The 115,343-nt window shown below is 72.1% G+C and carries 94 protein-coding genes, 2 pseudogenes and 2 riboswitches (1 of these 98 running past the window's edge); of the genes and pseudogenes, 65 read left to right on the top strand and 31 right to left on the bottom strand.

Annotation, left to right across the window (positions count from 1 at the left end; genetic code table 11):
* A protein-coding gene (locus DCW30_RS00490; RefSeq protein WP_162933563.1) for a protein kinase domain-containing protein crosses the window boundary here: on the bottom strand, positions 1-773 show its 5' portion. Its footprint begins 1,786 nt before the window's first position; only the first 773 of its 2,559 coding nucleotides appear in the window; its start codon is at positions 771-773; its stop codon lies beyond the left edge, outside the window.
* A 251-nt stretch (positions 774-1,024) separates the two neighbouring features.
* Between DCW30_RS00490 and glgP the strand changes: the two genes are divergently transcribed.
* Complete coding sequence (glgP, locus tag DCW30_RS00485) at positions 1,025-3,673, top strand: alpha-glucan family phosphorylase (RefSeq protein ID WP_076684389.1); 2,649 nt, start codon at positions 1,025-1,027, stop codon at positions 3,671-3,673.
* Positions 3,674-3,754: 81 nt separating this feature from the next.
* Here glgP and DCW30_RS00480 read toward each other — a convergent pair whose 3' ends face one another.
* The 7 genes from DCW30_RS00480 to glgX all read right to left on the bottom strand — a co-directional run bounded on the left by DCW30_RS00480 (position 3,755) and on the right by glgX (position 17,055).
* Positions 3,755-5,383: a M4 family metallopeptidase gene (locus tag DCW30_RS00480; RefSeq protein WP_076684388.1), complete on the bottom strand. Its 1,629-nt coding sequence runs from the start codon at positions 5,381-5,383 to the stop codon at positions 3,755-3,757.
* A gap of 357 nt (positions 5,384-5,740) precedes the next feature.
* The gene (locus DCW30_RS00475; protein WP_103557416.1) at positions 5,741-7,819 is read right to left on the bottom strand and encodes a M4 family metallopeptidase; all 2,079 of its coding nucleotides are present in this window, start codon (positions 7,817-7,819) and stop codon (positions 5,741-5,743) included.
* Positions 7,820-8,308: 489 nt separating this feature from the next.
* Positions 8,309-10,186: an ABC transporter ATP-binding protein gene (locus tag DCW30_RS00470; RefSeq protein ID WP_076684386.1), complete on the bottom strand. Its 1,878-nt coding sequence runs from the start codon at positions 10,184-10,186 to the stop codon at positions 8,309-8,311.
* On the bottom strand, positions 10,183-11,991 hold the full coding sequence (locus tag DCW30_RS00465) for an ABC transporter ATP-binding protein (protein WP_076684385.1): 1,809 nt from the start codon (positions 11,989-11,991) through the stop codon (positions 10,183-10,185). The genes DCW30_RS00470 and DCW30_RS00465 overlap by 4 nt, the downstream gene beginning before the upstream one ends.
* A 235-nt stretch (positions 11,992-12,226) precedes the next feature.
* A complete protein-coding gene (locus DCW30_RS00455) occupies positions 12,227-13,603 on the bottom strand; it encodes a carbohydrate-binding protein (RefSeq protein WP_103557415.1) in 1,377 nt (458 codons plus the stop codon).
* Positions 13,604-13,736: 133 nt separating this feature from the next.
* Entirely contained in the window at positions 13,737-14,690 is a 954-nt protein-coding gene (locus tag DCW30_RS00450) for a LysR family transcriptional regulator (RefSeq protein ID WP_062771229.1), read from the bottom strand.
* A 76-nt stretch (positions 14,691-14,766) separates the two neighbouring features.
* Positions 14,767-17,055 (bottom strand): glycogen debranching protein GlgX, encoded by a 2,289-nt coding sequence (gene glgX / locus DCW30_RS00445; RefSeq protein ID WP_076684383.1) that lies wholly within the window; start codon positions 17,053-17,055, stop codon positions 14,767-14,769.
* A 192-nt stretch (positions 17,056-17,247) separates the two neighbouring features.
* Between glgX and DCW30_RS00440 the strand changes: the two genes are divergently transcribed.
* The 7 genes from DCW30_RS00440 to DCW30_RS00410 all read left to right on the top strand — a co-directional run bounded on the left by DCW30_RS00440 (position 17,248) and on the right by DCW30_RS00410 (position 24,784).
* Positions 17,248-18,420 carry a L,D-transpeptidase gene (locus tag DCW30_RS00440; protein WP_373569009.1) on the top strand — a complete coding sequence of 391 codons (1,173 nt, stop codon included), beginning with the start codon at positions 17,248-17,250 and terminating at the stop codon, positions 18,418-18,420.
* A gap of 219 nt (positions 18,421-18,639) precedes the next feature.
* A complete protein-coding gene (locus DCW30_RS00435) occupies positions 18,640-19,878 on the top strand; it encodes a L,D-transpeptidase (RefSeq protein ID WP_076684381.1) in 1,239 nt (412 codons plus the stop codon).
* 89 nt (positions 19,879-19,967) lie between these two features.
* Entirely contained in the window at positions 19,968-20,735 is a 768-nt protein-coding gene (locus tag DCW30_RS00430; RefSeq protein WP_062771233.1) for an enoyl-CoA hydratase/isomerase family protein, read from the top strand.
* Between the two features lie 296 nt (positions 20,736-21,031).
* Positions 21,032-21,535 (top strand): ATP-binding protein, encoded by a 504-nt coding sequence (locus tag DCW30_RS00425; RefSeq protein WP_076688876.1) that lies wholly within the window; start codon positions 21,032-21,034, stop codon positions 21,533-21,535.
* Between the two features lie 496 nt (positions 21,536-22,031).
* Positions 22,032-22,877 carry a polysaccharide deacetylase family protein gene (locus DCW30_RS00420; RefSeq protein ID WP_416069353.1) on the top strand — a complete coding sequence of 282 codons (846 nt, stop codon included), beginning with the start codon at positions 22,032-22,034 and terminating at the stop codon, positions 22,875-22,877.
* Positions 22,877-24,103 carry a YncE family protein gene (locus DCW30_RS00415; protein ID WP_079249993.1) on the top strand — a complete coding sequence of 409 codons (1,227 nt, stop codon included), beginning with the start codon at positions 22,877-22,879 and terminating at the stop codon, positions 24,101-24,103. Before DCW30_RS00420 ends, DCW30_RS00415 begins: the two co-directional genes overlap by 1 nt.
* A 129-nt stretch (positions 24,104-24,232) precedes the next feature.
* The gene (locus DCW30_RS00410; protein ID WP_062771234.1) at positions 24,233-24,784 is read left to right on the top strand and encodes a glycoside hydrolase family 25 protein; all 552 of its coding nucleotides are present in this window, start codon (positions 24,233-24,235) and stop codon (positions 24,782-24,784) included.
* Positions 24,785-24,836: 52 nt separating this feature from the next.
* On the opposite strand, the gene DCW30_RS00405 is transcribed toward DCW30_RS00410, so the two are convergent.
* The 3 genes and pseudogenes from DCW30_RS00405 to DCW30_RS00395 all read right to left on the bottom strand — a co-directional run.
* Entirely contained in the window at positions 24,837-25,496 is a 660-nt protein-coding gene (locus DCW30_RS00405) for an NADPH-dependent F420 reductase (RefSeq protein ID WP_076684380.1), read from the bottom strand.
* Positions 25,497-25,546: 50 nt separating this feature from the next.
* A complete protein-coding gene (locus DCW30_RS00400; protein WP_076684379.1) occupies positions 25,547-26,005 on the bottom strand; it encodes an ABA4-like family protein in 459 nt (152 codons plus the stop codon).
* A gap of 185 nt (positions 26,006-26,190) precedes the next feature.
* Positions 26,191-27,138 (bottom strand): annotated as a pseudogene (locus DCW30_RS00395) (hypothetical protein); the annotation flags it as partial.
* A 252-nt stretch (positions 27,139-27,390) separates the two neighbouring features.
* Between DCW30_RS00395 and DCW30_RS00390 the strand changes: the two are divergent.
* Complete coding sequence (locus DCW30_RS00390; RefSeq protein ID WP_076684378.1) at positions 27,391-28,083, top strand: MerR family transcriptional regulator; 693 nt, start codon at positions 27,391-27,393, stop codon at positions 28,081-28,083.
* A gap of 107 nt (positions 28,084-28,190) precedes the next feature.
* On the opposite strand, the gene DCW30_RS00385 is transcribed toward DCW30_RS00390, so the two are convergent.
* On the bottom strand, positions 28,191-28,883 hold the full coding sequence (locus tag DCW30_RS00385) for a FadR/GntR family transcriptional regulator (RefSeq protein ID WP_076684377.1): 693 nt from the start codon (positions 28,881-28,883) through the stop codon (positions 28,191-28,193).
* Positions 28,884-29,348: 465 nt separating this feature from the next.
* Between DCW30_RS00385 and leuA the strand changes: the two genes are divergently transcribed.
* A complete protein-coding gene (gene leuA / locus DCW30_RS00380) occupies positions 29,349-31,061 on the top strand; it encodes a 2-isopropylmalate synthase (RefSeq protein ID WP_076688871.1) in 1,713 nt (570 codons plus the stop codon).
* The gene (locus DCW30_RS00375; RefSeq protein WP_076684376.1) at positions 31,058-31,861 is read left to right on the top strand and encodes an ABC transporter ATP-binding protein; all 804 of its coding nucleotides are present in this window, start codon (positions 31,058-31,060) and stop codon (positions 31,859-31,861) included. The genes leuA and DCW30_RS00375 overlap by 4 nt, the downstream gene beginning before the upstream one ends.
* A gap of 57 nt (positions 31,862-31,918) precedes the next feature.
* On the opposite strand, the gene DCW30_RS00370 is transcribed toward DCW30_RS00375, so the two are convergent.
* The 5 genes from DCW30_RS00370 to gcvT all read right to left on the bottom strand — a co-directional run bounded on the left by DCW30_RS00370 (position 31,919) and on the right by gcvT (position 36,668).
* On the bottom strand, positions 31,919-32,131 hold the full coding sequence (locus DCW30_RS00370) for an EF-hand domain-containing protein (protein WP_062771239.1): 213 nt from the start codon (positions 32,129-32,131) through the stop codon (positions 31,919-31,921).
* Between the two features lie 78 nt (positions 32,132-32,209).
* Positions 32,210-33,580: an L-serine ammonia-lyase gene (locus DCW30_RS00365; protein ID WP_076684375.1), complete on the bottom strand. Its 1,371-nt coding sequence runs from the start codon at positions 33,578-33,580 to the stop codon at positions 32,210-32,212.
* A 190-nt stretch (positions 33,581-33,770) separates the two neighbouring features.
* A complete protein-coding gene (glyA, locus tag DCW30_RS00360) occupies positions 33,771-35,033 on the bottom strand; it encodes a serine hydroxymethyltransferase (RefSeq protein WP_076684374.1) in 1,263 nt (420 codons plus the stop codon).
* Between the two features lie 23 nt (positions 35,034-35,056).
* Positions 35,057-35,434, bottom strand: a complete 378-nt coding sequence (gene gcvH, locus DCW30_RS00355) for a glycine cleavage system protein GcvH (protein WP_062771242.1) — start codon at positions 35,432-35,434, stop codon at positions 35,057-35,059.
* A gap of 100 nt (positions 35,435-35,534) precedes the next feature.
* The gene (gcvT, locus tag DCW30_RS00350; protein WP_076684373.1) at positions 35,535-36,668 is read right to left on the bottom strand and encodes a glycine cleavage system aminomethyltransferase GcvT; all 1,134 of its coding nucleotides are present in this window, start codon (positions 36,666-36,668) and stop codon (positions 35,535-35,537) included.
* Between the two features lie 35 nt (positions 36,669-36,703).
* A riboswitch (glycine riboswitch) is annotated at positions 36,704-36,816 on the bottom strand.
* A riboswitch (glycine riboswitch) is annotated at positions 36,817-36,936 on the bottom strand. It lies immediately after the preceding riboswitch.
* A 206-nt stretch (positions 36,937-37,142) separates the two neighbouring features.
* Between gcvT and DCW30_RS00345 the strand changes: the two genes are divergently transcribed.
* The 10 genes from DCW30_RS00345 to DCW30_RS00300 all read left to right on the top strand — a co-directional run bounded on the left by DCW30_RS00345 (position 37,143) and on the right by DCW30_RS00300 (position 48,169).
* Positions 37,143-37,790 (top strand): AAA family ATPase, encoded by a 648-nt coding sequence (locus tag DCW30_RS00345; RefSeq protein WP_205576591.1) that lies wholly within the window; start codon positions 37,143-37,145, stop codon positions 37,788-37,790.
* 60 nt (positions 37,791-37,850) lie between these two features.
* Positions 37,851-38,630 carry an enhanced serine sensitivity protein SseB gene (locus tag DCW30_RS00340; protein ID WP_076684372.1) on the top strand — a complete coding sequence of 260 codons (780 nt, stop codon included), beginning with the start codon at positions 37,851-37,853 and terminating at the stop codon, positions 38,628-38,630.
* 114 nt (positions 38,631-38,744) lie between these two features.
* Positions 38,745-39,557, top strand: coding sequence for an enhanced serine sensitivity protein SseB C-terminal domain-containing protein (locus DCW30_RS00335; protein ID WP_079249992.1), 813 nt, complete (start codon positions 38,745-38,747; stop codon positions 39,555-39,557).
* Positions 39,558-39,864: 307 nt separating this feature from the next.
* The gene (locus DCW30_RS00330) at positions 39,865-40,869 is read left to right on the top strand and encodes an ABC transporter permease (protein WP_062771245.1); all 1,005 of its coding nucleotides are present in this window, start codon (positions 39,865-39,867) and stop codon (positions 40,867-40,869) included.
* A 102-nt stretch (positions 40,870-40,971) separates the two neighbouring features.
* Complete coding sequence (locus tag DCW30_RS00325) at positions 40,972-42,735, top strand: ABC transporter substrate-binding protein (protein ID WP_076684371.1); 1,764 nt, start codon at positions 40,972-40,974, stop codon at positions 42,733-42,735.
* A 147-nt stretch (positions 42,736-42,882) separates the two neighbouring features.
* Positions 42,883-43,884, top strand: a complete 1,002-nt coding sequence (locus DCW30_RS00320; RefSeq protein WP_076684370.1) for an ABC transporter permease — start codon at positions 42,883-42,885, stop codon at positions 43,882-43,884.
* Positions 43,881-44,978 (top strand): ABC transporter ATP-binding protein, encoded by a 1,098-nt coding sequence (locus DCW30_RS00315; RefSeq protein WP_062771247.1) that lies wholly within the window; start codon positions 43,881-43,883, stop codon positions 44,976-44,978. Before DCW30_RS00320 ends, DCW30_RS00315 begins: the two co-directional genes overlap by 4 nt.
* 62 nt (positions 44,979-45,040) lie before the next feature.
* Positions 45,041-46,327: an ABC transporter ATP-binding protein gene (locus tag DCW30_RS00310; RefSeq protein ID WP_076688865.1), complete on the top strand. Its 1,287-nt coding sequence runs from the start codon at positions 45,041-45,043 to the stop codon at positions 46,325-46,327.
* A gap of 232 nt (positions 46,328-46,559) precedes the next feature.
* Entirely contained in the window at positions 46,560-47,234 is a 675-nt protein-coding gene (locus DCW30_RS00305) for a trimeric intracellular cation channel family protein (protein WP_062771248.1), read from the top strand.
* Positions 47,235-47,299: 65 nt separating this feature from the next.
* Positions 47,300-48,169, top strand: a complete 870-nt coding sequence (locus DCW30_RS00300; RefSeq protein ID WP_076684369.1) for a thioesterase family protein — start codon at positions 47,300-47,302, stop codon at positions 48,167-48,169.
* Here the strand turns inward: DCW30_RS00300 and DCW30_RS00295 are convergent.
* Together DCW30_RS00295 and DCW30_RS00290 are read right to left on the bottom strand one after the other, a co-directional pair.
* Entirely contained in the window at positions 48,166-49,017 is an 852-nt protein-coding gene (locus DCW30_RS00295; RefSeq protein ID WP_076684368.1) for an alpha/beta fold hydrolase, read from the bottom strand. The genes DCW30_RS00300 and DCW30_RS00295 overlap by 4 nt on opposite strands.
* Positions 49,018-49,106: 89 nt before the next feature.
* Positions 49,107-49,766, bottom strand: coding sequence for a TetR family transcriptional regulator (locus DCW30_RS00290; RefSeq protein ID WP_076684367.1), 660 nt, complete (start codon positions 49,764-49,766; stop codon positions 49,107-49,109).
* A 146-nt stretch (positions 49,767-49,912) separates the two neighbouring features.
* Here DCW30_RS00290 and DCW30_RS36470 point away from each other — a divergent pair, with 146 nt between their 5' ends.
* From DCW30_RS36470 to DCW30_RS00280, 3 genes and pseudogenes are all read left to right on the top strand, one after another.
* Positions 49,913-50,068 carry a hypothetical protein gene (locus DCW30_RS36470; protein WP_162933562.1) on the top strand — a complete coding sequence of 52 codons (156 nt, stop codon included), beginning with the start codon at positions 49,913-49,915 and terminating at the stop codon, positions 50,066-50,068.
* A gap of 213 nt (positions 50,069-50,281) precedes the next feature.
* Positions 50,282-50,536: pseudogene (locus DCW30_RS00285) on the top strand (hypothetical protein); the annotation flags it as partial.
* A 47-nt stretch (positions 50,537-50,583) separates the two neighbouring features.
* The gene (locus tag DCW30_RS00280; protein WP_076684366.1) at positions 50,584-51,753 is read left to right on the top strand and encodes a cysteine desulfurase family protein; all 1,170 of its coding nucleotides are present in this window, start codon (positions 50,584-50,586) and stop codon (positions 51,751-51,753) included.
* Positions 51,754-51,913: 160 nt separating this feature from the next.
* Here DCW30_RS00280 and DCW30_RS00275 read toward each other — a convergent pair whose 3' ends face one another.
* Complete coding sequence (locus DCW30_RS00275) at positions 51,914-52,606, bottom strand: N-acetylmuramoyl-L-alanine amidase (RefSeq protein WP_076684365.1); 693 nt, start codon at positions 52,604-52,606, stop codon at positions 51,914-51,916.
* Positions 52,607-52,673: 67 nt separating this feature from the next.
* Here DCW30_RS00275 and mnmA point away from each other — a divergent pair, with 67 nt between their 5' ends.
* On the top strand, positions 52,674-53,813 hold the full coding sequence (gene mnmA, locus DCW30_RS00270; protein ID WP_076684364.1) for a tRNA 2-thiouridine(34) synthase MnmA: 1,140 nt from the start codon (positions 52,674-52,676) through the stop codon (positions 53,811-53,813).
* Between the two features lie 101 nt (positions 53,814-53,914).
* On the opposite strand, the gene DCW30_RS00265 is transcribed toward mnmA, so the two are convergent.
* The gene (locus DCW30_RS00265) at positions 53,915-54,250 is read right to left on the bottom strand and encodes a DUF427 domain-containing protein (protein WP_062771255.1); all 336 of its coding nucleotides are present in this window, start codon (positions 54,248-54,250) and stop codon (positions 53,915-53,917) included.
* A gap of 52 nt (positions 54,251-54,302) precedes the next feature.
* On the opposite strand from DCW30_RS00265, the gene DCW30_RS00260 reads away from it, so the two are divergent.
* From DCW30_RS00260 to DCW30_RS00185, 16 genes are all read left to right on the top strand, one after another.
* Positions 54,303-54,848 (top strand): LOG family protein, encoded by a 546-nt coding sequence (locus DCW30_RS00260; RefSeq protein WP_076684363.1) that lies wholly within the window; start codon positions 54,303-54,305, stop codon positions 54,846-54,848.
* Positions 54,849-54,855: 7 nt separating this feature from the next.
* Positions 54,856-55,554 carry an SDR family oxidoreductase gene (locus DCW30_RS00255; RefSeq protein ID WP_062771257.1) on the top strand — a complete coding sequence of 233 codons (699 nt, stop codon included), beginning with the start codon at positions 54,856-54,858 and terminating at the stop codon, positions 55,552-55,554.
* Positions 55,551-56,561 carry a methionine synthase gene (locus tag DCW30_RS00250; protein ID WP_076684362.1) on the top strand — a complete coding sequence of 337 codons (1,011 nt, stop codon included), beginning with the start codon at positions 55,551-55,553 and terminating at the stop codon, positions 56,559-56,561. Before DCW30_RS00255 ends, DCW30_RS00250 begins: the two co-directional genes overlap by 4 nt.
* A gap of 30 nt (positions 56,562-56,591) precedes the next feature.
* Positions 56,592-58,775: an NAD-dependent DNA ligase LigA gene (gene ligA, locus DCW30_RS00245; protein ID WP_076684361.1), complete on the top strand. Its 2,184-nt coding sequence runs from the start codon at positions 56,592-56,594 to the stop codon at positions 58,773-58,775.
* Between the two features lie 332 nt (positions 58,776-59,107).
* Entirely contained in the window at positions 59,108-61,471 is a 2,364-nt protein-coding gene (locus DCW30_RS00240; protein WP_076684360.1) for a putative bifunctional diguanylate cyclase/phosphodiesterase, read from the top strand.
* Between the two features lie 161 nt (positions 61,472-61,632).
* Complete coding sequence (gene gatC, locus DCW30_RS00235) at positions 61,633-61,929, top strand: Asp-tRNA(Asn)/Glu-tRNA(Gln) amidotransferase subunit GatC (RefSeq protein ID WP_010984178.1); 297 nt, start codon at positions 61,633-61,635, stop codon at positions 61,927-61,929.
* Positions 61,930-61,933: 4 nt separating this feature from the next.
* The gene (gene gatA / locus DCW30_RS00230; RefSeq protein ID WP_062771261.1) at positions 61,934-63,427 is read left to right on the top strand and encodes an Asp-tRNA(Asn)/Glu-tRNA(Gln) amidotransferase subunit GatA; all 1,494 of its coding nucleotides are present in this window, start codon (positions 61,934-61,936) and stop codon (positions 63,425-63,427) included.
* On the top strand, positions 63,424-63,666 hold the full coding sequence (locus DCW30_RS00225; protein WP_062771262.1) for a hypothetical protein: 243 nt from the start codon (positions 63,424-63,426) through the stop codon (positions 63,664-63,666). Before gatA ends, DCW30_RS00225 begins: the two co-directional genes overlap by 4 nt.
* 16 nt (positions 63,667-63,682) lie before the next feature.
* Positions 63,683-65,197, top strand: a complete 1,515-nt coding sequence (gene gatB / locus DCW30_RS00220; protein ID WP_062771263.1) for an Asp-tRNA(Asn)/Glu-tRNA(Gln) amidotransferase subunit GatB — start codon at positions 63,683-63,685, stop codon at positions 65,195-65,197.
* Positions 65,198-65,401: 204 nt separating this feature from the next.
* Positions 65,402-67,504, top strand: a complete 2,103-nt coding sequence (locus DCW30_RS00215) for a phosphocholine-specific phospholipase C (RefSeq protein ID WP_076684359.1) — start codon at positions 65,402-65,404, stop codon at positions 67,502-67,504.
* A gap of 212 nt (positions 67,505-67,716) precedes the next feature.
* Complete coding sequence (locus DCW30_RS00210; protein ID WP_076684358.1) at positions 67,717-69,969, top strand: MMPL family transporter; 2,253 nt, start codon at positions 67,717-67,719, stop codon at positions 69,967-69,969.
* Positions 69,947-70,504: a GNAT family N-acetyltransferase gene (locus DCW30_RS00205; protein ID WP_062771266.1), complete on the top strand. Its 558-nt coding sequence runs from the start codon at positions 69,947-69,949 to the stop codon at positions 70,502-70,504. The genes DCW30_RS00210 and DCW30_RS00205 overlap by 23 nt, the downstream gene beginning before the upstream one ends.
* Before the next feature lie 35 nt (positions 70,505-70,539).
* Positions 70,540-71,151, top strand: a complete 612-nt coding sequence (locus tag DCW30_RS00200) for a hypothetical protein (protein WP_076684357.1) — start codon at positions 70,540-70,542, stop codon at positions 71,149-71,151.
* A gap of 157 nt (positions 71,152-71,308) precedes the next feature.
* Positions 71,309-71,518 (top strand): hypothetical protein, encoded by a 210-nt coding sequence (locus DCW30_RS00195; RefSeq protein ID WP_418347057.1) that lies wholly within the window; start codon positions 71,309-71,311, stop codon positions 71,516-71,518.
* A 79-nt stretch (positions 71,519-71,597) separates the two neighbouring features.
* A complete protein-coding gene (locus DCW30_RS00190) occupies positions 71,598-74,687 on the top strand; it encodes a helix-turn-helix transcriptional regulator (RefSeq protein WP_076684355.1) in 3,090 nt (1,029 codons plus the stop codon).
* Positions 74,688-74,767: 80 nt separating this feature from the next.
* Complete coding sequence (locus tag DCW30_RS00185; protein ID WP_076684354.1) at positions 74,768-75,001, top strand: DUF6191 domain-containing protein; 234 nt, start codon at positions 74,768-74,770, stop codon at positions 74,999-75,001.
* A 1-nt stretch (position 75,002) separates the two neighbouring features.
* On the opposite strand, the gene DCW30_RS00180 is transcribed toward DCW30_RS00185, so the two are convergent.
* Positions 75,003-76,166 (bottom strand): PQQ-dependent sugar dehydrogenase, encoded by a 1,164-nt coding sequence (locus DCW30_RS00180; protein ID WP_079250358.1) that lies wholly within the window; start codon positions 76,164-76,166, stop codon positions 75,003-75,005.
* 104 nt (positions 76,167-76,270) lie between these two features.
* Positions 76,271-77,287, bottom strand: a complete 1,017-nt coding sequence (locus DCW30_RS00175; protein ID WP_076684352.1) for an aldo/keto reductase — start codon at positions 77,285-77,287, stop codon at positions 76,271-76,273.
* A gap of 118 nt (positions 77,288-77,405) precedes the next feature.
* Here DCW30_RS00175 and DCW30_RS00170 point away from each other — a divergent pair, with 118 nt between their 5' ends.
* The 6 genes from DCW30_RS00170 to serA all read left to right on the top strand — a co-directional run bounded on the left by DCW30_RS00170 (position 77,406) and on the right by serA (position 87,353).
* Positions 77,406-78,359 carry a 2-hydroxyacid dehydrogenase gene (locus DCW30_RS00170; RefSeq protein WP_076684351.1) on the top strand — a complete coding sequence of 318 codons (954 nt, stop codon included), beginning with the start codon at positions 77,406-77,408 and terminating at the stop codon, positions 78,357-78,359.
* Between the two features lie 482 nt (positions 78,360-78,841).
* Positions 78,842-81,727: a putative bifunctional diguanylate cyclase/phosphodiesterase gene (locus DCW30_RS00165; protein WP_076688861.1), complete on the top strand. Its 2,886-nt coding sequence runs from the start codon at positions 78,842-78,844 to the stop codon at positions 81,725-81,727.
* Between the two features lie 289 nt (positions 81,728-82,016).
* Positions 82,017-83,864 (top strand): acetolactate synthase large subunit, encoded by a 1,848-nt coding sequence (locus tag DCW30_RS00155; protein WP_076684349.1) that lies wholly within the window; start codon positions 82,017-82,019, stop codon positions 83,862-83,864.
* 29 nt (positions 83,865-83,893) lie between these two features.
* Complete coding sequence (gene ilvN / locus DCW30_RS00150; protein ID WP_062771275.1) at positions 83,894-84,421, top strand: acetolactate synthase small subunit; 528 nt, start codon at positions 83,894-83,896, stop codon at positions 84,419-84,421.
* Positions 84,422-84,521: 100 nt separating this feature from the next.
* Positions 84,522-85,523 carry a ketol-acid reductoisomerase gene (ilvC, locus tag DCW30_RS00145; RefSeq protein WP_062771276.1) on the top strand — a complete coding sequence of 334 codons (1,002 nt, stop codon included), beginning with the start codon at positions 84,522-84,524 and terminating at the stop codon, positions 85,521-85,523.
* Between the two features lie 225 nt (positions 85,524-85,748).
* Entirely contained in the window at positions 85,749-87,353 is a 1,605-nt protein-coding gene (serA, locus tag DCW30_RS00140; protein WP_062771277.1) for a phosphoglycerate dehydrogenase, read from the top strand.
* 48 nt (positions 87,354-87,401) lie between these two features.
* Here serA and DCW30_RS00135 read toward each other — a convergent pair whose 3' ends face one another.
* Positions 87,402-88,937 (bottom strand): MFS transporter, encoded by a 1,536-nt coding sequence (locus DCW30_RS00135; protein WP_076684348.1) that lies wholly within the window; start codon positions 88,935-88,937, stop codon positions 87,402-87,404.
* 136 nt (positions 88,938-89,073) lie between these two features.
* Between DCW30_RS00135 and DCW30_RS00130 the strand changes: the two genes are divergently transcribed.
* Positions 89,074-89,661 carry a TetR/AcrR family transcriptional regulator gene (locus DCW30_RS00130; protein ID WP_076684347.1) on the top strand — a complete coding sequence of 196 codons (588 nt, stop codon included), beginning with the start codon at positions 89,074-89,076 and terminating at the stop codon, positions 89,659-89,661.
* Positions 89,662-89,768: 107 nt separating this feature from the next.
* Here the strand turns inward: DCW30_RS00130 and DCW30_RS00125 are convergent, their stop codons facing one another.
* The gene (locus DCW30_RS00125) at positions 89,769-90,119 is read right to left on the bottom strand and encodes a hypothetical protein (protein WP_076684346.1); all 351 of its coding nucleotides are present in this window, start codon (positions 90,117-90,119) and stop codon (positions 89,769-89,771) included.
* 104 nt (positions 90,120-90,223) lie between these two features.
* Positions 90,224-91,435 (bottom strand): PucR family transcriptional regulator, encoded by a 1,212-nt coding sequence (locus tag DCW30_RS00120; RefSeq protein WP_076684345.1) that lies wholly within the window; start codon positions 91,433-91,435, stop codon positions 90,224-90,226.
* Between the two features lie 160 nt (positions 91,436-91,595).
* On the opposite strand from DCW30_RS00120, the gene DCW30_RS00115 reads away from it, so the two are divergent.
* The gene (locus DCW30_RS00115; RefSeq protein ID WP_062771282.1) at positions 91,596-92,522 is read left to right on the top strand and encodes a proline dehydrogenase family protein; all 927 of its coding nucleotides are present in this window, start codon (positions 91,596-91,598) and stop codon (positions 92,520-92,522) included.
* Between the two features lie 54 nt (positions 92,523-92,576).
* On the top strand, positions 92,577-94,208 hold the full coding sequence (pruA, locus tag DCW30_RS00110; protein WP_062771283.1) for an L-glutamate gamma-semialdehyde dehydrogenase: 1,632 nt from the start codon (positions 92,577-92,579) through the stop codon (positions 94,206-94,208).
* Between the two features lie 98 nt (positions 94,209-94,306).
* Here pruA and DCW30_RS00105 read toward each other — a convergent pair whose 3' ends face one another.
* Positions 94,307-95,014, bottom strand: coding sequence for a nitroreductase family protein (locus DCW30_RS00105; protein ID WP_076684344.1), 708 nt, complete (start codon positions 95,012-95,014; stop codon positions 94,307-94,309).
* A 177-nt stretch (positions 95,015-95,191) separates the two neighbouring features.
* Here DCW30_RS00105 and DCW30_RS00100 point away from each other — a divergent pair, with 177 nt between their 5' ends.
* Entirely contained in the window at positions 95,192-95,761 is a 570-nt protein-coding gene (locus tag DCW30_RS00100) for a GNAT family N-acetyltransferase (protein ID WP_373569110.1), read from the top strand.
* Positions 95,762-96,202: 441 nt separating this feature from the next.
* On the top strand, positions 96,203-96,331 hold the full coding sequence (locus tag DCW30_RS37850; protein WP_103557413.1) for a hypothetical protein: 129 nt from the start codon (positions 96,203-96,205) through the stop codon (positions 96,329-96,331).
* Positions 96,332-96,368: 37 nt separating this feature from the next.
* On the opposite strand, the gene DCW30_RS00085 is transcribed toward DCW30_RS37850, so the two are convergent.
* Positions 96,369-97,958, bottom strand: a complete 1,590-nt coding sequence (locus DCW30_RS00085; protein ID WP_076684342.1) for a purple acid phosphatase family protein — start codon at positions 97,956-97,958, stop codon at positions 96,369-96,371.
* A 152-nt stretch (positions 97,959-98,110) separates the two neighbouring features.
* On the opposite strand from DCW30_RS00085, the gene DCW30_RS00080 reads away from it, so the two are divergent.
* Together DCW30_RS00080 and DCW30_RS00075 are read left to right on the top strand one after the other, a co-directional pair.
* Entirely contained in the window at positions 98,111-99,160 is a 1,050-nt protein-coding gene (locus tag DCW30_RS00080) for a 3-isopropylmalate dehydrogenase (protein ID WP_076684341.1), read from the top strand.
* Positions 99,161-99,405: 245 nt separating this feature from the next.
* Positions 99,406-100,497 carry a branched-chain amino acid aminotransferase gene (locus DCW30_RS00075; RefSeq protein ID WP_076684340.1) on the top strand — a complete coding sequence of 364 codons (1,092 nt, stop codon included), beginning with the start codon at positions 99,406-99,408 and terminating at the stop codon, positions 100,495-100,497.
* Between the two features lie 336 nt (positions 100,498-100,833).
* Here DCW30_RS00075 and DCW30_RS00070 read toward each other — a convergent pair whose 3' ends face one another.
* Both DCW30_RS00070 and DCW30_RS00065 read right to left on the bottom strand, forming a co-directional pair.
* On the bottom strand, positions 100,834-101,025 hold the full coding sequence (locus DCW30_RS00070) for a hypothetical protein (protein ID WP_076684339.1): 192 nt from the start codon (positions 101,023-101,025) through the stop codon (positions 100,834-100,836).
* Positions 101,026-101,074: 49 nt separating this feature from the next.
* The gene (locus tag DCW30_RS00065) at positions 101,075-102,520 is read right to left on the bottom strand and encodes a cytosine permease (protein ID WP_076684338.1); all 1,446 of its coding nucleotides are present in this window, start codon (positions 102,518-102,520) and stop codon (positions 101,075-101,077) included.
* 181 nt (positions 102,521-102,701) lie between these two features.
* On the opposite strand from DCW30_RS00065, the gene ureA reads away from it, so the two are divergent.
* From ureA to DCW30_RS36465, 8 genes are all read left to right on the top strand, one after another.
* Entirely contained in the window at positions 102,702-103,406 is a 705-nt protein-coding gene (gene ureA / locus DCW30_RS00060; protein WP_076684337.1) for an urease subunit gamma, read from the top strand.
* Positions 103,403-105,124: an urease subunit alpha gene (locus tag DCW30_RS00055; RefSeq protein WP_076684336.1), complete on the top strand. Its 1,722-nt coding sequence runs from the start codon at positions 103,403-103,405 to the stop codon at positions 105,122-105,124. The genes ureA and DCW30_RS00055 overlap by 4 nt, the downstream gene beginning before the upstream one ends.
* Positions 105,125-105,137: 13 nt before the next feature.
* The gene (locus tag DCW30_RS00050; protein ID WP_205576590.1) at positions 105,138-106,175 is read left to right on the top strand and encodes an agmatine deiminase family protein; all 1,038 of its coding nucleotides are present in this window, start codon (positions 105,138-105,140) and stop codon (positions 106,173-106,175) included.
* 14 nt (positions 106,176-106,189) lie between these two features.
* A complete protein-coding gene (locus DCW30_RS00045) occupies positions 106,190-106,804 on the top strand; it encodes a TetR/AcrR family transcriptional regulator (RefSeq protein WP_076684334.1) in 615 nt (204 codons plus the stop codon).
* A 117-nt stretch (positions 106,805-106,921) separates the two neighbouring features.
* The gene (locus tag DCW30_RS00040) at positions 106,922-107,242 is read left to right on the top strand and encodes a hypothetical protein (RefSeq protein ID WP_123985595.1); all 321 of its coding nucleotides are present in this window, start codon (positions 106,922-106,924) and stop codon (positions 107,240-107,242) included.
* Between the two features lie 79 nt (positions 107,243-107,321).
* Entirely contained in the window at positions 107,322-108,569 is a 1,248-nt protein-coding gene (locus DCW30_RS00035; protein WP_076684332.1) for a TolB family protein, read from the top strand.
* Between the two features lie 330 nt (positions 108,570-108,899).
* Positions 108,900-110,504, top strand: a complete 1,605-nt coding sequence (cimA, locus tag DCW30_RS00030; RefSeq protein WP_062771296.1) for a citramalate synthase — start codon at positions 108,900-108,902, stop codon at positions 110,502-110,504.
* Between the two features lie 88 nt (positions 110,505-110,592).
* Positions 110,593-111,945 carry a hypothetical protein gene (locus DCW30_RS36465; protein WP_076684331.1) on the top strand — a complete coding sequence of 451 codons (1,353 nt, stop codon included), beginning with the start codon at positions 110,593-110,595 and terminating at the stop codon, positions 111,943-111,945.
* A gap of 159 nt (positions 111,946-112,104) precedes the next feature.
* Here the strand turns inward: DCW30_RS36465 and DCW30_RS00020 are convergent, their stop codons facing one another.
* A complete protein-coding gene (locus DCW30_RS00020; RefSeq protein WP_076684330.1) occupies positions 112,105-112,716 on the bottom strand; it encodes a YceI family protein in 612 nt (203 codons plus the stop codon).
* A gap of 183 nt (positions 112,717-112,899) precedes the next feature.
* Between DCW30_RS00020 and DCW30_RS00015 the strand changes: the two genes are divergently transcribed.
* The 3 genes from DCW30_RS00015 to DCW30_RS00005 form a co-directional block, all read left to right on the top strand.
* A complete protein-coding gene (locus tag DCW30_RS00015) occupies positions 112,900-113,451 on the top strand; it encodes a YlcI/YnfO family protein (RefSeq protein ID WP_076684329.1) in 552 nt (183 codons plus the stop codon).
* A gap of 85 nt (positions 113,452-113,536) precedes the next feature.
* The gene (locus DCW30_RS37845) at positions 113,537-114,376 is read left to right on the top strand and encodes a DUF4097 family beta strand repeat-containing protein (protein ID WP_076684328.1); all 840 of its coding nucleotides are present in this window, start codon (positions 113,537-113,539) and stop codon (positions 114,374-114,376) included.
* A 272-nt stretch (positions 114,377-114,648) separates the two neighbouring features.
* Positions 114,649-115,343: carboxyl transferase domain-containing protein (locus DCW30_RS00005; RefSeq protein WP_277820322.1), on the top strand; the 695-nt coding region annotated here is incomplete at its 3' end.

Here is a 115,343-nt window from a genome sequence, read left to right as displayed (position 1 = left end):
TCCCCCGGGGCCGGGCGGTCGCCGGGCTCCGGGGCCAGACAGGCCGCGAGGACCTCCCGCAGCTCCGCGGGCACGTCGTCCAGGCGGGCCTCGGCGCGCGACACCCGGTACAGGACGGCGGCCACCGGGCCGTCCCCGAAGGGGTCGCTGCCGCAGGCGGCGTACGCGAGGACCGAGGCCAGGCAGAACACGTCCGAGGCGGCCACCACGTGCCGGCCGCCCGCCACGTGCTCGGGGGACATGAAGCCGGGGGTGCCCACGAGCAGGCCCGTCGAGGTCATCGTGGTCGCGCCGAGGGCGCGCGCCACCCCGAAGTCGATCAGCTTGGGTCCCTCGGCGCCGAGCAGCACGTTCGCCGGCTTCAGGTCACGGTGCAGCGCCCCCGCCCCGTGCACGGCGGCCAGGGCCTCGGCGAGCCCGGCGCCCAGCGCGGCGACGGCCCCCGCGGGCAGCGGACCGTGCGCCCGCACGGCCTCCGCGAGGTTCGGCCCCGCCACGTACTCGGTGGCGAGCCACGGCTCCGCGGCCTCGGCGTCGCCACCGACGAGGCGCGCGACGTACGGGCTGCGCACCGAGGCCGCCACGGATATCTCGCGCCGGAACCGGGCACGGAAGGCGGCATCGCCCGCGATGTCGCGGCGGATGACCTTGACGGCGACGAGGGCGTCCGGTTCGTAGTGCCCCGGGGAGTCGGCGTCCGGTGTGGCGAGGAAGACCTCGCCCATGCCGCCGGCCCCGAGCCGCCCCACGGTCTCGTAAGGACCCACCCGCATGGGTGAAGCCTCACGCAACTGGCCGATCATCCGCACGCCCCCCGGGTGTTGCCGCTGTCAATTCCTGTGCCACGTAAAGAGCTTGCAGATTACAGGCGGGAACGGAAGCCCTCCGGAGCCGCGTCACCGTCCGGGACACGCCGCGCGCCCCGTGCGTGCGCCGTGGTGGGGGACCGCCGACCGCCGCTACCTTCGACTCGCGGAGGTCCATACGTGCCGCATCCAGGCGAATCCCCGCGAAGGTGGAGACCGTGAAGGCAATCCGACGATTCACCGTACGTCCCGTCCTTCCCGAACCCCTCGGCAAGCTGGCCGAGCTGGCCCGCAATCTGCGCTGGTCCTGGCATCCGCGCACCCGTGAGCTCTTCGAGTCCGTCGACCCGGAGCGCTGGCGGGCGTCCGGCTGCGACCCCGTGCGGCTGCTCGGCGGCGTCCCCTCCGCGCGCCTCGCCGAGCTGGCCGTGGACGAGGACTTCCTGCGGCGGCTCGACGAGGCCGCCGACGACCTCCGTGAGTACGTCACCGGGGACCGCTGGTACCAGGAGCACGGCCGCGCGCCCGACGACCCGGAGCGGACGGGCACCGAACTGCCGCGCGCGGTGGCGTACTTCTCGCCGGAGTTCGGCATCACGGCCGCCCTGCCGCAGTACTCCGGCGGCCTCGGCATCCTCGCCGGCGACCACCTCAAGGCCGCGAGCGACCTCGGGGTGCCGCTCATCGGGGTGGGGCTGCTCTACCGGCACGGCTACTTCCGCCAGTCGCTGTCCCGCGAGGCCTGGCAGCAGGAGCACTACCCCGTGCTCGACCCGAACGAGCTGCCCGTCTCCCTGCTCCGCGAGGCCGACGGCGCCCCCGCCAAGGTGGCGCTGGCCCTGCCCGGCGGGCGCGCGATGCTCGCCCACGTCTGGCACGCGCAGGTCGGGCGCGTGCCGCTGCTCCTGCTCGACTCCGACGTCGAGGAGAACGACGCCGGCGAGCGCGACGTCACCGACCGGCTCTACGGCGGCGGCAGCGAGCACCGGCTGCTCCAGGAGATGCTGCTCGGCATCGGCGGGGTGCGGGCCGTGCGGAGCTTCTGCCGGCTGACCGGGCACCCGGAGCCCGAGGTCTTCCACACCAACGAGGGGCACGCCGGCTTCCTCGGGCTCGAACGCATCCACGAGATGATCGCCGCGGACGTGGACTTCGACGCGGCCCTCGAAGCGGTGCGGGCGGGGACCGTCTTCACCACCCACACCCCCGTGCCCGCCGGGATCGACCGCTTCGACCGCGAGCTGGTCGCCCGCCACTTCGGGCCCGGCGCCGAACTGCCCGGCATCGACGTGGGCGCCCTGCTGGGGCTCGGCATGGAGACCTACCCGGGCGGCGAGCCCAACCTCTTCAACATGGCCGTGATGGGGCTGCGCCTCGGCAGCCGGGCCAACGGCGTGAGCACCCTGCACGGCTCGGTCAGCCGGGGCATGTTCGCCGGGCTCTGGCCGGGCTTCGACGCCGAGGAGATCCCGATCGCCTCCGTCACCAACGGCGTGCACGCCCCGACCTGGGTCGCCCCCGAGGTCTTCCGGCTCGGCGCCCGGCAGATCGGCGAGCGGCGCACCGAGGACGCCCTGTCGGTGGGCGGCTCCGACCGCTGGGACGCGGTCGCCGACATCGCGGACTCCGACATCTGGGAGCTGCGCCGCACCCTGCGGGGACAGCTCGTGGACGAGGTCAGGCGCCGCCTCTACGACTCCTGGCGCCAGCGCGGCGCGGCCGGCGCCGAGCTGGGCTGGATCGACGAGGTGCTCGACCCCGACGTCCTCACCATCGGCTTCGCGCGCCGCGTCCCCTCGTACAAGAGGCTGACGCTCATGCTGCGCGACCGCGACCGCCTGATGAGGCTGCTGCGCCACTCCGAGCGGCCCGTGCAGATCGTCGTCGCGGGCAAGGCCCACCCCGCCGACGACGGCGGCAAGCGGCTCATCCAGGAGCTGGTGCGGTTCACGGACGACCCGCGGGTGCGCCACCGCATCGTCTTCCTGCCCGACTACGGCATGGCCATGGCGCAGAAGCTCTACCCCGGCTGCGACGTGTGGCTGAACAATCCGCTGCGCCCGCTGGAGGCCTGCGGGACCTCCGGCATGAAGGCGGCGCTCAACGGCTGCCTGAACCTCTCCGTCCTCGACGGCTGGTGGGACGAGTGGTTCGAGCCCGACTTCGGCTGGGCCATCCCCACCGCGGACGGCGCCGCCATCGACGACGACCGCCGCGACGACCTGGAGGCCGCCGCGCTCTACGACCTCCTGGAGCGGCGCATCGCCCCCCGCTTCTACGAGCAGGGCCCCGGCGGTCTGCCCGACCGCTGGATCGAGATGGTCCGCAGGACGCTGACGCGGCTCGGCCCCAAGGTCCTCGCGGGGCGCATGGTCCGCGAGTACGTGGAGCAGCTGTACGTCCCCGCCGCGCGGGCGCACCGCGCGCTCGACGTCACGTCCGCGGCGGAGCTCGCCGTCTGGAAGGGCCGGGTCCGTGCCGCGTGGCCGCGGGTGGCCGTCGACCACGTGGAGGCCTCGGCGACCGGGGCCACGGCCGAGCTGGGGTCCACGCTGACGCTGCGGGTGCGGGTCCACCTCGGGGAGCTGACACCGGACGACGTGGAGGTGCAGGCCATCGCGGGGCGCGTCGACCCCGAGGACCGCATCGCCGACGCCTCGGCGGTGCCGCTCAAGCCCACGAGCGGCCCCGACGTCGAGGGCCGCCGGGTCTACGAGGGCCCCCTGGCGCTGGACCGGACGGGGCCCTTCGGGTACACCGTGCGGATTCTGCCCGCGCACCGGCTGCTGGCCAGCGGGGCCGAGCTGGGGCTCGTGGCGGTGCCCTCCGAGGGAGCCGGGGAGGGGGCGGGGGTCCTGCTGCGGTGAGCCGGACGCGGGCGGGGGCCGGACGTGCGGTTCCCCGCACCCCTGGCCGGGGTGCGGGGAACCGGGAGCCGTGCGGCGCCGCTACTTGACGTTGACCGCGGCCCAGGCCGCGTCCACGCCCTTGTATTCCGCGGAGTCCGCGCCGTAGAGGTCCTTCGCGGCGTTCAGGGAGCCCTCACGGGCCGCCTTGTAGTCCGTCGTCGACGTGAAGTACGTCGTCAGGGCCTTGAACCAGATCTTCTCGGCCTTGTCGCGGCCGATGCCCTCGACCTTGGAGCCGTCGGCGGTCGGCGAGTCGTACGCGACACCGTTGATCTCCTTCGCCCCGCTGCCCTCGGACAGCAGGTAGAAGAAGTGGTTGGCGATGCCCGAGGAGTAGTGGACGTCGACGTTGCCGGCGTCCTCGCTCCAGCTGTCCAGGGACGAGCCGTCCTTGGAGGGCTTGTCCATGTGGCGCAGCGGGGTGCCGTCGCCGTTGATGTCGACCTTCTCGCCGATGAGGTAGTCGCCGACGTCCTCGGCGTTGTCCGCCCGGAACTCGACGGCGGCGGCGAAGATGTCGGAGGTGGCCTCGTTCAGGCCGCCGGACTCGCCGCTGTACTCCATGTTGCCGGTCGCCGAGGTGACGCCGTGCGTCATCTCGTGGGCCGCGACGTCCAGCGTGGTCAGGGGCTTCTTGTCGCCCTCGCCGTCGCCGTACGTCATGCAGAAGCAGCTGTCGTCCCAGAAGGCGTTGACGTAGTTGGCGCCGTAGTGGACGCGCGAGGTCGCGCCCTTGCCGTCGCCGTTGATGCCGCTGCGGCCGTGCACGGACTTGTAGTAGTCCCAGGTGAGCTGCGCGCCGTAGGCGGCGTCGACGGCGGCGGTCTGCGCGTCGTCCGGCTTTCCGGTGCCCCAGGTGTCGTCGTCGTCCGTGACGAGCTTGCCCTCGCCGCCCTGGGCGTGGTTCAGGTCGAAGGTGCTGTGGCCGCCGCGCTCGTCGTCGGTCAGCTCGAAGCCGCTGGCGCCCTTCTTGGAGCCGACCTCGACCTTGCCGCTGTACTGGCTGTTGCCGTTGCCGTTCTTGATGGCCTGGTACTGGTACAGCTTCTTGCCGGTCGCCGCGTCGGTGATGACGTGCAGGCGGCTGGGCGTGCCGTCCTTCTGCACGCCGGTGACCACGGTCTCGTGGGCCAGGACCGGCTTGCCCTCGGCGGCCCAGACGACCTTGCGCGGGGCTTCGGCGTCGGCCTCGGCCGTCTTCGCCTTCGCGGCGGCCGATTCGGCGGACCTCACGACCGACGCCTTGCCGAGCCCGGCCTCGGTGGTGGCGACCTTCACGGTGGCCTCGGTCGCCTTGGTGACGCCCTTCACCTTGCCGCTCTTCGCGGTGTGCACGACGAGGTCGCCGCCGAGGACGGGCAGGCCGTCGTAGGTGCGCTCGTAGCGGGTGTGGGTGGTGCCGTCGCCGTCCTTGACGACGTCACGGACGACCAGTTTCTCCTTGGCGCCGAGGCCGATCTTGTCGGCGGTGGCCGCCGTGGCGGCGCTCGCGTCCTTCAGGAGGCCGGCACGCGACGAGGCCGAGAGGCTGACGGGCGCGCCGGACGGCGTGGCGTCGGCGGGTTCCGCGGAGGCGCCGGTGGTCAGCCCGGCGGTGAGCAGCGCTCCCGCGGCGACAGCGGTGGCGATGGCCAGGGTCGAACGCTTACGGGATATGTGGGGGGTCACGCAGGCTCCTTCTGTGGGGGGCCCGGGACGCGTTGGGGACTGCCCGGGCAGGAAAGACGCGGTGCGATGTGGGTGCGTGTGGTGACGCGTGTGGTGCCCGGGAAGAGTTTCATTCGGGCCAGGTACATGTCATTACCCGACGTGATGTTGGCCGGAAATCGTCCGTTGGGCGATGGTCGACATACGTATTGCGAACAGCGTGTAAACGGCACGGTCCACGAACGCGCGCGCCGCCCCGGGGAGTTGTTCACCCGGGGCGGCGGCGTGTCTTCACGCGGTGGTGCTCACCCGTGTTCTCTCACACGGCGTTCCTCGCACGGTGGTGCTCAGGTGCCGGTGTTCCTGTGCCGGCGCGGCCTACGGGAAGGTGAGCTTGAAGCTGTTGATGTATCCCGTGTCCTGCCGCGCCTTGTCCTGGACCTTCAGCTTCCAGGAGCCGTTGGCGACCTCGGACGAGGCGTTGACCGTGTAGGTCTCCTTGACGTTGTCGGCGGAGTCCGAGCTGCTGGTGGACTTCAGCCGGTAGTTCGTGCCGTCGGGGGCCACCAGGTCGACCTGGAGGTCACCGCGCCAGGTGTGCACGATGTCGACGCCGACCTTCAGCGCGCTCGGCGCGTTGCCGGTGACGCCCGTGACGTCGACCGACGAGGTGACCGCGGCGCCGGCGTCCGGAATGTTGACGTCCGCGGTGTTCTCGAAGGTCTTGCCGCCGGGCTCCTCGCCGCCGGGCCGGGAGCCGACGTTCACGGCGGCCCAGGCGTGGGCGACCGCCTTGTACTCGGCGCTGGTGGCGCCGTACAGCTCACCGGCCACGGCGAGCGTCCCGGTGCGGGCCGCCGCGTAGTTGGTCGTGGTGGTGAACTTCGTGGTCAGCGCCTTGAACCAGATCAGCGACGCCTTGTCCCTGCCGATGCCGGTCACCGGCAGGCCGTCGGAGGTCGGCGAGTCGTACTGGACGCCGTCGATCTCCTTCGCGCCGCTGCCCTCGCTCAGCAGGTAGTAGAAGTGGTTGGCGACGCCCGAGGAGTAGTGCACGTCGACGTTGCCGATCCCGGAGTACCAGGAGTCCTTGGACGAGCCGTCCTTGGAGGGCTTGTCCATGTAGCGCAGCGGGGTGCCGTCGCCGTTGATGTCGATCTTCTCGCCGACGAGGTAGTCGCCCTTGTCCTGCGGGTTGTTGGCGTTGAACTCGACCGCGGCGGCGAAGATGTCGGAGGTGGCCTCGTTCAGGCCGCCGGACTCACCGCTGTAGGTCATGTTGCCGGTCGCGGCCGTCACGCCGTGCGTCATCTCGTGGGCGGCCACGTCGATGGACGTCAGCGGCTTGGAGTTGCCCGAGCCGTCGCCGTACGTCATGCAGAAGCAGGCGTCGGACCAGAAGGCGTTGACGTAGTTGTTGCCGTAGTGGACCCGGGAGTACGCGCCGACGCCGTCCCCGCGGATACCGGAGCGGCCGTGCACGTTCTTGTAGTAGTCCCAGGTGAGCTGGGCGCCGTAGGCGGCGTCGGCGCCGGCGGTCTCCAGGTTGGAGGGCTGGCCGTTGCCCCACACGTCGTCGGGCCCGCTGAAGAGGGTGCCGGTGCCGGACGTGCCCCGGTTCAGGTTGTACGTCTTGTGGTTGCCGCGGCCGGCGTCGGTGAGGGTGTAGTTCGACCCGGACTGCGACGAGCCCAGGGTGACCGTCCCGCTGTACTGCGTGTTGCCGGTGCCGTTCTCGATGCCCTGCCACTGGAAGAGCTTCTTGCCGGTGGCGGCGTCCGTGATGACGTGCAGCTCGTTCGGCGTGCCGTCGTGCTGGAGCCCGCCGACCACGGTCTCGTACGCGAGGACCGGCTTGCCCTCGGCCATCCAGACGACCTTGCGCGGCGCGCGGTCCGCATCCGTCTTCTTGGAGCCCTCGGCCTTCGCGGCGCCCAGCGCCTGCTTCTCGGCCGCCGACGCCTTGATGTCGGCGCTCGTGTCGACGCCCTTGAGCTGCGCCTTCGCGGCCTTGGTGACGCCCTCGGTCCTGCCGGACTTCGTGGTCTGCACCACCATGTCGCCGCCGAGGACGGGCAGGCCGTCGTAGGTGCGCTCATAACGGGTGTGGACGGTGCCGTCGCGGTCCTTGGTGACGTCGCGGACGACCAGCTTCTCCTTGGCCCCGAGCTTCAGGTCCTCGGCGGTCTCCGCCTTGGTGGCGTTGGCGTCGCGGATCAGCTCGGCACGCTGGGCGGGGGAGAGCTTGGCGGCCAGCGAGCCGGGGTCGACCTTGCCGAGCTTCTGGGCCACCGCCGGGGCGGCCTTGGCCGCCGGGCCGTCGGCCGAGGCGGGGCCCGCCTGGACGGCCACGGCGAGGAGGGCGGCGACTGCGGAGAGGGCGCCGACGGCGGTCGCACGGGTGCGGACCGAACGGCTGCTGTGGGAGGCGGGTCTGTGGGAGGTGTTTCTCAACACGGACTCCTTCTGCGCGGCCGCGGGGATGCGCGGCCAGAGCTACCGGGCGGCTGGGTCGCCGTCCGGGCAGAGCAAGGCGGTACGCAGAACTGGGCGGTGCAGGGGTGTTGCGGGTGTCGCTCAGGGGTGACGCACGTGTGCTGCGGGTGAATCGCGTGTGTGGTGCGTGAAGAGAAACCGTCGCGTTGTTGAATGCCGTGCGGCGGTCGAGGGGAAGAGTGGCACCAGAGCCGCAGTTCTGTCAGGAGCGCATCAAGAGTTGGCCGGAATCAGTCCGTTGGCCGGTGGAGCACGTTCGGTATGCGGAGCGGGGCGGTGAGCCGCTCCCGCGACCGGAGTTGAGCGCGCGTCGGACGGCTCGCGCGCGGGTCCGCCGTCCGCACGCGTGTGTGCGGCGTGGCTGTATTTCGCCGGTGCGGCCGAAGAGACGTGGTTCGGGACCGCCGGCCGGGCCCGCCGTCCCGGGCGCGGACGGCGGGCCCGCGGCCCTCAGCTCACCACGCTGTCCCGCCACGCACGGTGCAGGCTCGCGAAGGAGCCGTCGCCCGCGATGAGGTCGCCGGGGCTGCCGTCCTCCACGATCCGCCCGTGCTCCATCACGAGCACCCGGTCGGCGATCTCCACCGTGGAGAGCCGGTGGGCGATCACCACGGCCGTGCGGCCCCGCAGCACCGTGTGCATCGCGCGCTGCACGGCCCGCTCGCCGGGGATGTCCAGGGAGCTGGTCGCCTCGTCGAGGATCAGCACGGCCGGATCGGCGAGCAGGGCACGCGCGAACGCCACCAACTGGCGCTGACCCGCGGAGATCCGGCCGCCCCTCTTGCGTACGTCGGTGTCGTACCCGTCGGGCAGGGACGCGATGAAGTCATGGGCGCCGATGGCCTTCGCGGCGCGCTCGACGTCCTCGCGGGTGGCGTCGGGGCGGCCGATCGCGATGTTCTCGGCGACGGTGCCGGAGAACAGGAACGCCTCCTGCGTCACCATGACCACCCCGCGCCGCAGCTCGGCGCCCGCCAGCTCCCGCAGGTCGACGCCGTCGAGCAGGACACGGCCCTCCGTCGGGTCGTAGAAGCGGGCCAGCAGCTTCGCCAGCGTGGACTTGCCGGCGCCGGTGGAGCCGACCACGGCGACGGTCTGCCCGGCGGGCAGCGTCAGGTCGAAGCGGGGCAGGACCTCGCCGCCGGTGCGGTAGGCGAACCGCACACCGTCGAAGCGGACCTCGCGGCCGGGATGCTCGGACTCCGGGGCGGGCAGCGCACGCGCGGCCGAGGGGTCGGGCTCGGGCACGGCCGGGACCTGGGCGAGGAGCCCCGCGATCTTCTCCAGGGAGGCCGCCGCGGACTGGTAGGAGTTGAGGAACATGCCGAGCCGGTCGATCGGGTCGTACAGACGCCGCAGGTAGAGCACGGCGGCGGCGAGCACCCCCAGGGCGAGCCCGCCGTCCGCGACGCGCTGCGCGCCCCACAGGACGATCCCGGCGACGGCGATGTTCGCGACGAGCCGGGAGCCCACCACGTAGCGCGCCATCTCCAGCATGGCGTCGCCGTTGGTCCGCTCGTGCCGCTGGTTGAGCTCGGCGAACCGCGCGTCGTTGGCCCGCTCCCTGCGGAAGGCCCGCACCGGGCGGATGCCGTTCATGGTCTCGGCGAACTTCACGATGACGGCGGCGATCGCGGTCGAGCGCTCGCGGAACAGGGCCCCCGCGCGCCGCTGGTAGAGGCGTACGAGGAGGTAGAGCGGCACGAACGACGCCACCGCCACCGCGCCGAGCCCCAGGTCGAGCCAGAGCAGCATCGCCGAGATGTAGACGAAGGAGAGCAGGACGGTGATGAGCTCCTGGAGGCCCTCGTCGAGCAGTTCGCGCAGGGACTCCACGTCGGTGGTGGACCGCGAGATCAGCCGCCCCGAGGTGTACCGCTCGTGGAAGTCGACGCTCAGCGCCTGCGCGTGCCGGAAGATGCGTCCGCGCAGATCGAGCAGGACGTCCTGGCTGACGCGGGCGGAGGCGACGATGAAGGCGTACTGGAGGGCGCCCGACGACGCGGCGCACAGCAGATAGCCGACGGCGACCGCGATCAGCGGGCCGTGGTCGTCCGCGCGCACGGCGGGCACGCCGCTGTCGATGGCGTACGCGACGAGGAGCGGCCCGGCCTGCACGGCGGCCTGCTGGAGGAGGAGCAGGACGGCGGCGAGGACGACGCGTCCGCGCAGCGGCGAGAGCAGGGAGCGCAGGAGCGCCGGGGTGGCGCCCGGGGGCGTCGGCAGGTCGTCCTTGTCGAAGGGGTCCTCGTGGGCGGCCGGTTCCTCGGGGAGCCCGGGTTCCTCCGGGTCGAGGGGCTTCTCCCGTACGGAGGTCGACGAGGTCATCGGGCAGCCTCCTCGGCGGCGTGGGGCATGTCGGCGCCGGACATCAGCCAGGCGTACTCCGCGTTGTCCCGCAGCAGTTCCTGATGGGTGCCGACGGCGGTGACGCGGCCGCCGGACAGCAGCGCGACGCGGTCGGCGAGCTGCACGGTGGAGGGCCGGTGGGCGACGATCAGCGCGGTCGTGTCCGCGAGGACCCGCCGCAGCGCGGCCTCCACCAGGGCCTCCGTGTGGACATCGAGCGCGGAGAGCGGGTCGTCGAGGACCAGGAAGCGGGGGCGGCCCACCACCGCGCGGGCCAGGGCGAGGCGCTGGCGCTGCCCGCCGGACAGGCTCAGGCCCTGCTCCCCGACCTGCGTGCCGGTGCCCTGCGGCAGGGCGTGCGCGAAACCGGCCTGGGCGACGTCGAGGGCGCGGGCGAGGTCGGCGTCGCCCGCGCTGTCCACGGCGCCCATCAGCACGTTCTCACCGACCGACGCGGAGAACAGCGTGGGCTCCTCGAAGGCGACGGCCACCAGGGTGCGCAGCCGGTCGCGGTCCATCGCGGCGATGTCCTCGCCGTCCAGGGTGATGCGCCCGCCGGTCACCTCGTGCAGGCGCGGCACCAGGGCGGTCAGCGTGGTCTTGCCGCTGCCGGTGGCGCCGACCAGGGCCATGGTCTCGCCGGGGCGGATGTGCAGGTCGATCCGGTCGAGGACAGGGGGCGCGCCGGGCGGTGCGTCGGGATACCTGAACTCCACGCCGTGGAAGCGCAGCCCGTCCTCGGCCCCGCTGTCGGCCGGGCCCCCGGCGGTGGCGGCGGCGACCGCGCCGTCCTCCGGCTCGGCGTCCATCACCTCGAAGTACCGCTCGGTGGCCGTCGCCGACTCCTGGGTCATCGCGAGCAGGAAGCCGATGGACTCCACGGGCCAGCGCAGCGCGAGCGCCGTCGACAGGAAGGCGACCAGCGTGCCCGCGGACAGGCCCCCGTCGGCCACCCGCACCGTGCCGAGCACGAGCGCGGCCCCGATGGCGGTCTCGGGCAGCGTCACGATCACCGCCCAGATCGCCGCCAGGATGCGGGCCTTGGCCAGTTCCGTGCCGCGCAGGGTGTGCGAGAGCTCGCGGAACGCCCGCGCCTGGCTGCGGTGGCGGCCGAAGCCCTTGATGATGCGGATGCCGAGCACGCTCTCCTCGACGACCGTCGTCAGATCGCCGACCTGGTCCTGCGCCCGCCGCGCCGCGGTCGCGTACCGCCCCTCGTAGTACGCGCACGCGATCACCATCGGCACCACGGGGGCGAGCAGGACCAGGCCGAGCGTGAAGTCCTGGCCGAGCAGGATGATCACGCCGACCACGATCGTCACGCTGTTGACCAGCAGGAACGTCATCGGGAAGGCGAGGAACATCCGCAGCAGCATCAGGTCGGTGGTGCCGCGCGAGAGGAGCTGACCGGACGCCCACCGGTCGTGGAAGGCCACCGGCAGCCGCTGGAGATGGCGGAAGAGATCCGCCCGCATCGACGCCTCCACGCTCGCCAGCGGCCGGGCCACGAGCCACCGCCGCAGCCCGAACAGCAGCGCCTCCGCCACGCCGAGCAGAAGCAGCAGCAGCGCCCCGAACCACACACCCGCCACGTCCCTGTCGGCCACCGGGCCGTCCACCATCCACTTCAGCACGAGGGGGAAGACGAGCCCCGTGCAGGAAGCGATGATCGCGACAACGGCGGCGGCGCCCAAGCGTGTTCGGACCGGGCGCACATACGGCCAGAGCCGCAGCAGCGTCCGGATGGTGGACCGATCCTTGGCGGAGGCATCTGAATTCGGCATCAGGAAGGAGCCTACGGACGGCCGCTGACACAGCCCACCGAGTTTTGGCCCGTCGGAGCTACTCCGCTGGTCCTAGGGCCGGCCCCGGGGCCACGACGGGCCGGCCCCGTCCTCACGTCCGCCGTGGCGTCCCGGCCCGCCCCACGCGCGCGTGCCCCCGGCGACGAGCCGCTGAGCACCCGGGAGACAGGGGTGCTCGCGCTCGCCGCCGGGGGCAGGCCGAACCGGTCGCGTCCTACGCCTGCTGCCACAGGGCGGGAGTGTTCGGCGGCTCCCAGCCCGGCTGGGCCTGGTGGCCCTGGAGGCAGCGGTACGTCGACCCGCCGTAGGTGACGGTGTCACCGGGGGCGTAGACCTTGCCCGCGGCCCAGGTGCCGCCCGGCTCCGGCTCACCGGGGCCGGGGTCCTCGCCGCCGCCCGTGGTCTTCAGCGTCAGGCCGAACTGCGAGAGCAGCGGCAGGATCGGCTGGTGGAAGGTCTCGCCGCCGCTGCGGCAGTCGCCCGAGCCGCCCGAGGTGACGCCCTGCGCCTGGCTCCCGGAGATGTAGGAGCCGCCGGAGTCACCGGGCTCCGCGCAGACCGTGGTCCGCGTGACCCCGCTGATGGTCCCCTCCGGGTACGTGACGCTGGTGTTGTGCTGCGAGATGGTGCCGCAGTGCCACCCCGTAGTGGAGCCCGAGCGGCAGATCGACGCACCCACCGGGGACTGTGTGGAGCCCCCGACACCGATCCGCTGTCCGCCCTGGCCCTTCACGTACGGGGTGGCGGTCCACTGGGAGTTGGTGGCGACCCAGGCCATGTCCCTGCCGGGGAAGATCGAGGCCTGGAACGTGCCCTGGGCCACCTGGTTGTAGCCGCTGGTCGCGGTGCCCGCGCGCCCGCAGTGGCCCGCCGTCGCGAAGCCCTGCTGGGTGCCCTTGGTGACGGAGAAGCCGATGGAGCAGCGCCCGCCCATGTAGTACGCCTCGCCGCCCACCAGGTCGTACAGCGGCTTCGGGCGGTCCTTGGTCCGCTCGACGCGTACGAGGGAGGGGTCCACGCCCGCCGCCGAGGTGAGGGACGTGGCGGCCGAGGACGTGACGGCCCGGATGACGACGGCGTTGGAGCGCACGTCGACGTACCAGACCGGGGCGTCGCGGGTGGCCGTCCGCTTCGCCGCACGGTCGAGGCGGGACTTCGCGGCGTCGAGCGCGGCGAGGGAGTGCGGCACCACCCGGGCGCGGGCGCCCTTCGACTCGATGAGGGGGACGTCGGCGGAGTCCGTGGTGGCCACGGTGAGCGTGCCCGAGGTGGCGCCCCGCACCCAGGCGCCCGCGAAGTCACGGCCGAGCGCGTCGCGCAGCGCTCCCGCGTCGGCGCCGGCCTCGGCCTCGTTCACGAGCCGGGCCTCGGCCTGCGCCGACGTGAGGCCGAGGTCGCGCCGCATGGCGGCGATGACCTGGGGAGAGGTCTCGCCGACGGCGGCGCTCACGGCCGGGGAAGGGGCCGCGGCGGGGTCGGTCCGGGCGGACGCGCTGCCGGGCGCCCCGGCGAGGACGAGCGCGCCCGCCGCGGCGAGGGCGGCACAGACCGCCGTGGCACGTCTGGAGGGGGCGGGGAGCATACGAGGCATACGAGGTCTCCTCGGTGTACGCGGAGCTGGTGGGGAATCGCCCACACCGTAGAAGCCTCAACAGCCCGCCAGTAGCCGTCAGCCGACCCCCGTCCCCGGCGTTATGGAACGCCTCCGCGACCGCCGGACCCGCTCACGGCAGGTGCGGCGAGGGCGCCGCCAGCCACGCCGTGTAGCTCTCGCTGCGGGCCGCGGCCTCGGCGTGGGCGGCGCGGGCCTGCGCGAAGACCGCGGCGGCCGTGTCGTGGGCGGGGGCCGCCGGATGCCAGCCGAGCAGATGCCGCCAGTACAGCGGGGTCCCGGCGAGGGGCCGGGTCACCAGGCCCGGCGTCGGCGGGAACGTCGCCCGGCACAGCCCCACCGCCCGCCCCACCTGCACCAGATGGACGCAGGACGCGACATCCGTCTCGTACACGCGCGTGGGCGTGAACCCGGCGCGGACGCACGCGGCGGAGAAGCAGTCCGCGAAGCAGCCGTCGCCCGGCACGTCGGTCCACGCCTCGCCGGCGAGCCGGCCGAGGTCGATCTCCTGGTGGTCGGCGAGCGGATGGCCGGTCGGCAGCATGACGAACACCGGATCGCGGGCCACCTCGCGCCAGACCAGCGGCTCGCTCTCCGGCGGCGGACTCGCCCCGCACGAGCCGACCAGCGCGAAGTCCAGCGCGCCCGCCGCCGTGCGGGCCGCGATGTCCCGCTCCGACCAGGAGGTGTGCGTGGTCACCCGCGCCCCCGGGTGCGCGGCGGCGAGCCGGTCGACGAGGGCGCCGAGCAGCGGCCCGTGGGTGCCGCCGAGCCGGAACCCGGCGCCGCCCTGCCACGCCTGGGCGTATCGCCGGGCCTCCTCCCGCAGCCCGCTCACCGCAGGCAGCACGACGCGGGCCCGCGCCAGCACGAACTCCCCGAGCGCGGTGGCCCGCACCCCGTGCCGCCCCCGCTCGAACAGCTCACCGCCCAGCGCCCGCTCGATGCGCTTGAGCTGCGCGCTCAGCGCGGGCTGCGCGAGCCCGAGCGCGGTGGCGGCCTTGGTGAGGCTGCCCGCGTCGGCGATCGCCCGGATCGTCTTCAGGTGCCGCAACTCCACGTCCATGGCCCGAGCTTGGCCCCCGGCAGGAGGGTCGGCAATACTCCGGTCTGGACCAATCGGGACGGGCTGCGGCCCGCCGTCACTCGTACCCGACGCGCAACAGCAGCACCGTCCGTCCCGCCACCGGCACCGTGGAACCCGCCCGGTGGACGGCGTCCGGGGCCGTCTCCTGCTCCTCCACCGAGGTGTCGACGACGACCTCGTAGAAGTCCGCCCAGGGCGGCGCGGGCAGCACGAGGTCCACCGGGTCCGCCCCGGCGTGCAGCACCGCGAGGAAGCTGTCGTCGAGGACCTGCGCGCCCCGCGCGTCCCGGCCCGGTATGTCACGCCCCGACAGATACATGCCGAGCGTCGCGGCCGGCGCGAACCAGTCGGCCTCCGTCATCTCCGTGCCCCGCGCCGTGAACCACGCCAGGTCCCGCAGCCCGTCCGCCGAGTGCGCGCGCCCGGAGAAGAACGCGCGGCGGCGCAGCACGGGATGCCGGTGCCGCAGCGCGATCAGGCGCGCCGTCAGCGCGTACAGCCCGCGCCAGCCGGGGTCGTCGAGGAGCCCCCAGTCGACCCAGCTGATCTCGTTGTCCTGGCAGTACGCGTTGTTGGAACCGCCCTGCGTCCGCCCCATCTCGTCCCCGGCGACGAGCATCGGCACCCCCGTGGAGAGCAGCAGCGTCGTCATGAGGTTCCGCAGCTGCCGCCGCCGCAGCGCCGTGATGCCCGCGTCGTCCGTCTCGCCCTCGACGCCGCAGTTCCAGGCGCGGTTGTCGTCGGAGCCGTCCCTGTTCCCCTCGCCGTTGGCCTCGTTGTGCTTGCGCTCGTACGTCACGAGGTCCCGCAGCGTGAAGCCGTCGTGGGCGGTCACGAAGTTCACCGACGCGTACGGCCTGCGCCCGCCCCAGGCGTACAGGTCACTGGAGCCCGAGAGGCGGTACCCCAGATCCCGTACGTCCGGCAGCGCGCCCCGCCAGAAGTCCCGCACCGCACCCCGGTAGCGGTCGTTCCACTCCGTCCACAGCGGGGGGAAGGCGCCCACCTGGTAGCCGCCCGAGCCCACGTCCCATGGCTCGGCGATCAGCTTCACGCGGCGCAGGACCGGGTCCTGGGCGATCACCGCGAGGAACGGCGAGAGCATGTCGACGTCGTGGAAGGAGCGCGCGAGCGCCGCCGCGAGGTCGAAGCGGAAGCCGTCCACGCCCATCTCCGTCACCCAGTACCGCAGCGAGTCGGTGATGAGCCGCAGCACGTGCGGCTGCACGACCTGGAGGGTGTTGCCGCAGCCGGTGTAGTCCGCGTAGCGGCGCGCGTCCGGCTGGAGCCGGTAGTAGCCGCGGTTGTCGATGCCCTTGAGCGACAGCGTCGGGCCCAGCTCACCGGCCTCCGCCGTGTGGTTGTAGACCACGTCGAGGATCACCTCGATGCCCGCCTCGTGCAGCGCCCGCACCATCCGCTTGAACTCCCCGACCTGCTGCCCCCGCGTCCCCGACGCGGCGTACGCGGCGTGCGGCGCGAAGTAGCCGATGGAGTTGTACCCCCAGTAGTTCCTCAGCCCCCGCCGCAGCAGATGGTCCTCGTGCGCGAACTGGTGCACCGGCAGCAGCTCCACCGCCGTCACCCCCAGGCGCACGAGGTGGTCGAGCGCCGCCGGGTGCGCGAGCCCGGCGTACGTGCCGCGCAGCTCCTCGGGCACCCCGGGGTGGCGCATGGTGAAGCCGCGCACGTGCAGTTCGTAGATGACCGAGTCCGCCCACGGCGTCTTCGGGCGGCGGTCGTCGGCCCACTCGTCGTCCGGCGCGTCGTCGTGCACGACCACGCCCTTGGGCACGTACGGCGCCGAGTCCCTGTCGTCGCGCACGGTGTCCGCCACGTGCTGCTGGGGCCAGTCGCGGGCGTGCCCGTACACCTCCGCGGGGAGCGTGAAGTCGCCGTCCACCGCGCGCGCGTACGGGTCGAGGAGCAGCTTGGCCGGGTTCCAGCGGGCGCCCGTCCACGGGTCCCAGCGGCCGTGCACGCGGTAGCCGTACCGCTGGCCCGGGCGCACGCCGGGGACGAAGCCGTGCCAGATCCCGTGGGTCAGCTCGGTCAGCGGGCAGCGCGTCTCGACGACACCGCCGCCCTCCGTGTCGAACAGGCACAGCTCCACCGCCTCCGCCCCGCCCGCCCACAGCGCGAAGTTGGTCCCCGCCACCCCGTCGGGCCCCGTGCGGAAGCGGGCCCCGAGCGGTGTCGGCGTCCCCGGCCACACCGGGCGGACGGGCGCGGCACGCGCCCCGGAGCGCCTGCTGCCGTTCACGGCGGTGACGGGTTCCCCGGGCGCGGCACGCCCCGGCGTCCGCGCCTCCCGCACTGTCCTCTGCTCGGATGCGCTCGACACCTGTCAGCCTCCCGCGGCTCCTCGGCCGACGCGCGAAGCAGGGCGTGCGGCGTCCCGGCCGCGGCCCCCCATACGTCGTCCCTCCCCACTGTTCTGCCCAGTGCGTGCGCCGCACTCACGTTTCCCCGGGCAAGGACGGTCGTTGGGACCCACGTGAGACAGAGTGCGAGGCGCGCACGGCGCGCAGGAGCCGTGCTTGCGGCGGTACTGACATGGGCGGGCGTACTGGCCGGGGCCACCGCCTGCTCCGGCGGCGACTTCGGTGGGGCCCTCGGCAAACCGCGCTCGCCCGCCGACGTGATCCGCGTGTCGCCCGAGGACGGGAGCAAGGGCGTCAAGCCGGACGAACGGCTCCGGGTGCGGGTGCCCAGCGGCCGTCTGGAGTCGGTGCGGGTGGTCCGGACGCAGGACGCGCAGAAGTTCGAGGTGCGGGGCCGCATCGCCGACGACGGCCTGACCTGGGAGCCGCTGGACAAGGGCCCGCTCGCGCTCGCCGCCTCGTACAAGGTGGACGCGGTCGCGCTGGACGCGCACGGCCGCCGCGCGGCCCGGCACACGACCTTCCGCACCCAGGTCCCCGAGGAGCGCTTCATCGGGTACGTCACGCCGGAGAACCGCGCCACGGTCGGCACCGGCATGATCGTCTCCCTGGAGTTCAACCGGGAGGTGGTGAACCGCGAGGCGGTCCAGCGCGCCATCACGGTGACCTCGCGCCCGGCGGTCGACATCCGCCCGCACTGGTTCGGCGACACCCGCGTGGACTTCCGCCCCGAGCGGTACTGGAAGCCCGGCACCGAGGTCACCGTCGACCTGGGACTGCGCGACGTCGAGGCCGCCCCCGGCGTCTACGGCCTCCAGGACAAGACCTTCTCCTTCACCGTGGGCCGCAGCCAGCACTCCCTGGTCGACGCCGCCCGGCACACCATGGAGGTACGCCGGGACGGCGAGCTCCTCTCCACCGTGCCGATCACGGCGGGCGCCCCGAAGACCACCACGTACAACGGGAAGATGGTGGTGACGGAGATGCTGGAGGTGACCCGCATGAACAGCCGCACCGTCGGCTTCGGCGGGGAGTACGACATCCCCGACGTGCCGCACGCGATCCGCCTGACCACCTCCGGCACTTTCCTGCACGGCAACTACTGGGCCCCCGACGCCCCCGGCAAGACCAACGTCAGCCACGGTTGCGTCGGTCTGCGCGATGTGAAGGGCGGCAGCTCACGGACGCCGGCGGGCTGGTTCTTCGACCGGACCCTCATCGGGGACGTCGTCGAAGTGATCAACAGCAAGGACAAGAAGGTCGCCCCCGACAACGGCCTCGGCGGCTGGAACATGGCATGGGAGGACTGGGTGAAGAGCAGCTGACCTCCCGGCGGGCCACCAGGTGGCCGCCGGGTGACCGGCGGGACACCACCCGGTGATCAGGGTCCGTCCGCACCCCCCGCGCAGTTGGAACGGAACGGTGACATTGGCGGGGAGTCATCGCCCGGGGCCGTGTGGTTATCTATCGCTTGCGCGTGTCTGAAACGCGCAGGTGCACTGGGGTGCGGGCCTGGATCCAGGCCGTGCGAGGGGAGACACATCGTGAACGGGCGACCGATATCGGGGGCGTCGGTTGACGCGCGGCGGCGCGTGCGGCGGCGGGGCGCCAGGGGGCTGACGGCGGTGCTCTCGGGAGCGGCACTGCTGATGGTCGCGGCGTGCGGGGGAGGCGGCTCGGACGCGGGCGGCGACGGCAAGGACGAGACGGACAAGAACGCCCCCTCGACGGCCGTCGTGACGATAGCCCCCGAGAACGGGGCGAAGTCCGTGGCCACCAGCGGCGCCCTGAAGATATCCGCGGACAAGGGCAAGCTCTCCGAGGTCAGGGTCGAGGACAGCAAGGGCAACCCCGTCCCCGGCAAGATAACCTCGGGCGGCAAGGGCTGGACCCCCGCCCACCACCTCGCGGCGGCCACCAAGTACAAGGTCCACGCGGTCGCGAAGGACGCCGAGGGCCGGGCGTCCGCCAAGGACACCGCCTTCACCACGCTGACCCCGAAGAACACCTTCATCGGCCAGTTCACCCCGGAGGACGGCTCGACGGTCGGCGTCGGAATGCCGTTCTCGGTGAACTTCACCCGGGGCATCACCGACCCGGAGGCCGTGGAGCAGGCCATCGAGATCAAGACCGAGCCGTCCGTGCCCGTCGAGGGCCACTGGTTCGGCAACGACCGCCTCGACTTCCGCCCCGAGAAGTACTGGAAGGCCGGCACCAAGGTCACCGTCAAGCTCAACCTCGACGGCGTCGAGGGCCGCCCCGGCGTCTACGGCAAGCAGTCCAAGACCCTGAACTTCACCATCGGCCGCAGCCAGGTCTCCACCGTCGACGCCAAGACGCACCAGATGAAGGTCGTCCGCGACGGCAAGCAGATCAAGAAGATCCCGATCACCGCGGGCGCGCCCGGCACCACCACGTACAACGGCGAGATGGTCATCAGCGAGAAGCTCAAGGTGACCCGGATGAACGGCGAGACCGTCGGCTTCGGCGGCGAGTACGACATCAAGGACGTCCCGCACGCGATGCGCCTGTCCACCTCCGGCACCTTCATCCACGGCAACTACTGGTCGGGCGGCGCCTTCGGCAACACCAACGCCAGCCACGGCTGCATCGGCCTGAGCGACGTGCGCGGCGGCTACAGCAAGAAGACGCCCGGCGGCTGGTTCTTCGAGAATTCGATGATCGGCGACGTCGTCGTGGTGAAGAACTCCGCGGACAAGAAGATCCAGCCCGAGAACGGCTACAACGGCTGGAACATGTCGTGGGAGAAGTGGAAGGCCTGAGCGTCTTCCCCGACGACTCGTGAGGGGCCGGTGCACTGTGACCAAGTGCACCGGCCCCTTCGGCGTTGACCGGCGCTAACGTGCCCTGCATGACCGCAACCCTCGAAGTCGCCGAAGGCGTCGGCACGATCCGACTCGACCGCCCGCCCATGAACGCCCTGGACATCGCCACCCAGGACCGCCTGAAGGAACTCGCCGCCGAGGCCACGCGCCGCGACGACGTGCGCGCCGTGGTGATCCACGGCGGCGAGAAGGTGTTCGCCGCCGGCGCGGACATCAAGGAGATGCAGGACATGGACCACGCGGCCATGATCGCGCGCTCCGGCGCCCTGCAGGAGTCCTTCACCGCCGTGGCCCGCATCCCCAAGCCCGTCGTCGCCGCCGTCAACGGCTACGCCCTGGGCGGCGGCTGCGAGCTCGCGCTCTGCGCGGACTTCCGCATCGCCGCGGACAACGCCAAGCTCGGCCAGCCGGAGATCCTGCTCGGCCTCATCCCCGGCGCGGGCGGCACCCAGCGCCTGGCCCGCCTGGTCGGCCCGTCCAAGGCCAAGGACCTGATCTTCACCGGCCGCCAGGTGAAGGCCCCGGAGGCGCTTGCCATCGGCCTGGTGGACCGCGTCGTGCCCGCCGCCGAGGTGTACGAGCAGGCGCACGCCTGGGCCGCGCGGCTCGCGCAGGGTCCCGCCATCGCGCTGCGCGCCGCCAAGGAGTCCGTCGACGCGGGCCTGGAGACGGACATCGACACGGGCCTCGCGATCGAACGCACCTGGTTCGCGGGGCTGTTCGCCACCGAGGACCGGGAGCGGGGCATGCGGAGCTTCGTGGAGGAGGGGCCGGGCAAGGCCAAGTTCCTCTGAGCCACCGCCGACGGCTGCCGCCACCGGCCGCCGGGCGGCCACTGGGCGGCAGGACATCGGCCAAGTAGTACCCCGAAGGGGCGGACATCGCGGGCCGGGCGAAAGCTCGCGTTCCGTCTGCCCGGTGCGATATGTGATCATCCCGACGCGTTGAGTCATAGCAGGCCAGGGCCCCTCCCGGGGCCCCGGCGCCGCGTTGGCATATGCCTTCCGCATCACCCGGAATGGGTCGTTCCGGGGGGCTTATTCCGCCGGAACGGCCCCGGAGCACGCGCTGAGCGGCCATGATGGATGACATGGCGGGGCTGGAGGGATACGAACGGCCGCGGCGGCACACCGGTGCGACCGCGGCGCGCTGGTCGCCGGCGGTGGAGGACGAACACGCCCTGAAAGCACTGGAGTTGTTCGGCAATCCGACGGACGCGGAGGTCCCGCTCCCCTCGCGCCCCGAGTCCGCCGCCATCGCGCGCCGCCTCGCCCAGGTCGTCGTCCTGCGCCACTGGGGGCTCTCCCCGAAGCTCACCGAGGACGTCGTCCTCCTCGTCTCCGAACTGGTCGGCAACGCCGTGCGGCACACCGGCGCCCGCGTCTTCGGGCTGCGCATGGAGCGGCGGCGCGGCTGGATCCGGGTCGAGGTCCGCGACCCGTCCCGCGGACTGCCCTGCCTGATGCCGGTCCACGAGATGGACCTGAGCGGCCGCGGCCTCTTCCTCGTCGACAAGCTCTCCGACCGGTGGGGCGTGGATCTGCTGCCGCGCGGCAAGACGACCTGGTTCGAGATGCGGGCCGCCGACCGCTGACCCCGCCCGCGCGCCCCCGGACACGCGAAAGCCCCCTGTGGCCGGGGTGCGGCTGCGCGGGGGCTTTCGTGAAGCGCCGCGGACGTATGGGGTGTGTTCCGCGGCGGCTGATGACGACCTGTGCCCGGGTCAATGGGGGTCGCGTCCCCGACTATGGCAGACGGGACCCCGCGAGCCAAAACGGCATAACTGTAAATATCAGGTCAGAACGGCACAGTTTAGAGGTGAATCCTTGGTGAGATGGGACACCTGCCTGGTAAACGCTGGTTAAGCAGCAGCTTTCGCGGGCGATAAGCAAGGCTTGGAATGAGGGGCGAGCTTCGGCCGCCGAGGGCCGCCCAGGGCTGCCGAGGCCTGCCGAGAGGGTGTTCGGCCGGCTGTGGGAGGGGGCGCCGGGAGGTCGGGGAGGAGCGTGGTGCGGGCGCGGCAAGGGCGCGGCATGCCCTAACCGGGTCAATCGGCGTGATTCGCCGTATTGACGGATTAAATGGTCGGCGTGACGGAGCATGTGACGCGGGGCGATGGCTCGGACGGCGAGGCGGAGCACGGGCGGCGGCACGTCCTGCGGCTCGGCGGCGGCCTGGGCGCGGCCTGCGCGGGGGCGGTGCTGACCGGTGGTCTCGCCACGGGGTGCGCGGGCGGCGGCGGTGACGGCGGTGCGGCCCGCGCCGCGGGCGGGCGCGACCGGCCCTCCGCGTCCGGGGCGCCGAGGCCCGGCCCCGCGCCCCGCCGGTTCCCCGGGCTGCCCGCGCAGATCGCCCACGGGCCGCGCGACCGGCGCCAGGTCGCGCTGACCTTCCACGGGCAGGGCGACCCCGCCACGGCGAAGGCGCTGCTCGGCGAGGCGGAGAAGGCGGGGGCCAGGGTCACCGTGCTCGCGGTCGGCGGCTGGCTGGACGACCACCCCACGCTCGCCCGCCGCGTCCTCGACGGCGGCCACGACCTGGGCAACCACACCCTCCGGCACCTCGACATCAACGCCATGTCCGAAGCCGACGCCTACGCGGAGATCACCGGCTGCGCGGACCGCCTGCGGCGCCTCACCGGCTCCATCGGCACCTGGTTCCGCCCCTCGCGCGCCGAGCGGGCCTCTCCGCTCGTCGAACGCCTCGCCCGGCGCGCCGGCTACCCGCACGTCCTCTCGTACGACGTCGACTCCCTCGACTTCACCTCGCCCGGCGCCCCCGCCGTCACCCGGAACATCGCCGCGGGGGTCCGCGCGGGCTCCGTGGTGAGCCTGCACTTCGGGTACGCGGACACGGTCGCCGCGCTCCCCGCCGTCCTGCAAGAACTGGAACGCCGCGGCCTGCGCGCGGTGACGACCACGGAGCTGCTGACCTGATGTCCCGTAAGAGACTGCCCCGTACGCGACCCGACCTGACCAGACGCACCCGGCGCACCCGGCGTGCTGCCGCCCTGTTCGCCGCCGGCGCCGTGCTCGTCGCGCTGGCCGGCTGCGGCTCCGGCTCCGACGGGCGCGCGGACGAGGCCCTCGGCACCGAGGGCGTCCGCAAGCCCGCCGAGCCCAAGGCGTCCCCCGGCCTGCCCGGCATGCCCCCGGTCCTCGACCCCAAGGACGTCTACGCCGCCGACCGGCCGAACGCCCTCCAGCCCGTGGCGGAGAAGTTCCTGTCCCGGGTCTACGTGCCCAACACCAACTCCAACACCGTGTCGGTCATCGACCCCGAGAAGTTCGAGGTCATCGAGACCATCAAGGTCGGCGAACAGCCCCAGCACGTCGTCCCCTCCTGGGACCTGAAGACCCTCTGGGTCAACAACGACCTCGGGGACACCCTCACCGCCATCGACCCCGTCACCGGCAAGACCGGCCGGACGGTCGAGGTCTCCGACCCGTACAACCTCTACTTCACGCCCAACGGCAAGCACGCCGTCGTCATGGCCTCCATGGACCGCGAACTCGTCTTCCGCGACCCGAAGACCATGGACCGCGTCAAGACCGTCCCCGTGAGCTGCGCCGGCGTCAACCACGCCGACTTCTCGATGGACGGCCGCTACTTCATCGTGTCCTGCGAGTTCTCCGGCGAACTCCTCAAGGTCGACACGGAGAAGATGAAGATCGTCGGACAGCAGAAGATCCCCTTCAAGGGCGCCATGCCGCAGGACGTGAAACTGTCGCCGGACGGCAAGACCTTCTACATCGCCGACATGATGGCGCACGGCATGTGGGTCCTCGACGGCAAGAAGTTCTCGACGCCGAAGCTGCTGCGCACCGGCAAGGGCTGCCACGGCCTGTACGTCAGCCGCGACTCCAAGGAGATGTACATCTCCAACCGGGGCGAGGGCACCATCTCCGTCTTCGACTTCCCGAAGAACAGGCTCACCAAGAAGTGGAAGCTCCCGCAGGGCGGCAGCCCCGACATGGGCGGCGTCTCCGCCGACGGCAAGACCCTGTGGCTCTCCGGCCGGTACGACTCCGAGGTGTACGCCATCGACACCCGCACCGGCGCCCAGCTGGCCCGCATCCCCGTCGGCAGCGGCCCGCACGGCCTCGCCGTCTACCCCCAGCCGGGCCGCTACTCCCTCGGGCACACGGGCGTCTTCCGCTGAGGGAAACACTTTCGGCATCGACGGTTGACGGTTGAGCTACATCAACACCGGGCACCAAACGGGCAGTTCAGGAACTTCTCGGCAGCCGTGACCCCGCTGCCGCTCCCCCCACCGCCCCGGAGGCAGCCCATGCTGCGTGGCATCGACGTCAGCTCCCACCAGACCTCGTTCGACACGGACGGCCTCTCCTTCGTCATCGTCAAGTCGACGGAGGGCCGTTCGTACGTCAACCCGAAAATGACCTCTCAGGCGAAGAAGGCCCGGGAGGGCGGCTGCGTGGTCGGCTTCTACCACTTCCTGTGGCCCGGGAACATCACCGCGCAGGCCGAGTACTTCGTGAGCAAGACGCCGGAGAAGTCCGGCGACCTGCTCGCGGTGGACTGGGAGTACACCGGGGACCGCTCGGCGGCGTCCAACAAGGAGAAGGACCGCTTCATCAAGGAGGTGAAGCGCCTGCGCCCCTCGCACCGGGTCCTGCTGTACACGAACCGCGACTTCTGGCTGAACAGGGACACCACCTCGTACGCGGGCGACGGACTGTGGATCGCCGACTACGTGCGGGCGGGCAAGCCCCGTATCAAGGCGAAGTGGACGATCCACCAGTACACGTCGTCCCCCCTGGACAAGAACGTCGCCGACTTCGAGAGCGAGGACGCGCTGCGGGAGTGGGCGAAACCCTAGCTCCGGCCGCGGGGGCGGGCGCCGGGCCGCGCCGGAGCTGTCGCGGCGGAGGTCAGGCGCGCCACTCGGGGGTGCGTTCCGGTGACGCCGCCGCCAGGGCCGCGCGGATCTCCTCGCTGCCGCCCGTGTTGCCGTAGACGGGGGTGCCCGGCTGCTGGCGCCAGGACTCGTCCTGCCCGCCGTTGTCGACGGTGTCGAAGCCGAGCTCGTCGATGAGGTCCCGCACGACCTTCTTGGCGGCCTCGTCGTCGCCGGAGACCGGCAGGGCCACGCGGTCGGCGGCGCCGCGGGGGCGCGGCTTGTCGAGGATGTCCTGCGCGTACGTGCCGTTGAACGCCTTGATGACGGGGTGGCCGATCTGCCGCTCCGTCCAGCGGCTCTCGGTGAGGCCGTCCTCGATCTCGGCGATCCTGCCGTCGCGCTGCTGCGGGTAGTAGTTGCCGGTGTCGATGACCGCGACGCCCTCGGCCGCGCCGTCGAGGAGACCGGCGGGCAGGTCGGGAACGGCCTTGAGCGGCACCGTCACGACGACGACCTCCGCGTCACGGGCGGCCTCCTCGACGTGGACGGGCGTCGCGCCGGTCTCTTCGGCCAGGGCGGTGAGGGTGTGCGGGCCGCGGGAGTTCGCGACGGAGACGTCGTGCCCGAGGGCGGTGAGCCGCCGGGTGAGGTTGCCGCCGATGTTGCCCGCTCCGATGATGCCGATCTTCATGACTGCCCTTCCGGAGATCCACGGTGGTTGTAACGGAGGTAACCTCCGGATCAACCTCGGTATTCCGCCGGGACAGTGCTGAACTCCGGGCGTCGGCGGGTGAGGCTCGCCCGCAGCGGCAGGAAGAGCAGCAGTCCGATGGGGGAGAGGAGGATCGTCAGGACCAGGAGCGGCCCCATGGCCAGCGGATGCACGCCCAGCCGCCGGCCCTCCCGGTACATCCACTGGCCGAGCAGCAGGTCCCACGCGATGACCTGGGCCCAGATGGCGCCCGCCCCGTTGGCGCGTGCCGTCAACTCCCGGAACACGTCGATGTCGGGGCCGCTCACCGCAGCCCACAGCTCGGGGAGGACGGGCAGCGCCATCGCGAGGTAGAGGGCGAGGACGGGGACCACGGTCAGGGGCGACGCGGCCACGCGGGCGGTCGGGCCCCAGGCCGGGGCGAAGATCAGCAGGAGCCAGACGGGGGCGGCGAGGTAGAAGGCGAGCTCGAAGAGGGTGCCGGTCATGCCGTTGCCCCGGCTTTCTGGTTCTTGTCCGTGGTCTCGTTCGTGTTCGTGTTCGTGTTCGTGTTCGGAGTCTCGTTCGCGGCCTCGTTCGCGTTCTCTTGCTCGTTCGCGGCCTCGTTCGCGGCCTTGTGCTCGTTCTTGTGCTCGTTCTTGTGCTGGGGCGTGGTGGCTGTCGGCGGGGCGGTTGTTGTCGTTGTTGTCGATGTTGTCGTTGGGGTGCGGCGAGGACTTCGCAGTGCCGCCCAGGTGCCTGTCGCCGCGGCGAGGGTGATCAGGACGGCGGTCGTCAGCGTCGTGCCGTCCGGGCGGAGCAGCGGCTGACCGCGCAGCGCCTGCCAGGTGAGCAGGGCGAAGAGGGCGGCGTAAGCGCCCGAGCCGACCAGCACGAGGCGGAGCTGTGTCCGTGCGTCGGCGATGCGGGCGAAGCGTGGCGCGAGCGCCATCAGCGCCATGACCAGCAGCGGCAGCAGTTGCAGTGCGTGCATGCCGAAGAAGTGCGGTATGCGCAGGTCGCCGCCGGTGGTCGACCAGCCGGTGAGCGGCATCGAGGGCCCGCCGTCCGCGACGCCCACGCTGTGCGCGCCGACCACCGGTGACTCGCCGCGCCGCTGGCCGGGGGCCGGCTGCGTCATCAGGAAGCCGATGGCCGCTCCCGCCAGGGCGATGACGATCCCGCAGCGCATCGCCCAGGCCGAGGGGCGGTCGGCGAGCCGGGCGCGCAGCAGCAGGACGGCGATGACGACGGTGCCGAGCCAGAGGACGACGACGCTGACGGCCATCGCGTCGAACAGCGCCTCGTCGAACGGGGTCTGGTAGTTGAAGTGGCTGCGCTTCCCGCGGATCACCTGGCCGGTGATGATCAGCATCTCGACGAGGCTCGCCGCGGCGACCACGGTGCCGGCCCACCAGGCCACGCCCCGTCCCGTACGCCGCTTCGCGCCTGCCGGGTGTGGCCGCGCGTCCGCTCCCGCGCGCCGCCCGCGGTCGAGTGCCGACAGCATCCAGGCGAGTGAGAGCCCGTACGCGATGAACGAGACCGCGAACTTGAAGGGCTTGGCCCAGATCGGCGCGCCCACCATGACCCGGTCGTCGACCAGGAGTCCCACGGCGGAGACGACGGTGACGGCGGCCATGGCCGCGGAGAAGAGGACGAGCGGACGGTGCCATGAGCGCCATAAGGGCATGGGTTTTCCCCCTGAAGACCAGCAGCCGCCGAGCGGCTGAATCCATGGATCTCGCGAATCGATAGCGGCACTATCCGCTATCCGATAGCGCAACTATCTATGATGGGGCGGGGGTTGGCAAGGGATTCCGCCGCAGAGGGCCGCAGAGGTCGCAGAGGCCGCAGAGGGTCGCAGAGGGCCGCAGAGGAGTGAGAACGAGCTGTGCGTGTAGGCGAGTTGAGCCGCAGGACCGGCGTACCGGTACCGACCATCAAGTACTACGTCCGCGAGGGCCTGCTCCCCGCGGGCGAACTGTCCAGCCCCAACCAGGCGCACTACGACGAGGCGCACGTCCGCCGGCTTCGGCTGATCCGCGCCCTCCTGGAGGTGGGCGGTCTGAAGGTGGCCGCGATAGCGGAGGTGCTGGGCGCCATGGACGATCCCGGCCGCCCGCTGCACAAGGTGCTCGGCGCGGCGGCGGACCGGCTCGGCACGGAGGGCGCGGCCGACGACGACGCGGAGGCCGAGGCGGCCGGTGACGTCGTCCAGCGGCTCATCGCGCGGCGCGGCTGGCACTCGCACGAAGCCGACCCGGCGGCCAAGGACCTCGCGCGGGCCCTCGCCGCACTGAGCCGGGTCGGGCACGGGGCGTTCTTCGAGCTGCTGGAGGAGTACGCCGACGCGGCGGAGGTCGTCGCCCGCGCGGACCTCGCCTATGTGGACCGCCAGGGCCCGGTCGAGGAGCTCGTGGAGAGCGTGGTGATCGGCACCGTGCTGGGTGAGGCGGTGTTCAGCGCGCTGCGCAGGCTCGCGCATGTGGACGCGTCGGCCCGGGTCTTCGGGGGAGTGGAAGAAGAGCGGGTGGAGCCGGAGGGCTCCGCGGCGGGGGAGGGCTCCGCGGAGCGGGAGGCGTAGGCCGGGGCGGCGGGCCGCGCCCGGACCACCTTCTCGCCGAAGTGGTGCGTGGCGCGCGCGGGGGCGCTCCGGCCGGTAGGGGGCGCGGGGTGGTCGGCCGCGCGCTCTCAGGCCTGGCGCAACAACAGGGCCAGGGTCGCCTGGAGTTCGTCCTGCGCCGCGCGCGCCGCGCCCTCGGCGTCCTTCGCCTCGACGGCCCGCACCAGCTCCGCGTGCGCGGCGTCGCCGTGGTTCGCCTCCTCGCCGCGCAGGCCGGTCAGTTCGAGCAGGTCGACGAGGCCCTGCCGCAGGGCCGGCATGAACTCGGCGAACAGATCGTTGAGCACGGGGTTCCGCGCCGCGGCCACGATCGCGGCGTGCAGCGCGATGTCGGCGTCCACGAACGCCGCGTCGTCCTCGGCGGCCGCCGCCCTGCGTCCGTCCAGCGCGGCCCGCATCGCCGCGATGTCCTCGTCGGTGCGCCGCAGCGCCGCGAGCCGGGCCGCCTGCACCTCGACGAGCATCCGCACCTCGTAGACGTCCGTGACGGCGGCCCGCCGCAGCCGCGCGGGCCAGTCCGCCACCGGTTCCGTGGCGGTGACGAAGACGCCCGCGCCCTGCCGCGCCCGCACGAGCCCGGCCCCGGCCAGCGCGCGCAGGGCCTCGCGGAGAGTGGACCGCCCCACGCCGAGCTCCTTGGCGAGGGTCGTCTCCCCGGGCAGCTTGGTGCCGACGGGCCAGTGACCGCCGGAGATCTGCTCACGCAGCCGTGCGGCGGCCTGCTCGACGAGGGGACTGGGGCGTACGGAATCCAGCGGCATCGGCAACAGCCTGTCTGAGGAGTGGTTGTCTGAGGCGCGGTTGTCGGAGGAGCGCCGCCCGTGGGGCGGGGCGCTTGTCTGAGGTGCGGTTGTCTGAGAGGTGCCGGTCGCGGAGCCGGGCACTCGTCGGAGGTGCGGTTGTCTGAGGGGTGCCGCTCGCAGGGCGAGGCGCTTGTCTGAGAACCGCCACCCGCAAAGGAGCCCACTTGTCTGAGGAGTACTTGTCTGAGGAGCAGACCTGTCGCTACTGTACCGCCATGATCTTCCGCGGTTTCCTCCTTCTCGGCTGCCGCGGCGGGGCCTGAAGCGACCGGCACCCCGCCGCGGGTTGCCGTGCTGCCGGTCTCTCCCGACCGAGCGACCTCGAAGCCCAGGAGCAGACCTCCCGTGACCGCATCCCCCGCGACCTCCCGCCCCGTCACCTCCCGCCCCGCCCGCGACTGGAACCCCCAGCGCCCCGGCCCCATGCCGTACCGCAGGTACCGCCCCTACCAGGACCGTGTCGACGTGCCGACGAGCACCGAAGGCAGGAGCTGGCCGAGTGCCCGGATCGAGCGGGCCCCGCTCTGGGTGCCCGTCGATCTGCGCGACGGGAACCAGGCGCTCGCCGAGCCGATGGACACGGGACGCAAGCGGCGGTTCTTCGATCTGCTGGTCTCGATGGGGTTCAAGGAGATCGAGGTCGGCTATCCGTCGGCCAGCAGGACGGACTTCGCGTTCGTACGGAACCTGGCCCGGCAAAGTGCCGACGGCGGGCTGCCCGACGACGTCACCGTCGTCGTCTTCACCCCCGCCCGGCGCGAGCTCATCGACCGCACCTTCGAGTCGATCGAGGGGCTGCCCCGCGCCGTCGTGCACCTCTACATCCCCACCTCGCCGACCTGGCGCGACACCGTGCTCGGACGGTCGCGGAAGGAGGTGCACGGCGTCGTCGAGGAGGCCGCCGCGCACATGGCGAGGCGGGCGGACGCGCGGCCGGGGGCGGACATCAGGTTCCAGTTCGCGCCGGAGACGTTCAACCTGACCGAGCCCGACTACGTCCTCGACGTCTGCGACGGCCTCACCGAGCTGTGGGACGCTAGCCCTGACCGGCCCGTCACGCACAACCTGCCGGCGACGGTCGAGATCGCGACGCCGAACGTGTACGCCGACCAGATCGAGTACATGCACCGCAACCTCGCCCGCCGCGACTCGGTCATCCTCTCCGTGCACCCCCACAACGACCGCGGCACCGGCGTCGCCTGCGCCGAGCTGGCCCTCCTCGCCGGGGCCCAGCGCGTCGAGGGCTGCCTCTTCGGCAACGGCGAGCGGACGGGGAACGTGGACCTGGTGACGCTCGCCCTGAACCTGTACGCCCAGGGCGTCGACCCCATGGTCGACTTCTCCGACATCGACGCCGTCCGCGAGGTCGTCGAGCACTGCAACCGCCTGCCCGTGCACCCCCGCCACCCCTATGCCGGCGACCTCGTCCACACCGCGTTCTCCGGCACCCACCAGGACGCCATCAGCAAAGGGTTCGCGCACCACGCCCGCCGGGCGGCGGAGCTGGGCGTACCGGAGAGCGAGGCGCCGTGGGACGTGCCGTACCTGCCGATCGACCCCGCGGACATCGGCCGCACCTACGAGGCCGTGATCCGCGTCAACTCCCAGTCGGGCAAGGGCGGCGTGGCGTATCTCCTGGAGACCCGGTATGGCCTGGACCTGCCGCGCGACCTGCGCCCCGACTTCTCCCGCGTGGTGCAGGAGGCCACCGACGACAGCGGGCGGGAGGCGACGGCCAAGGAGCTGTACGAGCTGTTCCGCGCGACGTACGTGACGCCCGGCACGGACGGCGAGGTGACCCTGTGCTCCTGGACCACGGACCGGGCCCCCGACGGCGCGCACCGCTTCGTCTGCACCCTGCGCGTGGGCGACGGGGGAGCGGGTGACTTCGAGGGCGTGGGCAACGGGCCGCTGTCCGCCTTCGTCGACGCCCTCGCCGCCGCCGGTGTCGCCGTCGACATCCTCGACTACGCCGAGCACGCGGTGGGCCCGGGCGGCGCCAGCGAGGCCGCCGCGTACGCGCGCTGCCGGGTCGGGGACGCCGAGCACTGGGGCGCGGGGTTGGACACCTCGGTCCTGACCGCCTCCGTACAGGCCGTGCTCGCCGCGGTGAACCGGGCGGAGGCCGCGCGATGACCGCCGCGCCCGCCGGCCCCGGCCCCGTCCTGCGGGCCGACCGCGTCACCGTCGTCAGGGACGGCCGCCCCGTCCTGGAGGACGTCGATCTCACCGTCCGCCCCGGCGAGCACTGGGCGCTGCTCGGCGCCAACGGCGCGGGCAAGTCGACCCTGCTCGGCCTCTGCGGCGCCGTCACCCACCCCACCCGCGGCACGGTGGAGGTCCTCGGCCGCCGCCTCGGCAGCGTGGACCTCCGCGAGCTGCGGGCCTACGTCGGCCATGTCGACCCCCGGCATCCGCTGCGCTCGCCGCTGCGGGTGCGCGACGTGGTGCTGACCGGCCTCACCAACAGCATCGAGCCGGTGCCGCGGTGGCGCCCCACGCCGGAGCAGCGGGAGCGGGCCGGGCACCTGATCGCCCTGCTCGGCCTCGGCCACCGTGAGGACGCGCGCTGGCCCACGCTCTCCCAGGGCGAGCGGGGACGCACCCTCATCGCGCGTTCCCTGATGCCGAGCCCCCGGCTGCTCCTGCTCGACGAGCCGGCCACCGGCCTGGACCTGGCGGGGCGCGAACGCCTCCTCGACAGCCTGGACACCCTGCGCGAGGCGCACCCGGAGCTGGCCACGGTCCTGGTCACCCACCACCTGGAGGAGCTGCCGACGGGGACGACCCACGCGCTGCTCCTGCGCGACGGCCGCGCGCTGGCCTCCGGCGGGGTCGACGCCGTGCTGACCAGTGACCGGATCAGCAAGTGCTTCGACCACCCCGTGCGCCTGGAGCGCGGGGACGGCCGCTGGAGCGTGCGCACGCGCCGGTAGCGCAGACGCGAAGGGGGCCCGGCGCACGCGCGCCGGGCCCCTGTCACCGCTTGCGGTCTACTTGTTCAGGCTCGCCCAGAACTCGTCGAACGACAGACGCTTGTCCGCGTCGGTGTCCTTCGTGCCGATGACGGCCTCGGCAACCGTCTCGGTCATGTAGAAGTCGCCCATCTTGGCCATGGCGCTCTTCCACTCGGCCGCCGTGATGAAGCCGTCGCCGTCCCCGTCGAACTGCTCGAACGTCTTCCGCGCTTCCTCGATGTCCGCCACCGGAGTTCCACCCCTTCTTCGTGCCCTATTGACAAAGGTCAGGGTATCGGCCGTACGGGTGACGCCCGGGACGAGGGCTCAGCACTCGATGATGTTCACCGCGAGCCCGCCCCGGGCCGTCTCCTTGTACTTGACGGACATGTCGGCGCCCGTGTCCTTCATGGTCTTGATGACCTTGTCGAGGGAGACCTTGTGGGAGCCGTCCCCGCGCATCGCCATCTTCGCGGCGGTCACGGCCTTCACCGCCCCCATGCCGTTGCGCTCGATGCACGGGATCTGGACGAGGCCGCCGACCGGGTCGCAGGTCAGGCCGAGGTTGTGCTCCATGCCGATCTCGGCGGCGTTCTCGACCTGCTCGGCGGAGCCGCCGAGCACCTCGGCGAGGGCGCCCGCGGCCATCGAGCAGGCGGAGCCGACCTCGCCCTGGCAGCCGACCTCGGCGCCGGAGATGGAGGCGTTCTCCTTGAAGAGCATGCCGATGGCGCCCGCGGCGAGCAGGAAGCGGACCACGCCCTCCTCGTCGGCGCCGGGCACGAAGTTCATGTAGTAGTGCAGGACCGCGGGGATGATGCCCGCGGCGCCGTTCGTCGGGGCGGTGACCACCCGGCCGCCCGCCGCGTTCTCCTCGTTCACCGCCATCGCGTACAGGGTGATCCACTCCATGGCGCGGGCCTGCGGGTCGCCCTCGGCGCGGAGCTGGCGGGCCGAGTTCGCGGCGCGGCGGCGGACCTTCAGGCCGCCCGGCAGGATGCCCTCGCGGGACATGCCGCGGGCGACACAGGACTGCATGACGCCCCAGATGTCGAGGAGGCCCGAGCGGATCTCCGCCTCCGTGCGCCAGGCCTTCTCGTTCTCCAGCATCAGCGCGGAGATGGAGAGCCCGGTCTCCTCGGCGAGCCGCAGCAGCTCGTCGCCGGTGCGGAAGGGGTACCTCAGCACGGTGTCGTCCGGCACGATCGGGTTGTCGCCCTCGACCGCCGCCTCGTCGACGACGAAGCCGCCGCCCACGGAGTAGTACGTCTTCTCCAGGAGGGGGGCGCCCTCGCGGTCGTACGCGGAGATCGTCATGCCGTTGGCGTGGTACGGCAGGGCCTTGCGGCGGTGCAGGACCAGGTCCTCGTCGAAGTCGAAGTCGATCTCGTGCATGCCGAGCAGGTCGAGGCGCGAGGTCCGCTTGATGTGGTCCACGCGGTCGTCGGCGCTCTCCACGTCCACGGTGCGCGGCGACTCGCCCTCCAGGCCGAGCAGCACGGCCTTCGGGGTGCCGTGGCCGTGGCCGGTCGCGCCGAGCGAGCCGAAGAGCTCGGCCCGTATCGCGTGGGTGTGGGCCATGAGGCCCTCGTTCTTGAGGCGGCTCGCGAACATGCGGGCGGCGCGCATCGGGCCGACCGTGTGGGAGCTGGACGGGCCGATGCCGATCGAGAACAGGTCGAAGACCGAGATGGCCACGGAACACTCCAAGGGTGGTGGGGAGACGCCGTTGTCTGCCGGGGTGGTGCAGAGGTACAAGGCGGTGCGGGAACGCGGGCGGCACACGTGCGGCACACGTGGTGCGGGGCACCCTGCTCACCATCCAGTGTGCAGGGTGCCCCGACGTTTCGTACGTACGAACAAAAGCGTACAAAAAGAAGGTACGAAACTACTTCAGGCCGGGGTAGAGCGGGTGCTTGTCGGCCAGGGCGGTCACGCGGGCCTTGAGGGCGTCCGCGTCGAAGCCCGGCTTCAGGGCCTCGGCGATGATGTCGGCGACCTCGCGGAAGTCGTCCTCCTGGAAGCCGCGGGTGGCGAGCGCGGGCGTGCCGATCCGCAGGCCCGAGGTGACCATCGGGGGGCGCGGGTCGTTCGGGATCGCGTTGCGGTTGACCGTGATGCCGACCTCGTGGAGGCGGTCCTCGGCCTGCTGGCCGTCCAGCTCGGAGTTGCGCAGGTCCACCAGGACCAGGTGCACGTCCGTGCCGCCGGACAGGACGTCGACGCCGACGGCCTTCGCGTCGTCCCGCACCAGGCGCTCGGCCAGGATGCGGGCGCCGTCCAGGGTGCGCTGCTGGCGCTCCTTGAACTCCTCGGAGGCCGCGACCTTGAAGGACACGGCCTTGGCCGCGATCACGTGCTCCAGCGGGCCGCCCTGGAAGCCGGGGAAGACCGCGGAGTTTAGCTTCTTCGCGAACTCCTTGTCGCGGGCCAGGATGACGCCGCCGCGCGGGCCGCCGAGGGTCTTGTGCGTGGTGGAGGTCACGACGTCCGCGTACGGCACCGGGTTCGGGTGCAGACCGGCGGCGACCAGACCGGCGAAGTGCGCCATGTCGACCCACAGCTTCGCGCCGACCTCGTCGGCGATGCGGCGGAACTCGGCGAAGTCCAGGTGGCGCGGGTAGGCGGACCAGCCCGCGATGATCACCTTCGGGCTGTTCTCCTTGGCCAGGCGCTCGACCTCGGCCATGTCGACCAGGCCGGCGTCGTCCACGTGGTACGCGACCACGTTGAACTGCTTGCCGGAGAAGTTCAGGCGCATGCCGTGGGTGAGGTGGCCGCCGTGCGCCAGGTCCAGGCCGAGGATCGTGTCGCCGGGCTGGGCGATCGCGAAGAGGGCGGCCTGGTTCGCGGAGGCGCCGGAGTGCGGCTGCACGTTCGCGTACTCGGCGCCGAACAGCTCCTTGATCCGGTCGATCGCGATCTGCTCGGTGACGTCCACGTGCTCGCAGCCGCCGTAGTAGCGGCGGCCGGGGTAGCCCTCGGCGTACTTGTTCGTGAGGACGGTGCCCTGGGCCTCCATGACGGCGACCGGAGCGAAGTTCTCCGAGGCGATCATTTCCAGGGTCGACTGCTGGCGGTGGAGCTCGGCGTCGACGGCGGCGGCGACGTCCGGGTCCAGCTCGTGGAGAGGGGTGTTCAGAAGCGACATCACACAGTCCCTAACGGTATGGGTCAGCCGGCGGCGAAAGCGGTGTACTCATCGGCGGAGAGCAGATCGTCCGGCTCGTCCGTGATGCGCACCTTGAACAGCCATCCACCCTCGAAGGGAGCGGAATTGACCAGCGAGGGGTCGTCGACGACGTCCTGGTTGGCGGCGACGACCTCGCCGTTGACCGGGGAGTAGAGGTCGCTGACCGACTTGGTCGACTCCAGCTCGCCGCAGGTCTCGCCCGCGGTCACCGTGTCGCCGACCTCCGGAAGCTGCACGAAGACGACGTCACCGAGCGCGTTCGCCGCGTGCTCCGTGATGCCGATGGTCGACACGCCCTCCTCGGCGGCCGACAGCCACTCGTGCTCCTTGCTGTAACGCAGCTGCTGGGGGTTGCTCATGTCCTGAATTCTCCTGTACGCGGGTGGGTGCTGCGGAACGGGGACGGTGTGCGTGGGGTCACTTCTGGCGCCGCGGCGCCGTGGCCCTCCGCACCGAGTGTCACTTCTGGCGCTTGTAGAACGGCAGCGCCACGACCTCGTACGGCTCGTGGGCGCCGCGGATGTCCACGCCCACGCCCGCCGTGCCCGGAGCGGCATGCTCGGCGTCGACGTACGCCATGGCGATCGGCTTGCCCAGCGTCGGCGACGGGGCGCCGGAGGTGACCTCGCCGATGACCTTGCCGTCGGCGACCACGGGAAAGCCGGCGCGCGGCACCCGGCGGCCCTCGGCGACGAGCCCGACCAGCTTGCGCGGCGGGGCGGTCTCGGCGCGCTCCGCGGCGGCCGCGAGGGCGGCACGGCCCACGAAGGTGTCCGCCCGCGAGGTCTTCTCGAACTTCACGACCCGGCCGAGGCCCGCGTCGAACGGCGTCAGCTCGGCGGTCAGCTCGTGCCCGTACAGCGGCATGCCCGCCTCCAGGCGCAGGGTGTCGCGGCAGGAGAGGCCCGCGGGCACCATACCGACGGGGGCGCCCGCCTCCATCAGCGCGCCCCACAGCTTCTCCGCGTCACCGGGGGCGACGAAGAGCTCGAAGCCGTCCTCGCCGGTGTAGCCCGTCCGGGCGATCAGCGCGGGCACGCCCGCGACGGTGCCGGGCAGGCCCGCGTAGTACTTCAGATTGTCCAGGTCGGCGTCCGTGAGGGACTTCAGGATGCCGGGGGACTCGGGGCCCTGGACGGCGAGCAGCGCGTACGCGTCGCGGTCGTCGCGGACCTCGGCGTCGAAACCGGCCACCCGCCCGGTCAGCTCGTCGAGGACCGTCTGCGCGTTGGAGGCGTTGGCGACGACCATGTACTCGGGGGCCTCGGGCTCGCCGAGGCGGTAGACGATCAGGTCGTCCAGGATGCCGCCGTCCTCGGCGACGATCATCGTGTAGCGGGCGCGGCCGACACCGATGGAGCCGATGTTGCCGACCAGCGCGAAGTTCAGGAAGTCGACGGCCTCGGGGCCCGTGACCGTGATCTCGCCCATGTGGGAGAGGTCGAAGAGGCCGGCCTTGGTGCGCACGGCGTTGTGCTCGTCGCGCTCGCTTGCGTACCGCAGCGGCATGTCCCAGCCCGCGAAGTCGGTCATGGTCGCGCCGAGCGCTCGATGCACGGCATCGAGAGCAGTGAGGCGGGGGGCAGTGCTCATGAAGGGAACTCCCAGGGCATGACGGGCGAGGTCGATCCTCCCCATCTGTCATCGGAACCTGAGAGGTTCGCCGCGAGCGTCTCGACTTCGAGACTCCCGGCTTGCACCTTGGGTGGGACCGTGGAGACGGTCCGCTTTTCAGATGTGCCTCGCCCGCGCGGTACGGGGCCTGAGAGATTCAAGGGAGGAACTTGCTCCTTCGGCGCCCCAGGACGTCGTACGCGCTATGTCGTACGACGGGTGCTGGGAACTCTCCCGCGCGGATTCAAACGGCCGGTATGGAGTTGGCGGGCACATCATTGCACGCGACTCCCGCGAGGGGGACCCGTGGCCCGGCGCGGCTCCGCGCCGGGGCGCGCCGGGATCTCGGTCCTCTTGTGCCGCATTACCTTCTCTTTACACTTGCGGGGGAAGCAATACGTGACAGCTACGGGGAGGCCGATCACGGTGCGCAGCAGGATCAGTGGCTATGCCATGACCACGGGGGTGGCACTGCCGGGGCAGGCCGCCGCCCCGCCCCGGGAGAGCTGCGAACCGCTGCTGCCCGTGGCCGTCGTCCGGGACCTCCGGCAGCGGGCCGGGCACAGCCCGCACCGCCTCACCTTCGCCGAGGGCGACCTGGTCGTCGTCTCCGGGCTGCCCGGTGGCGGAAAGTCGACGCTGATGCGGCAGGCCGTCACGGGACCGCGCGTCGACTCCCAGGACACCCGCGACCGCTGGGCGGCGCGCATGCCGCGCCACCTGCCGTACGCGGTGTACCGCCCCCTCGTCCGCCTCGCGCACTACGCCGGGCTGCGGCGCACCCTGCGCTCGGGGGCGAGCGTCGTCGTGCACGACTGCGGCACCCAGACCTGGGTGCGCCGCTGGCTGGCCCGCGAGGCGGCGCGGCGCGGCAGCACCCTGCATCTGCTCCTCCTCGACGTGCCCGCCGACACCGCGCTCGACGGCCAGCGCGAGCGGGGGCGCGGCGTCTCGCGGTACGCGTTCGCGCGCCACCGCAGGACCATCGGCCGCCTGGTCGGCGACGCCGAGCGGGGCGAGCTCCCGCGCGGCTGCGGCTCCGCGGTGCTCCTCGACCGGGCGGCGGCCCGGGTGCTGCGGGGGATCGCCTTCGACCGCTGAGCGGGGGCGGCGCTAGGGTGCGAGCCGCAGGCAGAGCGGTCGCGAGCAGGGGTTGGACTGATGGAATTTCCGGCGCAGGCACACGCCCATCCGTACGGGGGATGGCCGGGCAACGAACTGGAGGAGGCCCTCGCGGCCTCCCTCGGCGCCCCCGCTTCGGCGGGCGGCCGCATCGTCGAGGTGCTCGGCCGCAGCCACGTCTGGGTGCCGCTGCCGAACGGCGGCGGCCCCGAGAGCGGCACCCTCGACCTGCCCACCCTGGAGATCGACGGCCAGGCGTACGTCCCCGTCTTCACCTCCGAGCAGCAGTTCCGCCAGGCCCTGGGCGACGCGGCCGACCGCATGGGGTGCACGGTGGCGCCCGCGGTGGAGTTCGCGCGCGGCCTCCCGCCGCAGCTCGGCATCGCGCTGAACCCGGACGGCACCGTCGGCGTGCCCCTGCCGCCGCCGGCCGTCGCCGAGCTCTGCCGGGCCGGGCGCACCCCGCTCGACGGGCCCACCAGCGGCGGCCGGGTGCGCCTGTACGAGCCGGACTGGCAGGAGGACCCCGTGGACTTCCTGTCCGCGGCGGCGCGGGAGTTCGAGGCGGCGGGGGTCGTGCTCACCGCCCGCCGCTGCCTGGCCGCCATCGAGACCGACGATCCCACCCTCTTCGTCGGCGTCGAGCTGACCACCTGGGAGGGCGACGCCCGCGACCTCCCGATGCAGGCCCTCGGCCGCGCGCTCGGGCGGACACCGGTGCCCTGGCCGGTCAACCTCGTCCTGCTCGACGTGGCGCAGGACCCGGTGGGCGACTGGCTGCGCGCCAAGGTGCGGCCGTTCTACCTCCGGGCGGGCTGAACGCATATCAGTACGCGCCGGGCCCGGGGCCGCGTACGTCAAGTCCACGCCGGGATCGACGCTTAAGCTGGTTGCATTCGGGTCATCGAGTTCGTCGTGAAGGGGCGGTTACGGGTGAGTGCGTCGGGCACGGCCGCGGGCGACGGGGCCTCCCCTGGTCGAGCCGATTCGAGGCCGTGGGGACAGATCGACCAGCTGCTGCGCCAGGTGACGCCGGGGCGTTACGACGCGTACGAGGCGCTGCTGCACGCGCTCGCCGCCGACCAGGTGTGGATGCTGCTCTGGCACGGCCAGGCGGGCTCGCCCGACGCGCAGTACGGAAACATGGAGGTCGACGGCCTCGGTTACGCACCGTGTGTGACCTCCGCCCAGGAGCTGTCGGCCAGTGGCTGGAACCGAAGCCACGAGGTGGTGCGCGGCATCGACGTCGCCCGCACCCTCTACCCCGACCTCTACGGCCTCTGGCTCAACCCGCACGCGCCCGGCGGCGGCGTCGGCGTCCCGTGGCTCGATCTGCGCCGCATCGCGTGCGGCCTCGACCTGCTGCCCGCGGGCCCGCTCAGGCTGACCGAGCCGGCCATCGAGATCCCGCAGTTCTACGCCCTGCTGACGCAGAACGCGCACCGCACGCCCGCCGTGCGCTCGCTGCGCAGGGCGTGGGTGCAGCCGGCCCTCGGGGCGCCGTATCTGGCCATCGGCCTCGATGTGTACGACACGTCGCCGCCGTCGGTCGACGCGGTGCGCGCGATGATGCGGCAGTCCATCGCCGCGGTCCCCGACGGGCTCCCCGTGTCGACCGTCGCGATGTCCGACGACTACGACCCGGTGGCGATGTGGCTGCGGGCCAACACCCGCCCGTTCTACGACCGCGAGGCCCAGGCCGCACCGGCGCCCGCGGGCGGTTACGGCTACCCGGCGCCGTACTGACCGTTACTGAACAGCACGAACGGACACGATGTCCGTTCTGGTGTGACAGGGGCCCTATGGGCTCCCGTGGTGCTTTGAGACTCAACTGCCCCGTGTTCGCACCCCGTTCACACGCGTCCGCATAACGGAACACCTCGAACAGCATCACGGTTGCGCATCCATTCACCTTCAAGGCTGGTAACAGATCGCGACGTGGATGAAGACTCCCGCTCCAGGGGCCTTCGCCCCTATGTACGACGGACTGATCACGTCGCTACAGCGGCAAGTGCGGGCCGGCCACCGCCGGTTGAGAGGGGTCCCTGCCACGATGACGGCACCATTGCATGACACACCTGCGGACGCGGACCCGACCGAGGACGTCGCTCCCGCAGTTGGTGCAGGGGTGAAGAAGGTCGAGGGTCGGTCCCTCAAGCAGATCGCCTGGAACCGCCTGAAGCGGGACAAGGTCGCCCTCGCGGGCGGCATCACCGTGGTTTTCCTGGTCTTGGTCGCTGTTTTCGCGCCCCTGATCGTGGGCCTGCTGGGCCACCCGCCCAACGACTTCCACCAAGACAAGCTCGACGAGCTGACCAACCTGCCCAAGGGCGCGCTCGGCGGTGTGAGCAGCGACTTCCTCTTCGGAGTGGAGCCCAACAAGGGCCGCGACGTCTTCAGCCGCATCGTCTACGGCGCCCGCATCTCGCTCCTCGTGGCGTTCCTCGCGGCCATCGTCGCCGTGGCGCTCGGCACCCTCTTCGGCATCATCGCCGGCTACTTCGGCGGCTGGGTCGACGCCTTCATCAGCCGCGTGATGGACGTGCTGCTCTCGTTCCCGCAGCTGCTCTTCATCATCTCCCTGGTCTCCGTCCTCCCCGACGACCTGCTCGGCCTGACCGGCACGAGCGTGCGCGTCGCGATCCTGGTCCTGGTCATCGGCTTCTTCGGCTGGCCGTACGTCGGACGCATCGTCAGGGGCCAGACCCTTTCGCTCCGTGAGCGCGAGTACGTCGAAGCGGCCCGCAGCCTCGGCGGCGGCAAGCGCCACATCCTCTTCCGTGAGCTGCTGCCCAACCTGGTCGCGCCGATCACCGTCTACGCGACGCTGATGATCCCGACCAACATCCTCACGGAGGCGGCCCTGAGCTTCCTCGGCGCCGGTGTGAAGCCGCCGACGGCCTCCTGGGGCGGCATGCTGCGCGACGCGCTCGAGACCTATGAGCACGACCCGATGTTCATGGTCTTCCCCGGCGTGACGATCTTCATCACCGTGCTGGCCTTCAACCTCTTCGGCGACGGGCTGCGGGACGCGCTCGACCCGAAGGGGACGCGTTAGAAGTCCCCGACCGACTTGCCCCTGCCGCATGTCAGGTGGCTCTACCCATGGTTCTCAGGCAGCAGATGGCCAGGGACCGCGAATCTCGGAGGTTACGAGAAAATGCCCACAGTTTCCTCGAAACGACGGCTCACCGCTGGTGCGGCCCTCGTGGTCGCGGCGCTGGTGACCACCACGGCGTGCGGCGGCGGTGACGGTGACGGAGACGGTGACTCGAAGGGTGCCGGCTACAACGCCGCGCTGAACAAGGTCGCCAACCCCTCGAAGAAGAAGGGGGGCACGCTGAGGATGGTCGGCAAGCAGGACCTCGACTCGGCCGACCCCCAGCGCGCGTACTACGGCATGACGTGGGACTTCATGCGCTTCTACACGCGTCAGCTCGTCACGTACGACACCAAGCCGGGCAAGGCGGGGACCAAGCTGGTCCCGGACCTCGCCACCTCCACGGCGAAGATCTCCAAGGACGGCAAGACCTACACGTACAAGCTGCGTGACGGTCTGACCTGGGAGGACGGCTCCAAGCTGACCTCCAAGGACGTCAAGTACGGCATCGAGCGCATCTGGGCGACGGACACCATCACCGGCGGCCCGGGCTACATCAAGCAGACGCTCGACCCCAAGGGCAAGTACAAGGGCCCGTACAAGGACACCTCGAAGGAGGGTCTGGCCGCGATCGAGACGCCCGACGACCAGACCATCGTCTTCAAGCTGCCCAAGCGCAACGGTGACTTCGAGCAGTTCCTCGCCATGCCCACCGGTTCCCCGGTGAAGAAGGAGAAGGACACCAAGGCGAAGTACACCCAGCGGCCGTTCTCCGCGGGCCCGTACAAGTTCCAGACGTACAAGGCCGGCAAGAAGATCGTCCTGGTCCGCAACGACAAGTGGAAGAAGTCCTCGGACCCGGTCCGCGCGGCGCTGCCCGACAAGATCGACGTGACGATCTCCGCCAACCTGGAGGAGAACGACAAGAAGTTGATGGCGGGCGACTACGACCTCGACATCAACGGCACGGGCATGACCCAGTCCGGCCGCGTCACCGCCGTGTCGGACCACCGTGACAGCGTCGACAACATGCACACGTCCTTCGTGCGCTACGTCGCCCTGATCCACACGGCGAAGCCCCTCGACGACGTCCACTGCCGCAAGGCCGTCTTCTACGCCACCGACTTCGCGAGCCTCCAGCAGACGCGCGGCGGCAAGGTCGCGGCCGGCGACATCGCCAACAGCACCTTCCCGAAGGCGATCCCGGGCTACAGCGAGTACGACCCGTACGGCGTCCTGGAGCGCAAGGGCAAGCCGGACATCGCCAAGGCCAAGGACGAGCTGAAGCAGTGCGGCAAGCCGAACGGCTTCTCCACCAAGCTGACCGCCCGCAACAACAACCCGGGTGAGGTCGACGCCGCCGAGGCGCTCCAGGCGCAGCTGAAGAAGGCCGGCATCAACGTCGAGGTCGACGCCCTCGACGGCGCCGACACCTCCAGCATCACCGGCTCGCCCTCGGTCGTGAAGAAGCGCGGCTACGGCATGACGATGAGCGGCTGGGGCCCGGACTTCCCGTCCGGCCAGGGCTACGCGCAGCCGCTGTTCGACAGCCGCTTCCTGAACCCGACCGGTAACTACAACGAGTCGCAGATCAAGGACAAGAAGGTCGACGGCCTCTTCGACAAGGCGATCGCGGAGACCGACCCGGTCAAGGCGGGCGAGGTCTACAAGGAGCTCGACAAGAGGATCCTCGACAACGCCGACTGGATGCCCTTCCTGTACGAGAAGAACATCACCTGGCGCGGACCGCGGCTGACCAACGCCTACATGTCCGACGGCTACAACGGCCGTTACGACTACGTCTCCCTCGGCGTCGTGAAGTAAAAGCTCCCGCAGTACCCGTAGTTGGCAGTACCCGTAGTTGAACGAACACCGCCGCCGAATCCCGCCAGTCCGAAGGGCAGGTGATGGCCCCGGGCGGTGGCCGGAACCCCTCACAAGGGGGTTCCGGCCACCGCCGGGCCGCGCACAGTGCTTGCTTATCTCATCCGGCGCCTGATCGCCGTAATCATCATGGTGCTGGTCGTACTGCTCGCGACCTTCACCGTCTTCTTCATGCTGCCCAAGTGGGCGGGACAGGACATCGCCGTCCTCTTCGCCGGCAAGGCCACCGGAGCCGAGCAGATCGAGGGCATCCGGACCAAACTGGGACTCAGCGACCCGCTGCTCGTCCAGTTCTGGGACTTCATCAAGGGCATCCCGATGGGGCGCGACTACGCCAACGGCAGCGACGTCACGCACTGCCCGGCGCCCTGCTTCGGCTACTCCTTCCGCACCGAGGCCCCCGTCTGGGAGACCCTCAAGGAAGCGCTGCCCGTCACCGGCGCCCTCGCCGCCGGAGCCTGTGTGCTCTGGCTCGCGGGCGGTGTCGCCACCGGCGTCGTCTCCGCGCTGCGCCGCGGCACCATCTGGGACCGCGCCGCCATGACCACCGCCCTCGGCGGTGTCTCGCTCCCCGTCTTCTTCACCGGCATGATCGCGATGGGCGTCTTCGTCCACAACCTCGGCTGGGTGAAGATCGCGGACAGCCTCAGCACCGACGACTCGATCGACGTCTGGTTCCAGACGCTGATCCTGCCGTGGATCGTGCTCGCCTTCCTCAACGCCGCGATGTACGCCCGCCTGACCCGCGCCACCATGCTGGAAGTGCTGGGCGAGGACTACATCCGCACCGCGCGCGCCAAGGGCCTCACCGAGGGCGTCGTCATCCGGAAGCACGCGCTGCGTTCCGCGATGACCCCGATCCTCACCGTCTTCGGCCTCGACCTCGGCGTCCTGATGGGCGGCGCCGTGCTCACCGAGTCCACGTTCAACCTGCCGGGCCTCGGCCTGGAGGCGGTCAGGGCCATCAGCAGCAAGGACCTGCCCGTCATCCTCGGCGTCACCCTGTGCGCGGCGCTCGCGATCGCCGTGGCCAACCTCGTCGTCGACCTTATGTACGCCGTCATCGACCCGCGAGTGAGGCTGGGATGACCGAACTGTCCAAGAGCGGAGCCGCGGTGGGCGAGCCCGTCGCCGACTCCGCCGCTCCCTCCGCCTTCCTCGAGGTGCGCGACCTCAAGGTGCACTTCCCGACCGACGACGGCCTGGTCAAGTCCGTCGACGGCCTCAACTTCTCGCTGGAGAAGGGCAAGACCCTCGGCATCGTGGGCGAGTCCGGGTCCGGCAAGTCGGTCACCTCGCTCGGCATCCTCGGCCTGCACACCGCGGGCCAGTACGGCTCCCGCAGGGCGCAGATCTCCGGCGAGATCTGGCTGAACGGCCAGGAGCTGCTGAGCGCCGATCCCGTCGCCGTACGCAAGCTGCGCGGGCGCGAGATGGCGATGATCTTCCAGGACCCGCTCTCCGCGCTGCACCCGTACTACTCCATCGGCAAGCAGATCACCGAGGCGTACCGGGTCCACAACGACGTCGACAAGAAGACCGCCCGCAAGCGCGCCGTCGAGATGCTCGACCGCGTGGGCATCCCGCAGCCGGACAAGCGGGTGGACTCCTACCCGCACGAGTTCTCCGGCGGCATGCGCCAGCGCGCGATGATCGCCATGGCACTCGTCAACAACCCCGAGCTGCTCATCGCGGACGAGCCGACCACCGCCCTCGACGTCACCGTCCAGGCGCAGATCCTCGACCTCATCCGGGACCTGCAGAAGGAGTTCGGCTCCGCCGTCATCATGATCACGCACGACCTCGGCGTCGTCGCGGAGATGGCCGACGAGCTCCTGGTGATGTACGGCGGCCGGTGCGTGGAGCGCGGCCCCGCGGAGAAGGTCTTCTACGAGCCCCAGCACCCCTACACCTGGGGTCTGCTCGGCTCGATGCCCCGCATCGACCGCGAGGAGACCGATCGGCTCATCCCGGTCAAGGGTTCCCCGCCCAGCCTGATCAACCTGCCGAGCGGCTGCGCCTTCAACCCGCGCTGCCCCTACGCGGACGTCCCCAAGGACCAGATCACGCGCCGTGAGCGTCCCGAACTGAGTCTTGTGGCCGACGGGCACTACTCCGCCTGCCACATGTCGCAGGGCGAGCGCACCCGGATCTGGACCGAAGAGATTGCGCCGAAGCTGTGAAAGATGCCGCGAAGGACCAGCAGGACCCGAAGGACCCGAAAGACACCGCGAAGGGCCAGGAGATGACGATCCCGGCGCAGACGAAGACGCAGCCCAAGAGCTCCCCGGAGCCGCTGCTCAAGGTCGACGGCCTGGTGAAGCACTTCCCCATCAAGAAGGGGCTGCTCCAGCGGCAGGTCGCGGCCGTGCAGGCGGTCGACGGCCTCACCTTCGACGTACGCCCCGGTGAGACGCTCGGCGTGGTCGGCGAGTCGGGCTGCGGCAAGTCGACGATGGGCCGGCTCATCACCCGGCTCCTGGAGCCGACCGGCGGCCGTGTCGAGTTCGAGGGCACGGACATCACACATCTGAACACCAGTGGCATGCGCCCGCTGCGCCGCGACGTCCAGATGATCTTCCAGGACCCGTACTCGTCGCTGAACCCGCGGCACACGATCGGCACGATCGTCGGCGCGCCCTTCAAGCTCCAGGGCGTCAAGCCCGAGGGCGGCGTGAAGAAGACCGTGCAGGAGATGCTGGAGCGCGTCGGGCTCAACCCGGAGCACTACAACCGCTACCCGCACGAGTTCTCCGGCGGCCAGCGCCAGCGCATCGGCATCGCGCGGGCGCTCGCCCTGCGGCCCAAGCTGGTGGTGGCGGACGAGCCGGTATCGGCCCTGGACGTCTCCATCCAGGCCCAGGTCGTCAACCTCCTGGACGACCTCCAGGACGAGCTCGGTCTCACGTACGTGATCATCGCGCACGACCTGTCGGTCATCCGGCACGTCTCCGACCGCATCGCGGTGATGTACCTCGGCAAGATCGTGGAGCTGGCGGACCGCAAGGACCTCTACTCCACGCCGATGCACCCGTACACCAAGGCGCTGCTCTCCGCCGTGCCGGTGCCGGACCCCAAGCGGCGCGGCCTCAAGAGCGAGCGCATCCTGCTCCGCGGTGACGTCCCCTCGCCGATCGACCCGCCCACCGGCTGCCGCTTCCACACGCGGTGCTGGAAGGCGACGGAGATCTGCAAGACCAAGGAGCCGCCGCTGGCCACGCTCGCCACGGGGCACCAGGTGGCGTGCCACCACCCGGAGAACGCCGAGGACCAGGCGCCCGAGGACACCAAGCTGCTCTCGGTCGCCAAGGAGGCGATCGAGGTGGTGTCGGTGACCGCCAAGGCGGAGGAGCCGGAGGCGGCGGCGAAGCCGGAGCCCGCCGCCGAGGCCGAGCCGGCTCCCGCGAAGGCCGAGCCCGCCGCCAAGGCCGAGCCGGCTCCCGCGAAGGCCGAGCCCGCCGCCGAGGCCGAGCCCGCTCCCGCCAAGGACGCCGTCACGAAGGACAAGGGCGAGAAGTCGACCGACGGCTGAGGCGGCGTGACCCGGGCGCCGTAGGGGCCCCGGGTCGTGTGCATGCCCTGACGGGAGAGTGCGGGAGTCCGCGTGTCCGCTCCGGCGGACATCCCCCTTCGGAACGCGTTCCGAAGGGGGAGACCCCTGGCACTCTCCCGTTCGGCGCGTCCGGGCGCGCTCACCGCCGCCGCGACGGAGGGCGGGCCGAGGGCGGCGGAGGGGGCCCGGCGTCCTCGGGTGACAATGGCGCGTGCTCCTGGATCTGTTCACCCCCACCGTGCAGCACGCGCTCGACATCGTGGGGATCTTCGTCTTCGCGATCTCCGGCGCGCTGCTCGCCGTGCGCAAGAACTTCGACGTCTTCGGCATCGCCGTGCTCGCCGAGGTCACCGCGCTCGGCGGCGGGCTCTTCCGCGATCTGGTCATCGGGGCGGTCCCGCCGGCCGCCTTCACCGACCTCGGCTACTTCATCACCCCCCTTTTCGCGGCCCTCCTGGTCTTCTTCCTCCACCCCGAGGTGGAGCGCACCCAGCTCGCGGTGAACGTCTTCGACGCCGCCGGGCTCGGCCTGTTCTGCGTCACCGGCACGACCAAGGCGTACGACTACGGCCTCGGCCTCACCGCGTCGGCCGCCCTCGGGCTGATGACCGCGGTGGGCGGCGGCGTGCTGCGCGACATCATCGCCAACGAGGTGCCCTCGCTGGTGCGCTGGGACCGCGACCTGTACGCCGTACCCGCGATCGTCGGCGCCACGATGGTCGCCCTCTGCATCCACTACGAGCAGCTCACGGGCCTGACCACCTCGATCGCCATCCTGACGGCGTTCACGCTCCGGCTCCTCGCGATGCGCTACCACTGGCGGGCCCCGCGCGCCTGGAACCGCCGCTCGACGGCGGTCGAGGCGGACGCGGAGGAGACGCCGTAACCGGGCAGGGGATCCCGGCCAGGGGAAAGCTACCGCTCAGTAATCACATGTTGTACGTTGCTGCCATGGCAACGGCAGCATCAATTCCCGCAGTGGTCCCCGCGAGCATCGGCGACAGCGAGTTCGACCGCGACACCGCGGTCACCCGGCGCGAGCCCGGCGTGTACGACATCGACCTGTCGGCCGGGTGGACGATCATCAGCGCCGTCAACGGCGGCTACCTCCTGGCCGTCATCGGCCGCGCGCTCGCCGACGCCCTGCCGCACGCCGACCCGTTCACCATCTCCGCGCACTACCTCACCGCGTCGAGCCCCGGCCCCGCCGTGATCCGCACGGACGTGGTGCGCGCCGGGCGCACGCTCTCCACCGGGCAGGCCTCCCTCTTCCAGTACGACGACGAGGGCCGCGAGATCGAACGCATCCGCGTACTCGCCTCGTACGGCGACCTCGGCGCGCTGCCCGACGACGTCCGCACCACCGCCGAGCCGCCCGCGATCCCGCCGCTCGACCAGTGCTTCGGCGCGCAGGACGCCCCCGGCGACCGCCCCGTCCCCGGCAGCTCGGCCATCGCCGACCGGCTGTTCCTCAAGCTGGACCCCGCCACGCTCGGCTGGGCCCTGGGGCAGCCCTCGGGGAAGGGCGAGATGCGGGCCTGGCTCGGCCTCGCGGACGGCCGGGACGCGGACCCGCTCTCGCTGCTGCTCGCGGTGGACGCGCTGCCGCCGACCGCGTTCGAGATGGGCCTGACCGGCTGGGTGCCGACCGTGGAACTCACGGTGCACGTCCGCCACCGCCCGGCCCCCGGGCCGCTGCGCGTCGCGATCACCACGCGCAACCTCGCGGGCGGCTTCCTGGAGGAGGACGCGGAGGTCTGGGACAGCGAGGACCGCCTGGTCGCCCAGTCGCGGCAGCTGGCACGGGTCCGGCTCGGCTAGCGGCTCCGGCTCTCCCGGAGGAAGCCGAGCAGCTCCCCGGTGAGCTCGGCGGGCGCGTCCTCCTGGACGAGGTGCCCCGCGCCCTCGATCAGGCGCAGCTCGGCGCCGGGGACGAGCCGCGCGAGCTCCTCGCCCTTGGCCGCGGGGATCCAGGTGTCCTGGGCGCCCCAGCAGATCAGCACGGGCAGCCGCAGCTCGCCGTACCGGCCCTGGATCTCGTCGGTGAACCGCTGGTCGTTCTGCTCGATCTGCCGGTAGAAGGCGGGCCTGCCCTCCTCGGTGCACCAGGGCTCCACCAGGCGGTCCAGCACCGCGGGGTGCAGCCCCCGGTGGCTCGCCGACCCCACGTACGTGCGCACGAGCGCCTCGTGCAGTGCGGGCGGGAGCTGCGCGAAGACCCCGGCGTTGGCGCCGAGGAGGCGGTAGGTGGCCGTGCCCCAGGGGGCGAGGGCGACCGGGTCGACGAGGGCGAGGCGTTCGTAGCGGGCGCCGTGCAGCAGGTGGGCGCGCAGCGCGACGCATCCGCCGAAGTCGTGCGCCACGACGGCGGGCCGGTCCAGGCCCCAGTGGCCGAGGAGTTCGGCGAAGATCCGGCCCTGCGCGGCGAGCGAGACGTCCTGCCCGTCCCGCATCTCCGAGGAGCCGTATCCGGCCAGATCCCAGACGTGCACGCGGTGCTCGCCAGCGAGTGCGCGGGCGACGCCCCGCCAGACGTACGACGAGAAGGGCGTGCCGTGGACGAGGACCACGGGCGGGGCGTCGGCGGGGCCGAGAGCCGCCCAGCGGACGGTGCCCGCCGAGCCGGCGAAGGTGCGATCGAGGGTCCAGGTGTCGCGTGCGGTGGTCATGGGCGTAGAAGGTAGTCATCCCCTCGCCGACTGGTCACCCCTTACGTCCGGTCCCCCTTGCGGCGGGTCGGGCTGACGGCGGTCGCCCCTCACGGGGTCGCCGGGCGTTCGTCCAGCCAGTGGCGGCGGCCCAGGCTGACGAGGCGGAGCTGCCGGCGCGCCGTGACCGTCACCCGCGCGGCGGCCTCGGGGTCGCCCTCGGCCTCCATCAGCGCCGACGCCGTCATCACCATGTGGTCGACGTACATCCCGGCGAGCATCAGCAAGTCGTCCTCGGCCCAGCCCGCCGCCTCGGGCTCGCGGGCGAACTGCTCCTTCACCTCCTGCGCGAACAGCGCGAGCTGCCCCCGGATCGCGGCCCGCACCGGCTGCACGCCGCCGTGCTGCTCACGGGCGATGAAGCGGACGTGCGCGGGGTGGGCGCGGACGTAGGCGGCGATCAGTTCGACGGTGGCCGCTATGCGCTCCTCGCCGTCGTCGTCGCCCGCGCGCTCGCCGGTCGCGGCGAGCAGGGCGGTGAGCGCGGTGTGCAGGCTGTTGAGCGCCTCCTCGACGAGGGCCACGCCCAGATCGGCCGTGTCGCGGAAGTGCCGGTAGAAGGCGGTCGGAGCCACGCCCACGGCGCGGGTCACCTCACGCAGCCCCAGGCTGCTGAGGCTCTGCTCGGCCAGGAGCTGGAGCGCGGCGTCGAGGAGTGCCTGCCGTGTCTTCTGTTTCTGTGCCTGCCGGACGCCGGGAGTGTGACTCATGCCATGCAGTTAACAACTGTTCTCCGAGTTTGGAAAGCGCGGGAGCGAGTACCCTGGAATTGAGTGAACAGTTGTTGCCACAACCGTTCACCGGACGGACCGCTTCCGTCCACACCGCATCGGTTCAACGAATCGAGAGGGATCTCATGCTCTTCCTTGTCGCCGCCCTCCTCCTGCTGGGTGTCGCCATGGGTTCCGTGGCCCACGCCCCGCTGCCGGTCACCCTGGTCGCCGCCGCCGTCATCGGCGTCTGGCTCGTGATCTTCGCGATCCGCGAGCGCAGCCGCGCGCGCCACCACTGAGCCGGGGCGCCACCGCAGATCCGCACTCCACCTCCGTCCGTCAGGAGTCGAACCATGCAGCTCACCGCCGACCGCACGCACGCCGACCACAGCGACCGCGCGAACCCTGACCGCGCCGGGACCGACCGGGCCGAGACCGATCGCGCCGACACGGGCCGGACCGAGGGTGTCGGGGCCGCTCCGGCGGCCGAGGCGGGGGCCGGTCCCGAGCGGGCCCAGCGGCCCACCGGCCGGCGGGACACCGACGGCATGGCCGTCGCCTCCTTCGTCCTCGGCCTGGTCGGACTGCTCGTCCTGAACCTCTTCCTCGGCCCCGCCGCGATCGTCCTCGCGAGCATGGCCCTGTGGCGCGGCACCGCCCGCAGGGGGCGCGCGCTGCTCGGCCTCGGCCTCGGTGTGGCCGACCTGATCGTCCTCGCCTCGCTGGTCGCGATGGACGGCACCGTGTCCTGGAGCATCGCCGGCTGACCGCGGGGGGCACCGGGTGCCGCACGGCTCGTAGAATCGTGCCCACCATGGCCTACCTCGACCACGCAGCGACCACTCCGATGCTCCCGGAGGCGATCGCGGCGATGACCGCGCAGATCGCCGTCACCGGCAACGCCTCCTCGCTGCACGCGGCGGGGCGGCGGGCGCGACGCACCGTCGAGGAGGCCCGCGAGACCCTCGCCGAGTCGCTCGGCGCCCGGCCCAGCGAGGTGGTCTTCACCTCCGGCGGCACCGAGGCCGACAACCTCGCGGTGAAGGGCCTGTACTGGGCCCGGCGCGACGCCGAGCCCGCCCGCAGGCGCGTCCTCGCGAGCCCCGTCGAACACCACGCCGTCCTCGACGCCGTCCACTGGCTCGGCGAGCACGAGGGCGCCACCGTCGAGTACCTCCCCGTCGACGCGCACGGCCGGGTCCACCCCGGCGCGCTGCGCGAGGCGATCGAGCGGAACCCCGACGACGTGGCCCTCGCCACGGTCATGTGGGCCAACAACGAGATCGGCACCATCCAGCCGGTCCGCGAACTCGCCGACGTCGCCGCGGAGTTCGGCGTTCCCCTGCACGCCGACGCCGTCCAGGCCTACGGCCAGATCCCCGTCGACTTCGCCGCGTCCGGCCTCGCCGCGGCGACCGTCTCCGGACACAAGATCGGCGGTCCGTACGGGATCGGGGCGCTGCTGCTCGCCCGTGAGCACAGCCCCGTGCCCGTGCTGCACGGCGGCGGCCAGGAGCGGCACGTGCGCTCGGGGACGCTGGACGTGCCCGCCATCGCCGCGTTCGCCGTGGCGGGGGAGTACGCCGCCGAGCACCGGGCGCGGTTCGCCGCCGAGATCGGAGCTCTGCGCGACGACCTCGTGACCGCGGTCCGCTCCGCCGTCCCCGAGGCGATCCTCGGCGGCGACCCCGCGCCCGGCGGCCGGCTTCCCGCCAACGCGCACTTCACCTTCCCCGGCTGCGAGGGCGACTCCCTTCTGCTGCTGCTCGACGCCCAGGGCATCGAGTGCTCCACGGGCTCGGCGTGCACGGCGGGCGTGGCCCAGCCCAGCCACGTCCTGCTCGCCACGGGCACCGACCCCGACCTGGCGCGCGGCACCCTCCGCTTCTCCCTCGGCCACACGTCGACGAAGGCGGACGTCGACGCGGTCGCCGCGGCGATCGGCCCGGCGGTGGACCGGGCAAGAACAGCGGGCCTGAGCTAGAGCCACGACGCGGGGCGCGCCCCAGGGCCCGCGAGGGCGGGGGGCATGACCCAGGGCCCGCGAGGCGGGAGCGTGACTCAGGGGTCGCAACGCCAGGCGTGGGCTCTATGCTGCGAGGCCGGGCCTGCGCCGGGCCCGCGAAGCCGGGCTGCGGCGGGCGCTAGGCCTTCTTCGTGCGGGCCGGTTCCGGCCGGTCCCGTGCCTCGCGCACCAGGCGTATGTACCGGTCCCAGTCCCAGTGGGGCCCCGGGTCCGTGTGGTCCGTGCCCGGCACCTCCACGTGCCCGACGATGTGCTCCCGGTCCACCGGGAAGTCATACCGCCTGCATATGCCGGCGGTGAGCCGCGCCGAAGCCGCGTACATCGCGTCCGTGAACGAGGACTTCTGGTCCACGAAGCCCTCGTGCTCGATGCCGATGCTCCGTTCGTTCCAGCTTCTGTTGCCCGCGTGGAACGCCACGTCCAGCTCGCGGATCATCTGCGCGATGTGTCCGTCCTTACGGATCACATAGTGCGCGGCGGCGCCGTGGCTCGGGTCCTTGAAGACACGCAGGGCCGTGTCATAGCCGCCTTGGACCACGTGGATCACCACGCGGTCGATGGCGTAGTCGTCGGGGCGGTCGGCGCGCCGCCAGTTGTCGTCCGACGCCGCGGTCCACTGGACGCCCCTGGCGTCGACCTCGCCCTCCTTGCGCCCCTTGTCCACACCGGGCACGCGCCACCACAGCCGGCCCAGCTCGTCCTTGGCGAGCAGCGCGCTGCCCGTGACCGCCGCGGCGCCGCCGATCAGCAGGGTGCGCCGGTCGATCCCGCCGCGCCCCGGCTTCTTTCCGCCATCGGTTTCTGCCCCCATGTGATCGTCAACGCTTACTCATGGGCATCCGGTTCCCGAAGCCCCGTACTCTGTTGAAGCTATGACTTTGACCGAGACCCCGCAGCGCCCAGAGCCCTCCCCGCGCCCCCTCCGTGTCCTGGCCGCCATGTCCGGAGGCGTGGACTCCGCCGTCGCCGCCGCCCGTGCCGCCGAGGCCGGCCACGACGTGACGGGAGTGCACCTCGCGCTCTCGGCGAACCCGCAGTCGTTCCGCACGGGCGCGCGCGGCTGCTGCACGATCGAGGACTCGCGCGACGCCCGCCGCGCCGCGGACGTCATCGGCATCCCGTTCTACGTGTGGGACCTCGCCGAGCGGTTCCGCGAGGACGTCGTCGAGGACTTCGTGGCCGAGTACGAGGCGGGGCGCACCCCGAACCCGTGCCTGCGCTGCAACGAGAAGATCAAGTTCGCCGCGCTGCTCGACAAGGCCCTCGCCCTCGGCTTCGACGCGGTCGTCACCGGCCACTACGCCAAGGTGATCGTGAAGGAGGACGGCACGCGCGAACTGCACCGCGCCTCCGACATGGCCAAGGACCAGAGCTACGTCCTCGGGGTCCTCGACGACCGCCAGCTCGCCCACGCGATGTTCCCCCTCGGTGACACGCTCACCACCAAGGAGGAGATCCGCGCGGAGGCCGAGCAGCGCGGTCTGGCCGTCGCCAAGAAGCCGGACAGCCACGACATCTGCTTCATCGCCGACGGCGACACCCAGGGCTTCCTCGCCGCCCGCCTCGGCAAGGCCGAGGGCGAAATCGTGGACGAGTCCGGGGCGGTCGTCGGCACCCACGAAGGGGCGTACGGCTACACGATCGGCCAGCGCAAGGGCCTCCGGATCGGCACGCCCGCCCCCGACGGCAAGCCACGCTACGTCCTGGACATCTCCCCGGTGGACAACACCGTGACCGTCGGCCCGGCCGCGGCCCTGGACGTGACCGGCCTGACCGCGATCAAGCCCCGCTGGTGCGGCGCCGCCCCGACCGGCCCCGGCACGTACACGGCCCAGCTCCGGGCCCACGGCGGCGAGACGGAGGTGACGGCCGACCTGGTCGACGGCGCCCTGCACGTCTCCTTCACCGAGCCGGTCCGCGGCGTGGCCCCCGGCCAGGCGATCGTCCTGTACGACGGCACGCGCGTGGTCGGCTCGGCCACGATCGCGACGACGGAACGGGTGACGGCGGGGGTGTGACCCGCGCGGGTCCCGGAAGCGGGGATCGCGGAAGAACAGCGCCGGCACGCCGTGCCGGCGGGACTCGTCCGCGATGACCGTGCTCGCGGCGGGGCGTCCGCCTAGCGCCCCGGCTCGGTGACCTCCGCGTCGTAGAAGCAGAAGTGGTCCTTGATCTCCGCCACGTCCGGCTTCGGCTCCCGGTAGGCCCAGACGGTGTCGGCCGCGCCGGGGAGCGACCAGTAGGAAGCCGTCCCCTTGAACGGGCAGTGCGTGGTGGTGTCCGACGGGGTCAGCAGGTCGGTGCGGACGTCCTCCGGGGGGAGGTAGTACCGCACCGGGTAGCCCGTCTCGCGCAGCAGCAGCGGGCGTCCGCTCTCCGCCACGACCTGCCCGTCGTGCACCACGCGTACGTGCTGGGCGCCCCGCTCGACGCTGATCCGATGTCCCGCGGTCATGACTCGGCCCTCCTCGGTGAGTGCTGTCGGAGTCGGACCGTACCGTGGTCCCATGGATATCTGCGTCTTCCTCTCCGCCGCCGACCTCGACGACCGCTACACCCGCCCGGCCCGCCAGTTCGCCGAGCTGCTCGGCAAGGGCGGCCACACGCTGGTCTGGGGCGGTTCCGAGAGCGGCCTGATGAAGGTCGTGGCCGATGGCGTGGAGAAGGCGGGAGGGCGGCTCGTCGGCGTCTCCGTGGACTTCCTCGCCGCCAAGGCCAGGGCGGTCTCGGAGCCCCACGAGATGGTGATCGCGCGTGACCTCGCCGAGCGCAAGGCGCTGCTCCTGGCCAAGGCCGACGCGATCGTGATCATGGTGGGCGGCACCGGCACGCTCGACGAGGCCACGGAGATCCTGGAGCTGAAGAAGCACGGCAAGCACACCAAGCCGGTCGTCCTGCTGAACTCCGAGGGCTTCTACGACGGCCTGAAGGAGCAGTTCCGGCGCATGGAGGACGAGGGATTCCTGCCCCTGCCGCTGACCGACCTGGTCTTCTTCGCCGAGGAGCCCGTGGGCGCACTGGCCTACCTGGAGGAATCACAAGGCACCCGGTGATGCGAGCATGGCGGGTATGGCAACACATGTGATCACCGGGGCGGGCTCCGGCATCGGCGCGGCCGTCGCCCGCCGTCTGCACACACGCGGCGACGACCTCGTCCTGCACGCACGGGACGCGGGCCGCGCCAAGGAGCTCGCCGCCGAGTTCCCCGGCGCGAGGACCCTCGTCGGCGACCTCTCCGACCCCGACAAGCTCTCCTGGGCCTTCGGCCACCAGTCGCTGCCCGAGCGGGTGGACTCCCTGCTGCACATCGCGGGCGTCGTCGACCTCGGCCCGGTCGGCGAACTCACCCCCAAGACCTGGCGCCACCAGCTCAACGTCAATCTCATCGCCCCCGCCGAGCTGACCCGCCACCTCCTGCCCCAACTGCGGCTCGCGCAGGGGCACGTGGTCTTCGTCAACTCGGGCGCCGGTCTGAAGGCGGGCCCCGAGTGGTCGGCCTACGCGGCCTCCAAGCACGGCCTGAAGGCCCTCGCCGACTCCCTGCGCCAGGAGGAACACGGCAACGGCGTCCGGGTCACCTCCGTCTACCCCGGCCGCACGGCGAGCGCCATGCAGGTCAAGGTCCACCAGCAGGAGGGCAAGGAGTACGACGCCTCGCGCTGGATCGACCCCGAGTCGGTCGCCACGACGATCGTCATGGCCCTCGACCTGCCGCGCGACGCGGAGGTCAACGACCTGACGGTGCGGCCCGGACGATGACCGCGCACACCTGGGGCCCGGCGACCGGCGTCGGGTCCATGCCGGGCGGCGACGCCCGTGAGGCCGCCAAGACCGTCGCCGGCAGCTTCGACGGGCCCGGGCAGGGCATCCCGTACCTCGCCGAGCTGCCCGCGCGCGGCCCCGGCGCCGACATGATCGGCCGCACCGCGGGCCTGCTCGTCGACCTGTACGCGCGCGTGGAGCCCAGCGGCTGGCGGATCGGCGACCGGCCGGGCCGGGACACCCGGCGGGCCAGGGCCTGGCTCGGCGAGGACCTCGACGCCCTGGAGGAGTTCACCCAGGGGTACGAGGGCCCGCTGAAGGTCCAGGCCGTCGGGCCCTGGACGCTCGCCGCCGCGCTCGAACTCAGGAACGGCGAGGCGGCGCTCTCCGACCCCGGCGCCTGCCGCGACCTCGCGGGTTCCCTCGCCGAAGGCCTGCGCGGGCACCTCGCCGACGTACGCCGCAGGGTGCCGGGCGCCCAGGTGGTGCTCCAGCTCGACGAGCCCTCGCTCATCGCCGTGCTGCGCGGGCGGATCAAGACGGCGAGCGAGTACCGCACCCACCGGGCCGTGGACCGGCAGGTCGTGGAGAGCACCCTGCGGGACGTCCTCGCCGTCCAGGGGGAGGGGCCGAAAGTCGTCCACTCCTGCGCCCCCGACGTCCCCTTCGCCCTCCTGCGCCGCGCCGGGGCCGATGCGATCTCCTGCGACTTCTCCCTGCTCACCGAGCGTGACGACGAGGCGATCGGCGAGGCGGTCGAGGCCGGCACGCGGTTCCTCGCCGGCGTCGTGCCGGGCGTGGACGGCCGATTGTCAGACCCTGCCGGTAGCGTCATGGGTGTCAGGACGTTGTGGCGCAGGTTGGGGCTGGATCCGGGATCGCTCGCGGAGTCGGTCGTGATCACCCCGTCGTGCGGACTCGCGGGGGCTTCTCCCGCGTACGCACGCGAGGTGCTCGCCCACTGCGTCAGGGCGGCGAGATCACTCGCGGACAACCCTGAGTAATTGGGTATGACGTAACGGGAGGACGAAACGGTGGCTGTCGAACAGCAAGGCTCTGTGCCCGCCGAGGCACGGGATCAGCACGCCCAGCTGGCCGAACAGATCGAGGAGCACCGCTTCCGGTACTACGTGAAGGACCAGCCGGTCGTCAGCGACGCGGAGTTCGACAAGCTGCTGCGCTCCCTGGAGGCCCTGGAGGAGGAGCACCCGGAGCTCCGGACGCCCGACTCGCCCACCCAGAAGGTCTCCGGGTCGTACGAGACGGAGTTCACGGCGGTCGAGCACCGCGAGCGCATGCTCTCCCTCGACAACGCCTTCGACGACGAGGAGCTCGCCGCCTGGGCCGACCGTGTCGCCAAGGACGTGGGCGCGCCGGGGTACCACTTCCTGTGCGAGCTGAAGATCGACGGCCTCGCGGTCAATCTGACGTACGAGAACGGCCGGCTGACCCGCGCCGCCACCCGCGGCGACGGCCGCACCGGCGAGGACATCACGCCGAACGTCCGTACGATCGCGGACATCCCGGAACGCCTTGAGGGCGATCGCGTCCCCGCCCTGGTGGAGATCCGCGGCGAGGTCTTCTTCCCGATGGAGAAGTTCGAGGAGCTGAACGCCCGCCTGGTCGAGGCGGGTGACAAGCCCTTCGCCAACCCGCGCAACGCGGCGGCGGGTTCGCTGCGCCAGAAGGACCCGCGCGTCACCGCGACCCGCCCGCTGCACATGGTCGTGCACGGCATCGGCGCCCGCGAGGGCTTCGACATCGACTGCCTCAGCCACGCCTATGACCTGCTGCGCGAGTGGGGCCTGCCCACCGCCAAGCACAACAAGGTCGTCGACGGCCTCCAGGGCGTCCGGGACTTCATCGCGTACTTCGGGGAGCACCGCCACTCCGTGGAGCACGAGATCGACGGCGTCGTCGTCAAGCTCGACGAGATCCCGCTCCAGGGCCGCCTCGGCTCCACCTCGCGCGCCCCGCGCTGGGCCATCGCCTGGAAGTACGCGCCCGAGGAGGTCAACACCAAGCTGGTCAACATCCGCGTGGGCGTCGGCCGCACCGGGCGCGTCACGCCGTACGCCCAGGTCGAGCCGGTCACCGTGGCGGGCTCGGAGGTCGAGTTCGCGACCCTGCACAACCAGGAGGTGGTGAAGAAGAAGGGCGTCTTCATCGGCGACACGGTCGTGATCCGCAAGGCCGGTGACGTCATCCCGGAGATCCTCGGCCCCGTCGCGGACCTGCGGGACGGCACCGAGCGGGAGTTCGTGATGCCCGCCGAGTGCCCCGAGTGCGGGACGGCGCTGCGGCCCATGAAGGAGGGCGACATCGACCTCCGCTGCCCCAACGCCCGCACGTGCCCCGCCCAGTTGCGTGAGCGCCTCTTCTACCTCGCGGGGCGCAAGTCCCTCGACATCGAGAACTTCGGCTATGTCGCCGCGGCGGCGCTCACCCGCCCCCTGGAGCCCGCCGAGCCGCCGATCCTCGACGAGGGCGACATCTTCGACCTGAAGGTCGAGGAGCTGCTCCCCATCAAGTCCCACGTCCTGGACCAGGACTCGGGCCTGCCCAAGCGCGACCCCAAGACGGGCGAGGAGAAGGTGGTCACCTTCTTCGCCAACCAGAAGGGCGAGGCCAAGAAGAACACCCTCGCCATGCTGGAGAACATCGAGGCGGCCAAGGACCGCCCGCTCGCCCGCGTCCTCACGGGCCTCTCCATCCGCCACGTCGGCCCGGTGGCCGCCGAGGCGCTGGCCCGCGAGTTCCGCTCCATCGACCGCATCGAACAGGCCACCGAGCAGGAGCTGTCCGAGACCAACGGCGTGGGACCGGTCATCGCGGCCTCCCTCAAGCAGTGGTTCGCCGAGGAGTGGCACCGAGAGATCCTCCGCAAGTGGCGTGCGGCCGGGGTGCGCATGGAGGAGGAGTCGGGCGGCGAGGACGAGGGGCCGCGGCCGCTGGAGGGCCTGACGGTGGTCGTGACCGGGACGCTCGAACACCACACGCGCGACGGCGCGAAAGAGGCGCTGCAGAGCAGGGGCGCCAAGGTGACCGGTTCCGTTTCCAAGAAGACCTCCTTCGTCGTCGTGGGGGAGAACCCGGGTTCGAAGTACGACAAGGCCATGCAGGTGAAGGTTCCGGTTCTCGACGAGGCCGGCTTCGCCGTCCTGCTGGAACAAGGACCGGACGCGGCAAGGGAAGTCGCGCTTCCGACCGAGGAGTAGCGGTTGAAGGCCACCCGTTCGGCGCATACCAGATGCATAAGGGTGGCCGGGTCGCATTCGGGCAACCGTGGTCGACCGCTGCCCGTGGAAGCCTTCTGCGGCCTACTGTTGAGATGTGCGCCTGCCGTGCCCCGCCGCGAACGGGGTATCTCCTGCTCATCACAGAGCGTGGAAGGGGGCATCCCCTATGTGGAAGGGGGCATCCCCTATTCGGAACGAGTGAAGAGGCAACCGCCTGCTCGTCGAGAGCGCGGGGACGGAAGAACCGGACGCGGCCGACACCGGGCCGGGTCCGCAAGGCGTGGGCACCGCCGGCTGTGAGAGGGACGGGAATGGAACCGACCGAAAGCGCCGCCCCGGACTCACGGCTGCGCGCGCGCCAGTGGCGCGCGCCGAGCACGTGGCTGCGGGGCCGCCGCACATCACCGGCCGCCGACACGGGCACGCCGGGCACAGCCGTGGCGGGAACCGCGGGCGGGACACTGAGCACGGCCATCGAGCCGCGCGAGCGGGCGTGGACCTCGCCTGCCGCGCGGGGCGCCGAGAGCGGCGCCGTCCTGGCGGGCGGCCCGGGGGAGCACGAAGCCCGCGAGCCCTGGCCGCTGCTGCCCGTCCTGGTCGTCGCGACCGCCGCGCTCCTGCTCGGCGCCGGGTTATTCCAGGCCCTGGCGGACGGGCACGCGCTCTTCCCCTCCGGCACGGCGGGCTGGTCGCTCGCCGTCCTCACCGGCCTCATCGTCGGCCACCTCGTCGCCCTCGGCAGGGACCGCTGGTGGGGCGGCACGGGCTCCGGCGGCGCGCTCACCGTCGCCGTGCTCCTGCTGTACGGCTGGATGCCCGCCGGCCTGGTCAGCCTCACCGTCGTCGTCCTGGTGGGCGTCGCGCGCAGGCACCGCTGGCGCCAGGGCATCCTGCACGGCGCGGTCGACATCATCGGCATCGGCGCGGGCGCGCTCACCATGGCCGCCTTCGGCACGGCGCCGACGTCCGCCTCGCCGTGGCTGCCCGAGAGCTGGGACCTGTACACCGCGCCCGAAGTCGCCCTGATCGCCGTCGCCTACCTCGCGGTCACCCGCGTCCTGCTCTGGTACGTCCACGCGCCCCGCACCGGCGCCCTGCCGACCGTCACCCGAACGGCCCTGGTCCGGCAGGGACTTCTCGGCATCGCGCTGCTCGGCATCGCCCCGCTGATATGCGTGGTGGCCGTCTCCCTGCCGATACTGCTGCCGCTGTTCGCGATCCCGCTGGTCGCCCTCGACTCCACCCTGTGGATCGCCCGCGCCCGCGCGGAGGAGCAGCTCCGCGACCCGCTGACCGGCCTGCCCAACCGGCAGTGGCTCCTGGAGCGGACCTGGACGGCGCTGGACGACGCCGAGCGGATCGGTGCGCGCTCCGCGTTGATGCTGATCGACATGGACCGCTTCCGGTCGGTGAACGACACCCTCGGCCACCTGGCGGGGGACCGGCTGCTGCTGCAGATAGCGGACCGGCTCCGGCTCGCGCTGCCGCGCGGCGCCGAGGCGGCCCGGCTGGGCGGCGACGAGTTCGCCGTGCTGCTGCCGGTCGCCGACTCCACGACGTCGGCCACGCGTGTGGCCCGGCAGTTGGTCGCCGCGCTCGGCTCGCCGCTCGACCTCGACGGCCTCACCCTCGTCCTGGAGGCCAGCGCGGGCCTTGCCGTCTTCCCGGACCACGCGCTGGACGCGGAGGGGCTGCTCCGCCGTGCGGACGTCGCGATGTACCAGGCGAAGCGGGACCGCACGGGCGTCGAGGTGTACGAGTCGAAGCGCGACTCCAACACCCCCGACCGCCTCGGCCTCCTCGGTGACCTGCGGCGCGCCCTCGACGCGGGCGACGTGGAGCTGCACTACCAGCCGAAGGTCCGCTTCGACGGCAAGGTGGCGGGCCTGGAGGCGCTGGTGCGCTGGGTGCACCCCGAGCGCGGCAAGGTGCCCCCGGACGAGTTCATCGCCATCGCCGAGTCCTCGGGCCTGATGCCGCACCTCACGGAGTACGTCCTGGAGACGGCCCTCGGCCAGGTCGCCAAGTGGCAGGCGCAGGGCCTGAAGGTGCCCGTCGCCGTCAACGTCTCGCCGCGCGACGTGCACACCCCCGGCTTCGCCGGAGCGGTCGCGGCGCGCCTGGCCCGGCACGGGGTCCCGGCGGGCGCGCTGCAACTGGAGATAACGGAGCACGTGCTCCTGGAGGACCCGCAGCGCGCCGCGGACACGCTGGCCGGGCTCACCGGGCACGGCGTGAAGATGTCCCTGGACGACTTCGGCACGGGGTACTCCTCGCTGGTGCACCTGCGGCGGCTGCCCGTGAGCGAGCTGAAGATCGACCGCTCCTTCGTCGCCCGCCTGGCCGTGGACAACGAGGACGCGGAGATCGTCCGCTGCACGGTGGACCTCGCCCATTCCCTCGGGCTGCTCGTGGTCGCCGAGGGCGTCGAGGACGACGAGACGTGGGAGCGGCTGCGCGACCTCGGCTGCGACGCGGTGCAGGGCTGGCTGGTCGCCGCCGCGATGCCCGCCGAGGAGACCACCGCCTGGCTGCGGGCCCGTGGCTCGCGCGGCTGGCGCCGGCCGGTGGACGTCGCGGCGGAGGCCGCGGCGGCGGCTCTCGCCGAGGGCTCCGAGCAGGGCCCCGACGTGCCCTCCGACATGGGCCGGTCCTCGGGGCACGTGGTGCAGTAGCGGCGGCGGTGGCGGCACGGCGGGCGGCCCCGCTGGCGGCGCGCCGGACCGCCCCGGGGGGGCGCCGGAGGAAGCGGGCGGGGAAACCGTTTAACGGGCACACCGCACGGCCCCATAGGATTGGGGCCACAACCCGCACACTCACCCCTGAGGATCGCCGCATGCCTGGCATCACGCGCGAGGAGGTCGCCCACCTCGCCCGCCTTGCACGTCTGGAGCTGAAGGCCGAGGAGCTCGACCACTTCGCCGGACAGCTCGACGACATCATCGGCGCGGTCGCCCGCGTCTCGGAGGTCGCCGACCAAGACGTACCGCCGACCTCGCACCCGCTGCCGCTGACGAACGTCATGCGCGCGGACGAGGTCCGTCCGTCGCTCACCCCCGAGCAGGCGCTCTCGGGCGCCCCGGCCCAGGAGCAGCAGCGTTTCAAGGTGCCGCAGATCCTGGGGGAGGACTAAGAACATGACGGACATCATCAAGCTCACCGCCGCCGAGATCGCCGCGAAGGTCGCTTCCGGCGAGCTCACGGCCGTCGCGGTCACCGAGGCCCACCTGGCCCGCATCGACGCCGTCGACGAGAAGGTGCACGCCTTCCTGCACGTCGACCGCGAGGGCGCCCTCGCGCAGGCCCGCGCCGTCGACGCCAAGCGCGAGCGCGGCGAGAAGCTCGGCCCGCTCGCCGGCGTCCCGCTCGCGCTGAAGGACATCTTCACCACCGAGGGCGTGCCGACCACCGTCGGCTCGAAGATCCTCGAAGGCTGGATCCCGCCGTACGACGCGACGGTCACCAAGCGCCTGAAGGCCGCCGACGTCGTCATCCTCGGCAAGACCAACATGGACGAGTTCGCCATGGGGTCCTCCACCGAGAACAGCGCGTACGGGCCCACCGGCAACCCCTGGGACCTCACCCGCATCCCCGGCGGCTCCGGCGGCGGCTCCTCCGCGGCCCTCGCCTCGTACGAGGCCCCGCTCGCCATCGGCACGGACACCGGCGGCTCCATCCGCCAGCCCGCCGCCGTCACCGGCACGGTCGGCGTCAAGCCCACCTACGGCGGCGTCTCGCGCTACGGCATGGTGGCCTTCTCGTCCTCCCTGGACCAGGGCGGCCCCTGCGCCCGCACGGTCCTGGACGCGGCCCTCCTGCACGAGGCCATCGCCGGCCACGACGAGCTGGACTCGACGTCCATCGACGCCCCGGTCCCGCCGGTCGTCGAGGCCGCGCGCAACGGCAGCGTCGAGGGCATGCGCGTCGGCGTCGTGAAGCAGTTCTCCGGCGAGGGCTACCAGGCCGGTGTCGTCCAGCGCTTCAACGAGTCCGTGGAGCTGCTCAGGTCGCTCGGCGCGACCGTCGTGGAGCTGGACTGCCCCTCCTTCGACCTGGCCCTTTCGGCGTACTACCTGATCGCGCCCTCCGAGTGCTCCTCGAACCTCGCCCGGTTCGACGCCATGCGCTACGGCCTGCGCGTCGGCGACGACGGCACGAAGTCCGCCGAGGACGTCACCGCGCTCACCCGCGAGGCCGGCTTCGGCGACGAGGTCAAGCGCCGCGTCATGCTCGGCACGTACGCGCTCAGCTCCGGCTACTACGACGCGTACTACGGCAGCGCCCAGAAGGTCCGCACCCTCATCACGCGGGACTTCGAGAAGGCCTTCGAGCAGGTCGACGTGATCGTCTCCCCGACGACCCCGACCACCGCCTTCCCGATCGGTGAGCGCGCCGACGACCCGATGGCGATGTACCTGGCCGACCTGTGCACCATCCCGACCAACCTGGCGGGCAACGCGGCGATGTCGCTGCCCTGCGGCCTCGCGCCCGAGGACGGTCTGCCCGTCGGACTGCAGATCATCGCCCCCGCCATGAAGGACGACCGTCTTTACAAGGTCGGAGCCGCCGTCGAGGCCGCCTTCGTGGAAAAGTGGGGGCACCCGCTGCTTGAGGAGGCACCGTCACTATGAGTCCCATGACTGCCAAGGCCAAGGGTTTCAAGAATTCCAAGCCCGGCGCGTACCTTTCGATGGGCACGACCGCCTTCGGGGCGATCGCCGTCGTCAAGCAGGCCAGGATGGCCCGCAAGGAACACGACACGCTGCGCCTCATCGATGCCGCTGTCTCCGCTGCCGCCATCGTCACCGGCCTCGCACTGCTCTACCGCGAGCTGAAGAAGCTCGGCGACGACGACGTCCTGCTGGGCTGAGAGGGAAAGTTACACCGTGACTGTCACTACTGACCTGGTGTCGTACGAGGAAGCCCTCGCGGCGTACGACCCCGTCATGGGCCTTGAGGTCCACGTCGAGCTCGGCACCAGGACCAAGATGTTCTGCGGCTGCTCGACGACGCTCAAGCAGGAGGCGAACAGCCAGACCTGCCCGACCTGCCTCGGCCTGCCCGGCGCGCTGCCGGTCGTCAACGAGATCGGCGTCGAGTCCGCCATCAAGATCGGCCTCGCGCTGCACTGCGAGATCGCCGAGTGGTGCCGCTTCGCCCGGAAGAACTACTTCTATCCGGACATGCCGAAGAACTTCCAGACCTCGCAGTACGACGAGCCGATCGCCTTCAACGGCTATCTGGACGTCCAGCTGGAGGACGGCGAGGTCTTCCGCGTGGAGATCGAGCGCGCCCACATGGAGGAGGACACCGGCAAGTCCACGCACGTGGGCGGCGCGACGGGCCGCATCCACGGCGCCTCGCACTCGCTCCTGGACTACAACCGCGCCGGCATCCCGCTGATCGAGATCGTCACCAAGCCGATCGAGGGAGCGGGCGAGCGCGCCCCCGAGGTCGCCAAGGCGTACGTCGCCGAGCTGCGCGAGCTCATCAAGGCGCTCGGCGTCTCCGAGGCCCGCATGGACAAGGGCCAGATGCGCTGCGACGTGAACCTCTCGCTGCGCCCGCACGGGCGCGAGGAGTTCGGCACGCGCTCGGAGACGAAGAACGTCAACTCGCTCCGTTCCGTGGAGCGCGCGGCGCGCTACGAGATCCAGCGGCACGCCGCCGTCCTGAACGGCGGCGGCACGATCGTCCAGGAGACCCGGCACTTCCACGAGGACGACGGCTCCACGACCTCGGGCCGCATCAAGGACAACGCCGAGGACTACCGCTACTTCCCCGAGCCGGACCTGGTGCCCGTCGCCCCGTCCCGCGAGTGGGTCGAGGAGCTGCGCGCCGGCCTCCCGGAGCTGCCGCGGGTCCGCCGCAACCGGCTCCGCGAGGAGTGGGGCGTCTCCGAGCACGACATGCAGTCGATCCTCAACGCCGACGCCATCGGCCCGATCGTCGCCACCGTCAACGCGGGCGCGGACGCCGCGTCGGCCCGCAAGTGGTGGATGGGCGAGCTGGCCAGGCACGCCAACGAGCAGGGCGTGGAGCTCGGCGCGCTCCCGATCACCCCGGAGCACGTCGCCCGGGTCACGGAGCTCGTCGCCAAGGGCGACCTGAACGACAAGCTGGCCCGCCAGGTCATCGAGGGCGTCCTGAAGGGTGAGGGCGCCCCGGACGAGGTCGTCGAGAAGCGCGGCCTGAAGGTCGTCTCGGACGAGGGCGCGCTCACGGCCGCCGTCGACGAGGCCATCGCCGGCAACCCGGGCGTCGCCGACAAGATCCGCGGCGGCAAGGTCGCCGCCGCGGGCGCCCTGGTCGGCGCGGTCATGAAGGCCACCCGCGGCCAGGCCGACGCGGCCCGCGTCAAGGAGCTGATCCTGCAGAAGCTGGGCGTCAGCGAGGGCTGACCCGGCCCTTTCCCGCCCGACAGGGGCGGCGCACCCCACCCGGTGCGCCGCCCCTGTCGCGTGTGGGCGCCTTTCGGACGTTCACTTCTCCTTCGATCCGCGGCCTTCACACGTCAACCGGACGTCACTAGCGTCCCCGCCGTACAGATCACATGGGTCAGCCGAGAACCATTGACTGTCGGCCAGGACACAGGGAGGTCATACGTGACTCCGGAGATTTCGCGCAGACGGCTGATGGCGGTCGGTGGAGGCGCACTCGGCGCCGCGGCCGTCGGCTCCTTCCTGCCGCCCTCGCTGCAGCAGGCGCTCGCGCAGGGGCCGCCGAAGGGCCACGGCGGGCTCGACTCGATCGAGCACGTGGTGATCCTCATGCAGGAGAACCGTTCCTTCGACCACTACTTCGGCTCCCTGCGCGGCGTACGCGGCTTCGGTGACCGCAACGCCATCCGGCTGCCCGGCGGGAGGTCCGTCTTCGAGCAGCCCGACGGGTCCCGCTCGGTCCTGCCGTTCTCCGTCCGGCAGGCCGCCGAGACGCAGAAGAAGGACCTCCAGTACATCGGCGACCTGGACCACTCCTGGAACGGCGGCGCCAAGGCCTGGCACGACGGCTGGATGGACGGCTGGATCACCGCCAAGACGGCGGCGACCATGGCGCACTACACGCGCGAGGACATCCCGCTGCACTACGAACTCGCCGACACCTTCACCGTCTGCGACGCCTACCACTCCTCCATCCACTCCTCCACCAGCCCCAACCGCAACCACCTGTGGAGCGGCAAGACCGGCTACGAGGCGAACGGCGGGCGGGCCGTCGGCAACGACGCCTACGCCGAGGGCACCCACCCGGGCTACGACTGGGGCACGTACGCCGAACGTCTGGAGAAGGCCGGCGTGAGCTGGCGGACGTACACCGAGTGGGAGAACTTCACCGACAACCAGATCGAGTTCTTCACCACCTTCAAGGCCATCGCCCGCAAGGTGCTCGCCAAGACCGGCCTCACCTACATGGAGGCCTTCTACGCCAAGGTGCGCGACGCCAAGGACGAGACCAAGCGCGCGCGGCTGCTCGCCGACCTGGAGGACGGCGTCCGCACCCTCGACAAGCGCGAGCGGTCCCTCTTCGAGCGCGGCCTGCGGCGCGTGCCCACCGGCGCCCTCGCCCAGAAGTTCGCCGAGGACGTCGCCGACGGCAGGCTCGCGAAGGTCAGCTACCTGGTGCCCTCCGCCGTCGACTCCGAGCACCCCAGCGTCTCGTCGCCGATCCACAGCGCGACCATCGTCTACAAGATCCTCGACGCGCTCGCCTCCCGTCCCGAGGTGTGGCGCCGTACCGCCGTCTTCATCAACTACGACGAGAACGACGGCTTCTTCGACCACGTCCCGCCGCCCGTACCCGGCGGCGACTCCGAGGCGGAGCGCGCCGAGCGCTGGAACGGCAGGCCGACCGGGCTCGGCGTGCGCGTGCCGATGCTCGTCGTCTCGCCGTGGACCGTCGGCGGCTACGTCTCCTCCGAGGTCTTCGACCACACCTCCGTCGTGCGCTTCCTGGAGAAGTGGACCGGCGTCGAGGAGCCCAACATCAGCGCCTGGCGCCGCAAGGTCACCGGCGACCTCACCGGCGCCTTCGACTTCCGGCGCGCCCACCGCATGCCCGAGATCGAGCAGCCGGGAGCCATCCCCGCGTTCAGCGGCCGCTGGGCCCCGCGACCGCCGCAGCAGCAGGCCATGCCCGTCCAGGAGCCCGGCGTCCGCCGCGCGCGCCCGCTGCCGTACCAGCCCGACGCGGACGCGCGGCCGGACGAGGGCGGCGCGCTCACCGTGCGGCTGCGCAACGGCGGCCGCTCCAGCGCGCACTTCGCGCTCTACCCCTACGCCGGCGAGTTCCCGGCCCCCCAGCACCAGGACGTCGTGCGCAAGGGCGCCTGGACCGTGCCGGTGGCCGGCGACCGCTACGACTTCACCATCACCGGCCCCAACGGCTTCCGGCGCGAGTTCAAGGGCGGCAAGGAGGGCGGCGCGCGGCTCACCTCCGCGATCACCCGCCGTGAGATCCACCTGACGCTGGCCAACCGGGGCCGCGGGGAACTCGTCTTCACGGTCAGGCCGCTCGGGTACGTGGACGAGGACGACGTCAGGTCGCGGACGCGCACCGTCCGGGTGCGGCCCGGCAGCAGCCGCACCGTCGCCTGGCGGACCGAGGACGAGCACGGCTGGTACGACGTCGAGGTCACCGCAGACTCCGACAAGGCGTTCCACCGCAGGCTCATGGGCCACATCGAGAACGGCCGCGCGAGCGTCTCGGGCTGACGCCCGGAGCCGGTGCGCGGAGACGCCTGTGAGGCCTCCGCGCACCCCTTGTGCTCTTGTGAGGAAGGCCACGAAACGGACCAAGGATCATCAAATGCTGCCAAGGTGGTCCAGGCGCGCAGGTCGCCGCTCATGTGTTCTTTGCGGGCCCTTGTTCAGCTGATCACCGCTGCTCCCGGTAAAGATCCACGCAACATCCAGGGAGCCGGTCCGTGGCAGCACTCGCCCGCTGGTGCGTCAGGCACCGCCTACTCGCCGTGCTCTTCTGGCTCCTCGCCCTCGGCGGCGCCGCGACGGCCGCCGCCGTCGCCGGGAGCGCGTACTCGAACGACTACGAGGTCCCCGGCACCGAGTCGGGCCGTGCCGCGCACCTCCTCGACGAGCGGTTCCACGGGCTCGGCGGGGACAGCGGCACCGTCGTCTGGCACACCGGACCCGGCGCCTCCGTCCGCGCCGCCGACGTCGAACGCACCGTGTCCGACGCCCTCGACGACATCGCCCGGCAGCCCGCAGTGGCTTCGGTGACCGGCCCCTACGGCGCCGAGGGAGCCGGGCGGATCAGCGAGGACGGCAGGACCGCCTACGCCACCGTCACCTTCCGGGAACAGGCCGACGACATCGCCGAGGCCGACGCCCGGCGGGTCGTCGACACCGCCAGGGCCGCCGAGTCCTCCGGTCTCCAGGTCGAGCTCGGCGGCACCGCCATCGGGCTCACCGAGCCCAAGGGCGCCGAGGCGGCCGAGATCGTCGGGGTGGCCGTCGCCGCCGTCGTGCTCTTCCTCGCCTTCGGCTCGCTCGCCGCGGCCGCGCTGCCGATCGCGACCGCCCTGGTCTCCGTGGGCACGGCGTACGCGGGGATCGTGCTGCTCGGCCACGTCACGACCGTCGCGGACTTCGCGCCGATGCTCGGCACCCTGATCGGCCTCGGCGTCGGGATCGACTACGCCCTGTTCATCGTCACCCGGCACCGCAAGGGCCTCAAACGCGGGCTGCCGGTGGCGGTCGCCGCCGAGCGTGCCGTCGCCACCACCGGGCGCGCCGTCGTCTTCGCGGGCGCCACCGTCTGCATCGCCCTGCTCGGCATGCTCATCCTGCGGCTCGGCTTCCTCAACGGCGTCGCGATCGCCGCCTCGCTGACCGTCGTCCTCACCGTCGCCGCCGCGGTGACGCTGCTGCCCGCCCTGCTGTCCTTCATCGGCCCGCGCGCCCTCAGCCGCGGGGAGCGGCGCCGCCTCGCCGAGCACGGGCCCCAGCCGGAGCTGCCGACCGGGTTCGCCGCCCGCTGGGCCGCCTTCGTCGAGCGCAGGCCGAAGCTGCTCGGCGCCCTCGCGGTGTGCGTCATGGCCGTGCTCGCGCTGCCCGCCCTCGCCCTGCACCTCGGCACCTCCGACCAGGGCAACAACCCCGCGTCCAGCACCACCCGGCAGGCCTACGACCTGCTCGGGGCGGGCTTCGGACCCGGCGTCAACGGCCCCCTGACGCTGGTCAGCGAGGTCTACGGCGCCGGGGACCGCGTCGCCCTCGACACCCTCGGCACGGTGCTGCGGACGACCGAGGGCGTCGCCTCCGTGAGCCCGGCGACGTACGACGAACACGGCCGCACCGCCTTCCTCACCGTCGTCCCCGACTCCGCCCCCCAGTCCAAGGCGACCAGCGCGCTCGTCGACCGGCTGCGCGAGGACGTCCTGCCGCAGGCCGAGCGGGACAGCTCCCTGGACGTGGTGGTCGGCGGTGTGACCGCGAGCTACGACGACTTCGCCGAGGTCATCGTCTCGAAGCTGCCGCTCTTCGTGGGCGTCGTCATCGGCCTCGGCTGCGTGCTGCTCCTGCTCGCCTTCCGCTCGGTCGGCATCCCGCTCAAGGCCGCCGTGATGAACGTCGCGGCCGTCGCCTCCGCCTTCGGCGTCGTCGTCGTGGTCTTCCAGTGGGGCTGGGGGAGCGAACTGCTCGGCCTCGGCAGGGCGGGTCCCATCGAGCCCTTCCTGCCCGTGATCATGGTCTCCGTCCTCTTCGGCCTCTCCATGGACTACCAGGTCTTCCTGGTCAGCCGGATGTACGAGGAGTGGCTGGCGACCGGCGACAACCGGCGGGCGGTGCGGGTGGGTCTGGCCGAGACCAGCCGGGTGATCAACTCGGCCGCCGTCATCATGATCTCCGTCTTCCTCGCCTTCGTGCTCAGCGGCGACCGCGTCATCGCGATGTTCGGCATCGCCCTCGCCGCGGCCGTGACGCTCGACGCCTTCGTCCTGCGCACGCTCCTGGTGCCCGCCCTGATGCACCTGCTCGGCGGCGCCAACTGGTGGCTCCCGCGAAGCCTGGACCGGCTGCTGCCGCGCATCAGCGTGGAGCCGCCCGAAAGTCGTTCGACCGGGGGCGGCACGCGTGGCAGGATCCCGGCACAGGGGGACGCGGCCGACGACATGAGCGGGGTGGAAGACCGGGATGTTCGCGACATCGCTGGGTGAGGGCGCGGAACTGAGGCCGATCGAACCGTGGCAGGCCGAGGAGTTCCTGGACCACGTCGAGCGGGCACGGGAGTACGCGGGGCCGTACGTGCCCCTGACCGTCCTCGCCGAGGACCTCGAATCGGCGCGGGGCGTCCTCCAGCGGTACGCCGACAAGCAGGCGGCCGACACCGGGCGCCTGTACGGCATCTGGCTGGACGGCACGCTGGTCGGCGGCGTCCTGTTCCGGATCTTCGACACCAGCGTCGACGGCTGCGAGATCGGCGTCTGGCTGGAGCCCTCGGCGGCCGGGCGCGGCCTGGTCACCCGGGCCTCGCGCGTCCTCATCGACTGGGCCGTCGACCGGCGCGGCATGCACCGGATCGAGTGGCTGGTCTCCTCGCGCAACGACCGCAGCAAGGCCACGGCCGCGCGCCTGGGGTTCACCAAGGACGGCGTGCTGCGCGAGAGCTTCCCGTGGCAGGGGATACGCCACGACATGGAGGTGTGGTCCGTGCTGGCCCCGGAGTGGCGCGCGGCACGGGACGTTCGTTAAGACGGCTCTCAGACAGCGTCCGTACGGTGCCTCGCATGGCTACCAAGACAGAGGACGCGGCCGGGGCGCAGGATGCCACCGGGGCCGAGGACGCCGCCGAGACCGAGGGAGCGACCGGCTCGGGGACGCCGGAACCGAAGAAGGGCGCGGCCGAGGTCGACGTCACCAAGGCCGCCGAGCCGGCCGACGCCGCCGATGACGCGGACGTGGACGCGGAGTCCGACGAGGAGCCCGGCGCTGCGGCGAAGTCCGCGGGTGTCGGCCAGGGCGCCGCGGCCGTCGTCTCCGTCGCGCTCGGCGTCGTCGGCCTCTCCGGCGGCTGGCTCGGCACCGTCGCGGGCGCCCGCTCGAACATCATCGGCCAGCTGGAGACCGCCCAGTCCGCGAGCGTCGCCGGCCAGATCCAGGCCCTGTACGGGGACTCCTGGAAGATCACCGCGCTGATCGCCGGCATCTTCGCGCTCGCGGCGCTGGTCATCGGCTTCGTCGTGCTCGTCAGGCCCGCGTTCGGCGCCCCCGGCAAGGAGCAGGCGCCCTGGATCAAGTCGGTGTCGTGGGCGGGCGTCGCGCTCGGCGTGATCGGACTGCTCCTGGCCATCGCCAAGTACTCCGACCTGCTGCTCGGGCTTCCCTCAGCACCTTCCTAGACCACGGGACCGCGTCTAAGGCAGGGGCGGGGCAGGGGACTAAGGCCCCCGCCCCGCCCCTTGTCGTGGGTAAGGCCCCCGGCCCCGCACAGATGCGGCAGTCGCCCGATGTGAGGGACCCCCCTGGGAGACGAGAGTGGTGTCATCGCAGAGAGCGATGACACCACAGGGACCCGAGGGGTACGAGATGTTCGAGTACGAGATGCACCAGCTGCGCGCCGCCGAGCTGACCCGGGAGGCCGACCGCCGCCGCCTGGTCCGCGAGGCCCGCCGCGTCCGCACCGCCGCCCGCCCCTCGGCACGCGACGAAGCCGAGGGGCGGGTGAGCGCGCCCGCCTGGAAGGCCCGTCCCGCACGGACCACCTGAGATGAGAGGCGGGGCGGGGACGGTTCCGCCGGAGATCACTTCCCGGACATCCGGTGTCACCCCGTCAGCACACTGTGCGATGCTCGCCGCTGTGGAGACCAGGTCCGTGAGCCCCGTCTTCGTCGGTCGCACCGATGAACTGGGCCTCTTGAACGAAGCGCTCGCCCGCGCCACGGGCGCCCCCCTCGCGGGAGCCGGGGGCCCCGGCACGGGCGAGCCGCAGGCGTTGCTGCTCGGCGGTGAGGCGGGCGTCGGCAAGACCCGCCTGGTGGAGGAGTTCACGGCGGCGGCCGAGAAGCAGGGCGCCGTCGTCGCGCTCGGAGGCTGCGTCGAGATCGGCGCCGACGGCCTGCCGTTCGCCCCCTTCTCCACCGCCCTGCGCGCCCTGCGCCGCCGCCTCCCCGAGGAACTGGCCGCGGCGGCCGAGGGCCAGGAGGAGGAGCTCGCCAGGCTCCTGCCCGAACTGGCCGCGCCCGCCCCGCACGGCCACGGCGGCCGCTCCGACGAGCAGGGCATGGCCCGCCTCTTCGAGCTGACCGCCCGCCTCCTGGAGCGCCTCTCCCGAGAGCGCACGGTCGTCATCGCCCTGGAGGACCTGCACTGGGCCGACACCTCCACCCGGCACCTCCTCGCCTACCTCTTCCGCACCCTGCGCGGCGGCCGTCTCGTCCTCCTCGCCACCTACCGCGCCGACGACATCCACCGCCGCCACCCGCTGCGCCCCCTCCTCGCCGAACTGGACCGGATGCGCACCGTGCGCCGCATCGAGCTCGGGCGCTTCAGCAAGGACGAGGTCGCCCGCCAGATGGCCGGCATCCTCGCGGCCGAACCCGAACCGTCCCTGGTCGACGACATATTCGACCGCTCCGACGGCAACGCCTTCTTCGTCGAGGAACTGGCCGTCGCCGCGCACGGCGGCAGCTGCGCGGGCCTGACCGACTCGCTGCGCGATCTGCTCCTCGTACGCGTAGAGGAACTGCCCGAGGACACCCAGCGGGTCGCGCGCATCGTCGCCGAGGGCGGCTCCACCGTCGAGTACCCGCTGCTCGCCGAGGTCGTGGGGCTCGGCGAGGACGACCTGATCGAAGCCCTGCGGGCCGCGGTCGGCGCCAACATCCTGCTCGCCTCGCCCGACGGTGACGGCTACCGCTTCCGGCACTCCCTGGTCCGCGAGGCCGTCAGCGACGACCTGCTGCCCGGCGAGCGCTCCCGCATCAACCGCCGCTTCGCCGAGGCCCTGGAGGCCGATCCCGCGCTCGTCGCCGCCGACCAGCGCGCCGCCCGGCTCGCCACCTACTGGTACCACGCGCACGATGCCGCCAAGGCCCTGCCCGCCGTGCTGCGCGCCTCCGTCGAGGCCCGCAGGCGCCACGCCTACGCCGAACAGCTCCGCCTGCTCGAACGCGCCATGGAGCTCTGGGACGACGCCCCCGAGGACGTACGCGAGGAGCTGCGCTCCGCCGACTACGTGGAGGGCTACCCCGCCTGCGGCGGCGACCCGGCCGAGCCCCTTCGCTATCTGGACCTGATGGCCGAGGCCACCGTCGCCGGACGGCTCAGCGGCGAGCGCGACCGCGCCCTGAAGATCACCAAGCGGGCCCTGAGACTCCTCGCCGACGACAAGGACCCCCTGCGAGCGGCCTGGTTCTGGGTCTCGCGCTCCCGTCTCGTCTCCACCCTCGGCCGCGGCGACGGCTGGGACGAGATCGCCAGGGCCCAGGAGCTGATGCGCGGTCTGCCGCCCTCCGAGGTGCACGCCGACGTCCTGGTCCACCGCGCCTCCTGGGGCATGCTGCACGCCCCCGGCCCCGAGACCATGGCCGCCGCCGAGCGGGCCGTCGAGTACGCCCGCATGGTCAAGGCCGACACCATCGAGCTCAACGCGCGGCTCACCCGCGGCAACCTCCTCATCGAGGCCGGCGACCCCGAGACCGGCCTCGCCGAGATGTACGAGGTCAGGGACCGCGTCGTCGAACAGGGGCTGGTCACCGACCTCAGCCGCGCCCACATCAACCTGCCGTCGGCCCTGGAGGGCGTCGGCCGCTCCGCCGAGTCCGTCAAGGTCGCGATGGAGGGCATCGAGTTCTGCCGGAAGTACGGCCTGATGGACACCGAGGGCTGGGTCTGGGGCAACGCCGCCGAGTCACTGCTCTCCCTCGGCCGCTGGGACGAGGCGGCCGAGGCCGTCGTCCAGACGCACCGCTGCGCACAGAGCGCCAAGCCCCGCGGCTCGGCCGCCCAGTGCTCCGCGCGCATGGCGCTCTACCGCGGCGACCACGCCGCCGCCACCCGCCACCTCCAGAGCGCCTGCCACCACTACGGCACCCACGACCCCCAGCCGCAGTACACGCTGCCGCTGGCCGCCATCGCCCTCGGCATCGCCGCCGCCGAGGGCCGGGTGCTCGACGGCCGCGCCGAGGTCGAGCGGGGCCTCGCCGCGGGCCTGCCCTTCGGCACCTACAAGTACGGCTGGCCGCTGCTCCTGGCCGCCGCCGCGATGGAGGCCGACGCCCGCGGCCTGCCCGCCGCCGAGCCCGGCCGCCCCGCGGCCGTCGCCCGCATCCGCGAGGTCACCAAGTCCCTGGCCACCCCCATCCCGCTCTGGCGCGCCTACGACGAGTGGACCCGCGCCGAACTCCTGCGCTCCGAGGACCGCGACGGTCCCGCCGACTGGGCCGCGGTGGCCGCCGCCGTGGAACCCCTCGGCCGCCCCTACGACCTCGCCCGCGTCCGCCTCCGCCTCGCCGAGGCCCTGCTCGCCCCGGACGCCCCCGACCGCGACAGCGCCGCCCGGCTGCTCCGCCAGGCCCGTGAGACGGCCGAGCGGCTCGGCGCGCGGCCGCTGACCGAGGCGATCACCGGGCTCGCCCAGCGCGCCCGCCTCGCCCTCGACCCGGCCGAGCCCGTGCGGGCCCCGGCCGCCCCCGCCGACCCCGCCGAGGCGCTCGGCCTGACCAGCCGGGAGCGTGACGTCCTGCGGCTGGTCGCGGTGGGCCGCAGCAACCGCCAGATCGCCGAGGAGCTCTTCATCTCCCCGAAGACGGCGAGCGTCCACGTCTCCAACATCCTCGCCAAGCTCTCCGTCACCGGACGGGGCGAGGCCGCCGCGCTCGCCCACCGCCTCCGGCTGTTCCCGCCGGGCGGTGAGCGCGCCGAGGCGAGCGGCTGACCTGCGCCGACGCGGCCCCGGCCGGTTCCGCGTCCGGTCGCCTACGCTTGACGGCAGGATCTCCACTCCGAGGAGGCGCAGTGTTCAACGCGATCGAGGCCCTGTTCGCTCCGGGGCGCAAGCACACCGACGACGAGCAGAAGCGCCTGGAGACGACCCGCGTCGACCTCGCCGACGGCGATCCCGGGCGGGGCCCGATAGACCTCTCCTCGGGCAAGGTGGTCGTACGCCCGCCGGTCCCCGCGCCCCGCGCTGACAGGACGGACGAGACGGACGGGGCGGATGCGACGGAGCAGCCGCCCCCGGCGGCCTGAACTACTTCACCCGCACCTCGAGGATCTTGTCGTCGCCCTTCTCCGGCGTCCCCCGGGTGTCCGTCTCGTTCGTGACCACCCACAGCTTGTCGCCGCCCGCCGCGAGCACCGTGCGCAGCCGGCCGTACTCGCCCTCCAGGAACGCCTGCGGCTCGGGTTCGCCGTCCACGCCGCGTACCGGGACGCGCCACAGCCGCTCGCCGCGCAGCCCCGCCATCCAGATCGAGCCCTCGGCGTAGGCCACGCCGCTCGGTGAGGCCTCGGAGGTCTTCCACTGGGCGACCGGGTCGCGGAAGCCCTCCCCGCCCTCCTTGCCCTCGGCCTCGGGCCAGCCGTAGTTGCCGCCGGCCTTGATCTCGTTCAGCTCGTCCCAGGTGTCCTGGCCGAACTCCGACGCCCACAGCCGCTTCTGCTCGTCCCAGGCGAGGCCCTGCACGTTGCGGTGGCCGAGGGAGTAGACGGCCGACCCCTCGAAGGGGTTGCCGGGGGCGGGCTCGCCCTCCGGAGTGATGCGCAGGATCTTGCCGCCCAGGGACTTCTTGTCCTGCGACAGGTCGGTGTCCCCCGTCTCGCCCACGCCCGCGTACAGCATCTTGTCCGGCCCGAAGGCGATCCTGCCGCCGTCGTGGTTCGAGCCCTTGGGGATGCCCTTGAGGATCGTGTCGGGCGCGCCGAGCCGCCGGCCGGAGGGCTTCTTCTCGTCGTACGGCATACGGACGATGCGGTTGTCGGACGCCGTGGTGAAGTACGCGTACACCATGTGGTCCGAGGCGTACGCGGGGGAGAGGGCGATGCCCAGCAGCCCGCCCTCGCCGCCGGGGGAGACGCCGGGCACCGAGCCGAGCCGCGTCTTCTCGCCCGTCTCGGCGTCCACCCGGGTGATCGTCCCCTCGTCGCGCGAGGAGACGAGCAGGTCGCCCTCGGGCAGCTCGGCGAGGCCCCACGGCGACTTCAGGCCGGTGGCCACGGTGCGGGTGACCTTCACCGAGCCCTTCTCCGGCGGGGCGTCGGCGCCCCGCTTCCCGGTCGCGGACCCGCTGGAGGCTTCCGGCTTCGGCGGGCTCTCGCGGCGGCCGGTCCCGTCGCCGTCCCCCGACGAGCAGCCGGCGGTGAGGGCGAGGATGGCAGCAGCGGCCAACACGGCGGTGACAGTGGGTCGTTGCACGATCGGGGTCCCTTCGACGGCGGCGCTCTTCTCCTGTTCATACACCGCTCGCGCCCCGCGGGTTCCCCTGGCGCGGCCACGGAAGCGGCTCCGGCGGCGGAACCTCAGTCCCACGACCCCAGGGCGGGCGGCAGCGCCGCCATCTCCGCCAGGTCCGCTTCCGTCAGCCGCACCGCCGCCGCCCCCGCGTTCTCCTCCGCCCAGCGCGCCCGCTTGGCGCCCGGGATCGGCACCACGTGCGGGCCCTGCCGGAGCGTCCAGGCCAGCGCGATCTGCGCCGGGGTCGCCCCGTGCCGCTCCGCCACCCGGCGCAGCCCCACCACCAGCGGCTGGTTCGCCGCCATCATCTCGGCGGTGAAGCGCGGGTGGCGGGCCCGCAGATCGTCCGGCTCGAAGCCCTGGCCGGGGGTGAGCGTCCCGGTGAGGAAACCATTCCCCAGCGGCATCGCCGCGAGGAACCCGACCCCGCGCGCGGCGCACCACGGCAGCAGCGCGTCCAGCGCCTCCGGCGACCACACGGACAGCTCGGCCTCCACCGCGCTCACCGGGAAGACCTGCTGCACCCGTTCGAGGAGCCGGAGCGTCGTGTCGTGCATACCGGGTCTCGGGCGGCCGTGCGCCGTGCGCCGCACCGCGCGCGCCCCCACGGCGCACAGTCCCAGGGCCCGCACCTTCCCCGCCGCTACCAGCTCCGCCATCGCGCCCCAGGTCTCCTCCACGGGGACCTCGGGGTCCACGCGGTGCAGCTGGTACAGGTCGATGGTCTCGGTCTGGAGCCGCCGCAGCGACGCGTCGCAGGCCCGCTTCACATAGCCGGGGCGGCCGTTGGCGACGATGTGCTGCTCGCCCACGAGCAGGCCGCACTTGGTCGACACGAACGCCTCGCCGCGCCGCTCCTTGAGCACCCGGCCGATCAGCAGCTCGTTCGTGAAGGGCCCGTACATGTCGGCGGTGTCGAGCAGCGTCGCCGCCTCCCCGCCCGCGTCCAGCGCGGCGTGCACGGTGCGCAGCGACGCGTCGCCGCGCTGCCGCGAGCCGGTGTACGCCCAGCTCATCGGCATGCAGCCGAGTCCGACGGCGCCCACTTCGAGCGCCCCCGCGCCGATCGTCCTGCGCTCCACCTGGCCGTACCCTCCCGCTCCGCGTCACTCCGCGTCCGAAGATCACCCAAACTAGCCGCTGTCCCGTCGGACCCGAGCGCTGGCTCCCCGCGGGCCGCGGACGGCTAGCCTCCTGAGCATGACGACTGACGTATGGCTTCCGTTCGCGGCGCACGACATACCGGGACTGCCCGAGGCGTCCGAGGCCGGCCTCACCTACCGTTTCTGGGACGGCGGCCAAGAGTTCCCCGCCGACCCCGCCGACTGCGCCTTCTACGTGGTGCCCTACCTCCAGGGCCCGGCGGTCGCCGTGCGCCCGCTGCCCGAGATGTCGTCCGTACGGGTGGTGCAGACGCTGTCGGCGGGGGTCGACCAGATGGACGCCGGGCTGAAGTGCCTGCGGCCCGGTGTCCGCCTGTGCAACGCGCGCGGCGTGCACGAGGCGAGCACCGCCGAGCTGGCCCTCGCCCTGATCCTGGCGTCGCTGCGGGGCTTTCCGCGGTTCTTCGAGGGACAGCGCGCACAGGAGTGGCGTACGGGGTTCAACCCGTCGCTCGCCGACAAGTCCGTGCTCATCGTGGGCTACGGGGCGATCGGCTCCGCCATCGAGGACAGGCTCGCTCCCTTCGAATGCGCGCGGGTGGCGCGCGTCGCGCGCTCTGCCCGTGCCTCGGAGCGCGGCCCCGTGCGCCCGCTCGCCGAGCTGCCGTCCCTGCTGCCCGACGCCGACGTGGTCATCCTGTCGACGCCGCTCACCGAGGACACCCGTGGCCTCGTGGACGCCGACTTCCTGGCCCGGATGAAGGACGGCGCGCTCCTCGTCAACGTCGCCCGCGGCCCCGTCGTCGACACCAAGGCGCTCATCGCCGAACTGGAGTCCGGGCGCCTCACGGCCGCGCTCGACGTGACCGATCCGGAGCCGCTCCCCGCAGGCCATCCCCTGTGGCAGGCTCCCGGAGCACTCATCACCCCCCATGTCGGAGGCCCTACGTCCGCTTTCCTGCCCCGCGCCCATCGGCTGCTGGCCGCGCAGCTGACGAAGTTCGCGGCGGGGCGGCCCGTCGACAACGTCGTGCGCACGACGGCCGGTTGACGGGCAGGTCCGCCCGGGCCCGCGAGTCAACCCCGCGCACGCAGCGCACCCATATGGGTGCGCTCTGTGCCCACCCCGTCGAGCGTAGTCACGGAGCGTAGAGAGGCTATGTCCCTGAGTGACGATCCTGGTGTATCGTCCCGACTGGGGAAGCGCCGTGGACCAGCGGCGCCGGGGACGCACAGCGGACTGCAAGGGGGGCGACGGGTGATGTTTGGCCCAGGGGCGGACGATCCGACGTGGCGGGACGGCCGCCGACTCTCACACGCGCCGGCCCGCGCGAGCGGCCGAGCCGGGACCCGGGCGGGCGACCGCCGGAGCGCGCAGTGGCCGTGCCGGTGCGGCCGTCACACGGACCGGCCGGGCACGGGCGCGGCGCGGGTCGGGGCGGCGCGGGTCGGCACGGCGCGGACCAGGGTGGCGCGGTGAGCACCCCCCGGGGCTCCGCCGCCGTCCTCGACCAGGGGCTCGCGGCGCCGACGCTGCCTCCGCCGGCACCCCTGCTGCGCCGCCCCCTGCCGGGCGGGCGCTGCCTCGTCTCCCAGGTGCTCCTGCTGCTCCTCTGCGGCGGGTACGCCGCCGGCGCGGCGACGGGCTGGGGGTCCGAGCGGCTGGCCCTGATCATGGGTGACTTCGGGCTGAGCATCGCGGCGGCGGCGGCCGCGGTCTCCTGCTTCCACTACTCCCGCACGCGCCGCAGCCGCTTTCGACCCGCATGGCTGCTCTTCGCACTCTCCTCCGCGATGGCGGCCGTCGGGAACGGCGTCTGGGGCTGGTACGAGGTCGTGCTCGACCGCCCCGTGCCGAGCCCCGGCTACGCCGACCTGTTCTTCCTCTGCTTCGCGCCACCCGCCATCATCGGCCTGCTCGTGCTCGCCAAACGCCCGGTGACCAAGGCGGGCTGGACCTGCCTCGCCCTGGACTCCTGGCTGATCGGCGGCTCGCTCCTCACCATCGCCTGGAGCCTCGCCCTCGCGCACACCGCGCAGTTCGAGGGCCAGAGCGTCGCGCACGCCGCGCTTACCCTCGCCTACCCCCTGCTCGACATCGCGCTGGTCAGCATGGTCCTGGCGCTGCACTTCAGACGATCGTCGACGCACCGCACCGCGGTGAACACCGCGATCGGAGCGCTCGCGGTGACCGTGCTGTGCGACGCCCTGTTCACCTCGCCCCTGCTGCACACGAGCTACCGCTCGGGCCAGATGCTGGACGCCGGCTGGTTCACGGGCTCCCTCCTCCTGGCGTACGCGCCCTGGGCCGTCCCCTGGCAGGTGCGCGGGCCGGCCGGGCAGGTCCACGCGCGCGAGGCGCACGACGGCGGGCCCGACGAGCCGAAGGCGTCCGGCACGCGTCCGATCGCCGGTTCGCTCGCCGCCCTCACGCCGTACCTCGCCGCCGCGGTCTGCACGCTGGGCATCCTGTACAACGTCCTGAACGGCCGCAGCGTCGACCGGGTCGTGCTCTTCACCGCGGGCACCGTCGTGCTCGCCCTCGTCGTCCGCCAGGGCATCATGCTCATGGACAACATCACGCTCACCCAGGAGCTGGCCCAGAAGGAGAACCACTTCCGCTCCCTGGTCCAGGGCTCCAGCGACGTCATCATGATCGCCGCGCCCAACGGCATCCTGCGCTACGTGAGCCCGGCCGCCGCCGGGGTCTACGGCCGTGACGCCGACGAACTGGTGGGCTCCGAACTGGCCTCGCTGATGCACCCCGAGGACCTCGGCCGGGTCGTGCACGAGGTGCGCAGATTCCTCGCCGCCCACCCGGCCGACGAGCCGACCACCCGCATCGAGTGCCGCTTCCGATCGGGCAACGGCGACTGGCTCAACGTCGAGTCCACCGTCAACCGCCACCAGGGCGGCCTCATCTTCAACAGCAGGGACGTCACCGAACGGGTGCGGCTCCAGGCCCAGTTGCAGCACAACGCCGAGCACGACCCGCTCACCGACCTGCCCAACCGCGCCCTGTTCACCCGGCGGGTGGGCCAGGCGCTGACCGGCCGCAGAGTGACCGACCGCGGCACGGCCGTGCTCTTCATCGACCTCGACGGCTTCAAGGCGGTCAACGACACCATCGGCCACCAGGCCGGGGACGAACTGCTCATCCAGGCGGCGCGCAGACTTCAGGAGGCGGTGCGTTCGGGCGACACCGCCTCCCGGCTCGGCGGCGATGAGTTCGCGGCCCTCATCGTCGGCGACGGGACCAGGGACCAGGCCGCGAGGGAACGGCACATCTACGAACTGGCCGACCGGCTGAGAATCACCCTCTCCCAGCCCTACGCCATCGACGGCAACGACGTGCGCGTCGCGGCGTCCATCGGCGTGGCGTTCGCCGAGCCGGGCATCGGCGCGGGCGAACTCCTGCGCAACGCCGACCTCGCGATGTACCGCGCCAAGGCCGCGGGCAAGGGCCGCGTGGAGCTGTACGCGCCGCAGATGCAGGCCGACGTCGCCCGCAAGGCGGAGCAGGCCACCCGGCTGCGCGCCGCCCTGCACGACGGCGAGTTCGCGCTGCTCCACCAGCCCGTGGTCGCCCTCGACGACGGCCGGATCACGGCGGTCGCCGCACAGCCCCGCTGGCGCTCGGCCCAGGGCATCCTCTACACCCCCGCCGAGTTCCTGCGGGCCACCAAGGCCGGGGAGAGGGACGGCGGGCGCGACACCAGGGAGAGCGACCGCACGGCGGCGCTGGGCCGCTGGACACTGGAGAAGGCCGTCGAGCAGGCCGCGGAGCGGGGGCGCGCCGGCCACGCGGTGCCGGTCACCGTGCGGATGAGCGCGCGCATGCTCCTGGACCGCTCCATGCCCCTCGGCTCCGTCGAGGCGCTCCTGACCCGGTACGGCCTGCCCTCGGGCGCGCTCGTCATCGAACTGGCGGAGAGCGACCCCCGGGTCCCCCTCGACGACCTGGAGCGCCGCCTCACCGCCCTGCGCCGGCTCGGCGTACGCATCGCGCTCGACGGCTTCGGCGGCGGGTACGCGGCGATCACCGCGCTGCGCCGGCTGCCCGTCGACATCCTGAAGCTGGACCGGGGCCTGGTCGAGGGCGTCGCCGAGTCCGCGCGGGCCCACAAGATCACCTCGGGGCTGCTGCGCATAGCGGGCGACCTCGGGCTGCTCTCCGTGGCCGACGGCGTCGACCTGCCCGAGCAGGTGACGGTCCTGCGCGAGATGGGGTGCACGCACGGGCAGGGCGTGGCGTTCTCCGGGCCGCTGGACGAGCACCGGCTGCGCAGGGCGCTCACCCTCGGGGAGTACCCGGTGCCGCGCGGCGCGGCGGAGCCCGTCCTCGCGGGCGGGCCCGCGCAGACCTTCGTGGGCGGGGGCGCGCAGGCGTACGCGGGCGGCTCCGCGGGCCGCTCATGACCACGGCCCCGCCCTGGGCGCGTTCACATAATGAGACCCGTGTCCCACCTACTTGACAGGCACTGCGTGCCGGGGGGAGGGTCAATGCCATGCGCACCCGAATTCTCGTACTTGGAAAGCGCGTCGGCTGAAGCTGGGGCGGACCGGTCCGAACACCGGAACCCAGCGAACGCACCCGACGCGCTCCCCTCGCTTGCCTCACGGCACGAGGGGTTTTTTGTTGCATCAGCACCTGCCGAAACCCTGCTAAACCCCCGCAAAAACCCTCAGCTTCGAGAAGAGAATGCCGATGACCGAGCAGGCCACCGGGGCCCACCATCCGCAGCCGCGGCCCCGATCCTCTGGACAGCAGACGACGCCCGTCGAGCACGTCACGGGTGCGAAGTCCCTCATTCGTTCTCTTGAGGAAGTCGGGGCCGACACGGTATTCGGCATCCCCGGCGGCGCCATCCTTCCCGCGTACGACCCGATGATGGACTCCACCCGCGTCCGCCACGTCCTGGTCAGGCACGAGCAGGGCGCCGGCCACGCGGCCACTGGTTACGCGCAGGCCACCGGCAAGGTCGGCGTCTGCATGGCGACGAGCGGCCCCGGCGCCACCAACCTCGTCACGCCGATCGCCGACGCCCACATGGACTCCGTCCCGCTGGTCGCGATCACCGGTCAGGTGGCCTCCAAGGCCATCGGCACCGACGCCTTCCAGGAGGCGGACATCGTCGGCATCACGATGCCGATCACCAAGCACAACTTCCTGGTCACCAAGGCCGAGGACATCCCGCGCACCATCGCCGAGGCCTTCCACATCGCCTCGACCGGCCGCCCGGGCCCCGTCCTGGTGGACATCGCCAAGGACGCGCTCCAGGCGCAGACGACGTTCTCCTGGCCGCCGCAGCTCGACCTGGCCGGCTACCGCCCGGTCACCAAGCCGCACGCCAAGCAGATCCGCGAGGCCGCCAAGCTGATCACCGCCGCCAAGCGGCCGGTGCTCTACGTCGGCGGCGGCGTCCTGAAGGCCCGGGCCACCGCCGAGCTGAAGGTCCTGGCGGAGCTCACCGGAGCGCCCGTCACCACCACTCTGATGGCGCTCGGCGCGTTCCCCGACAGCCACCCGCAGCATGTGGGGATGCCGGGCATGCACGGCGCGGTCACCGCCGTCGCCGCGCTGCAGAAGGCCGACCTGATCGTCGCCCTCGGAGCCCGCTTCGACGACCGCGTCACCGGCAAGCTGGACAGCTTCGCCCCGTACGCCAAGGTCGTGCACGCCGACGTCGACCCCGCCGAGATCGGCAAGAACCGCGCCGCCGACGTGCCGATCGTCGGTGACGCCCGCGAGGTCATCGCCGACCTGGTCCAGGCCGTCCAGGCCGAGCACAATGAGGGCCACACGGGCGACTACACCGCCTGGTGGGCCGACCTCGACCGCTGGCGCGAGACCTACCCCCTCGGCTACACCCAGCCCGAGGACGGCTCGCTCTCCCCGCAGCACGTCATCGAGCGCGTCGGCCGGCTCGCCCCCGAGGGCACGATCTTCGCCGCGGGCGTCGGCCAGCACCAGATGTGGGCCGCCCACTTCATCGAGTACGACAAGCCCGCGACCTGGCTCAACTCCGGCGGCGCCGGGACGATGGGGTACGCGGTCCCGGCCGCCATGGGCGCCAAGGCCGGACAGCCCGACCGCACGGTCTGGGCGATCGACGGCGACGGCTGCTTCCAGATGACCAATCAGGAGCTCACCACCTGCGCCCTGAACAACATTCCGATCAAGGTCGCCATCATCAACAACGGCGCCCTGGGCATGGTCCGCCAGTGGCAGACGCTCTTCTACAACCAGCGGTACTCCAACACCGTCCTGCACAGCGGCCCCGAGGCCATCGGCCCCAACAAGGGCACCCGCGTCCCGGACTTCGTCAAGCTGTCGGAGGCCATGGGCTGCGTGGCGCTGCGCTGCGAGCGCCCCGAGGACCTCGACAAGGTCATCGCCGAGGCCAACGCCATCAATGACCGGCCCGTCGTCGTCGACTTCATCGTCCACGAGGACGCCCAGGTCTGGCCGATGGTCGCGGCGGGCACCTCGAACGACGAGGTCATGGCCGCCCGGGGCGTCCGCCCCGACTTCGGCGACAACGAAGACGACTGAGACCGAGAGCGAAAGAGAGACCAAGAGTCATGTCCACCAAGCACACGCTCTCCGTCCTGGTCGAGAACACTCCCGGCATCCTCGCCCGGATCGCCGCCCTGTTCTCGCGCCGCGGCTTCAACATCGACTCGCTCGCCGTGGGCGTCACCGAGCACCCCGACATCTCCCGCATCACCATCGTCGTGAACGTCGAGGAACTCCCGCTCGAACAGGTCACCAAACAGCTCAACAAGCTCGTCAACGTCTTGAAGATCGTCGAACTGGAGCCGGACGCCGCCGTCGCCCGCGAGCTGGTCCTCGCCAAGGTCCGCGCGGACAACGAGACCCGCTCCCAGATCGTCGAGATCGTCCAGCTCTTCCGCGCCAAGACCGTGGACGTCTCCCCGGAGGCCGTCACCATCGAGGCCACCGGCAGCAGCGACAAGCTGGAGGCCATGCTCAAGATGCTGGAGCCCTTCGGCATCAAGGAGCTCGTGCAGTCCGGCACCATCGCGATCGGCCGCGGCTCCCGCTCCATCACCGACCGCAGTCTGCGGGCGCTCGACCGCAGCGCCTGACCGGGCCCGGTATCCCTCTCGGATACCGAGACCCGCCCCCTTCCCTCGCCGAACCCGCCGTACGGTGGGACGCAACACCAGCACACATAGGAGATTCCCAGTGGCCGAGCTGTTCTACGACGACGACGCCGACCTGTCCATCATCCAGGGCCGCAAGGTCGCGGTCATCGGATACGGCAGCCAGGGCCACGCCCACGCGCTGTCGCTCCGTGACTCGGGCGTCGACGTCCGCGTCGGTCTGCACGAGGGCTCCAAGTCCAAGGCCAAGGCCGAGGAGCAGGGCCTGCGGGTCGTCACCCCGTCCGAGGCGGCGGCCGAGGCCGACGTCATCATGATCCTGGTCCCGGACCCGATCCAGGCCCAGGTCTACGAGGAGTCCATCAAGGACAACCTCAAGGACGGCGACGCCCTGTTCTTCGGCCACGGCCTGAACATCCGCTACGGCTTCATCAAGGCCCCCGAGGGCGTCGACGTCTGCATGGTCGCCCCGAAGGGCCCGGGCCACCTGGTGCGCCGTCAGTACGAGGAGGGCCGCGGCGTCCCGTGCATCGCGGCCGTCGAGCAGGACGCCACCGGCAACGGCTTCCCGCTGGCGCTCTCGTACGCCAAGGGCATCGGCGGCACGCGTGCGGGCGTCATCAAGACGACCTTCACCGAGGAGACCGAGACCGACCTCTTCGGCGAGCAGGCCGTGCTCTGCGGCGGCACCGCCGCGCTGGTCAAGGCCGGCTTCGAGACGCTGACCGAGGCGGGCTACCAGCCGGAGATCGCGTACTTCGAGTGCCTCCACGAGCTGAAGCTGATCGTGGACCTCATGTACGAGGGCGGCCTGGAGAAGATGCGCTGGTCGGTCTCCGAGACCGCCGAGTGGGGCGACTACATCACCGGCCCGCGGATCATCACGGACGCCACCAAGGCCGAGATGAAGAAGGTCCTCGCCGAGATCCAGGACGGCACGTTCGCCAAGAACTGGATGGACGAGTACCACGGCGGTCTGAAGAAGTACAACGAGTACAAGACGCAGGACGAGAACCACCTGCTGGAGACCACGGGCAAGGAGCTCCGCAAGCTCATGTCCTGGGTCAACGACGACGACGCGTAAGTCGTACGGCACAAGGGCCGGGGCGCGAGCCCCGGCCCTTGTCCACCGCGTCCAGCCACGGACGGGTGATCCTTCCGAAGCGGCGCATGCTGAGGCGCGTCGCGCCACTATGCTTCTGTTCAACATTCGCGTCGGGCCCACAGCGTCGTGCGTCTTCCACGCGGCTAAGCGACTCCGCCTGCGGCCGTCGGGACGGCCGTCCGCCAGGGACTTGTGAGGACTCACGTGAGCACTGCTGCCACCGGCAAACCCGTCGTACTCATCGCTGAAGAGCTGTCGCCCGCGACCGTAGACGCCCTGGGCCCGGACTTCGAGATCCGCCAGTGCAACGGCGCGGACCGGGCCGAGCTGCTGCCCGCGATCGCCGACGTCGACGCGATCCTGGTCCGCTCCGCGACCAAGGTCGACGCCGAGGCCATCGCCGCCGCGAAGAAGCTGAAGGTCGTCGCCCGCGCGGGCGTGGGCCTCGACAATGTCGACGTCTCCGCCGCCACCAAGGCCGGCGTCATGGTCGTCAACGCCCCCACGTCGAACATCGTCACCGCGGCCGAGCTCGCCTGCGGCCTGCTCCTGGCCACCGCGCGCAACATCCCGCAGGCCAACGCCGCCCTGAAGAACGGCGAGTGGAAGCGCTCCAAGTACACGGGCGTCGAGCTGGCGGAGAAGACCCTCGGCGTCGTCGGCCTCGGCCGCATCGGCGCCCTCGTCGCCCAGCGCATGAGCGCCTTCGGCATGAAGGTCGTCGCCTACGACCCGTACGTGCAGCCCGCGCGCGCCGCCCAGATGGGCGTGAAGGTCCTCTCGCTCGACGAGCTGCTCGAAGTCTCCGACTTCATCACCGTGCACCTCCCGAAGACCCCCGAGACGCTCGGCCTCATCGGCGACGAGGCGCTGCACAAGGTCAAGCCGACCGTCCGCATCGTCAACGCCGCGCGCGGCGGCATCGTCGACGAGGAGGCGCTGCACTCCGCCCTCAAGGAGGGCCGCGTCGCCGGCGCCGGTCTCGACGTGTACGCGAAGGAGCCCTGCACGGACTCCCCGCTCTTCCAGTTCGACCAGGTCGTCTGCACCCCGCACCTGGGCGCCTCCACGGACGAGGCCCAGGAGAAGGCCGGCATCGCCGTCGCCAAGTCGGTGCGTCTCGCGCTCGCCGGTGAGCTCGTGCCGGACGCCGTGAACGTCCAGGGCGGCGTCATCGCCGAGGACGTCCGTCCCGGCCTGCCGCTCGCCGAGAAGCTCGGCCGCATCTTCACCGCCCTCGCGAGCGAGGTCGCGGCCCGCCTCGACGTCGAGGTGTACGGCGAGATCACCCAGCACGACGTGAAGGTGCTCGAACTCTCCGCGCTGAAGGGCGTCTTCGAGGACGTCGTCGACGAGACCGTCTCGTACGTGAACGCGCCGCTGTTCGCCCAGGAGCGAGGCGTCGAGGTCCGCCTCACCACCAGCTCCGAGTCGCCCGACCACCGCAATGTGGTCACCGTGCGCGGCACGCTCTCCGGCGGCGAGGAGATCGCGGTCTCCGGCACGCTGGCCGGGCCCAAGCACCTGCAGAAGATCGTCTCCATCGGCGAGTACGACGTGGACCTGGCCCTGGCCGACCACATGGTCGTCCTGCGGTACGCGGACCGTCCCGGCGTCGTCGGCACCGTCGGCCGCGTCCTCGGCGAAGCCGGCATCAACATCGGCGGCATGCAGGTCGCCCGCGCCGACGTCGGCGGGGAGGCCCTCGCGGTGCTCACCGTCGACGACACGGTGCCGCAGCCGGTGCTCAACGAACTGGCCGAGGAGATCGGCGCGCAGTCCGTGCGCGCGGTGGACCTCACGGACTAGGGCTCCGGAGCCCCGTACGGCCGAATCGCCGGCTGCGCCGGGCTCGCCTCAGACGCCGGACGGGCTGGATACCCCGTCCGGCGTTTCTGCTGCGCGGGGTTCCGTTCCGCGCAGCGTCCTCGCGGACAGTGCCGCCGCCGCGAGCAGCAGGACCGCTCCCGTCAGGGCCGCCGCGTGCATGCCGCTGGTGAAGGCTTCCCCGGCCGTCTTCAGGAGGGCGTTCGCGGCCTGTTCGGGCAGGTGGTGGGCCGCCGCCAGGGCGCCGCCCAGTGTCTCGTGGGCCTCGGCCGGGGCGGAGGCGGGGATCGCGTCGCGGTAGACCGCGTTGCCGATGGAGCCCAGGAGCGCCATGCCCATCGCGCCGCCGAACTCCTGGCCGGTCTCCAGGAGCGAGGACGCGGTGCCCGCCCGGTGCGCGGGGGCGGCGCCGAGCGCCAGGTCGGTGAGCTGGGCGCCGATGACGACCGCGCCGCAGGCCAGCAGGCCGGAACCGGCGAGGACCAGCCACAGGGAGTCGGTGCCCGTCAGGGCGAGCAGGCCGTAGCCGCAGGCGGAGAGGGCGAAGCCGAAGGCCACCACGTGGGCGCGGTCCAGGCCGCGCTGGACCAGGGCCGTGGCGAGCGGTGCCGCGAAGCCGATGAGAACCGAGGGCAGCAGCGCCCAGAGCGCGGCCTCCATGGCGCTCTTGCCGAGCACCGACTGGAGGTACTGCGTGGTGAAGTACGCCGAGCCCATCATCGCCAGGGAGGAGACGAGGTTCAGCGAGACCGCGGCGCCGAAGGCCCGGCCGCGGCCCCGGAACAGCCCCGGCGGGATCATCGGTGAGGCCGCGGTGCGCTGGCGGTGCACGAAGAGGACGGCGAACAGCAGCCCGACGGCGACGGACACCACGTAGGGGAGCCGTACCCCCTCGGCGGGCATCTCCTTGAGGCCCCAGACCAGCGGGAGCACGGCGGCCGTCGACAGCGGGACGCTCAGCAGGTCGAAGCGGCCCGGCGCGGGGTTCTTGGACTCCGGGATCAGCAGGGGCGCGAGGACCAGCAGCAGCGCCATCGCGGGCAGGTTGACCATGAAGACCGAGCCCCACCAGAAGTGTTCGACGAGGACGCCGCTCATCACCGAGCCGAGCGCGATGCCCGCGACCAGCACGCCCTGCCAGATCCCGATGGCCTTCGCGCGCTCTCCCGCGTCGCGGAACAGGGTGCGCACCAGGGCCAGGGTGGACGGCATCAGGGTCGCGCCGCCGATGCCCAGGACCGCGCGGGCGGCGATCAGCGTCTCGGCGCTCTCCGCGTACGCGGCGACGAGCGAGGCGGCGCCGAAGGCCGTGGCGCCGAACATGAGCAGCCTGCGGCGGCCCACGCGGTCGCCCAGGGAGCCCATGGTCATCAGGAGTCCGGCGAGCACGAACGCGTAGATGTCGAGGATCCAGAGCTGCTGTGTGCCGCTCGGCCGCAGGTCGGCGGCGATCTGCGGGATGGCGAAGTAGAGGACGGAGACGTCCATGGAGACCAGGAGCAACGGGAGCATCAGGACGGCGAGCGCGGTCCATTCCCTGCGGGTGGCACGGGAGTTCGTCTGCATGGCCGGGACTGTACGAGCGTATAAAACGTTTGTCTAGTACGTATGTATAGTACGGCTGTCCGGCGCGGCCGTATGGGGCACAGGTATGGGACGCGCGTATGGGACGGTTGTATGAGCGGCGGCTAGGCTGGCCGGCATGGGACATCGCGAAGATCTGCTCGAAGGCGCCAAGCGCTGCCTCCTCGAAAAGGGGTTCGTCCGTACGACGGCCCGCGACATCGTGAAGGAGTCGGGGACGAACCTCGCGTCCATCGGCTACCACTACGGGTCCAAGGACGCCCTGCTCGTGGAGGGGTTCATCGCGCTCATCGGGCCGATGGCCGAGGACTTCGCGCCCGCGCGGAGAGAAGGGGACGCCGAGAAGCGTGGCCTTGAGCGCTTCCAGGAGGTGTGGACGGGCATCCTCGGCTCGGTCCCCCGGTCGCGGCCCATCTGGATGCTGATCCTGGAGGTCATCACGCAGGGCGAGCGCCTGGCGGGCATCCGCGACCTGCTGGTCAAGGCGCAGGGGGAGGGGCGCAGCGGTCTCGCCGCCGTGCTCACCGGCATCGACGAGAGCGTCATCCCGGACGACGTCGTCGAGACCGAGGGGCGTCTCTACACGACGCTGCTCAACGGCCTGATGGTCCAGTGGCTCTTCGATCCGGAGACGGCGACCACCGCCGAGCAGCTGACCGAGGGGCTGCGGCGCGCGATGGAGCGGATGCGGGACGAGGCGGCCTGAACGAACGGGAGCGCGCACCCGGGGCCGGGGGAGCGGCTCCGGGTGCGCGCGGTGGGGGCGGGCGGTCGTTCACCGCCCGCCGCGGGTGATCGGCCCGAGGCGGCCGACTACCACTTCATGCAGGCGCGCGGGACGTAGCCCCGGAACCTGCCGTTGTTCGGGTCGACGTACAGCCACTCGCTGCTCTTCTTGCCGCAGAGCGTGTACGTCTGGCCCTTGAAGGACTTGCCGTCGTTGCAGAGGAACGCCTTGCGGCCCTTGTTGATCTGGCCGACGGCGGTGCCGCTCACCTTCGCGGTCTTGCGCACCTTCACCGTCTCCTTGGCGGGGACGTTGGTGAGTCCCCGGGAGCAGTCGGGCTTCGTGGCCGCGGCGGCGGCGCCCGCGGTGACGGTGGTGCCGACGAGCGCGAGGGCCGAGACGGCGACGGCGCCGGCGGCGAACTTCCTGAACTTCATGAGGCTGTGGTTCTCCCGTGTGAAGGGTGCATGTTCGTTCGGGGAAGAACCTACAACCGCAAGATCGCGCCGCATCCGGCCAAGAGCCGTTCGTTACCCGCCACTTACAGTCGTGACGACTTTAGGACCATGTGCAGCAGCAGCCGGTCCTCGCCGTCGTCCAGATCGAGGCCGGTGAGCTGTTCCACGCGCGAGAGCCGGTAGTAGAGCGTCTGCCGGTGGATGCGCAGCTCCGCGGCCGTGCGGCCCGCCTGGCCCGCGCAGTCGAGGAACACCTCGGCGGTGCGGGCCAGTTCACGGTGGGCGGGGCTCAGCAGCTGCCCGCCCACCGGGTCGTGGGCGGCCTCCGGCGGCAGGGCGGTGAGCAGCCGGTAGGGACCCACGTCCGACCAGTGCGCCACCGGGGCGAACCGCTGCTCGGCCAGGGCCGCGCGCGCCGCCCCCGACGCCTCCCACCAGGCCGCGCCCAGATCCTCCAGGCCGTGCCGGGCGCCGGCGATCCCCGCGGCGGCGCTCCCCGACGTCCCGCGCGCGGCCTCCGCCAGGCGCGACGCCGCGGTGTGCGCGGGCGACAGCGCGTCGGCGGAGCGCAGCCGGACCAGGGCCGCGAGGGACTGCCGCGTCGTGCCCCACGGCACCGTGCAGACCGCCGCGGCTCCCGGCACCGTGCGCGCCGCGGGGATCTCCTCGGGGTCGGCGGTGGGCCAGGGGGCCACGCAGACCACGGCGTGCAGGTTCTCCGCGCGGGAGCCGAGGGCCGTGCGCAGGGCGGCCACCGCCATGTCCCGCTGCCAGCCGCGCTCGGCCGTGAGGACCGCGCGGAACTCCCTGGTCAGATCGGCGCCCGCCTGCGCCTCGTCGGCGAGGAGAGCGCCGATCCGCCCGGCCACCTCCATGGCGGCGGCGAGCTGCCGGTCGCTGGGCCCCGGCTCGTCGTCGAGCAGCCATACGTAGCCCAGGGCGAAGCCGCGGTGACGCACCGGCAGGCAGATCCGGCCCCGCAGGACGCCCGCCTCCGGGGTGGGCGGGATGCGGACGGGGCCCGTGGCGCGCGTGATGCCGAAGCTCTCGAACCAGGCGCGGACCTCGGCCGTGGAGCGGCGGGTCAGGATCGAGCGGGTCCTGACGGGGTCGAGGACGGCCGCGTCGAAGCCGCTGTCGCCGCCGCCGTCGTGTGCCCCGAAGGCGATCAGCTCGAAGTCCCGGTTCTCCAGCGTCGCGGGAGCGCCGAGGAGCGCCGAGATCTCGTCCACCGGTTCCTGGTAGTCGCCTTTCACTCCTCCATTCTCGCGCAGGGTGTCCGCTTCTTCAGACATCTGTCTGAGATCCGGGGCGCGGATGCGTGACAGGTGTCGATGGTTCGGGCCCCGGCGGATCCTTAGATTTCACGGTGGTTCTCCGTGCCGTACCGCCACGTTTCCCGTATGAGGGGCATGTCCGGTACGCACTCGATTTCGTACACCTGTGGAGGTGCCCGTGCTGGGTCCCGTGATTCTCGCCGCGTCACGCAGCGACAAGATGCGCCGTTTCGTCTCGGCGGCCCCCGGCACCAAGCAGGTCGTCGACCGCTTCATCGCGGGCGAGACCGTCGACCACGTCGTGCCGATCATCGTCGACGCCGCCGACAAGGGCCTTGAGGTCACCCTCGACGTGGTGGGCGAGGACATCACCACCGTCGAGCAGTCCCACGCCGCCCGCGACGCCTACCTGGAGCTCATCGGGCGCCTGAAGGACCTGGGCCTCGGCACGAAGGCCGAGATGTCGGTGAAGCTGTCCATGTTCGGCCAGGCGCTGGAGGGCGGCCACGAGCTGGCTCTCGCCAACGTCCGGCCCGTCGTCGAGGCCGCCGCGGCCATCGGCACCACGGTCACCCTGGACGCCGAGGACCACACCACCCTCGACTCGATGTTCGCCATCCACGAGGAGCTGCGGAAGGACTTCCCGCAGACCGGCTGCGTCATCCAGTCCTACCTCTTCCGCACCGAGGCCGACGCCCGCCGCCTGGCCGCCGCCGGCAGCCGCGTACGCATCGTGAAGGGCGCCTACAAGGAGCCCGCCGAGGTCGCCCACCAGGACAAGGCGGAGATCGACAAGGCCTACGTGCGGATCACCCGTATCCTCATGGAGGGCGACGGGTACCCGATGATCGGCTCGCACGATCCGCGGCTGATCTCCATCGCGCAGGAGCTCGCCCGGCGCGCGGGGCGCAAACTGGATGAGTACGAGTTCCAGATGCTGTACGGCATCCGCAGCGACGAGCACCTGCGGCTCGCCGCCGAGGGCCACCGCATGCGCGTGTACACCGCCTACGGCACCGACTGGTACGGCTACTTCATGCGCCGCCTCGCCGAGAAGCCCGCCAACCTGCTCTTCTTCGCCCGCTCCATCCTCACCAAGGACTGAACCAAGGGCTGAGCTTCCCACCCCCTCGACCCCCTCAAAGGAGATACGGAACTCATGGACGCTGTCACTCAGGTCCCCGCCCCGGTCAACGAGCCGGTGCACGGTTACGCCCCCGGTTCCCCGGAGCGCGCCCGCCTGGAGACCAAGCTCAAGGAGCTGGCCGAGAACCCGATCGAGCTGCCGATGACCATCGGCGGCGTCAAGCGCCTCGGTGGCGGCGAGCCCTTCCAGGTCGTGCAGCCGCACAACCACAAGGCGGTCATCGGCACCGGCCGCGGCGCCACCCAGCAGGACGCCCAGGACGCGATCGACGCCGCCCTGGCCGCCGCCCCCGCGTGGCGCGCCATGTCCTTCGACGACCGCGCCGCGATCATCCTGCGCGCCGCCGAGCTGCTGTCCACGACGTGGCGCGAGACCATGGCCGCCTCGACGATGCTCGGCCAGGGCAAGACCGCCCAGCAGGCCGAGATCGACACCCCCTGCGAGCTGGTCGACTTCTGGCGCTTCAACGTCAAGTACGCCCGTGACCTGCTCGCCGAGCAGCCCCCGGCCAACGCGCCCGGCGTCTGGAACCGCCTGGACCACCGCCCGCTCGAGGGCTTCGTCTACGCGATCACGCCGTTCAACTTCACCGCCATCGCGGGTAACCTCCCCACCGCCCCCGCCCTGATGGGCAACGTGGTCGTGTGGAAGCCGTCCCCGACGCAGACGCACGCCGCCGTGCTGCTCATGCAGCTCCTGGAGGAGGCGGGCCTGCCCAAGGGCGTCATCAACCTCGTCACCGGTGACGGCATCGCCGTCTCCGAGGTCGCCCTGAACCACCGCGACCTCGCCGGCATCCACTTCACCGGCTCCACCCCGACCTTCCAGTACCTGTGGAAGACGGTCGGCGAGAACATCGCCAAGTACCGCACCTACCCGCGCCTCGTCGGCGAGACCGGCGGCAAGGACTTCGTCGTCGCCCACCCGAGCGCCGACCGCGCGATCCTGAAGACCGCGCTGACCCGCGGCTCCTTCGAGTACCAGGGCCAGAAGTGCTCCGCCAGCTCGCGCGCCTACATCCCGGCCTCCATCTGGAACTCCGGGTTCAAGGAGGAGTTCGCGGCCGAGGTCGACGGCATCAAGATGGGTGACGTCACCGACCTGTCGAACTTCATCGGCGCCGTCATCGACGAGCGCGCGTTCGCCAAGAACAAGGCGGCCATCGACCGCGCCAAGGCGGACGACTCCTGCACCATCGTCGCGGGCGGCACCTACGACGACTCGGTCGGCTACTTCGTGCGCCCGACCGTCATCGAGTGCGCCGACCCGGCCAACGAGGTCTTCACGACCGAGTACTTCGGCCCGATCCTCGCCGTCCACGTCTACGAGGACGACAAGTACGACGAGATGCTGGCCCAGATGGAGTCGGTCTCCGACTACGCGCTGACCGGCTCGGTCATCGCGGGTGACCGCGCCGCCGCCGCGCACACGATGGAGAAGCTCCGCTTCGCCGCGGGCAACTTCTACATCAACGACAAGTCGACCGGCGCCGTCGTCGGCCAGCAGCCCTTCGGCGGCGGCCGTGCCTCCGGCACCAACGACAAGGCCGGCGCCCCGCAGAACCTCCAGCGCTGGACCCTGACCCGGGCCATCAAGGAGACGCTGGTGCCGCCGACCGAGTACGGCTACCCGCACATGGGCTGACGCCCCGCACGGGCCCCTGCGGCCCGCCCCTGAACCCCGCCTCCGACCTGGGCCCCACCCCGGTCGGAGGCGGTGTCGTTCGTGCGGCAGGGCCGCGTTCAGACCTCCACGAGGACCTGGTCCAGCGACTTGCGCACGAGGTCGGGCACCCGGCAGTCCGGCGCCGGATACCCGACGGGGATCACCGCGAACGCCTTCTCGTTCGCGGGGCGGCCGAGCACCTCCGAGAGGAACCGCATCGGGCTCGGCGTGTGGATCAGGGCGGCGAGCCCGGACAGGTGCAGGGCGGAGAGCAGCATGCCGACCGCGATGCCGACGGACTCGTCCACGTAGTAGTGCTTGTGCTTGGCGCCGTCGTCGCCGAGCCAGTGGCGCTGCTGGAAGACGACGATCAGGGCGGGGGCGTCCGTCAGGTGCGCTTTGACCTCGTCCGTGCCGAGGGGGCGCAGGGCAGCGAGCCACTCCTCGCCGAGCCGCCCGCCGTAGGAGACGCGCTCCTCGTGCTCGGCGGCCTCGCGGATGCGGCGGCGCACCTCCGGGTCCTTGACGAGGACGAACGTCCACGGCTGCTGGTGCGCGCCGGACGGCGCCGTCGCCGCGCACGCGATGGCGTCCCGTATGACCTGCTCCGGGACGGGGTCGGGGGAGAACTGCCGCACGGTGCGGCGTTCGTCCATGCGCGTGCGCAGCCGGGCGGCGGTCTCGCGGGACTCCGCCTCGGGCATGCGCTCGGGCCGGTAGGGGACGGATCGGTAGGGCAGGCCGTGGATGGGGGCCCACTCCCGCTGCTGCTGGGTCTCAGACATGTTCCCGATTCTGGGCGCCCGGCGCCGTCGGCGCCGGGCTTTCCGCGGTCTTGGCCGGGGCTCGGCCCCGGCCCGCCGTCCTCACTGCGCCCCCACCACCGCCGGCAGGAGTGCGAGCAGCAGGGAGTCGACGCGGTCGAGGGGGCCGCCGAAGCCCGGTCCGCCCGGGGCCGGGAAATCGGCGTGCGGACTCAGACGGGGGCTGAGTACGGTGGCGCCGTGACCATCCTGCGTACGGCCCACACCAGTGAACTGACGGCGGCCGAGCTGCGCGCCGCGCGCTCCCTGCTCGACGAGGCCTTCGACGGCGACTTCGGCGACCACGACTGGGACCACGGCCTCGGCGGCGTGCACGCCCTCGTCCACGACGCCACGGACGCCCTGCTCGCGCACGGCTCGGTGACCCAGCGCCGCGTCCTGCACGCCGGCCGCTCGTACCGCGTCGGGTATGTGGAGGCGGTCGCCGTCCGCCCCGACCGGTGGCGCCAGGGCCTCGGCGGCCGGGTCACGGGCGCTTTGGAGCACGTCATCGACCGGGCGTACGACCTGGGCGCGCTGTCCGCCTCCGACGCGGGAGCGCGGCTGTACCTCGGGCGCGGCTGGACGGAGTGGAAGGGCGCGGTCGGCACGCTCGGCCCGCGGGGCCCCGTCACCCTGCCGGACGAGGAGCCGCCGCTGCTGTGGGGCGCGGACCTGGACCCGGCGCACGAGCTGTTCATCGACTGGCGCGACGGCGACGTGTACTGACCCGTGCGAGGGGCGGCGCCGGGCACGGCCCTCAGACAGCCGTCGGTGGCGCGGACGATCATCTTTCCGAGGTTCTCGCCCCGCAGCATCCCGAAGGAACGCCTCCACGATCCGGTCGAAGCCCGTGACCACAATCTCGTCCAGGGCCACCCGGCCGCCGCGCAGGTGCGGCACCACGAACTCGTACAGCTCCTCCTGCACGTGGCGGTAGTCGCGGACGAGGAAGCCCTCCGCCTGACGGCCGTCTCAGATAGTAGGAAGTCCGAGTAATTGTGGAGACAGACGCTCCGTCCTCCCTTAGCGTTGTAGGAGCCGAACGTCTCGCTCGATCAAGCGAATGGCGGTCGTGAGCCGGAGCTCCGCGCAGGCGAACCCTGCCGCTCCGCGGCTCCCCGCCCCCGGCGTCTCGAAATCACCCTTCCCTCAAGGAGTGGATCCCCCATGGCCGAGACGACCGTCCGCCGAGTCCGTCACCTCTCCCGCAGCAGCGACGCCGAGCGCAAGAACGCCGCCGCGGCCCTTCAGCGCGCCCTCGACCGCAGGGACAACGGCGGCGAGACGGGGCACTGAGCCCCGCGCGTACGCCCGCGTCGCGGTCACCTCCGGTTCACCGCGCGCCGCGTACGACCTCGAAGTGGTCGACGCGCTCGCCGCTCTCGGCGAGCGCGGAGACCGTCATCCTCGGACGCGTGCCGGCCGTCACCTCCACCGCGAGGAACGAATAGCCGGTGTAGCGCACCCGGGACCACTCGACGGTCTCGGGCTCGGACCGCCGCCGCTTTGTCCAGCGGAAGGTCTCGACGTGGTCGCGCTCGTGGACGTGGCCCTCGTAGCTGTCCTCGACCCCGGGGCCGAAGCCGTAGAGGTCCTTGCCCGCGCCGCCCGCCGTGACGTACACGATGCCGTCACGCGTCGGATCGGTCGACGCGCCGACCGGCACGGGCTTGCCGACCTCGCCGTCCTTGATGGCGTCGGTGCGTTCGTAGACGTGGTTGTGGCCGTTGATCACCAGGTCCACCTGGTGCTTCGCGAACAGCTTCAGCCAGGCGTCGCGGACCCCGCCGTCCGAGGCGTGCCGCGACGTCGAGTAGGCGCAGTGGTGGAAGAAGACCACGATGAAGTCGGTTCCGGCGTCCGCCCGCAGGTCGCCGAGCCGCCGGTCGAGCCAGGCGGTCTGCCTGCCGTCCGTGTACCCCCGGTTGACCGGTATCTCGTACGAGACGTCGTTGGCGTCGAGGGCGACGACGCCGACGTTGCCGTAGCGGAAGGAGTAGACGCCGGGCGCCTTCGCCGGGTCGAAGCCGTTGTCGGGCAGGGACCAGCGCGCGGCCTGCCCGCCGTAGCCGTTCGGCGAGTACCACGCCTCCATGTCGTGGTTGCCGGTCGTCACCATCCACGGAACCGACTTCGCGACCGATTCCGTCTGCGCGAGGAAGGTGTCCCACACGCGCGCGTCATAGGTGTCGGACTCCTTGCCGTGCCCGGTGTCGTCCGCGTAGCAGATGTCGCCCGCGTGCAGGTGGAAGGCCGGGTCCTGGCCCAGGATGAGCTGGTCGTTGGCGAGCGCGTGGTAGCTCACGCCCTGGTCGCCGAAGGCGGTGAAGACGAACCGCCCGGCCTTCGCGGGCGCCGTCCTGAACGTGCCGAGCGTCGCCATCCGCTCGGGCGACGCGGGGTCGAAGCCGTCGTGCCCGACGCCGTAGTAGTACGTCGTGTCCGGCCGCAGCCCGTCGAGCGCCGCGTGCACGTAGTACTGCTCGACGGCGGGGAGCTTCTTCGACAGCGAAGGAGTGCGCAGGTCACGCACCTCGGCGGCGATCTTCTGGCTCAGCTCCCAGGGCCGCGTGCCGATCCGCACGAACGGGGAGCGCACCGCGAGCGGCACCTGCCAGGAGATCCGCATCTGCGTCCGCGGGTCCGCGCCGAACGCGAGGTGCCGTCCGAAGGGCGCGACCAGCCGGCCGTCGACGCGGGCCCGGGAGGACGGCGCCACCGCCGAGGTGCGCGTGCCCGTCCGGCCGTGGGCGCTGCCCGAGCTGCCCGCGAGCAGTGCGGCGCCGGCCGCCGTCCCGGCCGCGGCGAACGACCCGGCGAGCACCCTGCGGCGGGAGAGCCGTCCGCGCAGGTACGCGTGCTGTTCCGGCATGCTCATCCCGGCCGCGAGCCGCTCCGGTATGCCGACATTGGGGGTGTCCATGCAGGGAGAAGTTCCCAGCGGTCCCAACGCATGGCGGGCCCCGAGGTGAAGAGGCGGTGGCCATGTGGTGGCGCGCGTGCGGCCCCGCAAAGGGATGTCCGCATGGTGGACTGCTCGTGTCATCCCGTGGGACGGAAGAGTAGGGTGCCCGCATGTCGGCAAGTTCTCGCAGCATCAATCTCGCAGTCATCCCCGGAGACGGCATCGGCCAAGAGGTCGTGGCCCAGGGGCTCAAGGTCCTCAACGCCGTGCTTCCGCAGGACGTGAAGCTGCAGACGACGGAGTTCGACTTCGGCGCCAAGCGGTATCACGCGACCGGTGAGACGCTCACCGACGCCGACGCGGACGCCCTGAAGCAGCACGACGCGATCCTGCTCGGCGCGATCGGTGACCCCTCGGTCCCGTCCGGCGTCCTGGAGCGCGGCTTCCTGCTGAAGCTCCGCTTCCTCTTCGACCACCACGTCAACCTGCGCCCCTCGAAGCTGCTTCCGGGCGTCGCCACGCCGCTCGCGGGCCAGCCCGAGATCGACTTCATCGTCGTGCGCGAGGGCACCGAGGGCCCGTACACGGGCAACGGCGGCTCGATCCGCACCGGCACGCCGCACGAGGTCGCCACCGAGGTCTCGGTGAACACCGCCTTCGGCGTGGAGCGCGTGGTCCGCGACGCCTTCACCCGCGCCCAGGCCCGCCCGCGCAAGAAGCTGACGCTGGTCCACAAGAACAACGTCCTCGCCTACGCGGGTCACCTCTGGACGAACGTCTTCAACCGGGTGGCCGAGGAGTTCCCCGACGTCACCACCGACTACGTCCACGTGGACGCCGCGACGATCTACCTCGTCACCGACCCCGGCCGCTTCGACGTGATCGTCACCGACAACCTCTTCGGCGACATCATCACCGACCTCGCCGCGGCCGTCTCCGGCGGGATCGGCGTCGCGGCCTCGGGCAACATCAACCCGAGCCGTGAGTTTCCCTCGATGTTCGAGCCCGTCCACGGCTCGGCGCCGGACATCGCGGGCCAGGGCAAGGCCGACCCCTCGGCCACCGTGCTCTCCGTCGCCCTGCTCCTGCGCCACCTCGGGTACGAGCCGGAGGCCGCGCGCATCGAGGCAGCCGTCTCCGCCGACCTCGCCGAGCGCGGCGACACCGCGCGCAGCACCGAGCAGATCGGCGACGCGCTCGCCGTACGAGTAGCGGGCTGACCCGGCAGCCGATCTCTCGACGAAGCCGCCGGGTCCCGTGAGGACGCCCGGCGGCTTCTCCTTTGGGGCCCCGGGGTGTCACCATCGACCCCCGGGCCGTTGCCATGCCGTTTCTCTCTCAGGGACCCCACGAGCGATAATCGAACGTGGGGCCGTGAAACAGACAGGGAAGCTCGGACGTCCGCGTACCTGGTACGGGCGTGAGCGCGGTCCGTCACCATCACACCGTGAAGGACGAAGTACTCATGACGACGACGCCGACCATCGAGCTCAAGCCCTCCTCGGCCCCGCTGGCCACCGCCGAGCGGGAGGCGATCATGGCCGATCCCGGGTTCGGCCGCCACTTCACCGATCACATGGTGACGATCAAGTGGACGGAGGGCCGCGGCTGGCACGACGGGCAGCTCGTGCCCTACGGCCCGCTCAGCCTCGACCCGGCGACGAACGTCCTGCACTACGCCCAGGAGATCTTCGAGGGCCTGAAGGCCTACCGCCAGCCCGACGGCACGGTGGCCACCTTCCGCCCCGACGCCAACGCCCGCCGCTTCCAGTCCTCCGCGCGCCGGCTCGGCATGCCGGAGCTGCCCGTCGAGACGTTCGTCGAGGCGTGCGACCTGCTGGTGCGGCAGGACATCGGCTGGGTCCCCGCGCACGGCGGTGAGGAATCCCTCTACCTGCGGCCCTTCATGATCGCGACCGAGGTCGGGCTGGGCGTGAAGCCCGCCAACGAGTACCTCTTCGTCGTGATCGCCTCGCCCGCGGGCGCGTACTTCCCCGGCGGCGTCAAGCCCGTCTCCATCTGGCTCTCCGAGGACCGCGTGCGCGCCGTCCCCGGCGGCATGGGCGACGCCAAGACCGGCGGCAACTACGCCGCGTCCCTGCTCGCGCAGGCCGAGGCCGCCGCGAAGGGCTGCGACCAGGTCGCCTACCTCGACGCCGTCGAGCACAAGTGGGTCGAGGAACTGGGCGGCATGAACCTGTACTTCGTGTACGGGGACCGGATCGTCACCCCCGCCCTCACGGGCTCGCTGCTCGCCGGCATCACCCGTGACTCGCTCCTGTCGGTCGCCCGTGACCTCGGCTACACCTCCGAGGAGGGCCGCGTCTCCATCGACCAGTGGAAGACCGACTCCGAGAACGGCACGCTGACCGAGGTCTTCGCCTGCGGCACCGCCGCGGTGATCACGCCGGTCGGCACGGTCAAGTGCAACGCGGGCGAGTGGCAGCAGAGCGGCGGTGAGCCCGGCAAGGTCACGATGGCCCTGCGTGAGGCCCTCCTCGACATCCAGCGCGGCACGGCCGAGGACAAGCACGGCTGGATGCACAACCTGACCTGATCCCCGACTCCGTCGAGCCCGGCCCGGGGCGGCCCCAGGCCCGTCCCGGGGGCGCGGGGACTGCGCGAGCGACCACGGGCGGCCCGCGGTCGAGGGCGGGCCGGGGCACCCCGGGGGCGCGGGGAACTGCGCGAGCGACCACGGGCGACCCGCGGTCGAGGGCGGGCATGAGCACCCCGGGGGAGGCGCGGACGGCCCGCGGTCGAGGGCGGGCATGAGCACCCCGGGGGAGGCGCGGACGGCCCGCGGCCGAGGACCCGCACGGCTGACGCGTCGAGCTCGGCCCCCCCCGAAGCGTTCGGGGGGCCGGGCTCGACGCGTCGGTGCGGCGCCGTCCTACGTGTCGGCGCCCTCGCCGCCCTCGCCGACAGAGGCCCCCGAGGCCCCAGCGGCCGCCTCGTCGTCCTCCTTCGGGACGTTCGACCCCACCGGGGTAAGCGGCCCGCTGGTGATCGCGTCGACGGCGCCGATGACCGCGGCCCCCGCGCCCTTGGCCGCGCGGACACCGAGTTCTATGAGTTCCTGCATGGTCGTTCTCCCCGTACTGCTGTCCTGATCCCGCTTGTCACGGTCGGGTTCAGGCTACGCGGTCGCCGGACGCGGCCGACGGGACGGGTTCAACGGCGCCGGGCGTGCCCACCGGTTCGGCCCGCGCCGTCAGCGCCAGATAGGCCGCGCCGCCCACCGCCCCCGACAGCAGGAAGCTGCAGTCGACCCCGCCGGTCAGGGCGAGCAGCGGCCCCTCGTAGGTGGGCAGGGAGACCGCGAGGACGCCGACCGCCGCGCCGAGGGCCCACGCCGCCGTGGCCCGGAGGTTCCACCCCGAGCGGTACCAGTAGGCGCCGCCACGGGAGCGGCGGTTGAAGACCTGGAGGGCGTCCGCGTCGTACTCCCCGCGGCAGCGCGCGAAGCCGATCAGGGTGATCACCGCCCAGGGGGTGCCGACGGCGGTCAGGAGCAGCACGAAGGACGTCATCGCGTCCTGCGCCTCCCACGCGTAGTGCCCGACGAAGACGCAGGCGGTCGCCGTCAGGGCGACGGCGCAGGTGGCGCGGGCCCGGGAGGCGCGGGGCAGGATCGCGTCCAGGTCGAGGCCCATCGAGTACAGCATCAGGCCCGCGTTGCCGACCGAGCCCGCGGAGGCGGCGAGCAGCAGCGGCACCAGGTACCAGGCGGGGGAGGCGGCCACGAGCGGCCCGGCGTAGTCGAGGGCGGCCCCGGCCGCGTACGCCGTGAACGTGCCGAACAGCTGCGGGATCAGCAGGCCCGCGATCAGCCCGAGCCAGGCCGCGCCGAGCACCGCGCGCGAGCTGTGCCGGGCGGGGGAGACGTAGCGGGTGTAGTCGCCGAGCAGGGTGATGAAGGCGATGGGGCCCGACAGGCCCGCCGCCACCAGGGCGAGCAGCCAGGTCGGCCAGAACGAGCCGAGCAGATGGCCGCCCGCGCCGGGCAGCGCCGAGAGCGTGAAGTCGGGGGCGTACGCGACGACGCCGAGGATCAGCAGGGCCGTCATGGCGAGGGCGAGGACGCGGGAGAGCCTGAGCAGCACCCGGTAGCCGAAGACGGCGCCGGTCACGGTCGCCGCGGCGAGCAGGGCGTAGACGACGCCGTAGCTGAGGCCGTCGGCCGGCAGGCCGAGCAGCCGGTGCAGGGTGCCCACCATCACGTCGCCGCCGATCCAGATGGTCAGCGCGGTGTAGCCGAGGGAGAGCAGCAGCCCGACGACCGAGCCGACCAGGCGTCCGCGCACACCGAACTGCGCGCCGGACGAGGTGGAGAGGTTGGTGCCGGTGCGCAGGGACACCAGGGCGAGCGGCGCGGTCAGGGCGGTGCCGAGCACGGTTCCCGCCACCACCGCGCTCACCGACTGCCAGAAGCCGAGGCCGAACGAGACCGGCAGCCAGCCGAAGACGACCACCCCGAGGCAGAGGTTGGAGCCGATGAGGATCGACACGAGATCTCGGGGGCCGCTGGTGCGCTCCTCGTCCGGGATGGTGTCGACTCCGCGCTGTTCTATCGGCATGAGGGCGCCCCTGACGCTCGCTGGGTCTCGACTGATCGCTCGCTCCGTGCGCCGCATCGGTCGCAGAGTTTAGAGCAGCGATCAATGTGACCTGTGCCGCGCTCGTCCGTCAATGGTTTCCGCAGGGGAATCTCACGGTTAGAGTGTCGTTCAAATCATGTGACCGAGGAGGTGCCGAGGCGTGCGACTGACGCCCACCGAACGCGACCGGCTGCTGCTCTTCGGGGCCGCCGAGCTCGCCAGGGCCCGCAAGGCGCGGGGCCTCAGACTCAACGTCCCCGAGGCGACCGCGCTCATCGCCGACACGGTCTGCGAGGCGGCCCGCGACGGCGCCCGGCTCGCCGAGGCCGTCGAGCGCGCCCGCGCCGCCCTCGGCCCCGACGACGTGCTGCCCGGCGTCGCCGACGTCGTGACCGAGGTGCACGTGGAGGCCGTCTTCGACGACGGCTCCCGCCTCGCGGTGGTCTCCGACCCCATCGGCGGCGGTCTCGGCGCCGAGGCCCCGGGCGCGCTGCTGCCCGGCCCCGCGCACGCCGACCCGGCGCCCGTCGTGACCCTGACCGTGCGCAACACCGCCACCGTGCCGGTCTCCGTGACCTCGCACTTCCACTTCTTCGAGGCCAACCCCCGCCTCGACTTCGACCGCGCCGCCGCCTACGGGCTGCGGCTCGCCGTGCCCGCCGGGTCGTCGGTCCGCTTCGGGCCCGGCGAGAGCGCCGACGTGGGACTGCTGCCCATCGGCGGCGAGCGGATCGCGATCGGCTTCGCCGGCCTCGTCGACGGGCCGCTGGACGCCCCGGGCGCCCGCGAAGAGGCCCTGCGCCGCGCCGCCGCCTGCGGCTACCTCGGCGTGCCGGGCACGACAGAGCAGGAGGCCGAGCGATGAGCCGCCCCGGAGGCCACCCCGCCGAACCCCGCCGCCTCACCCCGTACGAGTACGCCGCCACGCACGGCCCACGAGCGGGCGACCACGTACGGCTCGGCGACTCCGGGCTGACGATCCGCGTGGAGTCCGACGCCCAGAAGTACGGCGACGAGTTCCTCGCCGGGTTCGGCAAGACGGCCCGCGACGGGCTCCACCTCAAGGCCGCCGCCGTCCGTGAGACCTGTGACGTCGTCATCAGCAACGTCGTCGTCATCGACGCCGCGCAGGGCATCCGCAAGGTGTCCATCGGGATCAGGGAAGGCCGCATCCACGCCATCGGGCGCGCGGGCAACCCGGACACCCTCGACGGCGTCGACGTGGTGGTCGGCACCGGCACGTCCATCGTGTCCGGGGAAGGGCTCATCGCCACCGCGGGCTCCGTGGACACCCATGTCCACCTGCTCTCGCCGCGCATCATGGAGGCCTCCCTCGCCTCCGGCGTGACGACGATCATCGGCCAGGAGTTCGGCCCCGTCTGGGGCGTCGGCGTCAACTCGCCCTGGGCGCTGAAGCACGCCTTCAACGCCTTCGACGCCTGGCCGGTCAACATCGGCTTCCTCGGCCGGGGTTCTTCCTCGCACGACGCCCCGCTGATCGAGGCGCTGGCGGAGGGCGGCGCGTCCGGCTTCAAGGTGCACGAGGACATGGGCGCGCACACCCGCGCCCTGGACACCGCGCTGCGGGTCGCCGAGGAGCACGACGTCCAGGTGGCCCTGCACAGCGACGGGCTGAACGAATGCCTCTCGGTCGAGGACACCCTCAAGGTGCTCGAAGGCCGGACCATCCACGCCTTCCACATCGAGGGCTGCGGCGGCGGCCATGTGCCGAACGTCCTGAAGATGGCGGGCGTCCCGAACGTCATCGGCTCCTCCACCAACCCCACCCTGCCCTTCGGCCGTGACGCCGTCGCCGAGCACTACGGCATGATCGTCTCCGTCCACGACCTGAAGACCGACCTGCCGGGCGACGCCGCCATGGCCCGCGACCGCATCCGCGCCGGGACGATGGGCGCCGAGGACGTCCTCCACGACCTGGGGGCCATCGGCATCACCTCCTCCGACGCGCAGGGCATGGGCCGCGCCGGCGAGACCGCACGCCGCACCTTCGCGATGGCCGGGAAGATGAAGGCCGAGCTCGGCCCCATGGAGGGCGACGGCCCGCACGACGACAACGCGCGCGTGCTGCGCTACATCGCCAAGCTGACCATCAACCCCGCCCTCGCCCACGGCCTCGCCCACGAGGTCGGCTCCATCGAGGCCGGCAAGCTCGCCGACATCGTCCTGTGGCGCCCCGAGTACTTCGGCGCCAAACCGCAGCTCGTCCTGAAGGCGGGCTTCCCCGCCTACGGGGTCGTGGGCGACCCGAACGCCGCGACCGACACCTGCGAACCCCTCGTCCTCGGCCCGCAGTTCGGTGCGCACGGGGCGACGCCCGCCGACATCTCCGTGGCGTTCGTCGCCCAGGCCGCCGTCGACCAGGGCAACGACACGATGCCCACCCGCCGCCGCCGGGTCGCCGTGCGCGGCACCCGCGGCATCGGCCCCGCCGACCTGCGCCTGAACTCCCGCACCGGCTCCGTCGACGTGAACCAGCGCACCGGCCTCGTCACGCTCGACGGCGACCCGGTCCGCTCCGAGCCCGCCGACTCCGTCCCGCTCAACCGCCTCTACTTCCTCTAAGGGTTCTCACCTGATGTCTGCTGCCGCCGACGGCTTCCGCATGCCCGCCGAGTGGGCCCCGCACGAGCGCACCTGGATGGCGTGGCCGTGCCCCAACCCCACCTTCGACGACCCCGCGGGCCTGGACGCGTCCCGCAAGGCCTGGGCCGCGGTCGCCCGCGCCGTACGCCGCTTCGAGCCCGTCACCGTGGTCTGCGGGCCCGGCCAGTCCCCGTACGCCGCGGAACTCCTCGGCCCGGACGTCGAGGTCGTCGAGCGGGAACTCGACGACGCCTGGATGCGGGACATCGGGCCGACCTTCGTCACCGACGGCCGCGGCACGCTGGCCGCCGTGGACTGGACGTTCAACGGCTGGGGCGCCCAGGAGTGGGCCCGCTGGGACCACGACGCCAAGATCGGCGGGCAGGTCGCCGACCTCGCCGGAGCCCGTACGTACCCCTCGTCCCTGGTCAACGAGGGCGGCGGCATCCACGTCGACGGCGAGGGCACCGTCCTGCTCACCGAGACCGTCCAGCTCGGCCCCGAGCGCAACCCCGGCCTGACCAAGGCGGAGGTCGAGGCCGAGATCCACGCCAAGATCGGCACCACCAAGGCGATCTGGCTGCCCCGCGGCCTCACCGCCGACTACCCGGGCCACGGCTACGGCACCCTCGGCCACGTCGACATCGTCGCCGCCTTCGCCGCGCCCGGCGTCGTCCTCGTCCACTCCCAGCGCGACCCCGCCCACCCCGACTTCGAGGTCAGCAAGGAGATCATCGCGACCCTCACGGGGCAGAAGGACGCGCGCGGGCGCACCCTGCGGATCGTCGAGGTGCCCGCCCCGACCGTGGTCAGGGACGACGAGGGCTGGGTCGACTACTCCTACATCAACCACTACCTCTGCAACGGCGGCGTCGTGCTCTGCGCCTTCGGCGACCCGAACGACGAGATCGCCGCGGGCATCTTCCGCGGCCTCTTCCCGGACCGGACGGTGACGCTCGTCGACGCCCGTACGATCTTTGCCGGGGGCGGTGGCATCCACTGCATCACCCAGCAGCAGCCGAAGGTGTGACCAAGGAGTGAGCCATGGCCGGAGCCGGGCAGGCCCGCGCGCGGAAGAACGCCCCGCCGCGCGAGGACGTACTGGCGGCGGCCATGGAGATGATCGCCGAGCGCGGCCTGGAGAAGCTGACCATGGCCGCGCTCGGCCGCGAGGTCGGCATGAGCTCCGGCCACCTCCTCTACTACTTCCGCACCAAGGACGAGCTGCTCCTGCGCACCCTGGAGTGGAGCGAGGGCCGCCTCGGCGCCGAGCGCGGCCGGCTCCTCGCCCGCCCCGGCACGGCCCGCGCCCGCCTCGACGCGTACGTCGAGCTGTACGTGCCCGACGGGCCCGGCGACCCCCACTGGACCCTCTGGCTCGAAGTCTGGAACCGCTCCCTGGGCGCCGACGAGGACGGCCGCGACCGGCAGGCCGCGATCGAGGGCGCCTGGCACCGCGACCTGGTGGCGCTGATCGCCGAGGGCGTCTCGCGCGGCGAGTTCGGCCCCGTCGACCCGGACAGGACCGCGGCCCGGCTGCGGGCCCTCCTGGACGGCTTCGCGATCCACGTGGCGATCGGCCTGCGCGGCACCGGCCGTGAGCACGTCCTCGCCCACGTACGGGAGTTCCTGGACGCGACGCTCGCCTCGGACGCCTAGCCACCCGTCCAGGTTGTACGCATTCCGGCGGATTGCCTGGCCCCCGGCGGGTGCGCTTGTATCCCCGTGGACCTTCGACGCCGGGTCGGGGGAACGACGGGTCCTGGGGGGGCAACCATGTCGTCTGCGAGACGTGCGTCCGGCGCGGGGCGTGTGACCTCGACCGCCGCGGCGCTCGCCGCCGCCCTCACCTGCGCCACCCTGCCCGCGGCACACGCGGACCCCGAGACGCCCCGCACCGAGCGCGTCAGCACCACGAGCGACGGCGCCCAGGCCGACGGGCCGTCGGCCGACCCGGCGATCAGCGCCGACGGCCGCCACGCCGGCTTCACCTCCACCGCCCGCGGGCGCGCGGTCGTCTTCGGCTCGGACGCCGCCGACCTGGTGCCAAACGACACGAACGGAGTGTCCGACGTCTTCGTGCGGCACACCCGCTGAGCCGCGCCACCACCCCGCACCCGTACCGACCGCACCGCACCGCACCGCACCACGAGAAGAAAGCACGGGGGAGCACACCATGCGCCGCACCAAGCGCCACGCCGCCCTGGCGTCCGCCGCACTCGTCGCCGCGGCCACCGCCGCGAGCCTGCCCGCCGCCTCCGCCGCGCCCGCCGCGCCCCGCACCGAGGGCATCAGCGTCACGGCCGAGGGCAAGGCGGCCAACGACAGGTCGTCGGGGGCCGTGATCAGCAGGAACGGTCGGTTCGCCGCCTTCGACTCCGAGGCGACCGACCTGGTGGCCGGCGACACGAACGGACTCCGCGACATCTTCGTACGCGATCTGCGCACCGGGAGGACCGAGCGGATCGCCCTGGCGGGGCGCGAACTGCGAGGGGCCGCGCTGAGCGCCGACGGCCGCCGGGTCGCGTTCATCTCCTCGCCCGAGGGCGCGTACTCCGACTCCGACGTCCGCCTCTACGACCGCAGGACCAAGAAGACCGAACGCCTCGACGTCGAGCTGCCCGACGGCTTCGACGGGCGCGGCGCGGGCGGGGTCTCGCTCAGCGCCGACGCGCGCTACGCCGTCTTCGACACCGACCACCGCGAGGACGGCGGCGTCGTCCTCCTGCGCGACCGGAAGACCGGCACGACCGAGCGGATCAGCCGGTCGGACGACGGCTGGGAGCCGCGCAGGTCGCACTCCGCGACCGTCAGCGACGACGGCAGCCGCGTCGTCTACGCCCGCAACCACACCAACGGCCCGCGCGGCGACGACTGGAGCGACGTCTGGCTGCGCGACCGCAGGACGGGCGAGCTGACGGAGATCGACCGCTCGTACGACGGCTCCGAGACCGAGAAGGAGTCGCTGGCCCCCTCCATCAGCGGCGACGGCCGGAAGGTCGTCTTCGAGTCCCGCGACACCCACCTCGTCCCGAATGACGACGACGCCGCCTGGAACGTCTTCGTCCACGACATCGCCTCCGGCGCCAACCAGCGCGTCCACGGCGCCCAGGGCGGTCCCGGCGAGGTCTACACCCGCTCGCCCGCGATCAGCGCCGACGGCCGCTACCTCACCTACCGGACCGAGCTGGCCGAGGCGGGCGCCGAGTACGGCAAGGAGTGGCCCGTCTACCTGCGCGATCTGCGGACGAACACCACGACCCTGGTCAGCCCGGACACCACCGGCGGAGTGGCGTCCGCCGAGGTCGCGCCCGGCGGCATCGCGGCCGACGGCCGCCGTGTCGCCTTCCTCTCCGCCGACGAGACGCTGCTGAGCGACGACACGAACGACGGCGACGACGCCTTCGTGCGCCGTCTGCGCTGACGCCCCGCACCGTGCGGGCGGCGTGTCCCACGCGTCGCCCGCATCGTGAGACGGAGCAGCGCGGAGTGCGCGTGCTGTGGCAGGCTGCCACCGTGCTCTCGTTCGCCATGATTATTGGCAGCAGGCGCGCCGGTCCGCAGTGACCGTCTCGTACCACCATGTACGGGCGGACACCGTCGTCTTCAGACCCGCGCGCGAACCTCTCGTACCCACGAGGGGTTTTTTCGTTTCCAGGCCCAATGTCAGCCGGACGCGGAGCGCGCGGGATCATCAAGACGGTGGAGCCGGTCATTCCGGTAGACCGAGATCCGACACAGGAGCCAGATCAGCATGACGGAAACCAGCACACCCGACGATTCCTTCCACGTCTTCGACACGACGCTGCGTGACGGCGCGCAGCGTGAGGGCATCAACCTCACCGTCGCGGACAAGCTGACCATCGCTCGGCACCTGGACGACTTCGGTGTGGGCTTCATCGAGGGCGGCTGGCCGGGTGCGAACCCGCGTGACACGGAGTTCTTCGCCCGCGCCCAGCAGGAGATCACCTTCCGGCACGCCCAGCTCGTCGCCTTCGGCGCCACCCGCCGCGCGCACGCCAAGGCCGCCGAGGACCCGCAGGTCAACGCCCTGCTGGAGTCCGGCGCCCCGGTCATCACCCTGGTCGCCAAGTCCCACGACCGGCATGTCGAACTCGCCCTGCGCACCACCCTGGACGAGAACCTGGAGATGATCCGCGACACCGTCTCCCACCTCGTGGCCCAGGGCCGCCGGGTCTTCGTCGACTGCGAGCACTTCTTCGACGGCTACCGCGCCAACCCCGAGTACGCCAAGTCCGTCGTACGCGCCGCCGCCGAGGCGGGCGCCGACGTCGTCGTGCTGTGCGACACCAACGGCGGCATGCTGCCCGCCCAGGTCCAGGCCGTCGTGGCCACCGTCGCCGCCGACACCGGCGCCCGCCTCGGCATCCACGCCCAGGACGACACCGGCTGCGCGGTCGCCAACACCCTGGCCGCCGTCGACGCGGGCGCCACCCACGTGCAGTGCACCGCCAACGGCTACGGCGAACGCGTCGGCAACGCCAACCTCTTCCCCGTCGTCGCCGCCCTGGAACTGAAGTACGGCAAGCAGGTCCTGCCGGAGGGCTCCCTGCGCGAGATGACCCGCGTCTCCCACGCGATCGCCGAGGTCGTCAACCTCACGCCCTCCACCCACCAGCCCTACGTGGGCGTCTCCGCCTTCGCCCACAAGGCCGGACTGCACGCCTCCGCGATCAAGGTCGACCCCGACCTCTACCAGCACATCGACCCCGACCTCGTCGGCAACCGCATCCGGATGCTGGTCTCCGACATGGCGGGCCGCGCCTCCATCGAGCTCAAGGGCAAGGAGCTGGGCGTCGACCTCGGCGACGACCGCGAGCTGGTCGGCCGCGTCGTGGAGCGCGTCAAGGAGCGCGAACTCGCGGGCTACACCTACGAGGCGGCCGACGCCTCCTTCGAGCTGCTGCTCCGCGAGGAGGCCGAGGGCCGCGCCCGCCGCTACTTCCGCGTCGAGTCCTGGCGGGCCATCGTCGAGGACCGCCCCGACGGCACCCACGCCAACGAGGCCACGGTGAAGCTCTGGGCCAAGGGGGAGCGCATCGTCGCCACGGCCGAGGGCAACGGCCCGGTCAACGCGCTCGACCGGGCGCTCAGAGTCGGCCTCGAACGCATCTACCCGCAGCTCGCCAAGCTGGAGCTCGTCGACTACAAGGTCCGCATCCTGGAGGGCAAGCACGGCACGTCCTCCACCACCCGCGTCCTGATCTCCACCAGCGACGGCGACGGCGAGTGGTCGACCGTCGGCGTCGCCGAGAACGTCATCGCCGCGTCCTGGGGCGCGCTGGAGGACGCCTACACCTACGGGCTGCTGCGCGCCGGCGTGGAGCCGGTCGAATAGCCCCCTCCGGGAACCGGTCGCCCCGCCCTCTCCCGGAACGTCGGCCGACGCGTTCGCCGGGCCACGTGCGAAGTATTACGTTCGAAGTATGAGGAATCGGACGAAGCGGGTCACTGTCGGCTTGTCCGGGATGCTGCTCGCCCTGAGCGCCGTCTCCTTCACGGCGGCGCCCGGGGCGCCGGCCGCCACCAGCACCTCGGACGTCGCCGCCGCCTGGGAGGACGGGCCGGTGTACGTCGATCCGGCCGCCGCCGATCAGCTCACCGACGGCCAGGCGGACGCCCTGGCGGAGAAGATCGAGGACGCCGACAAGCCGATCTTCGTGGCCGTGCTGCCGGAGGACTTCCCGCAGCAGGGCATCTTCTCCAGGCTGCGGGCCGAGACGGGCGTGACGGGCGTCTACGCGGTCCGGCTCGGCGACGGCTTCGACGCCAAGGCCGACCGCGTGGTCCTGCCGCGCAACGCGGTGTCCAACCTCGTCTCCCTCGTACGCGGCCAGGACGCGGAGGCCCAGCTCAACGACTTCGTCGACCAGGCGGTCAAGCAGGCGAGGGGCACGGCCCCGAAGTCCTGGGACGGCGGCTCCATGGAGGGCATCTCGCCCGGCGCGCTCGGCGGGGTGGGCGTGGTGATCGTGGCGGGCGGCATCGGCGCCTACGCCGTGATCCGGCGCAAGAAGCGGCGCCACGAGGAGGCGCAGCGCGAGGCCCTGCGCAAACTCACCGTGGTCGTCGACGAGGACATCACCGCGTTCGGCGAGGAGCTCGACCGGCTCGACTTCCACCCCGCGGAGGCGGGCGCGGACGACGCGATGCGGGCCGACTACGAACGCGCGCTCGACGCCTACGAGAAGGCCAAGGCCGCCATGGCCGCCGCCCGGCGTCCCGAGGACGTGCGGGCCGTGACCGAGGCCCTGGAGGACGGCCGCTTCTCGCTTGCCCTGCTCGCCGCGCGCCGCGAGGGCCGCGAACTCCCCGAGCGCCGCGCCCCCTGCTTCTTCGACCCGCGCCACGGCCCCTCGGTCCAGGACGCCGTGTGGGCCCCGGCCGGCGGCGCGGAGCGCGAGGTCCCGGTCTGCGCGGCGGACGCGGCACGGCTCGCGGACGGCAGGGACCCGATGGTGCGGACGGTGGCATCGGAGTACGGCGACCGCCGCCCCTACTGGGAGGCGGGCCCCGCCTACGGCCCCTGGGCGGGGGGCTACTTCGGCGGCGGCCTTCTCCCCGGCCTCCTGATGGGCACCATGCTCGGCGGGATGATGTCGGGCCCGGCGTACGCGGCGGACTACGGCGCCGGGTACGGCGACTTCGGCGGCGGCTTCGAGGGCGGCGACTACTCGGGCGCGGACTTCGACCCGGGCGACTTCGGAGGGGGCGGCGACTTCGGGGGCGGCGGGGACTTCGGTGGAGGCGGTGACTTCGGCGGCGGCGGGAACTTCTAGGCCGGCCGTCCCCGGCGGGGATGCGCGCCCGTGCGGCGCCGGTGGTTCGGGCCCGTCAGGCGTTGAGGACGAGCCGCGCGGCGGCGATGGGCGGAGCAAGGGCCACGGGACGCCGAAGCCGAAGCCGGGGCGCCCCGTGGGTGTTGCGCGGGGCCGGGCTCACACGCGGATGGCGCTGATGTCGAAGTTCAGCTTGATCTTGTCGGAGACGAGGACGCCACCCGTCTCCAGCGCGGCGTTCCACGTCAGGCCCCAGTCCGAGCGGAGGATCTCCGCCTTGCCCTCGAAGCCGACGCGCTCGTTGCCGAAGGGGTCCTTGGCCGAGCCGTTGAACTCCAGGTCGATGGAGAGGGGCTTCGTCGTGCCGAGGATCGACAGGTCACCGGTGACGCGGTAGTCGTCGCCGCCCAGCGCCCGCACCTCGGTGGAGCGGAAGGTCATCTCGGGGAACTCCTCCGTCTTGAAGAAGTCCGCGCTCTTCAGGTGCCCGTCACGGTCGGCGTTGCCGGTGTCGATGCTGTCCATCCTGACGTCGAGGGAGGCCGTCGAGCGGGACGGGTCGGAGCCGTCCAGGTGCAGCGTGCCGGTGACGTCGAGGAACGAGCCCTTGACGTTGGTGACCATGGCGTGGCGGGCGACGAACCCGAGCGTCGAGTGCGAGGCGTCGATCGTGTAGTCACCGGTCGGCGCGGCCGGCTCCGGGCTGACGGCGGCGGGGGCGGCCTGCGCGGTGGCGGTGGCGGTGTCGTTCTTGCGGCCGAAGAGACCCATGACGTGCTCCTTGGGGGACGGGCTCCGCGGTGGGAGCTCCGGGTGGCTCTGGTGGTTGCCGAAGCTTGTTGTTGAAGCTTCAACGAGATCGAAGGTAGCGCGATTATGTTCAACATTCAACCTCTCGGCTGAGTGGAGTTCCGGTCGCTTGTTATGGCATCACTCTGATGCCAGACTGGTGCCATGAACCTCACGCAGTACGTCGACCAGCTCCGGCGCGAGCTCGCCGTGGCCGCAGAGGCCGGTGGCGACGAGGCCCGCGAGCTGGCCGAGCGCCTCACCGCCCCGCTGGAGTCGGCCGCCCGGCTCACCCTGCTGAACGCGCTCTCGGCCGCCGCCGACGAGATCACCAGCGACCTCGCGCCCGGCTCCGTCGACGTACGGCTGCGCGGCCTCGACCCCGAGTTCGTCGTGACGCCACCGCCGGCGGCCGAGGGGTTCGACGCCCAGGCCGAGTACGCGGCCCTCATGGGGCTGCGCCCGCCCCTGCCGCCGGCGCCGCCCGCGGGCGCGGACGCGCCGGACGACGGCGGCACCGCCCGGATCAACCTGCGCCTGCCGGCCCACGTCAAGGCGCGTGCCGAGGAGGCCGCCAACCGCGAGGGCCTCTCCCTCAACGCCTGGCTGGTGCGCGCGGTCGCCGGCGCCGTGGAGCAGCCCGGCCGCTCCCCCGGGGGCGGGGGCCGCCAAGGGGCTCACACCCACGGGAACGGCTTCACCGGCTGGGTGCGGTAGCCCCGCCGGGGCCGGACCCGCGCAAGGACCTCCATCCCGCCTCCGCGAGCCGCGAGGCTCGACGCGTCAGCAGAACTGGACAACCATGCCTGTTTTCGACACCCCCCGGCCCATCGCCGTCATGGTCGCCCTCGACGCCGGGTCCGTCCGCCTCGTCGCGGGGGACGGTACGGACACGGTCGTGGACGTACGCCCCGGCAGTGAGAGCCGGGAGGCCGATGTCAGGGCCGCCGAGCGCACGCGCGTCGAGTTCTCGAACGGCGTGCTGCTCGTCAAGGGGCCCAAGGAGCGCCCCCTGTTCGGCACGGGCTCCTCGATCGACGTGGACATCGCGCTGCCCGCCGGTTCCGAGGTGCGGGGCACCGCGGGGGCGGGGCAGTTCTCGCTGCGGGGGACCTTCGGGGAGTGCGCCATCAGGACCGCCACGGGGGACATCCAGGTCGAGCGGGCCGCCGGGGTCCGGCTGACCTCGGGTTTCGGCGAGGTCACCCTCGGCCGCGCCGACGGCCGTGCCGAGGTCGCGGCCGCCTCCGGGGAGATCCGGCTCGGCACGGTCACCGGCTCGGCGTCGGTCCAGAACTCCAACGGCGCCGTCAACCTGGGCGAGATCGGGGGCGCCCTCGGGGTGAAGGCGTCCAACGGCACGGTCACGGTCGAGCACGCGGCGGCGGACGTCACGGTCAGGACGGCCAACGGCGCCATCCGCGTGGGGGAGCTGGTGCGCGGCGCGGCGGTCCTGGAGACGGGGGCGGGCGCGATCGAGTTCGGCATCCGCGAAGGGACGGCGGCCTTCCTCGACATGCGGACCCGCGCGGGCTCGGTGAGCCAGCCGCTGACCGAGGTGAGGGACGCGGGCGACGCGAAGGAGACCCTGAAAGTGCGGGCCCGCGCGGGAATGGGCGACATCGCGGTGCGCCGCGCCTGACGGCAGCCCGTCCCCATGGGCCCGGCGCCGGGGGCGGCGCCGGTCGTCGGCCCCCGCCCATGCGGCGGGGGCGTGGGCTCCACGGCACCCCGGGGGCCCGGCGGGGGCCGCCGCGAGGCTCCTTTTGTGGGAACCCCACAGAGAGGGAGGGGCTCAGCAGTCACTTCTTCAGCGCCCTCGCCCTCTTCTGTCCGGGGCTGCCAGGAAAACGGCCCGGAGACTGTGCAGAGTCGACGGTCCGTTTCCCTGGTGGCGCTCCGTAAGGTCGCTACATGACCGTTTTGGATGAGACCGCCTCCTCCGGGGGCGAGCCCACCGACGCGCGTGGGCGCGTGGCCGAACTGCACGAGATCCGTGCGGAGGCGCTGCGCGGGCCCAGCGAGAAGGCGACCGAGGCGCAGCACGCCAAGGGCAAGCTGACCGCACGCGAGCGGATCGAGCTGCTCCTCGACCCGGGCTCGTTCAACGAGGTCGAGCAGTTGCGGCGGCACCGCGCCACGGGCTTCGGCCTGGAGGCCAAGAAGCCGTACACCGACGGTGTCATCACGGGCTGGGGCACGGTCGAGGGCCGCACGGTCTTCGTCTACGCGCACGACTTCCGGATCTTCGGCGGGGCGCTGGGCGAGGCCCACGCCACGAAGATCCACAAGATCATGGACATGGCCATCGCGGCCGGCGCCCCGCTGGTCTCGCTGAACGACGGCGCCGGCGCGCGCATCCAGGAAGGCGTCACGGCCCTGGCGGGCTACGGCGGCATCTTCCAGCGCAACACCAAGGCGTCCGGCGTGATCCCGCAGATCAGCGTGATGCTGGGCCCGTGCGCGGGCGGCGCGGCGTACAGCCCGGCGCTGACGGACTTCGTGTTCATGGTCCGCGAGACGTCGCAGATGTTCATCACGGGCCCGGACGTGGTCCGCGCGGTGACGGGCGAGGAGATCACGCAGAACGGCCTCGGCGGCGCGGACGT

Source organism: Streptomyces alfalfae, assembly GCF_004127445.1.
Classification (GTDB): Bacteria; Actinomycetota; Actinomycetes; order Streptomycetales; family Streptomycetaceae; genus Streptomyces; species Streptomyces alfalfae.
The sequence above is the reverse complement of the archived record's forward strand: the minus strand, read 5'-3'. Positions and strand labels throughout refer to the sequence as shown.

What these genes read in the sequence shown, in the direction of transcription:
- DCW30_RS00345 (WP_205576591.1), top strand. Translation starts at nt 37,143, where the DNA reads ATGACCACGGGGGTGGCACTGCCGGGGCAGGCCGCCGCCCCGCCCCGG.
- DCW30_RS00070 (WP_076684339.1), bottom strand. Translation starts at nt 101,025, where the DNA reads ATGCAGGAACTCATAGAACTCGGTGTCCGCGCGGCCAAGGGCGCGGGG.
- DCW30_RS00405 (WP_076684380.1), bottom strand. Translation starts at nt 25,496, where the DNA reads ATGAAGATCGGCATCATCGGAGCGGGCAACATCGGCGGCAACCTCACC.
- DCW30_RS00085 (WP_076684342.1), bottom strand. Translation starts at nt 97,958, where the DNA reads ATGGACACCCCCAATGTCGGCATACCGGAGCGGCTCGCGGCCGGGATG.
- DCW30_RS00280 (WP_076684366.1), top strand. Translation starts at nt 50,584, where the DNA reads ATGGCCTACCTCGACCACGCAGCGACCACTCCGATGCTCCCGGAGGCG.
- DCW30_RS00170 (WP_076684351.1), top strand. Translation starts at nt 77,406, where the DNA reads ATGACGACTGACGTATGGCTTCCGTTCGCGGCGCACGACATACCGGGA.
- DCW30_RS00325 (WP_076684371.1), top strand. Translation starts at nt 40,972, where the DNA reads ATGCCCACAGTTTCCTCGAAACGACGGCTCACCGCTGGTGCGGCCCTC.
- pruA (WP_062771283.1), top strand. Translation starts at nt 92,577, where the DNA reads ATGGACGCTGTCACTCAGGTCCCCGCCCCGGTCAACGAGCCGGTGCAC.
- gcvH (WP_062771242.1), bottom strand. Translation starts at nt 35,434, where the DNA reads ATGAGCAACCCCCAGCAGCTGCGTTACAGCAAGGAGCACGAGTGGCTG.
- ilvN (WP_062771275.1), top strand. Translation starts at nt 83,894, where the DNA reads ATGTCCACCAAGCACACGCTCTCCGTCCTGGTCGAGAACACTCCCGGC.
- DCW30_RS00015 (WP_076684329.1), top strand. Translation starts at nt 112,900, where the DNA reads ATGAACCTCACGCAGTACGTCGACCAGCTCCGGCGCGAGCTCGCCGTG.
- DCW30_RS00065 (WP_076684338.1), bottom strand. Translation starts at nt 102,520, where the DNA reads ATGCCGATAGAACAGCGCGGAGTCGACACCATCCCGGACGAGGAGCGC.
- DCW30_RS37850 (WP_103557413.1), top strand. Translation starts at nt 96,203, where the DNA reads ATGGCCGAGACGACCGTCCGCCGAGTCCGTCACCTCTCCCGCAGCAGC.
- DCW30_RS00050 (WP_205576590.1), top strand. Translation starts at nt 105,138, where the DNA reads ATGTCTGCTGCCGCCGACGGCTTCCGCATGCCCGCCGAGTGGGCCCCG.
- DCW30_RS00190 (WP_076684355.1), top strand. Translation starts at nt 71,598, where the DNA reads ATGCTCGCCGCTGTGGAGACCAGGTCCGTGAGCCCCGTCTTCGTCGGT.
- DCW30_RS00195 (WP_418347057.1), top strand. Translation starts at nt 71,309, where the DNA reads ATGACACCACAGGGACCCGAGGGGTACGAGATGTTCGAGTACGAGATG.
- DCW30_RS00375 (WP_076684376.1), top strand. Translation starts at nt 31,058, where the DNA reads ATGACCGCCGCGCCCGCCGGCCCCGGCCCCGTCCTGCGGGCCGACCGC.
- DCW30_RS00040 (WP_123985595.1), top strand. Translation starts at nt 106,922, where the DNA reads ATGTCGTCTGCGAGACGTGCGTCCGGCGCGGGGCGTGTGACCTCGACC.
- DCW30_RS00240 (WP_076684360.1), top strand. Translation starts at nt 59,108, where the DNA reads ATGGAACCGACCGAAAGCGCCGCCCCGGACTCACGGCTGCGCGCGCGC.
- DCW30_RS00415 (WP_079249993.1), top strand. Translation starts at nt 22,877, where the DNA reads ATGTCCCGTAAGAGACTGCCCCGTACGCGACCCGACCTGACCAGACGC.
- DCW30_RS00410 (WP_062771234.1), top strand. Translation starts at nt 24,233, where the DNA reads ATGCTGCGTGGCATCGACGTCAGCTCCCACCAGACCTCGTTCGACACG.
- DCW30_RS00275 (WP_076684365.1), bottom strand. Translation starts at nt 52,606, where the DNA reads ATGGGGGCAGAAACCGATGGCGGAAAGAAGCCGGGGCGCGGCGGGATC.
- gcvT (WP_076684373.1), bottom strand. Translation starts at nt 36,668, where the DNA reads ATGAGCACTGCCCCCCGCCTCACTGCTCTCGATGCCGTGCATCGAGCG.
- DCW30_RS00080 (WP_076684341.1), top strand. Translation starts at nt 98,111, where the DNA reads ATGTCGGCAAGTTCTCGCAGCATCAATCTCGCAGTCATCCCCGGAGAC.
- DCW30_RS00455 (WP_103557415.1), bottom strand. Translation starts at nt 13,603, where the DNA reads ATGCCTCGTATGCTCCCCGCCCCCTCCAGACGTGCCACGGCGGTCTGT.
- DCW30_RS00225 (WP_062771262.1), top strand. Translation starts at nt 63,424, where the DNA reads ATGAGTCCCATGACTGCCAAGGCCAAGGGTTTCAAGAATTCCAAGCCC.
- DCW30_RS00315 (WP_062771247.1), top strand. Translation starts at nt 43,881, where the DNA reads ATGACCGAACTGTCCAAGAGCGGAGCCGCGGTGGGCGAGCCCGTCGCC.
- gatA (WP_062771261.1), top strand. Translation starts at nt 61,934, where the DNA reads ATGACGGACATCATCAAGCTCACCGCCGCCGAGATCGCCGCGAAGGTC.
- DCW30_RS00205 (WP_062771266.1), top strand. Translation starts at nt 69,947, where the DNA reads ATGTTCGCGACATCGCTGGGTGAGGGCGCGGAACTGAGGCCGATCGAA.
- gatC (WP_010984178.1), top strand. Translation starts at nt 61,633, where the DNA reads ATGCCTGGCATCACGCGCGAGGAGGTCGCCCACCTCGCCCGCCTTGCA.
- DCW30_RS00470 (WP_076684386.1), bottom strand. Translation starts at nt 10,186, where the DNA reads ATGACCTCGTCGACCTCCGTACGGGAGAAGCCCCTCGACCCGGAGGAA.
- DCW30_RS37845 (WP_076684328.1), top strand. Translation starts at nt 113,537, where the DNA reads ATGCCTGTTTTCGACACCCCCCGGCCCATCGCCGTCATGGTCGCCCTC.
- DCW30_RS00295 (WP_076684368.1), bottom strand. Translation starts at nt 49,017, where the DNA reads ATGACCACCGCACGCGACACCTGGACCCTCGATCGCACCTTCGCCGGC.
- DCW30_RS00450 (WP_062771229.1), bottom strand. Translation starts at nt 14,690, where the DNA reads ATGGACGTGGAGTTGCGGCACCTGAAGACGATCCGGGCGATCGCCGAC.
- DCW30_RS00250 (WP_076684362.1), top strand. Translation starts at nt 55,551, where the DNA reads ATGACCGCGCACACCTGGGGCCCGGCGACCGGCGTCGGGTCCATGCCG.
- DCW30_RS00290 (WP_076684367.1), bottom strand. Translation starts at nt 49,766, where the DNA reads ATGAGTCACACTCCCGGCGTCCGGCAGGCACAGAAACAGAAGACACGG.
- DCW30_RS00055 (WP_076684336.1), top strand. Translation starts at nt 103,403, where the DNA reads ATGAGCCGCCCCGGAGGCCACCCCGCCGAACCCCGCCGCCTCACCCCG.
- DCW30_RS00255 (WP_062771257.1), top strand. Translation starts at nt 54,856, where the DNA reads ATGGCGGGTATGGCAACACATGTGATCACCGGGGCGGGCTCCGGCATC.
- DCW30_RS00135 (WP_076684348.1), bottom strand. Translation starts at nt 88,937, where the DNA reads ATGCAGACGAACTCCCGTGCCACCCGCAGGGAATGGACCGCGCTCGCC.
- DCW30_RS00035 (WP_076684332.1), top strand. Translation starts at nt 107,322, where the DNA reads ATGCGCCGCACCAAGCGCCACGCCGCCCTGGCGTCCGCCGCACTCGTC.
- DCW30_RS00330 (WP_062771245.1), top strand. Translation starts at nt 39,865, where the DNA reads ATGACGGCACCATTGCATGACACACCTGCGGACGCGGACCCGACCGAG.
- DCW30_RS00300 (WP_076684369.1), top strand. Translation starts at nt 47,300, where the DNA reads ATGGCAACGGCAGCATCAATTCCCGCAGTGGTCCCCGCGAGCATCGGC.
- DCW30_RS00400 (WP_076684379.1), bottom strand. Translation starts at nt 26,005, where the DNA reads ATGACCGGCACCCTCTTCGAGCTCGCCTTCTACCTCGCCGCCCCCGTC.
- DCW30_RS00260 (WP_076684363.1), top strand. Translation starts at nt 54,303, where the DNA reads ATGGATATCTGCGTCTTCCTCTCCGCCGCCGACCTCGACGACCGCTAC.
- DCW30_RS00020 (WP_076684330.1), bottom strand. Translation starts at nt 112,716, where the DNA reads ATGGGTCTCTTCGGCCGCAAGAACGACACCGCCACCGCCACCGCGCAG.
- DCW30_RS00105 (WP_076684344.1), bottom strand. Translation starts at nt 95,014, where the DNA reads ATGTCTGAGACCCAGCAGCAGCGGGAGTGGGCCCCCATCCACGGCCTG.
- DCW30_RS00125 (WP_076684346.1), bottom strand. Translation starts at nt 90,119, where the DNA reads ATGAAGTTCAGGAAGTTCGCCGCCGGCGCCGTCGCCGTCTCGGCCCTC.
- DCW30_RS00425 (WP_076688876.1), top strand. Translation starts at nt 21,032, where the DNA reads ATGGCGGGGCTGGAGGGATACGAACGGCCGCGGCGGCACACCGGTGCG.
- glyA (WP_076684374.1), bottom strand. Translation starts at nt 35,033, where the DNA reads ATGTCGCTTCTGAACACCCCTCTCCACGAGCTGGACCCGGACGTCGCC.
- DCW30_RS00200 (WP_076684357.1), top strand. Translation starts at nt 70,540, where the DNA reads ATGGCTACCAAGACAGAGGACGCGGCCGGGGCGCAGGATGCCACCGGG.
- DCW30_RS00075 (WP_076684340.1), top strand. Translation starts at nt 99,406, where the DNA reads ATGACGACGACGCCGACCATCGAGCTCAAGCCCTCCTCGGCCCCGCTG.
- DCW30_RS00155 (WP_076684349.1), top strand. Translation starts at nt 82,017, where the DNA reads ATGACCGAGCAGGCCACCGGGGCCCACCATCCGCAGCCGCGGCCCCGA.
- cimA (WP_062771296.1), top strand. Translation starts at nt 108,900, where the DNA reads ATGACGGAAACCAGCACACCCGACGATTCCTTCCACGTCTTCGACACG.
- DCW30_RS00045 (WP_076684334.1), top strand. Translation starts at nt 106,190, where the DNA reads ATGGCCGGAGCCGGGCAGGCCCGCGCGCGGAAGAACGCCCCGCCGCGC.
- DCW30_RS00430 (WP_062771233.1), top strand. Translation starts at nt 19,968, where the DNA reads ATGACCGCAACCCTCGAAGTCGCCGAAGGCGTCGGCACGATCCGACTC.
- leuA (WP_076688871.1), top strand. Translation starts at nt 29,349, where the DNA reads ATGCCGTACCGCAGGTACCGCCCCTACCAGGACCGTGTCGACGTGCCG.
- DCW30_RS36470 (WP_162933562.1), top strand. Translation starts at nt 49,913, where the DNA reads ATGCTCTTCCTTGTCGCCGCCCTCCTCCTGCTGGGTGTCGCCATGGGT.
- DCW30_RS00120 (WP_076684345.1), bottom strand. Translation starts at nt 91,435, where the DNA reads ATGTCTGAAGAAGCGGACACCCTGCGCGAGAATGGAGGAGTGAAAGGC.
- DCW30_RS00265 (WP_062771255.1), bottom strand. Translation starts at nt 54,250, where the DNA reads ATGACCGCGGGACATCGGATCAGCGTCGAGCGGGGCGCCCAGCACGTA.
- DCW30_RS00465 (WP_076684385.1), bottom strand. Translation starts at nt 11,991, where the DNA reads ATGCCGAATTCAGATGCCTCCGCCAAGGATCGGTCCACCATCCGGACG.
- DCW30_RS36465 (WP_076684331.1), top strand. Translation starts at nt 110,593, where the DNA reads ATGAGGAATCGGACGAAGCGGGTCACTGTCGGCTTGTCCGGGATGCTG.
- DCW30_RS00340 (WP_076684372.1), top strand. Translation starts at nt 37,851, where the DNA reads ATGGAATTTCCGGCGCAGGCACACGCCCATCCGTACGGGGGATGGCCG.
- DCW30_RS00130 (WP_076684347.1), top strand. Translation starts at nt 89,074, where the DNA reads ATGGGACATCGCGAAGATCTGCTCGAAGGCGCCAAGCGCTGCCTCCTC.
- DCW30_RS00385 (WP_076684377.1), bottom strand. Translation starts at nt 28,883, where the DNA reads ATGCCGCTGGATTCCGTACGCCCCAGTCCCCTCGTCGAGCAGGCCGCC.
- DCW30_RS00310 (WP_076688865.1), top strand. Translation starts at nt 45,041, where the DNA reads ATGACGATCCCGGCGCAGACGAAGACGCAGCCCAAGAGCTCCCCGGAG.